This window comes from Pseudomonas capsici, assembly GCF_017165765.1.
Taxonomy (GTDB): domain Bacteria; phylum Pseudomonadota; class Gammaproteobacteria; order Pseudomonadales; family Pseudomonadaceae; genus Aquipseudomonas; species Aquipseudomonas capsici.
On sequence record NZ_JAFGZD010000006.1, the window covers coordinates 115,344 to 230,686 of the forward strand.

The following is a 115,343-nucleotide window of genomic DNA, read 5'->3' on the forward strand; positions in this document are numbered from 1 at the left end:
AGCCCAGGTAAGGCGATGCGGCGTCGTCGGTCAGCACCAGAGGTCGTTTGCTGCCTGAGCGGCGTCGTGCAAGCCAGTGCTCGCGACTGGCCTGCAAGCGCCCGGCGAAGACTTCCACCTGAGCCTGCCCGGGCTCGTGAACCTGGCGCAGCCCCGCCTGTTGCGCCGCCACGGCAATAGATCTGGCCAAGGCCTGGCCGTGTGCGCTGTCGTCAGCAGCGATATGCAGGACTCGCCAGTCACGGTTTTTCAGCCAGGCCAGCAAATCATTGGCCAGTTGCCGATCCGACGGGCAAAAGCGAAAGACGTTGGAGTGCTCCAGCGTCAGGCAGTCGATGGTCGCAGCAGGCGTCAACAAGGCGATTCCCGCTTGCCGATAAACTGCCGCGGCACTCAGCGCCGCATCGGAAGAGAAGTGCCCGACCACCAGATCGACTTCCCGGTCGATCATCTGGCGTGCGACTTCTGCGCCGCGTGCGGCATTGGCACCATCGTCGAGAAAACACCATTCCACACGGTCCAGCCCGGGAATGAAGTTGCGGGCCACAGCCAGCGCACGCAGAAAGGTTCGGGCATGGGGCGTGTCATGGGGATCGAACAACGCACTGACGCCAACCCGCAGGAGGCGCGACTTCTGCACTAGGGTCATGGCTGTATGCTCGACTCGGCGGAACCATTGCAGGTGCGGGTCGGTGAGAGGAGCGACCATTCACTGCCCAGCTCCTGACCTGCCAGATGACTGCGCAACTGGTCGAAAGCAATTTGTGCAATCGCCGGGGCAAACTTGAAGCCAAGCCCGGACATCCCGGTAGCCAGATAAACCGGGCTGTGCTTGCCGCAGAACCCCACCAGCGGCCTGCCATCGGGGCTGTAGCTGTCAAAGCCCGGCAGTACATCCAGCACGCTGATCAGGCCGGTGGATGCCGACAGTTGCTGCAGTCGCTGACGAGCATCCAGGGCATGACGCTCATCAGGCAGGGCAAGGCTCTGCGGCCAGGCACCCGCCTCTCGCAAGCCACAGCCGGTCTGCACGATATTGCGAGTCAGAGGGATTGCGTAAGCCTGGGTGACGGCGTCGATCACCGGCATGAACCAGGTACTTTCGGTCATCACTCGTGCCAGGGGAATGGAACGGGTTTCAAGCCCGAAGTCCATGCCCGGCAGCAGATCCGGACTCCAGGCACCGGCGGCGATAACCACAGCCCGGCAGCGCAAGGTGGCACTGCCCAGTTCGATACGCACATCGTGACTGGAACGGCAGTCGATGGCTCTGACTTCGCTGTGCTCCAGCAACAATCCGTACTGGCGAACCACATTGCTCAACAAGGCCACGGCCTGACGCACATTGCCCACACTGGCACGCGGCTCGAACAGATTGACCCGCGCGTCCTTGTGACAGTGCGGATAATGCACGCCGTCAAGCTCATGAGTGCCGACCAGATGCATCGGGTAGCGCACTTTGGCGTGCTGACGAATCGCGCTCCAGATATTCTCCAGTTGATCCGGCGCGGCGCGATAAATCACGCCGGTACGGCGCAATGCATTGGAATAGGTCGTGGCGAAAACGCCCTCATCCATCAAACCAATGGAATAGGCCGCCAGCTCCATCAGCAGCGGGTCGGCGTCATACAGCCGCACCAGCCCGCCGGAATAGCTGCTGGAACCCAGGGCTCCTGCCGCGCCCTTGTCGATCAGTGCCACGGAAACACCCGTACTGCTCAGTTTTGCGGCAATGCTGGCTCCCACGATGCCAGCGCCGATCACCGCAATTTCATAATCGATGAACATCGGGATGTTCCTGCTCAGATGGAGTATTCAGCGGCCGAGCCGGACATGACCGTGGCATTGACCCGCGCTTCGGGCAGCCGGAATGCCGTGACGATGCGCGCCGACATCTGCGGGATCAGCGGTTTGCCGATGACCGCCAGAAATGCCGCCAGATGAATCACCGGTCGCCCTTCGGCAAGGCGTGCAGCAGTGATGGCAATCACATCCAGCAGCACCTGAGCCATGCCCTTCATCGAGAAATGTTCGGGGTCTGAAGCCTTGATCCATTGCAGACGCAGGGCTTCAAGCAGACCGGCATCCTGGCCGCAGACGCCACTCCACCAGCAGTCATCGCAGCGCTGCCCGGCGTCCAGCAAGGCCGGGAAGAATTCGTTGAATACGCTTTGGCGCCATTGCTGGAAGTGCTGCAGACGGAAATCGCCTTCGCTTTCTTCAGGAGCAATACTGGCCAGATACAAACGAGCGCTGTCGGCGCAGGCTTCACGGGCCAGATCACCGACCCAGATGGCATGGTTGCGGCTGGTGGACAGGTTCAGGCCATCGAGCTTGAGAAACTGGTTGGGAATGAAGCGCTGGCTGACCTTGATATCATCCAGGGTCGACAGTTGCGCCGGATACACGATGGCGTGGCTGAACACGCAGTCGAAACCCAGAAAATGCACCAGCGTCCCCTGCCCCGATTGCCAGTACTGACGGAACAGCTCGGGGCGTCCGGCCCGATCCGCATACTCCCGAAAAGCCGCCATGTAACCGGCCAGCCCCATGAACCAGGTATGCACCCGGCATGAACCGTCGGCCTCCAGATCCAGCCCGCCATCTTCAGGGCGCGTAACACCCCAGTCATGCAGATGCTCCACGGTCTCGCGCAGCCAGTTGTCCAGCGGCCTGCGCCATTTGCGGAGCAACAGCCTTTCTTGCAGGACCGGCTTGAACGCCGCCAGCTTCATGAAGGCACGATGGGTGGACTTCCATTGCGACGGTTGCTTGCACAGCTTGCAATGCAGGTCGGTCATCAAGGCAGCGTCGGGAGCCTGGGCACAGTTTTCGCACTGGCTGGCATCGGACTCGGCACCGCAATAATTGCAGTTGCCCCTGGCGAAAGCTTCATAACCCCATACCCGGCAGTCCGGGCAGTACGGTTCCTCGGCATCGCGAAACTCGATGAAACCGGATTGGCGGACCTTGCCGAATACCTCGCCAACCGATTGCTCGAACCATGGATTCCGGTAAGGACGCATCCAGTTGTCGGGCTTGATGTTGATCGCAGCCAGCGAAGCCTCGATGCGGTCCGAGTTGCGATTGGCCAGTTCCACCGGATCGACATTCAGCTCCATGCCTTTGCGCAACATGTAGGACTGATAGTCGTCCGAGTAGGAAACCAGCACGCAATCATGGCCGCGCTGGCGTTGAACACGAGTGAAGACATCGGCTGCCAGAAACGGCCCGGCGATATGACCGATGTGCAGATCACCGTTGGGCGTGGGCGGGGTGATGGTCACAATGAACTTAGCCATTGAGGCACCCCGTCGTCTCGTTGTGCTGTGCGACGAAGGCATTCACGTAGTTCATGTCCCACCAGACCACGTAGAAATGAAAGTCCTCATCGGAATCATTGATGACGTAGTGATTGGTGTGTTTGGGGATTGCCGCGATGTCCCCTACGGCAAACTCCATTTCCCGTTCACCGACTACCAGCCTGGAGCGCCCCTTGATGGCAATGAAGATTTCCTGATCGATCTGGGTGTGGGCTTCACTGCTGGTACCGGGGCGAACGACACACCAGCCACCGGCAAATGGCATCGGATAACCCTCCCATGGCAGCAGACGACTGCCATCGAGCCCGTACTCATTGACCAGAGCGTCGAAGTTGGTTTTACGGTGAATGTCGAACTTTTCCATGCTCAAATCCGTGCGTTGTAGACGGACAAAGCATGAATTCGGAGGAAATCGTTGGCTATCGGATCGCCTGATAAGTCAGGTGTGCCGTATCGATTTTCTGGATGGATGTCTATGAAACTTCGTCTCTCCGGAAGCCCGCTTATCTGAAAGGGAAACGTCTTACAAACATCCGAGAATGTAATTCAAGGCATTTCATTACAAATAAAAGACAACTGAATGACAGGCGCTGCAAGGCATTGGCGCGCAATGCGCCAACAATGATAATCACTATCATTGTTGCTGATGATTGAATATGCACGGTCAGTGTTACTGTGCCCGCGATGACAGAACACGTGGATAGCCTTGCGAAACCGCATCGCAGGGCCTGAATACCTGCTCTACTTCATCAGTCCTTTGGTTAGATCTTTAAGCCATCACACGTGAGTGCGGTGGCTTTTTTTTGGCTTGAATGTTCGAGCGTGATTTCGGGCAATCGGCAGTAACAACTTTCGTCTTGATGAGCAGCCTGTTTGCGATAGTTTTTGGCCGTTTTCCAACGGTAGAAACAGGCACTTCGATGTCCACCCCAGCAGTTCCCCCTCGCAGCACCGAGTCCGGTGCCGAATTCTGGCTTCTTGCCAATCAAGTTAGCAGACGCACCGAAAATGAACGTCTGATGAATATCCAGGCAGGATTTGCTCCAGGCTGGATCCGCTCGGTCCGGGAAGCATTCAGGCTCAATCATGAACACCTTGAAGAATTGCTCAATGCCTCGACCTCCACTCTGGAGCGACGCCAACGCCAGCAGCAGCCTCTGGATCGGGTGACCTCGGAACGCCTTGACCGGATCGCCATGATTGCCACTCAGGCCATGGATATCTTTGAAACACCGGAGCGCGCCAGCCAGTGGATGCTGACCGCCAATGCGGCCTTGAGGGATCAGTGCCCTTTACGCTTGTGTGAAACGGAGATCGGGGCCTGGCAGGTACGCCGGACCCTGGCAGCCATCGCCCATGGCGGGGTTGTCTGATGGAGGTCTGGAGAATCGCCAGGGCACCGTTCGCCACCGACCTGAGCGGCCAGGGTGCCGCGTTATATGGCGGGCGCTGGAATCATCAGGAACACAAGGCCCTGTACTTCGGCATGACAGCGACAATCTGTGCGCTGGAAACGGTTATTCATTGCACAGAAGTCCCGCGTATCGCGCTGAAACTGGTGAGAGTGAAATTGCCGGACGAACCGCAGCTTTACTGCGAGCCCGACCTGCAATCACTTGGCGAAGGCTGGGCCAGCAACCCGGCCGATGTTCCGGGTATGGATTTCGGCACGGCCTGGCTGCGGCGTTGCCAGCAACTTGGCCTGATCGTCCCCTCTGCGGCACTGCCCCAGGCCCGCAATATCATGCTCAATCCGCGGCACCCGGCAGCGAAGCGGATCGAGATCATGGAAATCACCGACTTCGCTCTGGGTCAGCGATTGATATCCACCACCAGCCTGCCACGCACCTGACCGGCAATCAGTTGTGGCGCAATATCGATGACTTCGCTCAAACCGATTTCACGACTGATCAGCGGCAGCAGCGAGATATCCAGATCACTGGCCAGTCGCGCCCAGGCTTCAAGACGGTCGGCGCGCGGGCGATTGACGCTGTCGATACCGGCCAGGGTGACTCCGCGCAGGATGAACGGCGCGACCGATCCCGGAAACTCCATGCCCTGAGCCAGGCCGCAGGCTGCGACGATGCCGCGATAACGAATCCCGGCGCAGATATTGGCCAGCGTATGGCTGCCGACCGAATCGATGGCTGCCGCCCACTGCTCTTTGGCCAGTGGACGACCGGGTTCGGACAAGGTCGCTCGATCAATGATCTGTGCAGCGCCCAGTTGCTGCAGGTACTCGCTTTGTGCAGGACGCCCGGTCGAAGCCACCACCCGGTAACCGAGCCTGGCCAGAATGGCCACCGCAAAACTGCCCACGCCACCGTTGGCACCGGTCACAAGCACATCGCCGCTGTCGGGCGTCAGACCATGTTTCTGCAAAGCGATAACCGCCAGCATTGCGGTATATCCGGCCGTACCTATGGCCATGGCCTGGGCTGGCGTGAAAGCCTCGGGCAGCGGAATCAGCCACTGGCTCTTGAGCCGTGCCCTGGCAGCCAGACCGCCCCAATGTGCTTCGCCCACGCCCCAGCCATTGAGCAGAACCTGATCACCCTCCTTGAATTCCGGGGTATCGCTGCTCTCGACCGTTCCTGCCAGATCGATCCCGGGCACCATGGGAAAACTGCGCACCACAGGGCTGGCGCCGGTGATAGCCAGGGCATCCTTGTAGTTGAGGGTGCTGCTGGACACCTGCACCGTAACATCGCCCGGCGGCAGCGAAGATTCATCGATATCTGCCAGGCTGGCGCGATATCCCTGCTCGTCCTTGTCGATCAAAATGCCTTTGAACATATGCACCTCCAATTTAGACCGATCGTCTTTAAATAGACCCGAGCAATCATTGCGGCAAGCCGCGAAGAAAGCCCGCAATAAAGGTATTCAAGGGTTGTTCGCTCTTGACCAGCCGCGCACGCAGTACCGCGCCTTCCCAGCCGATCCAGAAAAAAGCCGCCAGCTCATTGCAGTCCGCCTCCCTGGCCAGCTCGCCGGCCTGCTGGGCAGACCTCAGGCAATGGGCAAGTTTCGCCTGCCAATCCTGCAAAATATCTTCAAGTTCAACACGAAAAACCTCAGGTAAAACACTGATTTCCTGAGTAAAATTACCCACCATGCAACCGCGTCGAAAACCATGGCGCGCCATCCCGTGCTTGGCACTCTGTACGAACCCTACCAGCCGCTCCAGCGGTGAAAGCGACTCATCCAGCAGCCAGCGATCCAGACGGCGGGCAAAGTAACCGGCATAACTCTCCAGCACTGCACGGCCAAAGACTTCCTTGCTGGCAAAATAGTGATAGAAGGAGCCTTTGGGTACACCCACTTCCTTGAGGATGTAATCGATACCCGTGGCCATGTAGCCCTGCTCGGTCAGGACCTCAAGGCCTCGGCGAATCAAGGCTTCGCGGGTTTCCAGATTTTCGCGATCCACCTTGGGCGGGCGACCGGGGCGTCTGGGCTTTTCGGGTAATGTCGTCATGGCGACAATATTAGACCGACCGTCTCCAAAGTCAAATCCCTGTCAGAAGACATCAGCCTGAAGGGTTGCCAAAGACGATGGCTGCGCGCTCAATAGCGATTTCACTGCCTTCGATAAGGAGCCCGTGGCATGAGCGCATGGCCTGACAACCGCATCCTTGATCTGTTTTCCATCACCCTGCCCATCCTGCAAGCCCCCATGGCCGGGGCCACAGGCTCGGCCATGGCGATTGCTGTCGGGAATGTCGGCGGACTGGCTTCGCTGCCCTGCGCCATGCTGAGCCCGGAGCAGATCCGCGAAGAAGTGGCGCTGATTCGCCAACATAGCCAGGCACCACTGAACCTGAACTTCTTCTGCCATATGCCGCCTGCCGACGATCCTGAGCGGGCCGCACGCTGGAAAGAGTCGTTACAGCCTTACTATCGGGAACTGGGTGCCGATTACGATGCACCCACACCGGTTTCAAGCCGGGCACCTTTCGATGCCGATAGCTGCGCCTTGGTCGAAGACTTGAAACCTGAAATGGTGAGCTTCCATTTCGGTCTTCCCGAGCGCGCCTTGCTGGACAGAGTTCGGGCGACAGGCGCAAGGATCCTGTCCTCGGCCACCACAGTTGAAGAAGCGGTATGGCTTGAGAAAAATGGCTGCGACGCAATTATCGCCATGGGCTACGAAGCGGGCGGCCACCGAGGCATGTTCCTCAGCGACCAGCTTCACACTCAGGTCGGCACTTTTGCCCTGGTCCCGCAGATTGCCAATGCCGTCAGCGTGCCGGTGATTGCCGCAGGCGGTATTGCAGAAGGTCGAAGTGTCGCAGCGGCCTTCATCCTGGGCGCATCGGCCGTGCAAGTGGGTACGGCTTATCTGTTCTGCCCCGAAGCCAAGGTCAGCAAGCCGCATCATCGGGCATTGCGCAGCGCCACGGACAGCCAGACGGCATTGACCAACATCTTCACCGGCCGCCCGGCGCGGGGCATCGTCAACCGGATCATGAGCGAAATCGGCCCCATGAGCGCCCTTGCGCCCGCCTTTCCGCTGGCAGGCGGCGCGTTGATTCCCCTTCGCGCCAAGGCCGAGCCACAGGGTAACGGCGACTTCATGAACCTGTGGGCAGGCCAGGCCGTGGGCATCAAGCATGAACTGTCGGCAGCCGAACTGACCCGGCAACTGGCTGATAATGCGTTGAAAATACTCTCCGGGAAGTGATACAGCGCTTCCATACGGATGCGCCATCGCTATATATTTAAATATATAGCGAATGGCCGCCAGCCGCTTTCGCGCCGACTTCCCTGCCCCCCACGTATCCCGGAGCCGTTTCATGCGAGCGTTCCCGCCACGCATTACACTCAAATCTCTTGTCGTTGCCATCGCAGCACTGGGCATGACCTCTGCCTTTGCCGATGAAGTCCAGGTCGCTGTGGCTGCCAACTTCACGGCACCGATCCAGGCCATCGCCAAGGACTTCGAGAAAGACACCGGCCACAAGCTGGTCGCCGCCTTTGGCTCGACAGGCCAGTTCTACACCCAGATCAAGAACGGCGCGCCTTTCGAGGTGTTCCTCAGCGCCGACGACACCACAGCGGCCAGACTTGAGCAGGAAGGCGATAGCGTCAAAGGTTCACGCTTTACCTATGCCATCGGCACCCTGGCACTCTGGTCGGCCAAAGAGGGTTATGTAGACAGCAAGGGCGACGTACTCAAGACCGGTCAGTATCAGCACCTGTCCATCGCCAATCCCAAGACTGCGCCCTACGGCCTGGCTGCCACGCAAGTGCTGGGCAAGCTGGGGCTGACCGAAGCGACAAAGACCAGGATCGTCGAAGGCCAGAACATCACCCAGGCCTATCAGTTCGCGTCCACCGGCAATGCCGAGCTGGGTTTCGTTGCACTGTCGCAGATCTACAAGGATGGCAAACTCACCAGCGGTTCGGCCTGGATCGTTCCTGCCGAACTGCATGATCCGATCAGGCAGGACGCGGTAATCCTCAACAAAGGCAAGGACAACCCGGCCGCCAGGGCTCTGGTGGAATACCTCAAAGGTCCGCAGGCTGCCAGCGTGATCAAGTCTTTCGGGTATCAACTGTAAATGTCGCTGGGAAGTGCCGACCTCGCGGCGATCTGGTTGACGCTGAAACTGGCGTCGCTGACAACCCTCATCCTGCTGGTGATCGGCACGCCCATCGCACTCTGGCTGGCCAGGACCGACTCCTGGCTCAAAGGCCCGGTCGGCGCAGTGGTGGCCTTGCCTCTGGTGCTGCCGCCGACCGTCATCGGCTTCTACCTGCTGATACTGCTGGGGCCCAACGGTGTTGTCGGCCAGCTGACCCAGAGCCTTGGCATGGGCACCCTGACCTTCAGCTTCACCGGGCTGGTGATCGGCTCGGTTGTGTACTCGATGCCCTTTGTCGTGCAGCCATTGCAAAATGCTTTCGCGGCCATAGGCACACGCCCGCTGGAGGTGGCTGCCACCTTGAGAGCCGGCCCATGGGACACCTTTTTCCATGTGATTCTGCCACTGGCCAGACCTGGCTTCATCACCGGTGCGATTCTGGGCTTTGCCCATACCGTGGGCGAGTTCGGCGTGGTGCTGATGATTGGCGGCAATATCCCCGAGAAAACCCGCGTGGTATCGGTACAGATATTCGATCACGTCGAGTCGATGGAGTACCTGCAAGCCCACTGGCTGGCGGGTGCCATGCTGGTGTTTTCATTTCTGGTTCTTCTGGTGCTCTACTCAAGCGGCAAGTCCAGAGCAGGTTGGAGTTGATTCATGGCATCACCCATCGCCGTTAGCCTGCAGATGGCTTTTCCCTCCTTCAAGGTGGATGTTGACCTGAGCTTGCCGGGCACAGGTGTGACCGCGCTGTCTGGCCCCTCGGGCTCAGGCAAGACCACCTGCCTGCGCTGCATCGCTGGCCTGGAGAAGGCACAACAGGGATTTATCCAGGTCAATGGCGAGATCTGGCAGGACTCGGCCAACGGCATATTCGTAGCACCTCACAAGCGTTCGATCGGCTATGTCTTTCAGGAAGCCAGTCTGTTCCCGCATCTGTCGGTCCGCGGCAATCTGGAATTCGGCCTGAGCCGTACACCCAAAAACCAGCGCAGCATTCAGATGCATCATGCGACCGTTCTGTTGGGCATCGACCACCTGCTCGATCGCCTGCCGGACAAACTCTCCGGCGGCGAGCGCCAGAGAGTCGGCATCGCCCGCGCCCTGCTGACCAGCCCACGCCTGATGCTGCTCGACGAACCACTTGCCGCACTGGATACCCGGCGCAAGAACGAGATCCTGCCGTACCTGGAACGCCTGCATAACGAACTGGAAATCCCCATGCTCTACGTCAGCCATTCACAGGATGAAGTGGCACGGCTGGCAGATCATCTGGTCCTGCTTGAGGAAGGCCGCGTTCTGGCCTGCGGCCCCATCGAAGAAACCCTCGCCAGACTCGATCTGCCACTGGCCATGGGCGACGATGCCGGCGTAGTGATCGAGGGCGCGGTGAGCGCTTACGACAGTCACTACCAGCTACTGACCATCACTCTGCCCGACAGCGACCTGCGCCTGACCGTCGCCCATACCGAACTGGCCAAGGGCAAGACATTGCGGGTCAAGGTACAGGCACGCGATGTCAGCCTCAACCTGCGAGCGGATGACCAAAGCAGCATACTCAACCGATTGCCTGTAACCGTGATCAGCGAAGTCGCTGCTGACAACACGGCGCATATGCTGGTGCGACTGGATGCTGGCGGCACACCCTTGCTCGCCCGTATCACCCGTTACTCCTACGACAACCTGAGACTGTATCCGGGGCAACAACTCTGGGCGCAGATCAAGGCCGTTGCGGTACTGGCATGAAATAATTGGCACCCGTTCGAACAGGCGTGGTCAGTGTCATTAACCGACCTGGAAACATGACCATGCCCTCTCCGACCGCCAGTTCATCCGCAGCACCTGAACTTCATTACGTCGACGATTCTCAGCCAGGGTTCACCCGCAAGATACTGCGAGGCAAGTTCGCTTACTTCGATACCGAGGGCCAACGCATTCGCGACGAGGCCGAGATCCAGCGCATCAACGCACTGGTCATTCCACCCGCCTACACAGATGTCTGGATCTGCGCCGATCCGGCCGGACACCTGCAAGCCACAGGCCGCGATGCCCGAGGCCGCAAACAATATCGCTACCATCCGCAATGGCGGGAAATCCGCGATCAGGACAAATACTCGCGCCTGATCGAATTCGGCCAGGCGCTGCCCAAGGTCCGCAAACAGATCGAGGCGCAACTGGCACAACCCGGCATCGGTCGCGAAAAAGTCATGGCTACGGTCATTTCCCTGCTGGATGCCACCCTGATCCGCATCGGCAACAGCCGCTACGCCAAGGAAAACCGCTCCTACGGCCTGACCACCCTGCGCAACAAGCATGTGGAAGTGCATGGCACGCAAATCGTCTTCGAGTTTCGCGGCAAAAGCGGAATAGAACATCGCGTCAGCGTGAGAGACCGACGCCTGGCCAATGTAATCAAGCGCTGCATGGAATTACCGGGGCAAAACCTGTTCCAGTACCTGGACGACAACGGCGAACGCCACACCGTCACCTCTTCGGATATCAATGCCTACCTGCAAGACCTGACCGGTGCCGACTTCACTGCCAAGGACTATCGAACCTGGGCCGCCAGCGCGCTGGCTCTGGCAACCCTGCGCAAGCTGCACTGGGAGCCGGAAGCCGATGCCAAAAAACACATCGTCGAAATGGTAAAGGCCGTCTCACGACAACTGGGTAACACCCCCGCCATCTGCCGCAAGTGCTACATCCACCCCGCCGTGCTGGAAGGCTTCATGCTCGGCAACCTGGCGAAACTGCCCCGCAGCCGGCAACGCAAAGGCCTGCACCTGGAAGAAGTCGCACTGGCTCATTACCTGCGCAGCCTGGCGAAAAGCATGGAAGACGTCGCGTCCACGAAGAAATCGTGAGTTGAGTACCTGCCAGAGAGGCAGACCGTGAACCTCCACCTGCATCACAAGCAGGTTTCGTAGCCTCATGATTTACAGAGATTTTTCTTTTCACGGAAAAAGTAACATCTTGTGCCATCTGAAGGACTTGCGTGCTTGCTTCATGGGAACGGGATGTATATATTCCCTGCCTTGGCGCTACCGCCCCGATGGCGAAATTGGTAGACGCAAGGGACTTAAAATCCCTCGTCCTCTGGACGTGCCGGTTCGACCCCGGCTCGGGGCACCATATATCAATCAAGGGCTTGCACGGGGTGACTCGGCAGGCCTTTGGTGTTTTTTGGGGTTGTGAAAGTTGCGGTGCTCCGCAATTGCGCTATAGCAGATATATCAGCCCGGCCTAGTGCCGGGCTTTTCATTTCAGGCCCTAAGCCAACCGCCTCATGGACAATTCCATCTTCGCCATCAGATCTCTCTGCTCTCGCAAAGAAAGCACCAGATGCGCGATGGACCTGCTGGATGACAGATCGGACAAAGGCATGCCCGTCACATACAGCTCGATCTCACCTGATTCGGCATTGGTAAGCTTTACCGAAAAGCTGTCGTTCGCCGAGATGACACATTCGCATTTACTAGGCAGAAAGGCCGTTTCAAGGACTCGCTGAAGCTCGGGCTTTGAATACATGGTTTGCTCGCTACTGATCAGATCTTTCCGACAATACTAGACAAGTATTACGCCAACTTGTTGCCGATCGTCGGCATATTCTGTCAGTTCAAGTGGCTGCGAGCGTAGTCGATAAGCTCATCCACATACATTTCCGCCCGAGCAAGCCTGGTGCTCAGGGAAATGCTTGAACCGTGAGTCGTCGTTCGTTGATACAAACAGCTTCCTGTAAAGGGAGGTAGCCGGTCATGTGGAACCACCCCGGATAACTCAGGATGCTCCTTCAGAAACAGTAAAAGCCTCTCGACTGCCCGATTACATGCCTCCACCATAAGGCGGCTGGCTTTACCGGCGTTTCTGTTCACATAGTCAACAAAATACTCGCTCTTGTAGCAGTCCGGTGACGCCAGATGGCACTCGGCACAGAGCAGGAAACGGTTCTCTACCGTATCCGCTCCGCCCAGAGAATGCGGAACGATATGCGCGACTTCCTGATATCCCTGATCGCCGCAGCACCAGCAAATACGCAGTTCTTCGTCGTCATCGAACACTGCTTCGAGCGCATATTCAGAAAAGCCGTACTGCTTGATCCAGTGCGAATTGTCTTGCCAGGCCTTGCGGACAACTTCGCGTCTGATCACTTTTCTCTTTGGTGACAGTCCCATTGAAGACTCCTGCCCGATCAACTCTGATGCTGGTATGGCCCGGATCGTACGACCGAGCTAGCGTCTTGGTATACGTTGGCTATCAGGAATGTCCAGGTTGATGCGCTTCAACTGACTCGTGATATTCCCATGCAACCCTGTGCTCGTTGGTGCACGTCTTTTCAATGCATCCTTGATCAGTTGCCCCGGACCGTTATAGATCTCTTCAAAGGTCCCATCACGATTGAGCTTGATGCCGAGGTAATAATCAGGAACATGCCCTACAGGAAATGTAAGGTTCTTGGAAAAAGTAGTCTTGATCTGAACATTTCGACCATCATCGCAGACGGCATCATGACGCTTGGTCAGCCCTTCATTCAACTTGATCCGATAATGCAAACTGGCAACCACTTCTCCAATATCTCCGACGAGTCTTCCGTCGAGAGTGAAAGGCTTGCCTGGATAAGCCGTTTGAAGTTTCGATACCGCACCAAACAACTCTTCAAAAGCGCCGGCAATTTGCTCCTGGATTTCCTCTTTCATCAGTCTGTTTGATCCCTTGAAAAAGCAGACTTCGACTACCTGCCTGGCGGAAATCGGCAGTTGTATCAACTTCAGAGAGCAGGCCCGACATCCGCCGAACCTGCCGGGCGACTTACCTTATGGACATACGCAGGTAGTCGGACCAAACACCGGGCCGCTGCATGGGTCTGGGGATGGGCCGAATACCGGGCATGCAGCCTGGGCATTCAGGGAGAAACCACACAGCAGCACTACAGCAAACATCACTTTCTTCATTTGCAACCTCCTGGTCGAAACATCGATAACAGTCCGTGCTTTCCCCCGCAGTCAGGGCACCTGCCCGCAGAGGTGCCGAATATTCGCCCATCACAGGATGCACCGCAAGATCTGTCAGCAATGACCGCCGAGCCCTTCACAGGAAATCCGGTTGAACCAACGGACTGCAACGCCATCCACTTTCAAGCAGCCTGAATCTAATTCGGATGGACAGCCAAGGCTGGGAGGCAGTCATGAAAAAGAACACCGACACCAAGAACAAAGCAGTGCCGCCGTCAGATCAATCAGGCGAAGTCGAGCGCGATAACGATGCACATCGTCCAGACGGGTCTTCTGGAACAGGGCATGATTCAACAGCACAGAAAACCGCTCGCAAAGAAGGCAAGCATTCAAAGTGAAGTGACGACGATGCTGCATATTTGACAGGGCGAAACTGCGAACAGCTGCAGTTGCTCTGGACCAACAACACCCTTCAGGTACATTGCTGCCGGTCATAGCATATTGCTTCATACTGGCGGGCAAAGTCATACGTACGAGAGTTGCCACTTGCTCGATTTCATAAGCGATGCATTGAATATATTTGCGAACTGGCCCACCTATGAACGCCCTCGTCGTGTATTTACCAGAGGTTTCGTCATTTTTTGCATCGTGACGGCAGTGGCAGAACTGCTCATTCTAAATGAGCTGTTCGGCAGTTGATGATGAGAGGCAAGCCCGCTCATGACGGGTAAATGGATCGACGCAAATGGCGAATACCGATCCCCTGTACTACCTTCAAGGTGCTTGAATCCCCCGGCGCATGAAACACAGATCCGGGCATATAACTGCGAAAAGGACTTGATCTGGAGCTTTCATGAAAAAAATCATACTGCTGGTGTTTTTTGCCCTTTCGGTGTCTGGCTGTAGCTATTTTTCATTTCAGGAAGACAACTGCACAGACAACCCACAGATGGCGGGATGCGATGGGGAACACTCCGGTCATCGACGCTAAACATTGCCGCACGTCGAAACGCGGGCCTGATTGACCTCATGAGCGACTGCAGGCCCGCCCCCGCCATTACCCTCTGACCATCTGCCTGCGTTGTCTGCGATCAGTCGCTCTGGAAACCATATAGGTCCAACTCAGAAATCCCATACCCGCCACAATGAACACTGCCGGGCTACGCATCAGAACAATCCCACCGATCAGCATACCCAGACCCAACGCACCCACGAGCAAGGCAGATAGTGCAATCAGATTCATACAACCCTCCTTTGTCATAAATAAATTGGTCGCACCGTCGGCATTGCCGTGCGTATGAGTTTTCAGTTGCGAGATAGGTGTGCAGACCGGCTTGGAGGGTGAGTGGGTGTTACAGAGAATACAGTTCCATACTCCTGACATTACTTGCGAGCAATCGACACAAAGCCAAAGAGCTTTAGCCTGAACTCCTCATGATCAAGCATAAGCGCATGCCTCCGGCACGCTCAGGCAATCCTCACTGATTATAATGTTGAGATCACATCTGAATCAGAAAAACATACCTGCTTCACTTTAAATGTAGAGAGGCCCAATAACGATCACGACACGTCATCAAGGGAAGCATCCCCCGAAAGTGCGAATTTGCAATGACGTTCAAGAAGTCAATGTCCTTGCGCAGCAGACTTATAGCCTGGTCAACTTCCTCCAGGTGTCGCCTCTCATAATCTATCCTGTTACTGACTAAATCCCTGTAGTTACGATATTGGGCCAACCTGGTTTTATCCAGATTCAACCCCAGACTCCTGGCTGCATAATCTTCGCCATGAGGCGTACAGAAACCCAGAATCCGGCCGCGCTCCTCGGTGCAGGATACGTAGCCAAGCAGAGCAACCAGAGCATCCTCCTCACGCTGCAAACTTTCAAGCTCACGACTCACGGCATGGTGCTCTGACTCATACACGCCCAAAAGCTCTTTTGCCTTGCCAAGCTGAGCATTTATATGAGCAGTATTTATATTTGGCGGCACAGCCAACGACTCCGCTGGATCCTGAGCTGTAAAATCATTCATTTGGCCACCCAATCAGCTCGATTAAAGCCCCATATTCATTGAGCGCGCTGCAATTGTCGACAACACTCACAATAGTTTTTCAGAGTGTCCGCGCGCCTTCAATTCCAAGTAAAAATTTTCAGCACAAATAAAAAACCCCGTAGACGTTAATCTACGGGGTTTTCAATAGTGGAGGCCGAGGTCGGAATCGAACCGGCATAGACGGATTTGCAATCCGCAGCATAACCATTTTGCTACTCGGCCTCAGACGCCCGATGCTCTACAACCACATCAACCGTTTTGAACTCTTTGGAATAAAGCCTTGGCTTTATCCTCAACCCTTTGAATCTTAAGGGTTTTTCTCGTTCCCTAATCAGGAATGGACGCAATTCTGGACTGGTTGACCGGGCATGTCAAGAACGTGAGTGAAATAATTCCATACATACCCGCTCAACGAACCGGAGCCTATTCTTTGCTCAGGTCTACCAGCGGCTCCTTGCGTACTTCGGTTGCCCGGCCGTTCTGGATGGTTTTGATCTGGCCCAGTGCGGTGTCGACTGCGCCTTTGTCTGCCAGCAGGCTGTAGCTGATCTGGAACTGGCGCTGTTCTTTCGGAGCGATGGTCGGCACGAGTTTCAGAGGGCGCTGGTAGCGGCGGTTGTAGGAGAAGCTGGTGCCTGGCTCAAGGCCGGTGACATAGCCCTGACCACGGGTGTCGGTGTTTTTCCACAAGGAGAACACGGGCAGTTGCCGGGTGTTGAAGCCCACCGCGACTCCGAGGCTGCCGGCCTTGTTGTGCAGCACGGTGAGGGTATCGCCCTTGGCATCGCCGTAAGGCACTACGTTATAGACGGTTTCGTCGTAGTCCGGTGTAGGCCCGCGATAGGTTTGCCAGTCAGGCAAGTCGCCCTTGGCCTTTTCGTTGAAGGGAGAGACCTGCTGCACCGGTGCTTCGAAGCGAGCGCCCTCCTCCAGGAATGGCGTACTGAAGTTGCTGTGGTACAGCGCCTGGTATTCCTTCGGATAATCGCCGTTGTTGGTCAGGGTATCGTTGAGGGTAAAGCGGGTGCTGCCCGGATCGGTGACCAGTTCGGTCTGGACCGAGAAGTCGACTTTCTTGAACGCCTGCTCTTTCAATTCACCCTTGAGGCGAATGGCATAAGGCGGTTTTTCGTCGATATGCAGAGTGACTTTGTTGGCCGGGATATTCGCCGCACGGCCATGCAGAGTCAGCAGTTCGCCGTTATCGATACCCGGATGGCCAACCCATTCATAGCCGCAACGGGTCACCAGTTCGTTGAAACCTTCCAGCCAGCCCAGCCCGCCGCGACCGTTCAGTTCGATAAAGGCCGGGTTGACGACCTCTTTGACCGGCGAGTCCCAGCCCATGCGCACATCACCGACCGAGGCCTGCAGTACGTTCATGCCGCGAGTGGGCACAACCGAAAGTTTCATGGTGCCGTTGTCGATCTCGATGATACTCACGCCTTCCTGTCGGCCGCCGTGCAGGGTGCGCATGGTGACGGAAAAGGGTTTGTCGGTCTTGATCCCGAGCTGGGCACTGGTGATCTGCTGGTTCTGGGCGGCCTTGTCGGTATCGAGCAGCACATAGTCCCAGGCGAAGGCATTGGTAGCCGAGACGATGGCAGTGGCACCGAGAAGCCAGGCGAGCGATTTCATGAGGGTGGTCCTTATTGGAATTATGGGGACAACTGAAGCTGATTAAACGATTCAGCGACCCGATAAGTCTAGTCAAAATCGCCGAATTCATGAAAAGAGAATTTCACGTCCCTACCGGTTCGCCCTTTTCCACAAGTCGACGCCCCCAGCATCACTGGTATGATCCGCTTTTCGCTCTGCACCGCTGAAATCGTTTAAGGACCCTTCATGGCCAGCCATCCGCAACGTGTCGCCATTGTCATTCCGGCAAGATACGCATCCACCCGCCTCCCCGGTAAGCCGCTTGCCGATATCGCGGGCAAACCCATGGTGCAGCATGTGTATGAGCGCGCTCTGGAAGCCGCCATTGCCGATACGGTGGTGATTGCCACCGACGACCAGCGTGTGGCCGACGCGGCGCGCAGCTTTGGCGCAGCATGTGTCATGACCTCCCCCGACCATCCTTCGGGCACGGACCGTCTGGCCGAAGTGATGAGCCAGGTCGAGGCCGATATCTACGTCAACCTGCAAGGCGACGAGCCTCTGGTCAGACCTGCGGATATCGTCACGCTGGTCAAGGGCATGCTTGCCGATCAGTCCGTGCAGGTCGGCACGCTCTGCCATCCGATAGACTCGGGCGAAGCAGGCAACCCCAATACCGTCAAAGTCGTGCTGGCCACCAACGGCAATGCACTGTATTTCAGTCGCTCGCCGATTCCTTACCCCCGCGAAGCTGAAACCGCTACCTACCTCAAACATGTCGGGGTCTATGCCTATCGTCGCGAGGTGCTGGCCAGTTACTCCGGCTTGTCCCAGCCAATGATCGAGCACGCGGAAAAGCTGGAGCAACTGCGCCTGCTGACTGCCGGTTACTGCATTCGCGCCTGGGTGGTGGAGCCCACCGGCCCTGGCGTCGATACACCTGAATGTCTGGAAAAGGTCCGCGCCCTGATCGAAGGCCGCTCGCTGCCAGGTTTGCCTGCACTGGCCGATATTCGTCTGGTGATCACTGATGTCGACGGCGTCCTGACCGATGGCGGCATTTTCTACGATGCCAGCGGCGAATGCCTGAAGCGCTTTCACGTTCGCGATGGCATGGGCATGCGCATGCTCGAAGAAAACGGCGTGCGCGTGGCCGTATTGTCGGGCCGCGACTCGGCCACGTTGCGCAAGCGCGTGGCAGATCTGGGCGTCGAGCTTTGCCAGTTCGGTATCAAGGACAAGAAGGCAGCCTGCGAGCAGTTGATGGCCGCTGCCGGCGTTACGGCCAGGCAAACAGCCTGTATCGGTGATGACTCCATCGACCTGCCAGCCTTTGCTGCCTGCGGCCTGTCGTTCGCCGTGGCCGATGCACCGGTCTATGTGCAGCAGCAAGCCAGCCATGTGCTGCAACGCCCAGGTGGCACCGGTGCATTCCGTGAGGTTTCCGACTCCATTCTGATTGCTCAGGGCAAAGCCGATGTACTGGGTTCTGCCACCGGTTATGCATCGGTCATGGCAAAGATGGCCCAGTAAAAGCCGAGGCTCCCGGCCGCCAGAGGGACGGGAGCCTTTACATCCGCATCAGCATTTCCCCTTCTGCATGGAACAACTCCCGCACATCGGCCACTCAGGTTCAAACGAACCTAAGACTGCGGGAGAGAATTCATGGGCATTCAGTCCGCCAGGGCTTTCAAATACGTACAAGATTTTTCATGCATTGCCGAGCGTTGCGAAGACAACTGCTGCAAGGGTAACTGGCGCATTGCAGTCAGCAATCGCAGCCACGACCTGTACAGCCGGGAATTTCCCGAACTCTTGAATCTGATCGTCAAGGACGATTCGGGCTACCAGATGGACAAGGCCGGCGGCCAGTGCGGCGCGCTGCAGGGCGGACGCTGCCAGATCCATGCCCAACAGGGTGAAGCAGTCCTCACCGATACCTGTGCCAATTACCCTCGCATGTATCGCCGCATCAACAACTCGCTGGTGAAATCCGCAACCATGAGCTGTCCCGAAGTTGCCCGTATCGGGCTGTTTGGCGAATCGCCGTTCCAGATCGAAGAAGGTCCGCAGGACGATCATCATCTCTACGCTGCCGCCAATCAGGAGTTTCCCGGGATAGATCCGACCCAGTGGCGTTCGGTGATGGAATCCCTGCTGCAGATCACCCTGTCGAAGAAGCTGCCGGTCAGCCAGGTTCTGTTGCGTCTGTACGATATTTCCACGCAACTGTCGGAGCTGCCCCACGCCCGCTGGATCGAGGAAATCCCGCTGCTGGCCGACAACACCAGTAATCTTCAGGAAGATACCAGCGAGCCGATTCTTGCCGATCCGCTGCTGATCGTGCTGATCAATGTCTTGAACTCGCCGGGCGCCCCCTCCTCCTTGCGCCAGCAGTTACTCACCTCTTCACTCATCGTGCCCGGCGCAACCCCGGCGCAGGCGCAATGGACCCTGCGCAGCGAATATCGCCGCCTGTACACGGAAAAACTGCAACACAGCCTGGATCTGATCCTGAAGCGCTTCATTGCCGCCGAAATGACCCGCACCGGCTTCCCGTTCATTTCCAACACCAGCGCCGGACAGGATTACGGCTTGAGCCTGACAGAGTGGGCAACCACCCTGGCGATCCGCACCCTGACCCTGCGCAACCTGTTGATTGCGCATTGCGATGTAAACAACCAGTTGGCACCGGACAAGCAACAGACCGTGGACCTTGTCTACCGCTTCTGCCGGGCCGCCAGCCATAACGCAGTGACCGCCGCCGAAAGAACCCTGCGCAACGCGATCACCCAAAGAGGCCTTGCGTATCTGAAGACGCTGATCAATCAAGTGGATGCCTGACCTTATCCGCTGCCGCCTGCCTGAGCCCATGACCGGGCTCAGGCATCAGAAACTACCGCACCGACCGTTTCATAGATCCAGATCAATAAATCCGGCAGGCAAGGCGATTACTGTTCGCGACTTTTTGCGACCGACACCGCCATGACACCCTTTGCCCCGGAACTGCTCGCCCCTGCCGGCACCCTGAAAAACATGCGCTATGCCTTCGCCTACGGTGCCGATGCGGTCTATGCTGGCCAGCCTCGCTACAGCTTGCGGGTGCGCAACAACGAATTCGATCATGCCAATCTGGAACGCGGCATTCGCGAGGCTCAGGCCCAGGGCAAGCGCTTCTATGTCGTGGTAAACATCGCGCCGCACAACGCCAAGCTCAAGACCTTCCTCAAGGACCTTGAGCCCGTGATTGCGATGGCACCGGATGCGCTGATCATGTCCGACCCTGGCCTGATCATGTTGGTGCGCAAGCACTTCCCGCAGATGCCGATTCATCTGTCGGTGCAGGCCAACACCGTAAACTGGGCCAGTGTCGAGTTCTGGCAGCAACAGGGCCTGAGCCGCATCATCCTGTCTCGCGAACTGTCTCTGGAAGAAATCGACGAAATCCGCCAGCAGGTTCCTACCATGGAACTGGAAGTATTCGTCCATGGCGCACTGTGCATGGCCTACTCCGGCCGTTGCCTGCTGTCGGGCTATATCAACAAGCGTGACGCCAACCAGGGCAGTTGCACCAATGCCTGCCGCTGGAAATATTCCGCCCGGGAAGCCACGCAAAACCAGCTTGGCGATATCGTGCAGACCTGTGAGCCCGAGCCGACCCTGGGTGCTGGCGCACCGACCGATCAGGTATTCCTGTTGCAGGAAGCCAATCGACCGGATGAACTGATGCCCGCCTTCGAGGATGAGCACGGCACTTACATCATGAACTCCAAGGACCTGCGCGCCGTTCAACATGTCGAGCGTCTGACCCGTATGGGCGTGCACTCACTGAAGATCGAAGGCCGGACCAAATCCCACTTCTATTGCGCACGCACCACCCAGGTTTACCGCCGGGCAATCGACGACGCCGTGGCAGGCCGTGGATTCGACCGCAGCCTGATGACCGATCTGGAATCCCTGGCCCAGCGCGGCTACACCGAAGGTTTTCTGCGTCGCCATGTGCATGACGAATACCAGAACTACCAGAACGGCAGCTCGATGTCGGAGCAACAACAGTTCGTCGGTGAGCTGACCGGCGAACGTCGCGACGGTCTGGCCGAAGTCCGGGTCAAGAACCGCTTCGGCCTGGGCGACCATATGGAACTGATGACACCCCGAGGCAACTTTCACTTTGATCTGCAGCAATTGCAGAATGCCAAGAGAGAAGCCATAGAAGTCGCGCCCGGGGACGGACATACCGTGTACGTGCCGATCCCCGCCGAGGTGGATTTGGAGTTCGGGTTGTTGATGCGGGATGTAAGGCAGGACTCAGCCCAAAGCACAACCCAGTAGGAGCGAATCGGGCGGCGCTCCACTCATTCGCGAAACGGCATTTCAAACGACACGTTTCTGTCGGATGTCATACCGCTTTCGCGGATAAGTCCATTCCTGCTGGCAGCTAAAGGGTTTTCATGTACTCGATCAACGCATAGCGCTGGTCATCGTTGAACGATGATGCACCATAGTCATGACCTGCCTTCGAGTTCCCCGGCAAGGAGGTATCGAAAGTGAACGGGGCGCCAGGCCCATTGGCATCGATAAAACCGACAGCCTTCGGATCGAACACAATCGAGCCTGTCTTGAAACTCGAAGGACGTGCATCAGGGGGAAGCAGCAGATCATACAGCGTGCGTACCGAGCCGTTGTGCAGGTAAGGCGCTGTTGCCCAGATACCCGTCAACGGACGTGCCTTGTAGGCAAGTGTCGGGTACTCGTTGATATCCAGCGCATAGCAGGCCTGGAGCCGCTTGTTCTTTTCGGACGAGGCAAAGCTCAGAAAGGAGAAAGTGCTCTTGTGTACGACTCGTGGCGGTGACGATTTGACATTCATGTAATCCTTGAACGCCAGTGCAATAAGCTCTTTCTTCTGATTCAGCAATATTTCCCGTGCAGTAACGCCCAACTGCGTGACCAGAGTCGTCTCATCGGTGACAACACCGTCGAATGTGTTGAGGAGCGCTCCCTTCAGCTTGCCAGGATTACTGATGAACTGAACGGCATTACAGGCCATCCAGGGATCGGTATTGATGGCTTGAAGGCTTTCGGGGCCGGCGCTGATAGGCGTCATCTGCGCAACGATCGTGCTTTTCAGATCGTCGCGTGACAACGGTAAATGGCAGCCTGAGCAATTGGTGTCGAACAGTTTGGCACCTTGCTGCACCTTCACAGGGTCGATAGCCCCGAGTCTTTCAGGCCATTTCGGTGGTTTCAGACGCTGTAACGTGCGCTCGAGCTGATCGAGGTTATCGATGCGCACGCTTGAAACAAAGCCCTTGAAAAGCGAATTGGAGCGAAAAGCCACATCACCGAAGACACCCACGACTTCCGAGGCGTTGCGCGCAAGAGCCCCCACATCCAGGCCATCGGAGCCCAGTTTCTTGTTTGGAGCGACACCATTCCATTGCACTTTATCGTGCTGGGAAGTGTTCCACAGAAACGGATAGCTGACGGGAGCATCCGCGGGGTTGGGAGTCGGGTTCGGGGCACCATTGAGCTGGGCCACACGGTTGAGAATATGCCCCACCGCATCAACCCGGCCGGGGCCATACACCAGATCCGTCTGATAGAGCGATGCGCTTTTCTCAAGGAAAAGGTTCAACTCATTCAGGGAACTGGACAGAAGCTGACGATTACCTTCGGTGTCGGCATCTGCAAGGACCTTTGTCGCAAAGCGATCAAATTTTTCAGTATCGTTCTGGGTGTCGATCAATGCTTCGCGGAAGGCATCAACAAACTTCTGGAAATCTGCATTGGTGGGGCCGCCCTGAACCTCCCAGGTATGACCACCATAGGAAATGTTGGCCGTATGACAGGCCGCGCAGTTCATTCCCACCCAGGGTTCCCGGTCAGACTGGTTACTCATCCAGCGCAGGCGGGAAAAAGTCATGGACTTGTCACTGCCTTGATCGACCACAAACCCCAGGGGCAACCGATAACTCTTGTAGTCAAACTCCAGAGTGCGCGGTGTATAACCATACTTTTCGATATTCGCATCGGACATGAAAGGCACTTTCGAACCTTTTATTTCCAATGCCATCATCCAGCTCAGAGGAACCAGGCGCGACCCTTGGGAGGTGTCCTGCCAGACTGCGAGATCTTTCGCACTCCAGTTCTGATCCAGACTGTACTCATCTGCCAGTACCACTGCCGATGTCAGGCTTGCGACCCCGATGCTTACCGCTGCCAGCACAGACTTCACTGTCATTTTTCTCGATCCTTCGTAACTGTCTCCGGGAACCGCACTCAATGCGCACATCGCCCGAATTTTCGATGGGCTGCACCCTGATTGGCAGTGTAGATCGGTTTTTGGCGAATGCTGGCCTTTTGTCATAACCCTCAGAATTGGGCCGCCAATCCTGCTCTCCACCCCTTGCGGACTCAGCGCCCAATCGCAAAACACTTTGATGTCAATCATAATCAAATCAATTGACCAAAAAGATTACGACCATCATCATAAATAGGCATTCATACCCCGTCAGCCTGACGAGAAAAGCAGGCTTCCCGGATCGCCCGATTTCCAATCCACAGAGCCAAATCAACATGAAGGCATTTTTCATTGAGCGCTACGGCAAGCACAGCGGACGTTTTGCCGAGTTACCCGACCCGCAAGTGGGGCCCAACGACGTATTGGTTCAAGTGCATGCCACAAGCGTCAATCTTCTGGATTCCAAGATCAGGAAAGGTGAATTCAAGCTGATCCTGCCGTATTCCTTTCCACTGGTGCTGGGTAACGATCTGGCTGGCGTTGTGGTTCGTACAGGGGCTGGTGTGCGGCACTTCAAGCCAGGTGATGAGGTTTATGCGCGTCCTCCTCAGGAGCGAATCGGCACCTTCGCCGAGCTTATCTGCGTCAAGGAAGACTCACTGGCTCTGAAACCCAAGAACATAAGCATGGAGGAAGCAGCATCTATCCCTTTGGTCGCTCTGACGGCCTGGCAGGTACTGGTCGAGACAGCCAGGGTAAAGAAAGGACAGAAAGTACTTATACATGCCGGTTCAGGCGGCGTTGGAACCATCGCCATTCAGCTTGCCAAGCACCTTGGAGCCTTTGTTGCCACAACGACCAGTACGAGCAATGTCCAGTGGGTGAAAGAGCTGGGGGCGGACGTTGTCATCGATTACAAGCAGCAAAGTTTCGAGAGCGAGCTGCACGATTATGACGTCGTACTCAATAGTCTGGGAGCCGACGTTCTGGATAAATCGCTCAAGGTTCTGAAGCCCGGTGGCCAGCTCATTTCCATCTCCGGGCCACCGACGCCTCTGTTCGCTGACGAGCAGAAATTGTCTTGGGGACTAAAGCAGATCATGCGCCTCCTGAGCTATGGCATCAGGAGGAAAGCACGCCAATTCGACGTCAGCTATGCATTCGTTTTCATGCAGGCAAATGGTGCCCAACTGCGTGAAATCAGCACACTGATCGAATCCGGTGCAATCAAGCCGGTGATAGATAGATCCTTCCCGTTCGAGTCGGCAGCAGAGGCTCTGAGTTATGTGGAACAGGGGCGTTCAAAAGGCAAGGTGGTCATTAAAGTCAGGTAAACGCACGACCGACATCAATCGTCCTGATTGGCCAGGACAGCCTCAGCGTTGTCCTTGGCTTTCACCTCGGGCACATACGAAAAACCTGCAGCCTCCCAGTCACGCCAATCGGGGGTGAAGTCTGGTCGCCAAGGTGATGTGATAAGCCCTCTGGGGACGCATCGCCACATCCCTTTATCAAGCTCCACTTGCTTACACCAGAAGAGATGCACCGCTTCACCCTGCTCAATGGCCAGAGGCAAAAGGTTTTCCTCTTGCTCGCCCGGTGCCGGATCCTGCTTCCAGTCCGCAAGCATGTTCTCTCGCACGAGTCTCAAACGCTCGGTCTGCAACTTCAACAGGACGCCTGCCAGTTCCTCAAACCGGCATCCAGGACGTTTGCTTTCATCACCTACAAATCTGTTGAAGCCAATTGATTGGTTAGTCCCGGTCAAGGCATCCAGCTCACGTCCTGTGCGGACATGAAAAGTCACCGCTCCCAGATCAAGGTCGTTTTCATTGAAACTTGAGTCGGAGTTGATATGCGCCAGGATGTAGAACTGTGCGGGGAAAACCTGCTCGGAAAGGTTCTTGTCTTCCATGATGTTCCACCGACAAGTCTTTTTGAGACTCCAGTTCTGGGGAGACGCCGTGCTCTTGATCTCCAGGGTCACGCCCCAGGTCAATTGCAGGTCAAACACATCACCATGGGGCTGTACTTGATAGTGTTTTTCAATGCTTCGAGTCAGATCGCCTTCTTTGGGGTTATCAGTCGTCAGGGTTCTTACCGTATCCCCAACAATGTCGCCACACTTCGCGATCAGGCTCTTGGCAACCAGATACTCGATCAAAACACCGCGCAAGACCGGCACATTCATATTGGAAAATGCCCAGCCCCAGAAATCACTGGCCGTGTAGGGAGTCGTAGCATCACCAAATGAAAACGTGGTTTTCGCTTCAAGAAATTTCTTCAGTTGCTCGGCCTGCATAAAACTCCTTTGCTGTCAGGGATAAAGCATCTGCTTTTGGTAATCCTGAATATAGGGCCATGAGCCATATTTCCAAGTGCTTGGCATTATCCAATCCGGCTCATGTCCGCATGCAGATTGACGCAATTTATCGATGGGTTCTGCGCCTCTAGACTGTTCTTCTCAGCCCGCAAAGGGCTCATGCACTCATGAAAAGGAGAACCCATGACGGTCAAAGCCTACGGCGCCTACGCTGGCGACAAGCCTCTTGAATCACTGGAAATCACTCGTCGCGCTCCGGGTGCTCATGACGTTCAGGTCGATATCGCCTATTGCGGTATTTGCCATTCCGACCTACATCAGGTGCGGGGCGAATGGGCCGGGACTCAGTTTCCTTGCGTGCCGGGCCACGAGATTGTCGGGCGTGTATCCGCAATCGGCGAGCACGTGAAAGGCTTCCAGTTGGGCGATCTGGTCGGTATCGGCTGCATTGTCGACAGTTGCAAGCATTGCGAAGAATGCGATTCGGGCCTCGAAAACTACTGCGACGGCATGATCGGCACTTATAACTTCCCGACTCCAGACGCCCCCGGCTGGACACTCGGAGGTTACTCGGAACAGATCGTGGTACACGAGCGCTACCTGTTGCATATCCGTCACCCGGCAGAACAACTCGCCGCCGTTGCACCGCTACTGTGTGCAGGGATCACCACCTATTCGCCGCTGCGCCACTGGCAGGCCGGCCCCGACAAGAAAGTCGGGATTGTCGGTATCGGTGGCCTTGGTCACATGGGCATCAAGCTGGCTCATGCCATGGGCGCACAGGTGGTAGCGTTCACCACATCGGAATCCAAGCGTGAAGCGGCGAAAGCACTGGGCGCCGACGAAGTTGTGGTCTCTCTCAACGCCGCAGAAATGGCTGCCCATGCCAGAAGCTTCGACCTGATCATCAACACCGTGGCCGCACCGCACAGCCTTGATGACTTTCTGGCGCTATTGAAACGTGACGGCACCCTGACGCTGGTCGGCGCCCCCGCCTCACCGCATCCATCGCCAGAGGTGTTCAACCTGATCTTCAAGCGCCGCTCGATCACCGGTTCCATGATCGGTGGTATCCCCGAAACCCAGGAAATGCTGGATTTCTGTGCCAGACACAACATCGTCTCGGACATCGAGCTGATACGTGCCGAGCAGATCAACGAGGCCTATGAGCGCATGCTAAAGGGCGACGTCAAATACCGCTTCGTGATCGACAACACCACCCTGGCCAGCGCCTGATTCTGGGGTTCAAGGCAACTGCTGTGGCCAGCACCTGGCCTCAGCATGTGCGTAATCGAAGCCTATTAATCAATCCCGCTCATATGGCCTAGAAACCATACGCAATTGAGGGTGCTCAATAGCGTGCTACCGTTTCAGCAGTATTGTGCAAGTGAAACGCTTGCTCCCTGGCCCGCAGATAACACCCCAGGGCATTCCCTCACGAGATGGCTGGATAATCATGGAATTGCAGATTAACGATAAGACCTATCAGGTCCAGTCCGAAGGCGATACCCCGTTGCTGTGGGTCATTCGCGACGAACTCGGGTTGACCGGAACCAAGTACGGCTGTGGCCTCGCTCAATGCGGAGCCTGTTCCGTACTGATCGACGGCGTGGCCGCACGCTCATGCGTCGTGCCGGTCCAGGGTGTGATCGGACGCAAGATCACCACGATCGAAGCCATCGAAGAAGATGACGTGGGCAAGCGAGTGGTCGCTGCCTGGGTCAAGCATCAGGTCCCGCAATGCGGCTACTGCCAGTCCGGCCAGGTCATGGCCGCGACCTCATTGCTCAAGCAGGTCGCCCATCCTTCGGATGCCGAGATCGGTGCCGCGATGATCAACCTGTGCCGTTGCGGCACCTACAACTTCATCAATGCAGCGGTGCATGAAGTGGCTGGAGAAAAGGTCGCGCTGTTCGAACCGGCAGCGACTCCCGGCAAGTCTTGAGCACTGCACGAGGCGCAGACCTCGGCATCGAGCTTCAACAATCGTGATCAGAACCTGAGCGTGGATGCGTCTTGAAAGGGATGGAATCCAGAGGAAATCATAATGACAAAGTTGGCGGACAGTCCCGACACAAGCGAGGCGTTTCCGACAGGGGAAGCGGTCAACATTTCTCGGCGGCGTTTTCTGGTGGCATCGGCCGGCACCATGGCAGGTGCCCTGGTTCTCGGCTTCGGTCTGCCGATGGGCCAGGCCCGTGCCCAGGCCCGAGTGGCAGCAGAGGTTCCGGGTACACGGGTCCCCGCCTTTCTGGAAATTCGTCCGGACAACACGATCCGGTTGCAGAGTCCGTTCATCGAAGGTGGCCAGGGCATTTTTACCGCCATGGCGCAGATTGTCGGTGAAGAACTGGACGCAGATCCGGCCACCTTCATCGTGGAGAACGCCTCTCCCGGCAGCGAGTATGTGGTCCTGAGCAACGGCATGCGGATCACTGGCGGCAGCATGTCGGTACGCATGAGCTATCCCACCATGCGCCGGCTCGGTGCCTTGACGCGGGCAATGTTATTGCAGGCAGGTTCGGAACGACTGGGGGTACCGGTCAGCGAATTGACCACCCAGCCCGGACAGGTCGTTCATGCGGCCTCGGGCAGGACGCTGAGTTACGGCGAACTGGCCTCCCGCGCCATGGACCTGCCGGTCCCCGACCCGGACAGTGTCAAACTCAAGGATCCGAGCCAGTTCCGCTGGATCGGCAAGTCGGTAAAACGTCTGGACGGCTACGAAAAGTCTACAGGCAAGACCCTCTACACCATCGATTGCAGTGTCGATGACATGCTCCACGCGGCCGTACAGCACGCGCCGCGACTCGGCCTGACGGTCGGTTCCATCCGCAACGAAGACCAGATCAAAGCCATGAAAGGCGTTCACTCCGTGCATCGTCTGCCGGGTGCCGTCGCCGTCGTGGCCGAGCGCTGGTGGACGGCCAAACGCGCGGTGGAAGCGGTACAGGTCGACTGGAAGGAACCAGGACCAGACTCGGATCTGCGCTACATGCCGGCGGATTTCTCCACCGCGGCGTTCAGCGAGCGACTGGCCAATGAGCCCGGTGCCGGCAAGGACGACGAGGTTGTAGGCGAAGCCGGCAAGGCTCTGGACAGTGCTCATACCGTTGTCAGCGCCACCTATTACAGCCAGTTTGTTCATCATGCACAGCTGGAGCCGCCTTCCGCGCTGGCGCGCTTCAACCCGGACAGCACACTGGACCTGTGGCTGCCCAACCAGGCACCGGACATGTTCCTGGCCGATGTGGCCAAGAGAACAGGCCTTGAGCCCTCGCAGATCAAGCTGCATTCCCCGGTACTGGGTGGCTTCTTCGGCAGACACTTCCTCTACAACAGTGCCTCGCCCTACCCTCAGGCCATCCAGTTGGCCAAGGAAGTCGGGCGTCCGATCAAACTGATCTGGAGTCGCGAAGAAGAATTCCTGCGCGATGTGCTACGCCCCATGGCCGTCGTTCGTTTCCGTGGCGGACTCGATGCCAAGGGCATGCCTGTCGCACTGGAAGCGGTCAGCGCAACCGAAGGCCCAACCGAAGGCATCAGTAACAAACAGGGAGAAAAAATCGACCCTACCGCCCTGGAAGGACTGGCAGGCAAGGTCTATTCGATCCCCAATCGCAGGATTGCCCAACTGTATGTAAAGAGTCCGGTCATGCTGGGTTACTGGCGCTCGGTCGGCAACTCGATGAACGACTTTCTGTATGAAACCTTCCTTGACGAACTGGCGGACAAGGGCGGTCAGGACCCTTACGAGCTGCGACTGCACTTGCTCAAAGACAACGAGCGGTTGACCAACCTGCTGCGCGCGGTCGGCGATCTGGCCGGTGGCTGGAAGCGCGGTCCGTTCAAGGCCGAGGATGGCACTCTCCGAGCCCGTGGCGTGGCCATGGCATCGCCTTTCGGCACAGAAGCGGCGGTCATTGCGGAAGTCTCGATCAAGAATGGCCAAGTCAAGGTGCACGACATCTGGCAGGCCATCGATCCGGGCAGCATCGTCAATCCGGGCATTATCGAGGCCCAGGTCAATGGTGCCGTTGCGCTGGGTCTTTCGCAGGTCCTGCTTGAAGAAGCGGTCTACGAGAACGGTATCCCCGCAGCCCGCAACTACGACATGTACCCGATCCTGCCACCTGATCGCATGCCTCGCGTGCATGTGAAGATCATCGAGAGCGGCGCGAAAATGGGTGGCATCGGCGAACCGCCGCTGCCCGCCGTTCCGCCAGCAGTGGCCAATGCCGTCGCCCGGCTGACCGGCCAGCGGATTCGCAGCATGCCGCTGTCTCGGTACACCTTCAAAGACCAACAAGCATGACTCGGGCCCAGGGATCACAGATGACAACAAGCAGATTCAAGAAAGTTGCTGCCGTCCTGGTGCCGGTGTGTGTCGTGGCGGCAGCAGGTGTCGCATGGTTCGTGACCCGCACACCCGCCTCACCCTTCGACGGCGTGGCCAGCCCTCAGGCAGCGCCGACGGAGCTGATTCAGCGTGGCGAATACGTGGCCCGGCTCAGCGATTGCGTGGCTTGCCATAGCACACCGGACAGCGCGCCTTTTGCGGGCGGTCTGGAAATGGCCACGCCCCTGGGCTCGATCTTTGCCACCAACATTACCCCCGACAAGGAAACCGGCATCGGCAACTACAGCCTGGCGGAGTTCGACCGGGCACTGCGGCTGGGCGTGGCCCGTGATGGCCATCGGCTTTACCCGGCAATGCCTTATCCGTCTTATGAAAAGCTCAGCCAGGATGATATTCGTGCGCTCTATGCCTACTTCATGCAAGGCGTGAAACCCGTCAGGCAGGAAAACCAGCCAAGCGAAATCCCGTGGCCGCTGAACATGCGCTGGCCCCTGGCGTTGTGGAACGCGGTCTTTACCGACTCCGGAAGCTATATCAAGGCTGAAACCGCAAAAGACCCGTTGTGGCTGCGCGGTGCCTACATTGTGCAAGGTCCCGGACATTGCGGCAGTTGCCACACGCCGCGTGGCCTTGCCATGAACGAGAAAGCCCTGGACGAGCGCAGCCCGGCATTTGTTTCCGGCGCGCTTCTGGATGGCTGGTATGCACCCAGCCTGCGCAACGATCCAAACACCGGGCTTGGCCGCTGGAGCGAGGAAGACATCACACGCTTCCTCAAGACAGGTCGCAATCAGCATGCTGTGGTCTTCGGCTCGATGACCGACGTGTTCAACAACTCCACGCAGTTCATGACCGATGAAGACCTCAAGGCCGTTGCCCACTACCTCAAGTCACTGCCAGGAGATGCCAGGCGTGACGGCGAACCATGGCAATACGATGCAAAATCCAATGCCAACCTGACGGTCAGCGAACAGTTGAAGGTCCCGGGCGCACGCACCTACATGGCCAAGTGCAGCTCCTGCCACGGTTCGGACGGGCGTGGCCAGGGAGAATGGGTCCCGCCTCTGGCCGGAGCCTCATCCTCACTGGCGAAGGAACATGCCTCGTCGATCAACGTCACCCTGAACGGGTCGGGACGTATCGTGGCCAATGGCGTACCGGATGCCTACCGCATGCCTCCGTTCCGCAATCAGCTTTCCGATCAGGAAACTGCAGATGTGCTGACCTTTATCCGCACTTCATGGGGTAACAAGGGCGGGCCGGTCGGCGTGAAGGATGTGCAGGACCTTCGCGAACGGACCAATCCGGCCAGCAGCAATGTGATCATTCTGCAGATGCGCTAAAGCCTGTGTTGCGGGATCAACCTCGATCCGCGCAATCCTCACAAGCAGCGGGTGGCCTGGAGGGGATGGCTGACTTGAATCAATCATGTCCATCCCCTCCTCGATCAAAACTGCTGGCAGGAATCGCATTGTGCTCGTAGTGCCCCGAGCACAACTTTAGCCCCGGCCTGCACGAGATGCCGTGCCGTCTCGGCGCCCAGGCCACTGCTGGCCCCGGTGATGACAACCGCCTTGTTGCTGATGTCTTGCAGCATGGTTTTCTCCTTTCAGTCAGATCAGCCGCTCGGTATTGCCTGGTTCAAAAAGCATTTCCCAAGAAGTGAAAGGACCCAGCGGGATGATTTCCCAATCGATAAGCCCGGCCTCAGCCAACGGAAACTCACACAGTGCTTGTCGTGCCGCGTCAATCGATTCGCATTCGACAATCAGCGCAACACCGGGGCGATCTTGGCGAAAGTAGAAGTCGCGCACGATGCCGTTCTTGTAGAGCTGCCAGGCGTGACGCACTTCATCCAGCAGGTGGGGCTGGTACTTTTCCGGGCTGGCACCAGGTTGTGGAACATCGAGACAAAGTAATTTCATTGGAAAGCTCGCTTGTTGAAGTACCAGATCAGAGCGGTTGAAGGCGGAGCACGGTTTCAGCAACGCGCTGCCCAAGATAGGCAGCGGTTTCCAGATCACTCTTGAGCGGTGTGTCATCCGGCCCTTGATCGCTATTGGATTGCGCCATCGCGCCCAGCCAGCTACCCAGCCTGTTGAGTCCCTGCTCGCCGCCTTTGCTGGTGCTGTTACCTGGCTTCAGGTCGAGCCCTACCCACAGCATCCCGTGCTGAGCAGCAAACAACGCCATGGAAATAAGCGAATGCAGCTTGTCGCCGTTTTGCGCACCCGAATTCGTAAAACCGGCGGCAACCTTGTTGCCCCACTTCAAGTCATTCCAGGCATGCCGGGTGGAGTCCTCGCAAAACTGTTTGAAGCGGGCACTGGGCGAACCGTTGTAGGTGGGAGAACCAAAAACGATTGCATCGCTTGCCTCAAGGACATCCCAGGCTATCGAACCTTCGGATAACGCGATCAAGCGGGCCTCGGCACCCTCAATCCGGCGCACGCCCTCGGCCACATATTGAGCCTGCCTGGCGGTGTGGCCCCAGCCACTGTCATAAACGATAGAAATCAACATGATTCATGAGTCCTTCTTAAGCCATGGATAGAAAGGAAAGCGACGCTGACAGGTCGCAGCACTGGCTCCGTAAAGGCACCAATAGCTCAGGAAGGAAGTTTATAGTAGAGTAATAATCACCATTGCCGATATTTATTCTCCTTAAAGTAGAACCACAGGCACCAATTGAGAGACGAGAATTCATGAGAGATCCTCTGGATGGCGTTGCCCTGTTCGTCGAGGTCGTCAATGCAGGCGGTTTTGCTCGTGCTGCCGAGCAGTTATCGCTGACGCGCTCAGCGGTGGGCAAAGCGATTGCCCGAGTGGAGGAGCGGCTGGGGGTGCGGCTGTTCCATCGCACCACTCGAACCCAGAGTCTGACCGAGGATGGGCAGCTCTATTACGAACACTGCCTGCGTGCACTGGACGAAGTCCGTTCAGCCCAATCCCTGATCGAATCAGGCCTGCACGAGATTGCCGGTCGCATGCGCATCACCATGCCCATCCTGTTCGGGCAACACTGTGCGACCCCGTTGTTGATGGAACAGGCACGCGAGCACTCAAAGCTGGAACTTGATCTGCATCTGTCCGATCAGTCGATGGATCTGATCGCTGAAGGCTTCGACCTGGCGATTCGTTTTGGCCCACTGTCGCAGTTGAACGGCCTGCAAGCCCAGCACTTGGCCGTACAACAAAAACTGTTGTGTGCCTCGCCGGCTTATCTGGCGGAAAAAGGACATCCACGCACCATCGCGCAGTTGATGGATCACAAGGCGGTTCTGTATCACCGACGCGATTACACCCAGACCTGGCCGGTTTTCGACATGGATGGGCAACTCAAGAACTTGTCCCCTGCACCGCGCATCCGGCTGAACGATCTGTCTTCAATCGCCGATGCGGTCGAGGCCGGCATGGGTATCGGCTGGCTGCCTTCCTGGCTGATACGTGATCGTCTACGGTCGGGCGCAATCGTCCAGCTTCTGGAAAACCATCCTCCCACCACCATGGATTGTCACGCTGTCTGGCCGCAGATGCGGCAGATGCCCAAGCGGCTTCGCCATTTCATCGACGTGCTGGCGAACCGACTGCCGGAAATGATGCTCTTTTGAATCGCCCAATCCATAACCCCAGCCATGACATCAAGGATCGACCATGAAACTTCGCCGTCTGTTTTCCACCTGCTCCATGACGCTTTGCCTGCTCGCATCGGGCTGGGCCAGCGCCCAACAGCTTCCGCCTTCGGTGGTGGTCCGCGTCGCACAGCTTGAGATCGACCCGCAGCAACTGGAACGCTACTCGCAGATCGTCAAGGAAGAGATGGACATTTCCGCACGGGACGAACCGGGCGTGATCGCCATTTATTCAGTGGCCGAGAAAGAACAGTCCAACAAGCTCCACTTCTTTGAAATCTACGCCGACGAGCAGGCCTACAAGGCCCATATCGCCTCAGCACATTTCAAACACTATGTAGAAGCAACCAGAACGATGATTGTCTCGCGCAAGCTGATCGAGACGACACCGGTCCAATTGAGCGTGAAATAAACCATCGTGCGGATTATCACTGGGAGAACATCATGAAAAAGCTTGCCTGTCTGATGCTGGCCGCTGCCAGTCTTGCCATGAGTGCAGCATTCGCTCAAACGCCTGGATCTATGGCGTACTACGTCGCCGAATTCGAGCCCACCATACCGGGAGCCATCAAACCTTATAGCGATCGGGTAGAAGACACTTTCAAACCCTTTGGCGGACGCTTCATCGTGCGCGGTGGAGAAATCGATGCTCTGGAGGGTGAAAAACCCATGGGAAGAATGATCGTCATCGCGTTCGACAACATTGAGCAGGCCCGAGCATGGTACAGCTCGCCAGCCTATGAAGAGCTCAAGCCGATCCGCCACAAGGCAGGAAAAACCAACGTTTACATCGTGCAGGGAATACAGCCGCCCCTACCCCAGTGAATTCGCTCCCATCCAAAATGCAACATCATGAATTACAGAGCTTTTCTGTAGGAGCGCGCTTGCCCTGAGCGGCACTCCGACGATCGACTGCGTAGCAGTCGTAGATTTTACGAGCGCAGCGCACTCGATCGCGGGCAAGCACGCTCCTACACCGTCCCCTGTTTGCGGCGCGATAGCGCAGTGTCAGGGACACGCCAGAGCCTCCTATGCCGACAGGTTGAGCCCTTTAACAGATCAAGGATTCTGCGTCACCGCATCAGCCGCAGGCAGTACGAAACCTGTAGCGAAGGTCGGCTTGACGTCCAGTGGCTTGGCGATCAGGCCATGGGCCTGGTAGAAATCGGCAGTTTCCTGTTGTTCGGCGATGGTCTTGGCATCCACGGATTGCCAGCGCAGTTTGCGACGCTCGAATTGCAGGCGCGCTGCCTCCTGGGGAAAGCCGATAATCTGCGCCAGGGTTTTTGAATAGCTGTCGAGGTTCTGGTACGCCCAGACCTGTGCATCGGCCAGTCGTACCAGATAATCCTGCAACGCTTCGCGACGGGCCGGGTCGGCCAGTGCCTTGTCGGTAGCGGCCAGGAAACTGTTGCCGCTGGACAGCCCGCGACCATTGACCAGCACCCTGCCCTGACCACTGAGTTCAGCCAGCGCGGTGTAGGGTTCCCATGTCGCCCAGGCATCGACAGAACCATTGGCCAGCGCAACCTTGGCATCCACCGGACCAAGGAAACGGAACTCCACGTCCTTCTCACTCAAACCGGCGCTGGCCAGAGCCTTGAGGGCGATGTAGTGACCAATCGAGCCGCGCCCCGTGGCGATGCGCTTGCCTTTGAGGTCCGCCGCCATTTGCAGCGACGACCTGGGCTCGACCAGCACTGCCGTGCCGTAGGCGTCGGACTTGTCTACAGCGATGGCCTTGACCTGTGCCCCGGAAGCCAGTGCGAACAACAGCGGCGCATCACCGATGATGCCAGCGTCAACCGCCCCGGCATTCAAGGCTTCAGCCAGCGGTGCAGCGGCCGGGAACTCCGCCCAGCGAATGTCATAAGGCAGATCACGCAGAGCATCAGCGGCTTCCAACTGAGCGCGCATGTTGCCTTTCTGGTCGCCGATGCGCAGTTCGATACGTTGCTCGGCCAGGGTGGGGCCTGCCAGCAGCAGGGCGGCGCCAAGCGCCAGGATTCTTGCAAAAGGGGGCATCGCGGACATTCTCCGTGGCTGAGGCAGCCTGTGGTCAGGTTCTGGAGAATGACTGTACCGGCAAGTCAATAATCAGTGAAATGCATTTTAGTCATATCCTAATATGCGTAATTTTTTAATTATTGCCATTAGCTTATACCAAAAAAGAATTTTACAGCAGGAATTACCAAGAATACGGTCATAAGCATCGCCCCCACCTGGGCGGGATAACAGCGCCCGGATCGGGCGCTCTCCGTGTTTCCTGTGATGAGTACCCGATGAATCAACCTCCTGCTAGCACTGTCAGCGTGATCGCCAGCCAACTGGATGCCCAGACCAACGAATCGATCCGTCGACTGTTACCCGGCCACCGGATACTGGACCTGACGCCCGATCAGTTCAATGCCGAGCGTGCCGATGTGGTGATCCTGCGTCCGGTCAATGTGCGTGGTCGACGCGTGGATGAACCGCCGCGTGGCTGGCCGTGGTCGTTGCGCTGGGTACAACTGGTGTCTTCGGGTATCGACTTCTATCCCGACTGGCTGTTTCAGGGACCACCGGTCACCAGCGGCAAGGGCAGCAATGCCGAACAGGTCGCCGAGTTCGCACTGGCAGCCATTTTTTGCGCAGCCAAGCGACTGCCGGACATCTGGGTCAAGGATGACGACTGGAACTTCAGCCAGTTGCAACCGGTGCGTGGCCGTACCCTGGGGATTCTCGGGCTGGGCAGCATCGGCCATAGCCTGGCGGCCAAAGCTGCGGCGCTGGGCATGCGTGTCATTGCCCTTGGCCGGCCCGATCAGCCATTGAAAGAACTGCCCCATGTAGAAGCAGCCGAAAACCTCCATCATCTGTTTGCCGAATCCGACCATCTGGTGCTGGCTGCGCCCCTGACAGCACAGACCCGTGGCCTGATCAATCGTGAAGTACTGGCCAGTTCCAGGCCCGGCCTGCATTTGATCAATATTGCCCGTGGCGGACTGCTCGACCAGCAGGCACTGCTCGAAGCACTCGAAGCAGGATGGATTGGCCGCGCCACACTGGATGTGACCGAGCCCGAGCCACTGCCGGCAGGCCACCCGCTGTACAGCGACCCGCGGGTCTTGATCTCGCCGCATACCTGCGCACTGTCCACCGACGGCATTCGCGGCTTCGTCGACGATTTCGTCGAGAACTTCAAGCGCTACCGCCAGGGCTTGCCCCTGAACAATCTGGTGGATCACCAGCGCGGCTACTGAATTCGCTACAACCCCGACCACCCCCTGAAAAAGCACTGCCCCTTTACAGACTGACCGACCCCGACCCGGCGGAGGCACAGGACTCCTGCACCCTCCCCGGCTCTCGTGCGTTTGCGTGGACGGCTGCAGGTTGAACACACCAACCGAGCATATTGACTGTCAGGTACTCCGTCCATGGCCCAACCGACCTTGCGTTACCGCATTTCCCCGATCCTGCTGTCCTTGCCCCTGAGTGCTTTCGCCGCCAGCGACCCGCTGCCGGAAGAGCGCCTGCCCAGCGTCACTGTCACGGCCGAACACCGTCAGGAAAACCTGCAGAAAACCCCGCTGGCGATCAGCGCCTTCGACGAAAACACTCTGCGCGACCAGCAGATCAACAATATCCGCGACCTCTCCGGCCGGGTGCCGAACCTGACCCTCAATCGACAGTCGATCTCCTACAGTGCGCAGACCTACGGTATTCGCGGCATCGGTGAAACCGATCCGATCCAGGAAGCGGCCGTCGCGGTGTATGCCGACGATCTGTATATCCCCCGGGCGATTTCCTCGATGCTTGATTTCAACGATGTCGAGCGCGTCGAAGTGTTGCGCGGCCCCCAGGGCACGCTCTATGGCCGCAACAGCGCAGCCGGGGCGATTCGTGTGATCACCCGCGACCCGAACCAGGAAACCCGTGGTTTCGTCGAGCTCGGTGCAGGGACTTACAACGCGCAAAGCAGCCGCCTGCTGATCAGCGGCCCCTTGGTGGATAACACCCTGTTCGGCAGTTTTTCCGCGTTGCGCCTGAGTCGCGACGGCACGGTGCGCAACCGGACCCGGGATACCGATGTGAACAATGTCGACATCCAGTCCTATCGCGGCAAGTTGCGCCTGGCCCCGCTGGACTCGCCATGGGACACGCAACTGACCCTGGCGGGTACCTTTGACCGTGGCGACACCACCAGCTACACGCCTTTCGATCCGGCCACCGGTCGTTTCGACAAGTTCAAGACCTACAGCAGCCTCGACCCGAAGAACCGCCTCGATCAGGGCAGCGCCGTGCTGCGGGCGATCTATACCTTCGACGAACACCTGAATTTCAAGTCGGTCACCGGCTGGTCGGCCTTCGATCAACCGGTGGACTACGACAACTCCGGCGAAGCCAACAGCGGTAACGCCGCGCCAGTGCAAAACAACCTGATCCACTACAAGCAGCGCTACGCCACCCAGGAATTCCAGCTCAATGGCGACTACGAGCGTTTCAACTACACCCTCGGTGTCTACCTGTATAAAGAGCGCTTCCGCGCCGAACGCGACAGCCTGACCTATTCGGTCGCTGCCGACCGGGTCAATGCCAGCGGCCAGTACAGCACCACCGACACCGAAAGCTACGCGCTCTATGGCCAGGGCAACTACAAACTGACACCGCGCCTGTCATTGACCGCCGGCCTGCGCTACACCAGCGAACACAAGAACTTCGATTACAAGAATTACCGGATCACCACTGCACGTGAGATCACCGGCCTCAACTTCGATGCCGAAACCAGCGACAGTTGGGCTTCACTGAGTCCGAAAGTGGGCCTGGAATACGCCTGGAGCGACAGCCTGACCCAATACGGTTACGTGGCCAAAGGCTTCAAGGCGGGCGGTTTCGACAACCGCGCACCGACCCAGGCCGCTGCTCTGCAAGGTTTCGAACCGGAAAACGTGATTACCTATGAAACCGGCTTCAAGGGCGATTACCTCGGGGGTCGCCTGCGCAGCAATATCGCGGTGTTCTATAACGATTATCGCGACCTGCAGACCAACGCCTGGGATCCGGCCATCAGCGCCAACCTGCGCACCAATGTCGGCAGCGCCCACAGTTACGGTGTCGAGCTGGAAAACACCGCGCTGCTCAACCGCGACCTGACCCTGACCGCCAATCTGGGTTACCTCAAGGCCCAGTACGACGACTTCAAGAACGCCGCCGGTGCGGGCGTGGATGCCGATGGCAACTGGATGGTCTTCGCACCCCGCTGGAACGCCTCGCTGGGTCTGAACTGGACAGTGCCGGTCAATGTGCCTGGCGCTCTGGTGGCGGGCACCGACTGGCAGTTCCAGACCAAGTCCTACGCCAACGCCGTGAATGGCGATATCTACGAAGTCCCCCAGCAGAGTTTCTGGAACGCCAACACCAGTTACAGCAGTGGCGACGGTCACTGGACCACCACCCTGGCGGTAAAAAACCTGCTCAACCGCGCCTACCCGCAAAGCATCGCCTATTCGGCGGCCAGCAGCACTGCGTACTACGCAGTCAACGACCCGCGCACCATCACCCTGAGCGTGCGTTACGACCTGTAATCGAAAGCGTGATCGGCCTGCATCGATATGCAAAGTATCGATGCAGGCAGCGCTGAAATTTCTTATTCCAGAAACGAATCAACACATGAAAACAAAGTATTTATCGTTCTATAAAAAAGCCCTTAGTCTCAACCCATGCCCAGCTTCGCAAACAAGGATTTCCCCATGAGCCACTCAGAACAGATCATCGACTTGAGCCTGTATCGCAAACGCAGGCACGCACAGCAGCTGGGCCGTCTGATGTGGGCGATGTACGCGCATCAGGCAGGGATTGCGATACAACCGGGAAGCGAAGGTCTCGCGTCGCCGAAAACACCTCGCCAAGCCTGACGCCATGACGACATCGGACCGTTTTCTGGCGACATCGATTGATACACCTCTGGACCTTGCCCAAGAGACGGCCACCAACGAAGACGACCTCATCGGCTCCCGTGTCGCTCAGAACCTGCAACGCCTGCGCAGCAAACGCCAGTTGTCACTGGATGCTCTGGCAAGATTGAGCGGGGTCAGCCGGGCGATGCTGGCACAGATCGAGTCCGGGCGCAGCGTGCCCTCGATCAAGGTACTGTTCAAGATTGCCAAGGGTGTCAGGGTTTCGGTTGCAGCCTTTCTGGAAAACCGCGAATGCGAAGGTGTGACCGTCCTGCCGGCGCGCGACAGCAAACGCCTGGTCAGTGCCAGCGGCGACTTTGTCAGCCGGGCGCTCTACCCGTACGACACATCGCGTCACGTTGAATTCTATGAGTTACGGATCAGCCCGCTGGGCGAGGAATATTCCGCCGAGCACGGTCCGGGCGTGCAGGAGAATCTGGTGGTCGCGCAAGGTGCGCTGGAGATCAGTGTGAATGAGGAACGTTTCCTGCTTTCCACTGGCGATTCGATCATGTTCTATGCCGACCAGCCCCACCGCTACCGCAATCCGGTAGACAGTGAGGCGGTGGCCTACCTGGTGGTGACCCACCCCGAGCGCCGCGACTGAGGTTCGCGGCACCCGGCATCGGATCAGCAGGTGCAGCACATCATTGGCATGCCATTGCAGCTCATCATCATCGGCATGCTGCAGTCGTTCATCATTTTCATCATCAGCATGCAGCAGTTGTTCATCATGTCCATGCTCATGCCAGGCATCGGCATCATCTTGCAGGTCATGCCGTCAGCCATCATGGTGCACTCCATCATGCACTTCATCATCGGCATGCCCATCATTGGCATCGACATCCCCATCATCGGCATGTTCATGGACATTGCCATGGCCGCTTCGGACATGCACATCATCGACATGTTCGCGCACTGCATCATGACCGGCATGCCGCAGTTCATCATCATCTGCATCATTTCGGCGTTGTTCTTGAACATGGCCATGTCCATGCCAGCCGCCGGCTTCATGGTGCACATCATTCCGTCTTCGACCATGGTGCAAGTCATGGTTGCCATCATCATCGGCATGCCCATCATTGGCATCATCGGCATGTTGGCGCTCATTGGCATCTGCATCGCGTTCATCATGGTGAAAGTCCTCTTCAATTTGACGATAGGGTGTGGAGCTGATGGGGGCCGATTCTAGGCTCAAGCGTACACACGGCAAGATGCTGGCAAAACAGCACCGGATGCTGTCGGGACAAACGGTTTTGCGCCAATTACCCGCACCTGAACTGCAATAAAAGACAAATGACTGTTATTGCATCCGTTGATTACTTTTCAGCAACAGATATAGCGCAATGGATATCGCCACAGGTTTTATGCTCATAACCCAAATGAATATTTGATCTAAACGCTTCGCAAATAAACCGGCAGCCAGTGCCTTGCATAAACTCCACTCAACGTCAGTTGACTCTTCACCCGGCATCCGATCACGGCTAACCTTGGCGACCGGTCAGGCCAGCATGTCGCGCCTGCCGATCAAAATGCTCTCGGAAAACACTGCCACGATGGATATCTCTTCGACTCACCCCGCACTCAACGGCAGCAAGGAAAACGCTGGCGGCGGGCGCGTTCAGGTCATCGACCGCTCGATTGTTCTGCTACGAACCCTGGCCGGCCTCAAGAACGGTGCCAGTGCGCTGGATCTGGCACGCCTGACCGGCATCGACCGCTCCACCATCCATCGTCTGCTCAAGACCCTGACCCACTGGAGCCTGATCGAGTCCCAGGGGGCGACCTATCGCATAGGTCCCGAGAGCCTGATCTACTCGGCGGCCTATCTGAACCGCATGAACCTGCGCAAGATCGCCCTGCCCTATGCCATCGAACTGCAGCGGGTGATCGGCGAGCGTCAGGCAATCGTTTCTCTATCGATACCGGTGGGCGATCAGGTGGTGCTGATCGAGCGGATGTGGACACCGACCACACCGCTTAACGTCATCGTCGACCTGGCCGATCAGTACCCCATCGATGGCAGCCCCAGCGGGCGGGCCGTGCTGTCCACTTACAGTGAAAAAGCGGCGCTGAACATTCTGGGCCAGGAGCGTTATGCCAAAGTGCTTCGCGCACTGGAGCAGATCCGCAACCAGCAGGATTTTGCTTTCGGCCATGGCGAGTTCAAGCCGGGCCTGTCGTCCGTGGCCTTTCCGATCCGCCTCGAAAAAGGCATGGCCCTGGGAGCAGTGGTGGTGGCAGGCCTGGCGATGGAGGATGAAACCCATCCCGCCTCGCCACTGGCCAGCCATGTGCGTCGCGCCTGTGAAGGCATTGCCGCGCAACTGGGCAACCTTTAAACCGGCAACTGCGGCCCCAGCGCCGCAAGCAGGCGATTTTTCTGCACCTTGCCGTAGTGCGAACGCGGCAACTCATCGATGAAATAGATCTGTCGCGGAACCTTGTGCCGCGACAGACTGGCGCGACAATGCTCGGTCAGTTGCGGCAACGAGGGGGCATTGGCCGGATCGACCACCACTGCCGCACACACCTGCTCGCCCCATTCGATATCCGCCAGCCCGAATACATGGGCCTCCTTGACGCCGGGGTAGCTCAGCAGGCTTTGCTCGACTTCGCCGGGCTGCACCGACTTGCCGCCACTGCGGATGATGTCCTTGCAGCGGCCAAGCACCACCAATTGCCCGTCTTCACGAATCCGGCCCAGGTCGCCGCTGCGCAACCAGCCGTCAGCCAGCACTTCGGCACTGCGGACTTGCTGCTGCCAGTAGCCGCTCATCAATTGCGGCCCGCCCAGCAGAATCTCGCCCACACCGTTGGCATCGGGCTGATGGATACGGATGGCCGCAGAAAACAACGGGCGCCCCACCACGCCTTCGGCGCTTTCTCCGGCATTACGTAACGCAGTCATTTGCGCAGCCGCAAGGTAACAACTCCAGGGCGCCTCGGTCATGCCGTAAAGCACACTGATTCGCCCGCTGAACAACCTGAAAGAGCCTTCAAGCACTTCACCGGTCAAGGCCGCTGCGCCGATATCCAGACTCTTGAAAGCAGGCAATTGCGCAGGCTCGCTGCCGTTTTCCCGCAGCAGACGCAACAACTGAGTCGGCACCAGAGAACTGAAGGCGACCCGCTGCTCTCGCAATTGATGCAGAAAGGTCGTGCTGTCGAAACGACCACCCAGCACCACGTGCCCGCCACTGAGCAGATGCGCCAATACCGCCACTGCCGCAATGGGCCACAACGGACGGACATTGAGCAGCACATCGCCGACAACAGCGCCACGCCCCATCACGATGTTCTGCAACACCGCACAAAGACTGGCATGCCGGTGCATGACGGCCTTGGGCACGCCGGTGGTGCCGCCGGTATAGTTCAGAGAAGCCAGGGCCTGGGCCGCTTGGGCGGCGCGTAGCCCGATATCGGCAGGCGCTGTTTCGATAACCGAATCCAGAGCCCGGCATGAGATGCCTGCCAGCGTCAGGTCTTCGGCAACCGCTGCGTACTGACTGGAAAACAACAGCAAGGCCGCACCGGCATCGCGCAATTGAGCCAGAAGTTCATCGAGGGCCAGCGCTGGATCAAGTGGCACGCGGACACGTCCGTTGGCCATGCAGCCATAGTCGGCGATCAGGTAATCGATACTGGCATCAGCCAGCAATGCCACCCGGGCACCGGGCTCGATAGCCAGCCGCTCCAGCACCTGACCGAATGCTGTAACGGCACGGTCAAGCTCCAGAAAGCTCAGACTGCGGGCGCTGGCCGGTTCGCTCAGTGCAGGCAGGTCTGGCCATTTTCGGGCTGCCTGTTCCAGCAGAGTACTGATATCCATGGCTACCACCCGCTCAGGACGATGCGTCCATTGACCTGGCGCGACTCCAGCAGCGCATGGGCCTCGCTCACCTGTTGAAACGGCAATACCCGGTCAATCAACGGTCGGACCTGCCCGCCATGAATCAGCGCCAGAGCAACCCGCAGCTCTTCCACGGTGGCACTGCCCGAACCCTGAACCTTGAGCCGCCGACCGATCAGCAAGCCAGGCGGAATCGGCACGCTCCCCGGCTGGACATTGCCCAGCACCACCACACGACCGCCAAGGGTCATGCTGCGCAAGGTGTCTTCAAGGGTGTGACCGAGATTTTCCATCGCCACATCCACACCGCGCTTGCCGGTCAGCTTCCAGACCTCGGCACTGTAACTACCGTTGGAAACCACTACTTCATGGGCACCCAGCTCGTGGAGAAAATCGCGCTTCGCGGCGCTGCCGGTGACGGCAATCACTCGCGCACCCAGCGCCCGTGCCAGTTGGATCTGATGCGCACCCAAGCCACCGCTGGCACCGTTGATCAATACGGTTTCGCCCGGTTTGAGTGCCGCCTCGCCGTGCAAGGCACGCACGCTGGTGGCAATCGGGCAGGAGGCCAACGCTGCCAGGGTGTAATCCAGGCCGTCAGGCAGTTCGATGGCCGAAATCGCCGGAATCCGCAGGTATTGCGCGTAGGCCCCTTCGGTGTCCACCGATGGCAGGCCCAGTGCGCGACACAAATCCTGGCGTCCGCGCAGGCAGTCGCGGCACTGGCCGCAGAAACGTCGCTGATAGACCACAACCCTGGAGCCGACCACCAACTGCAAAACGCCTGCACCGACTTCCACCACCTCGCCGGCCACTTCATGGCCCAGTACCACGCCGGTATGCGCACCCGGCAAATGCCCGGCACGGTGCAGCAAATCGTGATGACAGACGCCCGCCGCATGAACCTTGACCAGCACTTCACCCGGACCGATCTGCGGCGTAGGCACTTCTTCGACTTGCAGTTGCTCAGGCCCGCCGAAGGCTTTCAGGACTATCGCTTTCATTTTTTATAACCATTAGTGACTCACTAAGAATATGTTCATATAACAAACATATTGTTTGCATTATGAACATCAATTAAGTTTTCCCCACTTTGACGCGGACCTCAAGAGGCAATGCGTCTTTCTTTCACACTCAGCGAAATCGAAGTCATGACAGTCGAGTATCAACACCTTGGGGAAGGCGTCCTGCAGGTCACTCTCAACCGCCCCGAGCGTCTGAATGCCCTGGACAGCCAGGCCAAACGCGAACTGGGCGAGATCTGGCAGCGCGCCGCAGACGACCAGAGCGTGCGAGCAATCGTGCTGCGAGGTGCGGGCGAGCGAGCGTTCTGTGCCGGCTCCGATCTCAAGGAAATCGAGGCCACCGGCGAAGCCGTGAGCAGCGCATTGCTCGCCCGTGCCCTGCCAGGCGTCGGCTTTGATCTGAACAAACCGGTGATCGCGGCACTGCACGGCCACACATTGGGCCTGGGCATCAGCCTGGCGATTCATTGCGACTTTCGCATTGCCCGGCATGACACCCGTTTCAGCTTCCCGGAAGTCCAGCACGGCATGCTGTCGGGTTTCAGCGCCATCACCCTGCCGGGGCTGATCGGCGAAGCGGCGGCTCTGGACATCATGCTCAGTGCCCGCAAGTTCGATGCTTCCCAGGCACTGGCCATGGGACTGGTCAACCAGCTCGCGGACGACGCCCATGCCAGCGCGCTGGAGCTGGCATCACGTCTGGCCGCCCACTCCCCCAAGGCGGTGGAATGGACCAAGGCTTTGCTGCTGGCCCAGAGAAAGAGCCGACTTCAGCAGCACATGGCGCTGGTCGATCAGGCCCGTCAGGACGTCATGCTTTACCGATAACCACAATAACCAACACTTTTCGCCTCGCCAGTACTGTCAGGAACACCCACCACCAGGAATGGAAAGCGGCACCCGAATCGGAGCCACACCATGTCTCGCCCCAAGACTTTCCAGCCCAGGCTGAACCTGCTGACCGCAGCGACACTGGGTCTTTGCGCCAACCAGTTGGCGTTCGCCGCCCAAAGCCCTACTGATACAGCCCTGCAGACCCTGGTCGTGACCGGTGCCCGCGATGAAGGCCGTACCGTGGCCAAGAGCCTTGCGCCCATCGACGTGATCAGCGCCGACGACCTGGCCCGCTCGGGCAAGCAAAACCTGCGCGACGCCCTGGCCGCCAGCGTGCCGTCCTATACCAATGCCGCCGGCTTTACCGGTGGCACGGGGCTGTCGGTCAAATCGGCGACCCTGCGCGGCCTGGGCGGTAACCATGTGCTGGTACTGGTCAACGGCAAACGCCGTCATAACACTTCGCTGATCTTCGTGCAGACCGCCGCCACCTCAAGCGGCCAGTCGCCCGCCGACCTGGACCTGATCCCGGTCAGCGCAGTGGACCATGTCGAAGTGCTGCGCGACGGTGCAGCTGCGCAGTACGGCTCGGATGCCATCGCCGGAGTGATCAACATCATCCTCAAGACCAACCGTTCCGGCGGCAGTGCCAGCGCGCTGTATGGGCAATACAAGGAGCGGGTCGGCGGCAAGGGTAATTTCGGTGCCCGCGGCCAGGGCCAGATCAATCAGGGCTTCGAGTTGCCCAATGACGGTTTCTTCAGCCTCAGCGCCGATATCGGTATCCAGGAAAGCTCCAACGTCGCAGGCGCAGTGCCCGATCGTACCCGCATCTACTTTCCGCAGAACGGCAGCGCCGACCCACGGGAAACCAGCGAAAGCCGCTATCGCCAGCAACTCGGCCAGCCGCGCTCGCAGACCTACAACTTCGGTTACAACGCCGAACTTCCTCTGAACGATGACATCAGCCTGTACTCGTTCTCGACCCTCAGCCACCGCAACTCCACCAGTTGGGGGACTTACCGCACCGCCAACTCGCCACAGAACATTGTTTCGGTGTACCCGGACGGTTTTTCGCCGCGCTTTGTGGTGGAAGAAGATGACTTCCAGACCGTGTTCGGCGCTCGCCATGAAAATCTGCTGGGCTGGCGCTGGGACCTGAGCACCAGTTATGGCCGCAACGATGCCAACACCCGCAACGAGCGTTCGTTGAATCCTTCCCTGGGCCCGGACAGTCCGCGTGACATGGATGGCGGTCATCTGATTGCCAGCCAGTGGACCAATAACCTCGACCTGACCCGTGGCTTCGATACCGGCCTGTTCGCCAAGCCGTTGAACATTTCCACCGGGCTGGAATTCCGCCGCGACGGCTTCGGTATCGAAGCGGGCGAATCTGCGTCCTATGCCGACGGCGGTTACATATTCCCCGTTGGCCATCCGCTGGCCGGGCAACGCCCGAACCCTGGCGCGCCGGGGCTGGTGGGCTTCACGCCGCAGGATGCGCACAACTACTCGCGGACCAACACCGCAGGCTATATCGACCTCAGCCAGAGTCTGACCGAGCGCTGGGATGTCAGTCTGGCCGGGCGTTTCGAGCATTACAGCGACTTTGGCGATACCGGCAGCGGCAAGTTCTCGACACGCTATGCCTTCACACCGCAGTTTGCCGTGCGCGGCACCATCAGCAACGGCTTCCGGGCACCGTCGCTGCAACAACAGTATTACTCCTCATCGCTGACCGCCTGGCGCACCAGCCCGCTGACCGGCCAACTGGAACAAGCCATCACCCGCTATGTGACGGTGGACGATGCTGCCGGCCAGGCACTCGGTGCCAAGGATCTGAAACCCGAACGTTCGACCAACTACAGCCTGGGTTTTGTCGCCACGCCGACGGAAAACCTCGACGTGACCGTCGATCTTTATCAGATCGATATCAAGGACCGCATCCTGCAGACCAGCAACCTGCAAGGCACTGCAGTTTCCAACCTGCTGGCCGCCAACGGTCTGGATCCGAACCAGATCGTGTCCTACTTCGGCAACCTGGCCGACACCCGCACCCGTGGCATCGATCTGGTGGCCGACTATCGCTATGACCTGGGGCGTTACGGCAAGACCAAATGGACCCTGCTGAGCAACCAGAGTCTGCAGACCATCGAAAAGATCAAGGAACCCGAAGCTCTGGCCGGGACCGGCGTCAGCGCCGTGGGGCGTGATCGCCAGGGCAACCTGACCACGGCCTATCCGAAGAACGTCACCTCCCTGACTGCCGCCTGGCAACTGGGCGACTTCGACGTGACGCTCAAGGGCACCCGCTACTCGAAAGTCACCGGTCGCAATCAGGTTTCCGCCAGCCGCGACGAGGAAATCCGTCCGGCGCTCATCACCGACCTGAGCCTGGGTTACTGGTTGAGCGATGCGGTGAAAGTGACCGTCGGCGGCGAAAACATCTTTGATCGCAGGCCCCAGCAGCTCAACGAAGAAGCCAAGCGTTTCTACTTCTTCCCGACCGACAACCCGACCTATAGCTGGTACTCGCCCTACGGGCTGGAAGGTGCCTACTACTTCGCCAAACTTGACGTGAGCTGGTAAGACCGATGAGCACTCCCGGCGCTGTACCCGCTGACACGCAATCCACTGAAAACACCGAGGTGGTTTTCGACCAACGCCTGTACCGCAAACTGGCGTGGCGAATCATGCCGTTCCTGTTCCTGTGTTTTGTCCTGAACTGGCTGGACCGGGTCAACATCAGCTTTGCCCACTTGCAGTTCAAGACTGACCTGAACATCAGCGACGCCACCTTCGGCATCATCGTCGGGGTGTTCTCCATCGGTTATCTGCTGTTCGAGATCCCCAGCAACCTGCTGCTGGAGAAGTTCGGCGCAAAGAAAACCATGACTCGGATCATGATTCTCTGGGGCCTGGTGACCATTGCTACCGCCTTCGCCCAGACGCCCGCGCAGTTCTATGTACTACGGATACTGCTGGGCGCAGCCGAAGCCGGGTTCTTTCCCGGCGTGATCCTGTACCTGACGTACTGGTTTCCGGCCAGCCATCGGGCACGGATAACCTCACGTTTCATCATGGCGATTGCGGTCTGCGGGATCATCGGCGGCCCGTTGTCGACCTGGATCATGAGCCACTTCGGCGGCCTTGGCGGCTTTACCGGCTGGCAATGGCTGTTTGTGGTCACCGGCATTCCACCAGTGCTGGCCGGTTTTTTCGCCTGGTACTGGCTGGACGACAAACCGGCCAACGCCAAATGGTTGAACGATGCCGAAAAAAGAGCCATCGCCGACGCATTGGCCCATGAGCGCAAGCAGCGCCTGCCCGGTGGGCATCAACGCTTCGTCGAAGCGCTGAAAGACCGCAAGGTCTGGTTCATCACCCTGGCCTACTGCCTGACCATCATGTGTACCGGCAACGTCACCAATATCTGGGCGCCGTCGATCATCCGCGATTCGGGGGTCAGCAACCTCGGCCACCTGGGACTGCTCTCGGCCCTGCCCTATGTGATCGGAGTGTGCATGATGCTCTGGGCCTGTCGCCATTCGGACCTGCATCAGGAGCGCCGCTGGCACTTCGCGCTGGGCGGTCTGACTGCTGCACTGGCCATGGCGGTCCTGCCGCAAATGCTGTTCAGCCCATGGTCGGCCATTGCCGTACTGACCGTGATGACCAGCGGCTATCTGGTGGCCACCTCGATTTTCTGGACCATCCCCACCTATTACCTGTCGGACGGTGCCAAGGCTGCCGGTCTGGCGCTGGTCAATTGCTGCGGACAAGTCAGCAGCCTGCTGACGCCGATCATGATCGGCTCGATCAAAACCAACACAGGCAGTATCAGCCTGGCGCTCTACATAGTCGCAGCCCTGGTGGCCAGCGGCACACTGATCCTTTTGCTCGGCGTTTCACGCCAATCCTTGCGCGATGCGCCCTGATCACTTTTCGAGAGTTGCACATGACTGATTACCTGGCACTGGCCCATGAACTGGCTACCCACATTCAACCCGGCGCAGCAGATCGTGATGCCAACCGCACCCTGCCCTATGCCCAGCTCGACCTGATCCGCGAATCGGGACTGGGTGCCGCCCGCGTGCCGACGGAGTTTGGCGGCGGCGATATCAGCCAGTTGCAGGTGGCGCAGATATTCATCGCCCTGGGCAAGGCCGACCCTTGCGTGGCCCAGGCGCTGTTCCCGCATTTCGCCACCGTCGAGCACCTGCGCCTGATTGCCAACCCGGAACAGCAGCGCCGTTACCTCAGCGCCTTTGCCGACCGGCAATTGTCCTCTGGCGCGGTCGCCGAGCGCAGCGGCACCTTTCGCGGCGAAATCCATACCCGGCTCGAGCGTCGTGGCGAACAGCTGATTCTCAATGGCAGCAAGTTCTACAGCACCGGCTGCCTGTTCGCCGATCTGCTGAAGATCCAGGCCGTGGACGAAGACGGCAACGCGCTGTACGTGATGCTGCCCGCCAACACGCCGGGCATCACCATGCTCGATGACTGGGACGGCATGGGCCAGCGCAGCACCGCCAGCGGCAGCACCTTGCTGGAAAATGTCATCGTGCAACCGGAGCAGGTGATACCTCTGGCCCAGTGGTATCAGCGGCGCAACTACGTCGGTGCCAGCGCCCAGTTGATCCACTGCTCCATCGATATCGGCATTGGCCTCGCCGCACTGGACGATGCGGTGCACTGGGCGCGAAATGGCTCGCGTCCGGTGCGCGAAAGCGGCGTCGACAAGGCCCGTAACGATCCGTACATCCTGCACACCATCGGGGATCTTTCAGCGGCGATTCATGGTGCCGAAGCGCTGGTTGAAAAGGCCGCGCTCAGCGTCGATCTGGCCGCACGTACCCAGTTGCAGGGCCTGCTGAGCGGCGAAGAACTGGACGCTTTGCTGGCACGCTCCTCGATTGCCGTGGCCGAGGCCAAGATCGCTTCTACCCGTGCCTCACTGCATGTCTGCGAGCGCCTTTACGAAGTAGGCGGCGCGGCGACCACCCAATCGAGGTACAACTTCGATCGTCACTGGCGTAACGCCCGGACCCACACCACCCACGATGCCGTGGCCTACAAGTACAAGGCCATCGGTGACTACCTGCTCAATGGCAATTACCCGCCTATTGCTTTCACCTACTGACAGAACAGGTCAACCATGCAGCCGAATCACAAGCCCTGCACGCGCCTGGCAGTGGGCGCTTCATTATTGCTGACTTTGTTGGCAAGCCAGGTCCGGGCCGCCGAACCGACGGCCTGGGCCGATCTGGATGCGCAGATCGCCGCGCCCTGCCCGGCGTGATCGAATTGCGCCATGCCATCCATCAACACCCCGAGCTGGGTAATCGTGAATTCAATACCAGCAAACGTATCGCCGAGCGATTGCGAGAGCTGGGCCTTGAAGTGCAGACCGACATCGCCCATACCGGTGTGGTCGGCGTGTTGCGCGGCGGCAAGCCGGGACCGGTAGTGGCGATTCGCGCCGAGCTGGATGCCCTGCCGCTGATCGAACAGACCGGCTTGCCCTACGCTTCGACCGTGCGCGTGCAGGACCAGAGCGGCGACTTCCGCACCCGTGGCAAGGAAGTCGGCGTGATGCATGCCTGCGGTCACGATGCGCACATGGCCATGGCCCTCGGCGTGGCCGAAGTCCTCGCCGCCCACCGCAACGAACTGCCCGGCACCCTGAAGCTGATCTTCCAGCCCGCCGAAGAAGGTCCGCCGCTGGGTGAAACCGGCGGTGCGCGGTTGATGATCAAGCAAGGCGTACTGACCAACCCGGCACCCAGCGTGATCTTTGGTCTGCATGTCACCGCCGGTACTGCTGGCGCCTTCACCCTCAGCCGTACCCGCACCACAGCGGCAGCCGATACCTTCGTTGCCCGTATCAAGGGCCGTCAGACCCATGCCGCGTTTCCCTGGACCGGCATCGATCCAGTGCCGGTCGCGGCACAGACCATCCTCGCCTGGCAGACCATCCCCAGTCGCCAGTCGAACCTGAGCCTGCTGCCCGCTCCGGTGATCTCGGTAGGCCGGATCGAAGCCGGCGACCGTCACAACATCATCCCTGCCGAAGTGCGCCTGGAAGGCTCGATCCGCACCGTCAGCGACGAACAGCGCGAAGATGTGCTGATGCGCATGCGCCGCAGCGCAGAAAAAATCGCCGAAGCCTCCGGCGCCACGGCAGAGATCGACTACCTGCCGGGCAACTACCGCGCCGGGCACAACGACACCGCACTGGTCGACCGAATGCTGCCGGTGCTGAACCAGGTCTCCACCACTTCGGTGAAAATCGACAACGGCACCTACGGCGCCGACGACTTTGCCGAGTATGCGCGACAGATCCCGGGGATATTCATGCGCATGGGCGTTACGCCACCGGCACTGGAAGGCAAGGCCGTATGGCCGACTCACTCGCCGGGATTTACCGTGGATGACTCAGCGCTTGCCGTGGGAATTCGGGCGCTGAGTCGGATGACATTGAGTTATATGGCAGGTGGATAGTGATCAGGTGATCAAAGCTTTTTTGATAGATGGCAGCTTGCTTGCGTTGAGAGTTTCAGGCACCGCCGCCCACAACAGAACCAGCGCCGCAGCCGCCACCGCGGCAAGGGTCAGGAACGCCGCGCTGTAACCGGCCTCCTGAACCACAAAGCCCGCCAGACTATTGCTTAGCGCAGCGCCAAGGCCGAATACCGTCGAAAGCGCACCAAGGCTGATATTGAAATGTCCGGTGCCATACGTGAGGTCTTTGACAATCACCGGAAACAGGGCACCGAAGATACCTGCTCCGACACCGTCCAGTAGTTGCACGGCGACTAGCCAGTAAGGATCGTCCGACAGGGTATAAAGCGCACCGCGCAACGGCAGGATCAGGAAACCAATCAACAACAGCGGCTTGCGCCCCCACAAGTCAGCCTTGGCTCCCACCAGCAAGGCGGCCGGGATCATGACCAGTTGCGCCGCAACGATACAGGCGGAAGTCAGTGGCGTGGCCATCTGCAGATTGACCTGCGCCAGTTTCTGGCTCACCAGCGGCAACATCGCGGCATTTGCCAGATGAAACAGCGCGCAGCAAATGCCGAACAGCAGCAATGGTTTGTTGGTGAGCAGCACGGCAAAACCCGAGGGCGGTTCAGCATGCCTCGCGTCATGGGTATCCAGGCCACGTGCGAGATCATGGTTGATGGCATCCGCCGAAACGAAGCTGACCGCAATCACACTGCCCAGCGCCATGACCGCCATCAGATAGAAGACCGCAACAGGTCCGAACAGGTAAGAGAATCCGCCAGCCAACAAGGCCGCACAGGCATTGCCGGCATGGTTGAAGGTTTCGTTGCGTCCGGTACGGCGCGTGAAAGCTTTTGGCCCGGTGATACCCAGGGAAATTGCGGCAATGGCCGGGGCAAATACCGATGAAGCCACAGCACTGAGGGCTTGAGTCAGGGCGACCAGAGTGAATGAGGTCACGAAAGGCAGCAGCAGGCAGCTACCGGTCACCAACAGCGCCGCCACTGCAATGATCGCCCGTTTACCTCTTGCACTGTCGACCAGTGCTCCAGCCGGAGTCTGGGTAATGAGCCCTGCAATGCCAGCAATCGTCATCACCACGCCAATGCTGGCAGGATCCCAATGGTGAACGGCCAACAGGTAAATCGCCAGGTAAGGTCCGAGCCCGTCGCGTACATCCGCAAGGAAGAAATTGAGGCTATCGAGGGACAGAGCGTTACGGCGATCAGAGTGACTGGCCAAGGCGGGCATCTTCAATACTTGAGGTTTCGCGACATGACCAACCTCTGCGAGGGTAATGACCGCTCGTCACTGTTTTTAGTTTCATGAAACATCGTCGGCAGGCTCAGCCCTTAAAATACCAAAATCTGATTATATAAATTTATAAAATAACAAAAACATATAATTAGCTTAGACCTAAAAAGACTTTCACAGGCGTTTCTCGGCGGCCTATCGTCTATACCGGTCCGACCCCTTTCTTGGCGGAGGCCGCTTCCCCAAAGACCTTCGTCAGGAGCCTGTCATGAGCGAATCCCTCAACCATCTATTGGCCGAACTGCATGCCGAGCGCGTACGTACCTGGGCACCCGCAGCCCTGAAAATCAATATTGATCAACGTCAGCGCCTGGTCGATGAAGCGCGACCGGATACCTTCGTCAAGGCGGGTGACAGCATCGCGCCCTTCGAACTGTTCAAAGTCGAAGGGGGCACGCTCAGTCTTGATCAACTAGTGGCTGACGGCCCCGCAGTGCTGGTGTTCTTCCGCTTTGCCGGTTGTCCGGCCTGCAACATCGCCATCCCCTATTACGAGCGCAACCTGCAACCGGCCCTGCGACAGCGCGGGGTTCCATTGGTGGCGATCAGCCCTCAGGTTCCGGAACGTCTGGTGGAAATCAGGGACAAGCACTCGTTGAGCCTGCAAGTGGCCAGCGACAAGGACAATCGGCTGGGCCAGCGCCTCGGCATCCTCTACAGCTTCGACGAAGCATCGCGTCAGGCCTCTCTGGCCAAAGGCCAGGGAATTGGCGCAATCACCGGCACCGGAACCTGGGAACTGCCGCAACCGACCGTGGTGGTCATCGGTCGCGACCGCCGCGTGCATTTCGCCGAAGTCAGCCCCGACTGGCTGGTACGCAGCGAGGCACAAGCGATCATCGATGCCGTAGATGCAGCACTGGATGCCGACAGCCAACCGGCCCGACAAGTCAGAGCATGATCACACCGAACGCCCTCTATTCCACCGAAAGGACTTGAACCCATGAGCAAACGTCAACTGCACTTTGGTGCCATCCTGACCGGCGTCGGCACCGACCAGCAGGAATGGCTGCACCCGGATATTCCCGGCAACGCCAGCATCGATATCGGCTGGTACAAGCAGCAGGCCCGGGCGGCCGAAGCAGCACATTTCGACTTTGTATTCATCGTCGACAGCCCCTATATCACCCCGGACTCGGCACCGCACTTTCTCAACCGCCTGGAACCACTGACCCTGCTCTCGGCGCTTGCGGGTGCTACCGACAGGATCGGGCTGGTCGCAACCCTGACCACTTCCTACACCGAGCCCTTCAACGTAGCCCGGCAGTTCGCTTCACTGGACCAGATCAGCCACGGACGCGCCGGCTGGAACGTGGTTACCACCGGACTCGAAGGCGCAGCGGGCAATTTTGGCCGCGAGCAGCACATCGACCACACCGAACGCTATCGCCGGGCCAGAGAGCATGTCGAGGTGGTTCAGGGGTTGTGGGACTCCTATGAAGACGATGCCTTCCCTCGCGACAAGGCCAGCAAGCGCTTTCTGGACCCGAGCAAGCAGCACCGCCTGGACCACCGCGGTGAATTCTTCTCGGTCACAGGGCCGTTGAACATTTCCCGCTCGGCACAGGGCCAGCCGGTAATCTTCCAGGCAGGAGTCTCCGAGTCCGGTCGCAAGCTGGCAGCGGAAATCGCCGAAGGCATCTTTGCCGGTGTCGACAATTTCGAGGATGCCCGCGAGTACTACGCCGATATCAAGCGCCGTGCCGCAGCGGCAGGCCGTGATCCGGCGCAGGTGCTGCTGTTCCCGGGCATTACACCGATCATTGCCGATACCGATGAACAGGCACAGGCGATTCTGCTGGAGCGCGAAGGCGAGGTAGATCTGAACAAGGCCTTGGTGCAACTGGGCCGCCCGTTCAACTATCACGACTTCGGCCAGTATGACCTTGACGCCCCCTTCCCCGAACTCGGCGAGCTGGGCAGCAACGGCTATCGCGGCCATGCGGAGAAGATCAAGCGGGTCGCCAGGGAAAAAGGCCTGACCCTGCGCGAAACCGCTCTGCGCTTTGCCCGTCCCTTCACCGGTTTCGCCGGTTCGGCACTGACCGTCGCCAACGAGATCGAGCGCTGGTTCAACGAAGGTGCGGTGGACGGCTTCAATATCCACGTCGGCGCACCGGCCAGCTTTGCCCGCTTTACCGAGGAAGTACTGCCGATCCTGCGCGAACGCGGGCTGTTCCGCAGGGAATACCAGACCAGAACCCTGCGCGGTCATCTGGGAATCGATGTACCCCGCAATCGCCATAGTCGGCAGGTTCAGGAGCAGGATTCAGAGGTGACAGAGCTGGCGTGAGGTATTTGAAGATGCCCGGACTTAACAAAGTCCGGGCCTCATCGCAGGAATATAAGGTATTCCGACAAGCCTCGATCAGAATCAGGAAGCTTTTATTGGGATATTCGAGCTGCCTGCTGGAACCGATCCGAAACTCGTGACCACTCAGTCACATGTTTTTATCAAGATCAGAGCCATGCAATCAGATCATTTTCAGACGCTTGCACGACATGTCGTTCAAAAGTACCGAGACTCATCACAAACTCCTGACGAGGAACATCATCCGGTCTATCTACTGACGTTTGGCGTTGAAGTAGATATTCATCTGATTGGTAGCCAACCCGGATATTTAAATCTGGTAGCTACATTTCCTGCGCCCAGTCAGTGGCTTGCACCTGAAGGTATGAAGGCTCTCTTGGCGGAAAATGTCTTCAGTCTTTTCCATCCTGCGCTGATGTTCGGCCTAGAAACCATGAGTGGAAAGATGGTGATCTCATTGCGCCAGCCATTGGCAGAACTGAATGAAAACAAAGTCCTGAATCTCGTTGAAAGTTTTGCTCAAAGGGCAGTTGATTTTCACTCCGGAAAGATACTCCCGCCCGTCCAAACCCCATCCAGTTCAAAGCCGGATGCCTTGAGCAAGACCAATTTTGCAACGATGACAATCCAAAGCTCATCGCTACGTAGTTAGGAGACAGTCCATGCCAAAAATCAGCAGTTTTTTTCATGGCAGTTCATCCACTCAACATTACGACGCAACTGTCCAGAACCACGAATCTGACAAGACCGTTCACGAGACAGTCAGACCCGACAAGTTGGGCCTGCATAATTATCAGGGCAAGACGGTAACTGTTACCTCAGGCACTCTGAATGCACTGGCGGATGCCACTTGGGCCAACCGCGTAGCCAAAAGCGTGATTTCCTCTGGATCAGGCAATCAGCGCACGGACATCATAGAGTCTGGCGGAGAAAGCTGGGCTCGCTTGCATTTGGCTAATCAGAAATATCCAGCGGGCGGTACTGCTGCTCAACTCAAACGTGCACAGAAATTCCAGGGTGGCAATTGTTCGATACACGCCAGCATTGCAATTGCCGCTCTTCAGAGCCGAGGAGTGGATGCTCCCATAAACCGGGTACGCATGAAGCTACCAGACGGCAACTCCCATGAATTTGTACTACTGGGAGATCCGCGAGTCCCAAAATACGGGGAGAGAAATACTGTTGTCGTCGACCCATGGCCCAGCTACCCCAGCGCCTGTACTCTGGACCAGGCAGTACTGCACGATGCTACAAAGAATACCCATGCTCCCATAACTCAACTGATGAACAATTACAGACATGAAATCTATCATGCATCAGTAAGCACACAAGACGCACAGCGCCTGACCAAGATCGAGGTGCTCGGAACTGTAGCGCTTGAAAAGAAGCTTGAGAAAATGAAACTGCCACCTCTGGGATCCCAAGAACTAGTCAATCACGCTCTAGCAGATAATAGTTATGGGCAATTCGATGTTCGTGTTGCAACAGATCCAAGTACACGCTACAGAGATGAATCGGGGGCCATTGTACGAACATTCGACCCTCTCATGAGGTAGTGGCTTCCCCTGATGCTCTCTGGTAGTGCGTACTGTCTAGCGCTCCCGACCAGTATCTGCAGACAATGGCAGCCCCAACGTCACCACAAAGTCCTGACTGGTGCTGCTGAAGTCAATCGTGCAACCGCAACGCTGCACGATCGCCTGAACGATTGCCAGACCCAGCCCGCAACCGGTGCTTGAACTGCTGCGCCAGAAACGCTCGGTCATGTGCCGAAGGCTGTCTTCGGATATTCCATAACTCGCATTCCTGGCGCTGACAAAAGCGGATTCATTGTTGCTTGTCACACGCACGGTCACCTGCGTATCGGCAGGGCTGTGCCGCAAGGCGTTGTCCAGCAGGTTGCGCAGCGCAGCCACTGCCAGTACCGAGGGCATGTCCAGGACAGATGACGAGGTCATTGCCTGGAAACTCAACTGGATACGTTCCGTACTGTTGCCCGTATCCTGGATAGCCAGGGAAACAGCCTGCTCGACATTGCACTGGCTGCCATCTTCGAATGACAGGCTGCCTTCAACCCTGGCCAGTAACAGCAATTGCTCAAGGGTGTTGTGCAGCCGGTCAGTCCCCTGCTCGGCACGAACCAATGCCAGTTCTCTGGCTTCACCACTGGTCATCTGTGCAACCTGCAAATGGGTTTTTATCGCGGTCAGCGGGCTGCGCAGTTCGTGGGCTGCATCTCCGGTCAGGCGACGCTCGCGTTCGACTGCCTGGCCTATGCGCACCAACAGGTGGTTCTGTGTTTCCAGCAGCGGCTGCAATTCATTGGGCAGCATCCGAAGCTGCAGAGGCTCAAGAGAATCGATATTGCGCTTCTTGAGTTCGTCTCGCATGCGCTTGAGCGGTGACAGGCCTTTGCCTATCCCCAGCCAAAGCATTGCAACGCATGCCAGCAGCGCTACCAGTACAGGAACGGACGCTGACAGCAGGACAGAATGGTTGAGGGATTCGCGCTCCTGCTCACGATCCGCCGTGGTGATAAGCACATCACCCTGAACAAGGGTAAATGTTCGCCAATGCTCACCGTCGATCTCCTGATCATGAAAACCGCCATTGGCGCTGGCGATGATATTGCCGACGTTGCCATGGCTGCTGGCCAGGATTTCGCCACGCAGTGAACTCACCTCACAGGCCATGCCATCAGGAATGGCCAACTGGCTGGCGCTGAAATGGGCACCGCCCTCCTTGGTCGACAAGGGTTCGGGCAACTGATCGACCAAGGCAGCGACCATGCGTGCCGAGGCCACAAGCCGCTGATCGAGGGAGAACATCATCTGGGTGCGCAGGTCCTGATACATCCAGGTCGCCGCCAGTGTCCAGACCACGACAAAGGCAATCCCCAGAATCAGGCTCAGACGCAGGCGCAGACTCATAAGCCGGTCTCCAGCGCCCCGAGCCGATAGCCAGAGCCGCGGACCGTCTCGACAATGCCGTTACCCAGCTTGCGACGCAGATGAAAGATATGGACGTTCAAAGCGTTGCTTTCGACCTCATCAGCGAAGCCGTACACGCTGTCTTTCAACTGCTCGATGGAAAGCACCCTGCCCCGGTTGTTGAGCAACGCCAGCAGCAATGCCTGTTCACGACGCGAAAGGTCGATGGCCTCACCCGCCAACCAGGTTTCCCGGGTGCTGGGATCGTGGGTCAAGGCACCATGCTCGATGAGATTGACCGCTCGCCCGGCAACGCGGCGTACCAGCGTATGCAGGCGAGCATACAACTCCCTCAGATCGAAAGGCTTGAGCAGGTAATCATCGGCCCCCGCCTGCAGCCCCTTGACCCGGTCATCCACATCATCGCGTGCAGTCAGTATCAATACCGGTATCGTCTGACCGGCTAGCCGCAAGCGACGCAGCAGGCTGATCCCGTCCTCATCGGGCAGGCCCAGATCGAGAATCATCACATCGAACTGCGCAACATCCAGCATGGCATAAGCGGCAGAGGCCGAAGCCACGCGGTCGACGTTCAAACCCTGGGCGTTCAAGCCGGCGACGATGCCACTGGCAATGAGCTCATCATCTTCACACAGCAATACGTGCATGGCCGACTCTGTTGGAGGACAGGATTTCATGCTTGCCAGAATAACGCGCAAGCGGCATTTCGGGATCTGAAGATAACAAATGCTTATGATTTAACTGGCGGGCTTTTCATTCATCTCCTGGGATTTGGCATTATCCCGGGACGCACTTGCGGCTGCCTGACTCTTTTCGGCTTTCTCCTGAGCCTTGGCCAGATTCTCACGCGCCTGCTGACGCTCAAGCGCAAAGGCCTCCTGACGCTTCTGAATCATGTCGGCACCATCCTGGGCAAAAGCAGTGGTGCAGCACAGGGCAAGAAACGAGGTCAGAATAAATTTCCTGGTAGTCATCGGTATCACTCTCATGGGTTGGCAGGCTTGCAGCGCCAAGGGCGTCTGCTTCAAGTAGCTGCAACTTTGAGGGGGCCCGATTAAGGCATCGTTAACAGTTCAGGGCCCGAAGGGTCGATCCCCGAGAATCGTCGCACGATGCATGATGCGCCTTTGCGGGCGGTAGTCGTCGCAGGCGTAGTGCTGAGTCAGACGGTTGTCCCAGAAGGCCAAATCGCCCTTGCGCCATTGCCAGCGAACGCTGAATTCCGGTTTGGCGATCTGCTTGAACAGCATCTTCAGCACTGCATCGCTTTCATTGGGTTCCAACTCGAGAATCCGGGTGGTGAAGGATTCGCTGACAAACAGCCCTTTGCGACCTGTTTCCGGATGCACGCGCACTACGGGATGAGTCACGGGCGGATTGGCAGCGCGGGCGGCGTTCCATTTTTCCAATGCGTCGGGGGTATTACCAAAACGCTCCAGGGGAAACGAAAGAGTCAGGTCATGCACGGAGGTCAGGCCATCGAGCAAGTGCTGAATCCTGGCGGACAATCCCTCGTAAGCAGCCGAGCAACTAGCCCACAGGGTATCTCCACCGTGTGGAGGAACATGCCGCGCGCTGAGCAGCGAGCCCATCGGTGGCGACTGGATGAAGGACACGTCTGAATGCCACAGAGCGTTGTCGCGCAGGTCATTGAGGTCGGTATCCAGCAAAAGGATTTCCGGCTGGTCTTCGATCTTCGGATAGATCGGGTGTATATGCAGATCGCCGAACAGGGCTGCCGCGTCTCGCTGCTGGCGTGGCGTCAGCAACTGATCACGCATGAACAGCACCTGATGCTCCATCAGCCCCTGACGCAAAATGGTGTAGCTTTCTGCATTCAACGGGCGACTCAGGTCGACACCGCTCACGCGCGCGCCAAGGGCCTGGCCGATACGTTCAAATACGATGGTCATAGGTGTTTCTCTATATTACTGGGCCTGGCGTACGTACTCGGTGCTCACGTACTCCGAGTAGTCTGGCAACACGGCGGGAATGCGTTTCTGCTCCTTGAGGAATTCCGCGGTGCCGGCGATATTCTTGGCAGTGCCACCCCCGAGCAGGTCGGCGCTGAGCTGTTGCTGGGCGTTGGGGTATCGGGAACCGGCCAGCAGTTCGGGAACGTCGGCAGCATTGGCACCGACCAGCCGGGCAATCTTCCTGGCTTGTTCCGAGTCAGCTGTCCACTTCGCGGCATTGGCCTGATAGTCGGCGAAAGCGCCCAGGGTTACACCCGCGAATCTGGCAAGCACTTCAGGATGCTTTTCGGCGAAGTCCTTGCGGGCGACCCAGACTTCAAAAGTCGGAGCGCCCCACTTGCCTACTTCGGCAGCGTCGGTCAGCACCTTGCCATCACGCTTGATCTCACCCAGGGCCGGCGACCAGACAAAAGCACCGTCGATATCGCCACGCTTCCAGGCGGCATTGATTTCGGCCGGATTGAGGTTGACGATCTTCAACTTGGTGGGATCTATATTCCAGTGCTTCAGGGCACCGAGCAGGCTGTAATGGGAGGTGGATACGAACGGCGTGGCAATCGTCTTGCCGATCAGTTGCTCGGGCTTTTCGATGCCGCTGCTGTTGCGCACCACCAGCGCCTCGGCGGAGTTGATCTGCGCCGCCACCAGAAAAGTCACCAGCGGCAGTTTGCGCGAGGCGGCCGCTGCCAGTGGGCTTGAACCCAGATTGCCGATCTGCACATCACCGGAGGCCAGCGCGGTCACCACTTCCGGACCTGCATTGAAACGACGCCAGTCGAGCTTCTGGCCAATGGCTTTTTCGTAGGCACCGTCGGCCTGGGCGACCTTGGACGGGTCCACACCGGTCTGGTAGCCGATGACGATATCGGCACAATGCGCCTGGGCGGCGGTTGCTGCAGCGACAGCTAGCAGCAGGGCTTTGATGGTGCGTTTCAGGGTCGATTCCTCGCAAATGGCACTGCTGCGGTTTATTCCTGGTGCCTGAGCGCTACCAAGCAACTAGAGGTTAAATAATTTATGGCTATAAAAAACATAAAACCAATAACATTTAACGCTTAGCTTAGAGCGGTCAGCAATAGCCTTGGGGCAGAGCTGCGCGGTTGCTGGGGGGTATGGGACGGCGCGTAGCGCCCAGTGCCTCGCCACAACACGCAGAGCACGAACATCTCATAAGCTGATTTGAGGATAGGTATCGAGAGAAATACGAAGGTTGATTTTCCACCCTGGAAAAGCGGAAGTGCCAACACTTGGCGACCGTGGAACTCACGAAAAGAGTCAGGCCGCAGTAATCAGGAAAGTGGAACTTGCTGGAACGAAAAAAAGAGGCCTAAGCCTCTTTTTTCAATTTCTGCAGGCTTCAATTGAACCCTGCAGAAAAATATTTGGAGCGGGAAACGAGACTCGAACTCGCGACCCCGACCTTGGCAAGGTCGTGCTCTACCAACTGAGCTATTCCCGCTTGGTGATGGCCGCCATTCTATACGCTGGCGTTTATTCGTCAAGCCCTTGATTCAAAAAAGTTATTTCTTTTCGGCAGTGGTTTTCAGATGAGGCCAGGCGGCTCTCAGATATTGAACCATCGACCACAGGGTCAACCCCGCCGCAATCAGCAGCAATGCATAGCCCAGGACAACCCAGAAAGTGACCGCCGGAGGATTGGCCAGCAGGATCACTAGCGCCAGCATCTGTGCGGCGGTTTTCCATTTGCCCATGTTGGACACGGCCACCTGGGCACGTGCGCCGATTTCGGCCATCCATTCACGCAATGCCGAGATTACGATCTCGCGACCGATAATCACGGCAGCCGGCAGGGTCAGCCACAGGTTGGCATGGGTCTGCACCAGCAACACCAGTGCGACCGCAACCATCAGCTTGTCTGCCACCGGATCGAGAAAGGCACCAAATGGCGTGCTTTGTTCGAGACGGCGCGCCAGATAGCCATCGAGCCAGTCAGTCGCTGCGGCAAATGCGAACACGCTACTGGCCGCCATGTAGCTCCAGTGATAGGGCAAATAGAACAGCAGAATGAAGATCGGGATCAGTAAAACGCGCAGAACGGTAATCAGATTAGGGATATTCATCGGCACAACTGGCTACGAGGTGAGCGGGCATTCTACTCGCTGTGCAGGTTTGCATAAATCGACTCTGCCAGCTTTTTGCTGATTCCGGGTGCTTTTGCTATTTCATCGATGCTCGCACGGGCCAATTCCTGCAATCCACCGAAGTGTTTGAGCAGATCCCGACGTCGGGTCGGCCCCACTCCAGCAACGCCTTCGAGGGTCGAGGTGCGGCGTGTCTTGCCACGTCGGGCTCGGTGTCCGGTAATGGCAAAGCGGTGAGCCTCGTCGCGAATCTGCTGGATCAGGTGCAAGGCAGGCGAATCGCCCGGCAAGGTGAACTCGTGGGCGGCATCATTGAGGTAGAGAGTCTCGAAACCCGCCTTGCGGGTCGTGCCCTTGGCCACACCGAGCAGAATCAGATCGGGAATTGCCAGTTCGTTCAGTACATCGCGGGCCATGGACAACTGCCCTTTGCCACCGTCCACCAGCAGAATATCGGGTAATTTGCCCTCGCCGTCCCTGATCTTGCTGAAGCGTCGGGTCAGGGCCTGGTGCATGGCGGCATAGTCATCGCCTCCAGTGACACCTTCGATGTTGTAGCGCCGGTAATCGGACTTGATCGGCCCCTCAGGGCCAAAGACCACGCAAGACGCCACGGTCGCTTCGCCGCTGGAATGGCTGATGTCGTAACACTCCAGCCGCTGAGGCGGCTCATCAAGCTTGAGGACCGTCGCTAGCGCCTCGAATCGCGCAGCCACATGCTGACGATTGGCCAGACGTGCGCTCAGCGCCTGTTCGGCATTGGTGACAGCCAATTGCTGCCAGCGCGCCCGCGTGCCACGAACCCTGTGACTGATGGTCATCTCGCGGCCACGGGACTCTTCGATGGCATCGATCAGCGTCGGAAAGTCCTCATGGACCACATTGACGATGACCTCACTGGGCAACTCACGGTCGATGCCGCCAAGAAAGTACTGGGCCAGGAAGGCCGACATCACTTCACCGACCTCCTCTTCTATACCGACCTGCGGGAAGAAGTTCTTGCTGCCGAGCACGCGCCCGCCACGCACACTGATCAAATGCACGCAGGCACCGCCTGGGTTCACGAATGCCGCCACCACGTCCACATCACCGGTCCCGCCTTCCATGCTCTGCTGATCCTGGACCCGACGCAGCAAGGCCACCTGATCACGCAGCTCGGCGGCCCGCTCGAAATCCAGGGCCATGGCGGCCTTTTCCATCGATTCGTTCAGCTCATCGGTCAGGGCATTGCTGCGCCCTTCGAGAAACATCACCGAATGGCGTACGTCCTCGGCATAGATCTGCGGTTCTACAAGCCCGACGCACGGCCCCTTGCAACGTTTGATCTGATACTGCAGACAAGGCCGGGTACGGTTCCTGAAATAGCTGTCTTCGCACTGACGAACCAGAAACGTCTTTTGCAGCAGGCTCAGGCTTTCACGAATTGCACCGGGGCTTGGATAAGGGCCGAAATATCGCCCCTTGGCCTTCTTGGCGCCGCGATGAATGCTCAGACGCGGAAACGAGCCATCGGACAAAAAAACGTAAGGATAGGATTTATCGTCGCGCAGCAGAATGTTGTAAGGAGGCCGCCACTCCTTGATAAGGGTCTGCTCCAGCAACAGCGCTTCGGTTTCGTTGGCCGTGATAGTGGTTTCGATCTGGGCGATACGGGCAACCAGAGCACTGGTCTTGGGCGCAAGGCCCGTCTTGCGAAAATAGCTGGCCAGGCGTTTCTTGAGATTCTTGGCCTTGCCGACATAAAGAAGCTGGGCATGGATATCGAACATGCGATACACACCGGGACGGCCACTGCAGGTTGCAAGAAACGCACTTGGATCAAACGATTGGGTCATGTTCAGGCGCTGGCATCAACCATGCCGTGACGTACAGCCAGTAATGCAAGCTCGACATCACTACTGATCGAAAGCTTCTCGAAAATCCGGTAACGGTAGGTATTAACGGTCTTGGGTGACAAGCATAGCTTGTCGGAAATGGTCTGGACCTTCTGGCAGCCGACGATCATCAGGGCAATCTGGATTTCACGCTCGGAAAGCAGATCGAACGGAGAGTTGTTGACCTGAGGCTGAAAAGATTTCAATGCCAGTTGCTGAGCGATCTGCGGGCTTATATAGCGCTGACCGGCAAAAACCAGGCGAATGGCCTGCACCATTTCCGCAAGCCCTGCGCCCTTGGTCATGTAGCCAGCAGCGCCAGCTTGAAGAAGTCGCGTAGGGAAAGGATCCTCCTCGCAGACCGTCACGGCCACAACCTTGATCTCGGGATGGCTGCGCAGCAACTTGCGAGTCGCTTCAAGACCTCCGATACCCGGCATCTTGACGTCCATCAGCACGACGTCAGGTTTGAGTTCCCGTGCCTTCTTCAGGGATTCCTCACCAGAGTCAGCCTGACCGACAACCTGCAAGCCATCTATATCGGCAAGCATACGGGTGATGCCTGTGCGGACAAGATCATGGTCATCGACAACTAGCACCCTAATCAAGCAGACACCTCACGCAACAGTCATAACGAATGCCAGCCACCATAACAAAAACCATGAGTCAGACCTAGCGCATGTTGCCGTTTGAGCACAAAGCCGATCGCCCGCCCCGAGCACCTGGGTGCGCAATCATGCTGAAACGGCAACACACGGCGAGGCCCGTCTCGCACGGATACGTGGAAAGCGTTGCCAACAAACTATCACTAACCTCTTAAGACGCCAGTGTTTTTTCGCAAAAGCGCTTGATTGGCAGATCTGCCATCAATGATCGTCGGGCAACGGCTTGTTATGAATGGTGTAGGACGCCGATAACTCAGCCAGAGTGGTGGTCAATCGGCTTATTGCATCCTGATCCTCCTTGTGCAAGGTTCTGTAGCTTCCCAATACTTTTTCTTCGGCGATACTGAGGTTATCGATGGGAACAGGCGTTGGCGTCCCGGTCAACACGTAAAGGACATCGACCCCCTTGGCCGCTACCGCTGCGAGATAGTCTGCCTTGGGCGCGCGATCACCACTTTCATATTTCCCCTGGGCATTAGCCTCCACGCCACCGATCTCACCAAAGGCGCGTTGAGAGAGCCCAAGACGCTCCCTTTCTTTTCTCAATCGATACCCGATTCCACTCATTTGAATGCATAACCTTGTTGACCCCATCCTTACGAATGGTAGAATCCAGACAGAATTAAACTTATTTGAACGGTTTTGAACTATGCCCGGAATACGTACTGCTGCACAAGCCAAGGCCTGGCTCGAACAACAGGGAAAATCGGTTCAAGAATTTGCTCGGGAAAATAACATCGACCCGGCAACTACTTACCAAGTATTGGCCGGTCGCAAGAAAGGCCGTCGCGGAGAAGCCCATAAAGTGGCGGTTCTACTGGGTATGAAAATAGGTGTCATCCCTTCACAAAGCAGTGACCCAGTACAGAAGACAGAGAGTTGAGAATATCCCCCACTCAAACATCTGCAATCAATAACTCAATAATCCGACTGCCGGTGTCGACTTTTCTGACAGAACTTGTCCATGAAAAATCCGCCGTTTAAACACCGGCTGCTCCTTTGGGCTCTGCGTTTCTTCTGGTCAATATACGACCGTCAATGAAAACGATTGAACTTTCCAATTGAATCACGGCATTCGCCTACGGTAAGCTCGTGCTCAACCTTTGGAGACACATCATGTTGCCATCCGCCTCATCACAGCTTCTGCACCCTGCCAGCGTTGAACGCTCGGTGGCGACTGTTGCTGCGCGGATTGCTTCGGCTGCTGCCTGCCTGCCGGTCAACTCTTATTACGGGTACTGGTTTAGCCACTGGCGCGCCTGATACCCAAAAGGCGCCCGGAATCAGGGGACGCCAACCAGAGAATTCTCTACCCCCGGTCGGCTACCCGACCGGGGGTTTTGTTTTTTGGGGCCTTTGAAAGCCCGATTCAATCCACTTGAGGAATACGACATGAACAGCACTTTCTATTACCGCAACGACATCGACTTCGCATGGCGATTTAGCAACCTCCGTTCGGGACAGCCAGCCGCCTCCGACCGGTCACTGCCAGGTGGCAACCTCAAACGCATGGCCTGTCAGGCCAATTGTCGAACACCCCAATAGGGTCTTGAGCGGGAACATGCCCGCCAGCCCAGGAAGCCAGATCATGAATTCGTCCGTTGCCGTAAAACCGTCCGACCTGTCCAACAATGTCACTCTGCTCGACAACATCACCGCTCCAACGCGCCTGCCCAGCACCATAGAGCTGAAAAGCCGCCTGCCACTGACCACCGCCCTGAACGAACAGGTCGCAGCCCACCGCCGTGCCGTGCGCTCGATCCTGACCGGGGAAGATTCCCGCCTGCTGGTGATCGTAGGTCCCTGCTCTCTTCACGATCCGCAATCGGCCCTCGAGTACGCCGAACGCCTTGCGTGCCTGGCCAGCGAAGTCAGCGACCAGATGCTGCTGGTGATGCGCGCCTACGTCGAAAAGCCGCGCACCACCATCGGCTGGAAAGGCCTTGCCTATGATCCGCAGCTCAATGGCAGCGATGACATGGCTGCCGGCCTGGCCATGTCACGCCACCTGATGCGCGAAATGCTGTTCATGGGCCTGCCGGTTGCCACCGAAATCCTGCAACCCATGGCCGCCGGCTACTTCGATGACCTGCTCAGTTGGGTGGCCATTGGCGCACGCACCACCGAATCGCAGATACACCGGGAGATGGCCAGCGGTCTGCCCATGGCGGTCGGTTTCAAGAACGGCACCGATGGCGGCGTAGCAGTAGCCAGTGACGCAATGCGCTCGGCCGCCCACCCGCATCGGCATTTCGGCATCGATCGGCACGGTCATCCGGCGATCATCGAGACTCAAGGCAACCCGGACACTCATATCGTCCTGCGCGGCGGCCACAGCGGCCCCAACTACGACAGCCAGAGCGTGGCTCAGGTGCGCGCCAGCCTCGAGAAGAACCGGATCGCATCAAGAATCATGGTCGATTGCAGTCACGCCAACAGTGGCAAGGACCCGCTGCGTCAGCCGCAGGTGTTCAATGACGTGCTTGAGCAGCGCTTGCAGGGCGACCGCTCGCTGATCGGCATGATGCTGGAAAGTCACTTGTTCGAGGGCTGCCAGCCGTTGAGTGAAACCCTCAAGTACGGGGTTTCGGTGACCGATGGCTGCCTTGGATGGGAAGGCAGCGAGCGACTCTTGCGTGATGCAGTGGACCGGTTGCGCTACAGGTAATCGGTTGTCGGTGAACTTTTATCAGGAAATGCAGCCTTGATTCCGGTAGGCTCTTTCTTTTTTTCACAGGAGACACTTTCCCATGGCTAAAGCCACTGCCCGCCACATCCTTGTTTCGAGCGAAGAGAAATGCAACGAACTCAAGGCTCAAATCGAAGGCGGCGCTGATTTCGCTGAAATCGCCAAGGCCAACTCCAGCTGCCCGTCGAGCCGCCAGGGCGGCGACCTGGGTTCGTTCGGTCCAGGCCAGATGGTCAAGGAATTCGATACCGTCGTATTCAGCGCGCCGGTCAATGTCGTGCAAGGCCCGGTGAAAACCCAGTTCGGTTATCACCTGCTGGAAGTCACCAGCCGCCAGGACTGATCCTGACTCGCTGATGCACATGAACGGCTCATCTTCGGATGGGCCGTTTTCATTTGCGCGACCGTCACAAGCTCCCGTCTTTATTGACAATTACGGTTACAAGCCCCTTGTGATCCGGTACCTTGGCGCATGCCTTCAACCCTGATGTTCCTGTGTGAACCTCAGTCAGGATTCGAGTAATGCGTTCTGTTTTCTTATCACTGATAACTGCAATGCTGGTGCTGATCACGGGCTTTCAACAGGTGCTGGCGACGCCGCAGCATGCCTTGACCGTCTATGGCGAGCCGCCACGCTACCCTGCCGGCTTCCAGCATTTCGACTACGTGAATCCCGATGCGCCCAAAGGCGGCAGCATGCGCCGATCCGCAACGGACATAGGCCAGTTCGATCATCTGATGCCCTATATCGATAAAGGCATAGGCGTCGCACAGATCAACGGCATGCTCTATTCCCCCTTGGCCGTCAAATCCCTGGACGAGCCCTACACGGTATACGGACTCATCGCACAGAAAATGGAACGCCTGGAGGACGGCATGTCCCTGCGTTTCTATCTTGATCCGCGTGCCCGCTTTGCCGACGGCACGCCGATCACCGCCAATGACGTGAAATACACCTATGAGTTGCTGATGACTCAAGGCAGCCTGCAATATCGCACCCGCTTTGAAGCGGTAAAAGGCCTGGAAGTGGAATCCGAAAACCGGATTCGCTTTGACTTCAAGAATAACGACAGCCGCACCCTGCCCCTGGATCTGGCCTCGTTGCCGGTGTTTCCCGAGCACTGGTGGAAAACCCGCGACTTTGCCGGTGGAGCGGGTTTCGAGGTTCCACCGGGCAGTGGCCCCTACAGGATCAGCCACGTGGACCCGGGTCGCAGTATCACCTTCGAGCGCGACCCGGACTGGTGGGGCAAGGACCTGCCGGTCAACAGAGGCATGTACAACTTCGACCGATTCAGCATTGAGTACTTTGGCGATACCGATGTCGCGCGGCAAGTGCTCAAGGGCGGTGCCTATGACTACAACCGCGAATACTCGGCCACCGGTTACTCGATCCGCTATGACAGCCCTGCGCTCAGCGAAGGCCTGTTGCAAAAGGCACATCTGGCCAAGGGAGCGGTCCAGGGCACGCAAGGCTTCGCGTTCAATCTGAATCGCCCGATGTTTCAGGATCGACGCGTGCGTCAGGCGCTGTCTCTGCTCTGGGACTTCGAGTGGGCCAACCGGCAGATGATGCGCAATATGTATATCCGTCAGGACAGTTACTTCTCGAACTCGGAACTGGCCGCGACCCGGTTGCCGACACCCGCCGAGCTGAAGATTCTTGAACCCTTGCGCGGTTCGATTCCCGACGAAGCCTTTACCACGGTATTCAAGAACCCGAAAACCGATGGCACGGGGTTTATCCGCGACAAGCAACTGCAGGCGCTGGCGCTGCTGCAGGAAGCCGGCTGGACACCAAAGGGCGATCAGTTGGTCAACGCCCGGGGCGAACCGTTGAACTTTACCTTCCTCAATGGCCAGCCGGGTTTCGAGCGCCTGCTGCTGCCTTACAAACGCAATCTGGCGCAGATCGGCATCCACTTCGATGTGCGGCGAATAGACCCGGCCCAGTATCTGAACCGTGTCATGGCCCGGGATTACGACATGATCGTCACCGGCTATTCGGTTTCGACTTCACCGGGTGCGGACCTCTATAACAGCTTTGGCTCAAAGGTGGCCAACGACCCCGGTTCCAGCAACTACATGGCGCTGCAAGACCCCGCCGTGGATACCTTGATCGAGGGCCTGATCAAGGCGGGCGACAAGGCGACCATGACCGATTACGCCCATTGTCTGGATCGGGTATTGCAATGGAACTACTACTGGATTCCCAACTATTACCCACCGGGCTCCTCCACCGTCTGGTGGAATCGCTTCGGTATCCCGAAAATCCAGGCCAGCAACAGTGAGGCCATCGAAACTTGGTGGGAAGTCAGCCCCACACCGCTGACCAATGAACAGTTCGCAGCAAAACGCGGCGCTTCAGCCCTTGTTTCGGAGATGCAGTGAATGCTCGGTTATGTCCTTCGCCGTTTGCTGCTGATCATTCCCACGCTCTTGTGCATTCTGCTGGTCAATTTCTTTATCGTGCAGGCCGCTCCCGGCGGTCCGGTGGAGCAAGCCATTGCCCGACTGCAAGGCATCGGCGGTGCCAGTGCGGGTGCTGGCGCAACAGAAACAGCCAGCACCGGTCAATCAAGGGCTTCGCGCGGCCTCGATCCCAAGCTGATCAAGGAAATCGAACGCCAGTACGGCTTCGACAAACCGCTGCACGAGCGGCTATGGCTGATGCTGAAAAACTACGCACGCCTGGATTTCGGCAACAGCTTCTTTCGTGGGAGCACAGTGACCGATCTGATACTGCAAAAGATGCCGGTTTCCATTTCCCTCGGGCTCTGGGCGACGCTGCTGACCTACCTGGTCTCGATTCCGCTGGGCATTCGCAAGGCGGTCCGCCACGGTAGCCAGTTCGATATCTGGAGCAGCACCGCCATCATCATCGGCTACGCCACTCCGGCCTTTCTGTTTGCCATGTTGCTGATCGTGGTGTTCTGCGGCGGTACTTCGCTGCATTGGTTCCCGGTACGGGGTCTGGTATCGGATGATTTCGACCAGCTCTCGACATTGGGCAAGATCGCCGATTACTTCTGGCATCTGGTGCTGCCGGTATCGGCGCTGGTCATCGGCGGATTCGCTTCCTTGACCCTGCTGACCAAGAACGCCTTCCTCAATGAAGTCACCCGCCAGTACGTCACGACAGCCCGGGCCAAGGGCATGAGCGAACGGCGTGTGCTGTATGGCCATGTGTTTCGCAACGCCATGTTGCTGGTGGTATCAGGCATTCCTCAGGCCTTCATCACAGTGTTCTTTGCCGGATCACTGCTGATCGAGGTGATTTTCTCCCTGGACGGCCTGGGCCGCATGAGTTACGAAGCCGCTGTTTCGCGGGATTACCCGGTGGTGTTCGGCTCGCTGTTCATCTTTACCCTGTTCGGCCTGCTGATAAAGCTGGCAGGCGATATCTGCTACACCCTGGTTGACCCGCGAATCGACTTCAGCGCGAGGAATGCCTGATGCGCAGACTTTCTCCGCTGGCTCAACGCCGCCTGGAACGCTTTCGCGCCAACCGCCGGGGCTGGTGGTCGTTGTGGCTGTTCTGTGCGCTGTTTGCGCTGACACTGGGCGGCGAGCTGATCGCCAATGACAAGCCGCTGGTCGTGAGCTATCAGGGCTCGCTCTACTTCCCGGTTCTCAAGCGCTATACCGAGCAGGAGTTCGGCGGAGAACTGCCCTTTCAGCCCGATTACCGCAGCGAGTACGTGCACAAGCTCATCGCCAGAGGTAATGGCTGGATGGTATTCCCGCCGATTCCGTTCAGTGACGACACGCCCAATTACGACCTGGCGCTCCCGGCCCCAAGTCCACCCTCGGCCACCAACTGGCTGGGCACCGACGATCAGGCTCGCGATGTCCTGGCACGGGTCATCTTCGGGGCGCGGGTATCGATCCTGTTTGCCTTGATCCTGACTGCAATCAGCGCCCTGATCGGTATCGCGGCCGGGGCACTGCAGGGTTATTACGGCGGCTGGGTGGACCTGCTCGGCCAGCGCCTGCTGGAAGTCTGGTCAGGCTTGCCGGTGTTGTATCTGCTGATCATCCTCTCAGGCTTCGTCGAACCCGGTTTCTGGTGGCTGCTGGGCATCATGGCGCTGTTTTCCTGGCTGACCTTGGTGGACGTGGTGCGCGCCGAATTCCTGCGCGGGCGCAACCTGGAATACGTCAAGGCAGCCCGCGCCCTTGGGCTGGGTGATCGCAAGGTGATTGTGCGGCATATCCTACCCAACGCCATGACCGCGACCCTGAGCTACCTGCCGTTTATTCTGACCGGTGCCATCTCGACCCTGACCGCACTGGATTTCCTGGGCTTCGGCATGCCGGCTGGCAGCGCTTCGCTGGGTGAACTGATCGCCCAGGGCAAGCAGAACCTGCAAGCGCCGTGGCTGGGGCTGACGGCCTTTTTCGCCCTGGCGCTGATTCTGACGCTGCTGGTGTTCATCGGTGAAGCCTTGCGTGATGCGTTTGATCCCCGATCTTGATCCCCCGATTTGATTCGAGACCTTGAAATGTCAGAAAAGCTGGTCGAAATCCGCAACCTGAACATCGCCTTCGATGGGCAGAAAGTCGTCAGTAATCTGAGCCTCGATATCTGCGCGGGGGAATGTCTGGCACTGGTGGGTGAATCCGGTTCGGGCAAATCCGTCACGGCCCACTCAATCCTGCAATTGCTGCCCAAAAAAGGCACGACCAGTACCGGCAGCATCACCTATCGTGGCCAGGAACTGATCGGTGCCAGCGAGCAGACCTTGCGTGAGCTGCGAGGCAATCGGATTGCCATGATCTTTCAGGAACCCATGACGTCCCTGAACCCGTTGCACACCGTCGCCCGACAGATAGGCGAGACGCTGCTCCTGCATCGCGGCATCAGCGGGCGCGAGGCTGAGGTCCGGATCGTCGAGTTACTGGAGCTGGTGGGTATCCAGCAGCCGCAGAAGCGCCTCAAGGCCTACCCTCATGAACTGTCCGGCGGTCAGCGCCAGCGAGTCATGATCGCAATGGCCCTGGCCTGCGAACCGGAACTGCTGATTGCCGATGAGCCGACCACCGCACTGGATGTGACCGTGCAGCGCAAGATTCTGTTGCTGCTCAAGGAGCTGCAACAGCGCCTGAACATGTCGCTGCTGCTGATCAGCCATGACTTGAATCTGGTCCATAGCGTCGCCCAGCGGGTGTGCGTGATGCGCGCCGGTGAAATCGTCGAGCAGGCCGATTGCCAGTCACTGTTCAAATCGCCACAGCACCCTTACAGCCGGTTGCTGCTCGATGCAGAGCCTGCGGGCGAACCGCTGCCCCGGGACACCCGGGAAAAGGTACTGGAGGTCGAGAATCTGCGCGTCTGGTTTTCCCTGGCAGGCGGCATTCTGCGTCGACACAAGGAGTACCTGAAGGCCGTCGACGATGTCAGCTTGAGCATCGAACTTGGCAAGACACTCGGAATCGTCGGCGAATCCGGCTCTGGCAAATCGACACTTGGTCAGGCAATCCTGCGTCTGCTGGAGTCTCGTGGCAGTATCCGCTTTCGGGGACAGGCTCTGGATGGCTTGAGTCAGAAACAGATGCGCCCGTGGCGCAAAGAGATGCAGGTGGTCTTTCAGGACCCTTACGGCAGTCTCAGCCCGCGCATGTCGGTGGCGCAGATCATCAGTGAAGGCCTGGAAGTCCACCGGCAACTGGATGCACAGCAATGCGAAGCCGAAGTGATCCGGGCGCTGCAAGAAGTCGGTATCGACCCGCAAAGTCGCCATCGCTATCCCCATGAGTTTTCCGGCGGTCAGCGCCAGCGTATTGCGATTGCTCGGGCACTGGTGCTCAAGCCGGCCTTGATCCTGCTCGATGAGCCCACTTCGGCGCTGGATCGTACGGTACAGAAACAAGTCGTTGCACTCCTGCGCGACCTGCAGGAAAAACATGGCCTGACCTATCTTTTCATCAGTCATGACCTGGCCGTAGTCAAGGCGCTGGCCCATGATCTGATCGTGGTCAAGGACGGCAAAGTGGTCGAGTACGGCGCCAGCCACACTATCTTCGATTCGCCTCAGCATCCTTACACCAGGGAATTGCTGGCGGCAGCGCACCCAGGATAAAAACAGGCATTCTGTTCGGCCAGACGCCGGGGTCAAATGACGGAACACCCCCAATGAAAGAGAACACTCTCAGCGACTACCAAAACATCCAGCGTCTTGCGACCCGTTCCCTGTTCGAAATCATCGAGCAGTCCAGTGAGGGCACGGTGATCGTCGACAAAGAAGCACGCATCGTCTGGATCAATGAACGCTACGCCCGCCGCTTTGGCCTGCAGGATGCCAGTCTGGCCATCGGGCAACCTTGTGAAAGCGTGATTCCCGGCAGTCTGTTGCGTCAGGTGGCCAGCAATGGCCAGCCCATCCTTCTGGATATGATGGACACCGCCAAGGACCCGCTGGTGGTCATGCGCCTGCCGATCCATGACAACGCCGGCTCGGTGATTGGTGCTATCGGTTTTGCCCTGTTCGATCAGTTGCAGACCCTGTCACCGCTGCTCAAGCGTTACCTGAGCATGCAGCAGGAACTGGCCAGCACGCGCTCGCTGCTCAAGGCCCGGCAGGCAAAATACAGTTTTGCGCACTTTATCGGCATCAGTGAAGCAACCCTGGAAGTCAAACGCCGCGCACGGCGCAGCGCCAGTACTGAATCCCCGGTGTTGCTGCTGGGTGAAACCGGTACCGGCAAGGAACTGCTGGCCCATGCCATCCATAACGCCTCATCCCGCGCCGACAAACCTTTTGTCAGTATCAACAGCGCCGCGATCCCCGAAGCCCTTCTGGAAGCAGAGTTTTTCGGCACGGCCCCCGGTGCCTTTACCGGTGCCGTGCGCAATGGGCGTTCCGGCAAATTGAAAATTGCCCAGGGCGGCACGCTGTTTCTCGATGAAATAGGCGACATGCCACTGGCATTGCAAAGCAAATTGCTGCGAGTGCTGCAGGAAAAGGAATACGAACCCGTAGGTTCCAATCAAGTCTTCCAGAGCGATGTACGCGTGATAGCCGCCACCTCCATCGATCTGGAAGCCGCCATCAAACGAGGGGAGTTCCGCGCCGATCTTTATTATCGCCTGAGCGTCCTGCCGATTCAGGTTCCGCCCCTACGCGAGCGCCTGGAGGATTTGCCTGTCCTGAGTGAAACCATTCTCGAAGAACTGCACAGCCAGCATGAACTGGAAAGCAACGCCCTGAAACTGCTGGCTCAGCATGCCTGGCCCGGCAATATCCGGGAATTGCGCAATGTGCTGGAACGTGCGGCCCTGCTCAGCGACGACTTGCAACTCACAGCCAAGGACATCCACAGCGCTATCGGCACCCTGTTGCCGGTCAGTGCCAGCAGCAACCGCGATAACAGTCCTCATGTCCAGGAAACCTTCAGCCAGGCCCGCAGGCGCAGTGATCGGCAACTGATTGAAAACGCTTTGCTGCAATGCGCAGGAAATGTGGTGCAGGCAGCCCGGCAACTGGGACTTGGCCGCTCGACCCTCTACAAGAAGATGGCAGTGCTGGGGATTGTCGAGTCTCAATAAGTAGAGATGAGTCTCTTTTCAGAGACAAAGCCCGGCAAGAGCGAATTCATTCGCGAAGTCAGTCCTGACGCTAAAAATTTCGGGAATATTCACGGATTCTTCGCGAATGAATTCGCCCCTACGGGGGAGGAAGTCTCTGTTGCGAGACTTTCACCATCATGAAACCCAAAAATCCCCTTTATTTTCAATAACTTGAATATCTGGCACGAATCCCGCTATGGCTCTGCGGCGGTCTGACCGCACCCAAAAAACAATAACAACAGGAGATACCCATGAGCGTACTCATTGCCTTGGCAGCGCTCGCGTTGCTGATGCTCGCGGCCTACCGTGGCTATAGCGTCATACTCTTTGCCCCCATCGCCGCGCTGGGTGCGGTATTGCTGACCGATCCTTCGGCGGTGGCCCCTGCCTTTACCGGGCTGTTCATGGACAAGATGGTCGGCTTCATCAAGCTGTACTTTCCGGTATTCCTGCTCGGCGCGGTGTTCGGCAAACTCATCGAGTTGTCCGGCTTTTCCCGCTCCATCGTGGCAGCCGCCATCGGCGTGCTCGGTACGCGCCAGGCCATGCTGGTGATTGTGCTGGTCTGCGCCCTGCTCACTTACGGAGGCGTGTCGCTGTTCGTCGTGGTGTTCGCGGTCTATCCGTTTGCCGCCGAGATGTTTCGCCAGAGTGATATTCCCAAACGTCTGATTCCGGCGACCATTGCCCTGGGTGCCTTCTCGTTCACCATGGACGCCTTGCCCGGCACGCCGCAAATACAGAACATCATCCCCACCACCTTCTTCAACACCACCGCCTGGGCTGCGCCATGGCTGGGCCTGATCGGCACGGTATTCGTGTTCAGCGCCGGCATGTTGTACCTGCAGCGTCAGCGCAACAAGGCTGCGCGTGCCGGCGAGGGTTATGGTCACGACCTGCGCAATGAGCCCGAAACGGCTGCCGACCTGAAGCTGCCCAACCCGTGGATCGCGCTGTCGCCGCTGATCCTGGTGGGTGTCATGAACCTGCTGTTCACTTGGTGGATTCCCCAGTGGTATGGCAAGACTCACACCCTGGCGCTGCCGGGCCTGGCTACCCCGATTCAGACCGAAGTGACAAAGCTGACGGCAATCTGGGCGGTCGAGGCGGCACTGTTGATTGGCATTGTGATGGTGCTGATATTCGGTTTCAGCGCCATTCGTTCCCGACTGGCAGATGGCAGCAAAAGCGCGGTGAATGGCGCGCTACTGGCAGCCATGAACACTGCATCCGAATACGGCTTTGGCGCGGTGATCGCCTCGCTGCCGGGCTTTCTGGTTCTGGCCGGCGCGTTGAAAAGCATCCCGGACCCGCTGGTCAATGAAGCCATCACTGTCACCTTGCTGGCCGGTATCACAGGCTCGGCATCCGGCGGCATGAGCATCGCCCTGGCGGCGATGTCGGACAGTTTCATCGCAGCCGCCAATGCCGCGAACATTCCACTGGAAGTCCTGCACCGGGTCGCGGCCATGGCCAGCGGCGGCATGGATACCCTGCCCCATAACGGCGCGGTGATCACCTTGCTGGCCGTGACCGGTCTGACCCACCGTGAAGCCTATCTGGACATTTTCGGTATCACCCTCATCAAGACACTGGCGGTTTTCGTCGTGATCGCAGCGTTCTACGCCACTGGCATCGTTTAAGGAATCGACTATGAATCTGCAAGGAAAAACCGCACTGGTCACCGGATCCACCAGCGGTATCGGGCTGGGCATTGCTCTGGTGCTGGCAAAAGCCGGCGCAAACCTGGTGCTCAACGGTTTCGGCGATGCTTCGGCGGTGATCGCCCAGGTGCAACAGTCTGGCGGCCGCGTTGGCCATCATCCAGCGGATGTCAGCGACCCGGCTCAGATTGCCGACATGATCGCCTATGCCGAACGAGAATTCGGCGGTGTCGACATTCTGGTCAATAACGCCGGCATCCAGCACGTGGACGCTGTGGAGGACTTTGCCGTCGAGCGCTGGGACTCGATCATCGCCATTAACCTGTCATCGGTGTTCCACACTACCCGCCTGTGCCTGCCCGGCATGCGCCACAAGGACTGGGGACGCATCATCAATATCGCCTCGGTTCACGGGCTGGTGGGCTCGATCGGCAAGGCAGCCTATGTCGCAGCCAAACATGGGGTGATCGGTCTGACCAAAGTGGTGGGCCTGGAAACGGCTCGCAGCAATGTCACCTGCAATGCCATCTGCCCCGGCTGGGTCCTGACGCCCTTGGTGCAGCAACAGATCGACAATCGCCAGGGCGACCCGGATCAGGCCCGGCATGACCTGCTGGCCGAAAAACAGCCTTCGCTGGATTTCGTCACACCGCAGCAACTGGGTGAGCTGGTGCTGTTTCTATGCAGCGAGGCAGCCGTCCAGGTGCGTGGTGCAGCCTGGAATGTGGATGGCGGGTGGCTGGCGCAGTAATCAGTCAAGGTCATAAATCACTTTGTGGGAGGCAGCTTGCTGGCGACTTCACGCATGATGAAGAATACCCAACGGTTTTCAGACCTTTTTCGCCAGCAAGCTGCCTCCTACAGGTTTTGTTGCGCCTTACCTGATCGACATCACTCCTACGTACCTTCGTTTTCGTCTACCAGCCCCCAATCCGACATCTTTGTCGAATCGGTGCCCACTGGCGCGGGCGGAGGTGTCGTCAGGTTGTGGACGCCCTCGCCGTGCAACTTGAGACGCAGGCGCACGTTGTTTTGCGAGTCGGCATTCTTCAGCGCCTCCTCTTCGCTGATAGCGCCTTCCACTGCCAGATTGAACAGTGCGGTATCGAAGGTCTGCATACCCAGGCTGCCGGACTTTTCCATAATGCCTTTGAGTTCCGTCAACTGGTTGCGCTGAATCAGATCGCGAATGGTCGGCGTGCCCATCATCACTTCTACTGCCGCCCGACGCTTGCCATCCGGGGTCTTGACCAGACGCTGGGAAACGAAGGCCTTGAGGTTGTTGCCCAGATCGTGCAGCAGTTGCTCGCGCCGCTCCTCCGGGAAGAAATTGATGATCCGGTCCAGTGCCTGGTTGGCGTTGTTGGCATGCAGAGTCGAGATGGCCAGGTGGCCGGTATCGGCAAAGGCCAGCGCATGTTCCATGGTTTCCCGGTCACGAATCTCGCCGATCAGGATGACATCCGGTGCCTGACGCAAGGTGTTTTTCAGGGCCGCACGGAAACTGCGAGTATCGACCCCCACTTCACGCTGGTTAACGATGGATTTCTTGTGGCGATGGATGAACTCCACCGGATCTTCGATGGTGATGATATGACCGCTGGCATTGCGGTTACGGTAGTCGATCAGCGCCGCCAAGGAAGTGGATTTACCCGACCCCGTCGCCCCCACGAACAGCACCAGCCCGTGTTTTTCCATGATCACATCGAGCAGGATCGGCGGCAGGTACAGATCCTCGAAACGCGGAATATCCAGCTTGATATTGCGCGCAACGATGGAGACTTCGTTGCGCTGCATGAAGATATTGATCCGGAAACGCCCGATACCGGCCAGCGACACCGCCAGGTTCATCTCCAGTTCACGCTGGAATTCGAGCTTCTGCTCCTCATCCATCAGGCCCTGGGCGACAATCGCCACCTCACCGGGCTTGAGGGTTTCGGTGCCCAGCGGCTTGAGCACGCCATTGAACTTGGCGCACGGCGGCGCTCCGGTGGAAAGATAAAGGTCCGATCCGTCCTGGCTGGCCAGAATCTTCAACAACGCCGGAAAATCCATAATCAACACCGCACAAGAAAATATGAAAACGTTTGTCCACCCGCCACACTCGATGGCTTTCGACGAGCAGATTTAATCATTCAGGTCAGGACAGGCATAATGGCTGCCTTTTCTGACAGGTGATAGTGCGACATGAAAGCCCAAGCCCGCCATATTCTGGTGAAGACCGCCGAAGAAGCCGAACAGCTCAAGCTGCGTATCGCCAAGGGCGAGGCCTTCGACGTGCTGGCCAAAAAGCATTCCACCTGCCCGTCCGGCAAGCGTGGCGGCGATCTGGGTGAAGTGCGGCCCGGCCAGATGGTCGGTGCCATCGATCAGGTCATTTTCAAGAAACCGCTGCGCACCGTGCACGGCCCCATCAAAAGCAAGTTCGGCTATCACCTGGTTCAGGTGTTCTACCGCGACTGACCTGGCCCAGGCTACTCATGCCCAACGACAAGAGTAGCCCGAAACCTGCATTGTCACTTCGGTGCAATGGCTCCATCGACCAGCACCTGGGCTTCAGCCACCAGACGCTGCAGGTGATCCTCGCTCACGAAGCTTTCCGCATAGATCTTGTAGATGTCTTCGGTCCCGGATGGACGCGCGGCGAACCAGCCGTTCTCGGTCATCACTTTCAGGCCACCGATGGCCTGATCGTTGCCCGGCGCATGGCTGAGAATGCCCTGGATCTTCTCACCCGCCAGTTCCGTGGAGGTGACCTGTTCGGGCGACAGCTTGCCCAGCAGCGCCTTCTGTTGCGGGTTGGCCTTGGCATCGACGCGGGTCGAGAATGGTTCGCCCAGCTCATCGGTCATGGTCTTGTAGAGTTCGCTCGGATCACGCCCTGTACGAGCCGTGATTTCGGCGGCCAGCAAGGCCGGGATCAGGCCATCCTTGTCGGTGGTCCAGACCGTACCGTCGCGCCGCAGGAACGAAGCACCGGCGCTCTCTTCGCCACCAAAGCCCAGCGAACCCTCGAACAGCCCGTCGGCAAAGAACTTGAAGCCTACCGGGACTTCATACAGACGACGTCCCAGACGCGCCGCGACCCGGTCGATCAGGCCGCTGCTGACCACGGTCTTGCCGACCGCCGCATCGGCGCGCCAGTGCGGACGGTTCTGGAACAGATAATCGATGGAAACCGCCAGATAGCTGTTAGGGGTCATCAGCCCGCCGGTTGGGGTCACGATGCCGTGGCGATCATGATCCGGGTCGCAGGCAAAGGCGACCTGATAACGATCCTTGAGACCGATCAGGCTCTGCATCGCATGGCTGGACGATGGGTCCATGCGGATCTGGCCATCCCAGTCCACGCTCATGAAACGGAAGGTCGGATCGACGAACTTGTTCACCACATCCAGATTCAGGCCGTAATGCTCGCCAATGGCCGACCAGTAGCGCACCCCTGCTCCGCCCAGCGGATCGACGCCCAGACGCAGACCGGCGTCGCGGATCGCGTCCAGATCGATGACGCTTTTCAGGTCTGCGACGTAGGTGTTGACGTAGTCATGGCGATGGGTCGTGTCGGCACGCAAGGCTTTTTCATGGCTGATGCGCAGTACACCCTGAAGTTTATCGGCCAGCAGTTCGTTGGCCTTGTTCTCGATCCATTTGGTGATGTGGCTGTCAGCCGGGCCACCATTGGGAGGGTTGTACTTGAAGCCGCCACTTTGCGGCGGATTGTGGGACGGCGTGATCACGATCCCGTCGGCCAGACCGGAAGTACGGCCACGGTTGTAGCAGATGATCGCGTGGGATACCGCTGGAGTCGGCGTGTATTCGTCACCTTCGGAAATCATCACCTGCACGCCGTTGGCGGCCAGCACTTCCAGGGCTGTTGTGCTGGCAGGCGTCGAGAGCGCGTGAGTGTCGGCTCCCAGGAACAGCGGGCCATCGATGCCATTGGCCTGGCGGTACAGGCAGATCGCCTGGCTGATGGCCAGAACATGCCACTCGTTGAAACTCAGCTCGAAAGAGGTGCCGCGATGACCGGAGGTCCCGAAAGCCACGCGCTGGGTTGCGATCGAAGCATCCGGCTGCCCGGCGTAATAGGCCGTTACCAGTCTCGGGATATCGACCAGTAACTGCGCAGGTGCCAGCTTGCCGGCGAAAGGACTGAGACTCATACAACCTCCACGTAAATGGGGACAGGAAATTCGGTTTTGGCGAAAACGGCTATGGTGCGGCAGTTTACTGGCAGTTTGACCGGAATGCTTGGCTATCGATCCCTAAGTCTCTGAGTTTGCGAGCTGCCACCAGGTCGGAAGCAGTTGTTGCACCTGACGCTCGGCAAAACGGTCATCGATCAGCATGACTACACCGCGATCATGCTGGCTGCGGATCACTCGTCCGGCCGCCTGCACGACTTTCTGCACACCCGGATAAAGATAGGTGTAATCGTAGCCAGAGCCGAACAAGACAGCCATGCGTTGCTTGAATTGCTCATTGACCGGGTTCAACTGGGGCAAGCCAAGGGTCGCAATAAACGCGCCGATCAGCCTGTCACCCGGCAAATCGATCCCCTCGCCAAAAGCCCCGCCCAGTACGGCGAAGCCGATGCCCTGGCTGCTGAGGGTGAAACGGTCGAGAAAGGCCTGCCGCTCGCCTTCGCTCATGCCGCGTTCCTGTTGCCATAGCTCGATTTGCGGCCAGGTCTGGCGCATCAGTTCAACCACTTGCTGCAGATAATCGAAGCTGCTGAAGAACGCCAGATAATTGCCCGGCTGCGCCTGGAACTGCTCTCCCATCAAGGAAGCGATGGGGGCCAGCGAGGCCTGACGGTGGGTGAAGCGGGTCGAAATACGGCTGACGATCCGGACATTCAGTTGATCGTGATGAAACGGTGACTCCACATCGATGCAGACGGTCTTTTCCGGCAGCCCCAGCAAATCGGCATAGTAGCGTTGCGGCTTCAGCGTGGCGGAAAACAGCACCGTTCCCAGCGCAGCCCCCAGGCGCGGTGCAATGAAACGGGCAGGTACCACGTTACGCAGGGTCAGCCGGGAAAAACGGCGTTTCGCGCCCCACTCGCGCACGGCGATATCGAAGATGAAATGCTCGTCGAACAGCTCGGCAATCCGCACAAAGCCGATGGCGTCTAAATAGAAATTTTGCAGCGCCCCATCCACCGCATGGGGATGTTCGTTGAAGTAGTCGCCTATGGCTGCTACGCACAGGTTCAGACTGTTGAGGAATTTGCCCGGGACCTCGGCATAGGCCTGATAGGCACCCGCCTGTTCCTTGTGCAGGGTATTCCATTGGCGATTGAGCCGTTGCAGGTTTTTTTGCAAAGGCTGTGGAGCGCTTTGCCGCAGCGTATTGAAGTTCTGCTGGTCGAGACTGGCGCTGTACATGCTGCGGGCACGCTCGACCATGTTGTGGGCCTCATCCACCAGCACCGCCACACGCCACTGATTGAACTGGGCCAGACCGAACAACAAGGCGCTCAGGTCGAAATAGTAGTTGTAGTCGGCCACCACCACGTCCGCCCAGCGCGCCAGTTCCTGGCTGAGGTAATACGGACAGACCTGATGCTGCAAGGCGACTTCCCGCACGCCAGCCTGATCCAGCCATGGCGCATTCAAGGCGGCGCTGCGCGCAGCAGGCAGGCGATCATAGAAACCGTTGGCCAACGGGCAGGAATCGCCATTGCACGCCTTGTCCATGTACTCGCAGGCCTTGTCCCGCGCAACCAGTTCCAGCACCCGCAGCCCGAGGTCAGGCGCGCTGCGTCCGATCACTTGCAAAGCATCCAGCGCCAGTTTGCGGCCCGGCGTCTTGGCGGTCAGGAAAAACACCTTGTCGAGTTTTTGGGACGGCGTGGCCTTGAGCATCGGAAACAGCGTGCCCACGGTCTTGCCAATCCCGGTCGGTGCCTGGGCCATCAGGCAGGAACCGGTACTGACCGCCTTGTAGACCGACTCGGCCAGCATCCGTTGCCCGGTGCGAAATCCGGGGTAAGGAAACGCCAACGCCTTCAGCCCCTGATTACGCGATGCTGTGTGCGCCAGTTCCTGCTGTGCCCAGTGCAGGAAGATCTCGCACTGTCGCTCGAAAAACGCCTGTAGCGCCTCGCGACTGAAAGATTCGCGGATCACGGTTTCCTGCTCGCTGACGATGTTGAAATAGACCAGCGCCAGGGTGACGTCGCGCAGATCCAGACGCTCACAAAGCAGCCAGCCGTAGATCTTCGCCTGGGCCCAGTGCAATTGACGATGATTGGCGGGCATGGCATCGAGTTCGCCGCGGTAGGTCTTCACCTCCTCCAGTTGATTGAGCGTCGCATCGTAGCCATCGGCCCTGCCCCGGACCGTCAATTCCCGATAATCGCCGCTCAGCGACAGCTCGGCCTGATAACCCGCACCCCGCCGCGCAGCCACGGTGCGGTGACCGGCAATGCCTTCCTGAGCGGTAGGCGAAGGCGTGAAGCGCAGGTCCAGGCTGCCAACCTTGGCCGTGAACTCACACAACGCACGCACCGCCACGACATAGCGTGAGGTCGCTGCGCCGATGGATGGCGGTTCGGGATGAGGGCTCGATGGAATCGTCAGGGTCACTGCACAGGGGAACTGTTGATTGCCGATACTGGATAGGTATACAGATAACAGCCTTTGCCCGGCTCTGGCAAATACAAATGGATCAGCGGCCCCATCGAGGGCAAATAGGCTTCTGCAAAGTATCTCCACGTCTTCAATGCTGCCGCGCCTGCTTCAGGGCCTCAGCCAACGCCGTCAGCAGACGCGGAATATTCTGGGTCCAGTCGATGGCGTAACCGATACGCAGGTATTGCCGATGCAAACCCTGCAGACTGAACAATTCACCGGGGGTGACGATGATGCGCTGTTGCAGCAAACTTTCGAATACCTGACGCATGTCCACACGATAGGTACTCTGCACCCATATTCCGCAACCGCCTTCTGGCATTTCATAGCGCAACAGTTGCCCTAAATGCCGGTCCAGCAACTGCATCATCATCTTCATGCGCTCCATCAACAAACCCCGCAGCTCAAGCAGATGGGCATCCAGACGCCCGCTGCTGCAGAGTCTGGCAATTGCCTTCAGGCGAATCGGCGGCAACTCGAAGGCCCGCAGCAGGAAGTACTGCTGCCACTGCACGTCAAAGTGCTTGCACAGCAGATAGCCATAGGGCGCTTCCGGCCCCAGAGTCTTGTCGAAGCTTCCCAGTATCAGCAGGCGCTGGGGATCGATCAGGTCACGCAAGCGGGTCTGTTCCGGCGCAAAGATCAGTTCACCGTGACTGTCGTTTTCCAGCACCCAGACCCGATATCGATTGAGCAGTTGAGCGACAGCCTGAAGGTTGGCAACAGACAACTGGCTGCATTGCACCGGATTCAACAGCGAGGGTAACAACGCCAGCCCGATGTTTTCCGTCAGCAGCACCTGATCCAGCGCTGCCAGATTGATTTCACCCGTCTCATCCAGCGACACCTCGATAACCCGGATGTCGAAAGACTGCAGCAGACGCAGCAAAGTCCAGGCGCAGGGCGACGCCACCAGCACGGTTCCGCCACGCAGGTTCAGTACATCGACAACCGCTGTCAGCATGCCCGGCATGTCCGGCCCGATATAGACATTTTCCGGGTGCCAGCAGCGCTGAGCATCACGGGTATGGCGAGCTGCCAGAGCCGTGCGCAGTTCAATATCGCCAAACGGCTGAAATACGGCATTCAACGGACGCGGGTAATACCTGAGCAGTTCGCGCTCCATCGCCAGCAGCGGACTTTCCATGGATTGCAGCAACGTGGGTTCGTCATTGCCCAACATCCATACACCGGGACGACGGACATGTCGGTAAAACGTTTCCAACAGGCTGTCATTCTCGACTACCGGCTCCGGGGTTTCTTCGCTGGCCCCGCTGGGCAAGGCGTAATAGCCGGACTTGGGCATTGAACACACCCGCCCTTCCTTTTCCAGCAGTGAATAGGCACTTTGCACCGTCGAAATCGATACGCGCAGACGCCGGGACAGTTGCCGCAAGGAGGGCATTCTGGTCGTGGAATCGGTTTGCACTTCGTCAATCAGACGAACGAGATAGCGGTAGACCGCCTGATAGGCGAAATCCGTTTTGTTTTTCATGGGGAGACAATCCGGCGCAAGGCCAAAAGATTTTCCAGGCGATAGCGACATGGCTGTACCGAATCCACGGCAACAGCCATTAGCCAGACAAAAGGGCTCAGCGTCCGGAGAGCACTTCAGCCATGACACCACCGGTTTGCGGATCGACCGTCACGACACGGCACTTGTCCGGGTCGGCGGCGCGGACCTTGGCGATGATCGAGTGCTCATTGTCAAAGTTGACCCGCGACTTGCAGTACAGGCTCTGCAGCCCCTTGATACTCAGGCCGCTGATATCCACCAGCCATTGCACAACCTGCTCAGGTGCCGTGAGACCCGAGAGCACCTTGTGCAGATCCGGCAGGGCCACCAGCATGCCCGGATGACAGGAGCGCAGGAACGCTTCCAGCGCCCGCCCCCGGTCCACGAAAGGCGAGAAAATCATGCAGACCAGTTGCGACTCGTTCAGACCGAATCCATCCTGGGCATAGCTGGCGGCCAGTTCGCGACGCGACTCGATACGCTCAGGTCCTTCATAGGCATCCATGGCCAGCTTGATCAACCGCGACGGCATCTGCTTTCGGCGCATCAGCATTCGGGCCAGCGCCAGGTACTCGGCAATGCCGTCGGCATAGCGGCGGCCTTGCAGGTATTGCGCCTTAAGACCACGGATATGGGCCATCAACAATGGATTGGCACAGTCAGACTCACTGAAAGCGAACGACAGGTCATCGAAGCGAAAGCCCAGAAACTCGGTCAGCAGGTTCCAGTGCTCTTCGACCTTGCAACTGACCAGATCACAGATGCTGATGAAGGCCGGGACAATCGACTGATTGGGGTAAACGACCGCCCGTGGTGATCTGGCGGCCTCATCGCCCTCGCCATACAGCTCATGAAAGTAAGCCTGGCCGACAGTATCGATGGACCTGAGGATGCCATTGAGGTTCTGGCCGCTCCAGTTGACCCTGCCCTGCCCCGTTCGCTGAGCAAGACGCATCGCCCAGGTGACGTAATGTTTCTGCTCTTTTCGGGAGTCGCCATTGACCACGGCATCCACGCCACTGCCCCAGCTCGAAGCACGCCCCATGAACTCCGCAAGCCCCAGATAGCAACGATTGCAGAAGGTGGTGCGGCCATCGCCACCGGTCAGATGGCCGGCCAGCAACATGTCCGAGCGGTTCTGCTCGCGCCCCGCGCTGGAGAACGGCAGGTCCGGCTCGAAAACCTGGGTATATTGGTTATCGACCACCAGCATTTCCACTCGCGGGTCGTCATACAGGAACAACGCCGAATAGGTGCGATGAATGTTATCCATCACCGCCTGAGTCAGCCCCACGTGACGCATATTGGCAACGCGCAGATTGAAAGTGCCGGGGGATCTGCCTGCAATACTCAGTTGTGCCGCTCTCAGAAAAGCCAATGTATAGGCGCTATCCTTGCCGCCACCGAAAGCGATCAGCACCTTGAAACTGGAAATCCGCTCGATACCGCCTGCGGCCACGATCAGCCGCTGAATCAGTAATTGCAGAGCCGTGCGCTCAGCCCTCGTGAAATAGCCCAGCAAGCGTTGCAATACTTGCTGGTACACATAATTCATTGCCTGTTCGTGAATGGAACTCATACTTTTTCACCCACCCTGTTATCAAAACAACACAAGATGCAAGGGCGGCATTTAATATCGGGCTTATACGCGATTTTATAATCGATCATGACTCATTCCCTGAGTAAGAATTACCAAACAATTATCGGCATCCCTAAAACAATTACAAGGTACAGATCGACACCCAAAACAATACACTCCGTTTAAAAAACTCCTTTGATAAACATATTGTTGATTGCGTAATGATCAGGCTTCGATCAGACGCAGCCAGTCGTGCAAATCCATATCACCAAGACGAGCTCTCTAGAAAAGCGCTCCGCACCGACACGCTCGAAGAGGACGACAAAAAATGCATTTTGCCTCGTAGGAAACTCTTTTGACTCAAGCCAACATCCGACAGAAAGACTAAACAGGTTTATTCATCATGAATATTTTAAAATTCATGACTCCGGACAACCACTCATCCGTAAAACAGAAAAAAATCAAACAACTAAGTCAACCGCCCTGCGGACACCCCATAAACTTGCACGCACAAAAAAGCCCTCCTGAAAAGGAGGGCTTCAAGTAGAACTTACAGACAGTTAGTAAACCCAGGCCTAAGCGATTTCCAGCACGGCACGTCCACCAATCGGGCAAGCATCCATGTAGCGGTGAGCCTGAACCACTTGCTCGAACGGGAAGTTGCGGGTCTGCAGGGGCACCAGCACCCGGTCAGCTGTCAGCTGGTTGATATCGCGCAAGGCCCTTTGCAGCGCCTCGGTATCAGGAACAATGCCGAGCTCAGGCTTGCCTGTGAAGTTACCCAGGCAATGCACGAAAAACTGGATGTTCTTCTGGAAAGCTGCACAGGCCGGGAATGGTGTCTGGTTACCACCTTGCAGACCATACAGCACCAGGCTTCCACGGGGAGCCAGTACATCGCCCATCATCGACATCTGCGGCCCGCCCAAGCCATCGAACACCGCATCCACGCCGCGATTCTCGGTGTACTTGTTGACGGCCATCAGCAAGTCCTGTTCCTCGGTGACGACCACCTTGTCAGCGCCTTGGGCCAACAGATAATCACGGGCATCGTCAGTCTTGGTCGCAGCAATGACACGAGCGCCCAACGCCTTGCCAATCTGCACGAAGCACGGCCCGGAGCAATGGCTGGCATCGGTGACCAGCACGGTTTGCCCTGCCTTGATGCGAGCCAGCTCGACATAGGCAAAGTAGGCAACCAGCATCGGCGTGTAGTGCACACTGGCTTCGACGGGGGTCAGCACGTCGGGATAACGGGTCAATGCCGAACGCGGCAAGACGATGGACTCGCCATACACAGGATGCCTGTTGGCATCGGCGGCCGGAAAGCTGGCGACCTTGTCACCCACAGCCAGATCGCTGACACCTTCACCCACAGCGCTTACGATACCCGCCATCTCATAACCAAGACCGGCAGGCAGACGAGCCTGGGTGGAAGCAAGATTTTGCCGCCAGAGAACGTCATACCAACTGACACCGATTGCCTGGACACGCACCTGCACCTCTCCGGGAGCAGGCAACGCGTCGGGATGCTCTTCGACCTTGAGCACCTCGGCCGGGCCAAACTGGTGAAAACGGATCGTGCGGGACATTTAGAACCTCGCCTTGTATACCTTGATGCCGTGAACTCTATCCGGGCTCTGCCGACAACACTATCAGTGGCTATTAATAGTCGACATGCCTGTCATCGATTGTGTCACATGGGCCGGGCGACAACGCCTGCCACATCCCTGGATGTCCATGCATTCATGGGCGGCCATTGTTGGCATGTCGACGAAACATTGCAACCTGTGTGGACATTTAAGCCATCGCCACGAATTTTTTCGATGCGCACCATCAGCGTTTGCTCGTACTATCGCAACCTCTCAAAGCACCAAATCGAAAAACGGCCCGAGAAACTCCGCATGAATCGCAACGACCTGCGTCGCGTTGACCTCAATCTGCTCATCGTTTTTGAAACCCTGATGCATGAAAGAAGCGTGACCCGCGCAGCCGAGAAACTGTTTCTCGGGCAACCGGCAATCAGCGCGGCCCTCTCGCGCCTGCGAGGCCTGTTCGACGATCCGCTGTTCGTGCGTACCGGCCGCAGCATGGAGCCGACGGCCCGTGCCACGGAGATCTTCGCCCTTCTGTCCCCGGCGCTGGACTCCATTTCCACTGCGGTCAGCCGGGCATCGGAGTTCGATCCGGCCACCAGCACCAACGTCTTCCGCATCGGCCTGTCCGATGACGTGGAATTCGCCCTGCTGCCGACCCTGCTCAAACGACTGCGCTCCGAAGCTCCGGGCATCGTGCTGGTGATCCGCCGCGTCAACTACATCCTGATGCCCGCCCTGCTGGCCTCGGGCGAAATCTCCGTGGGCGTCAGCTACACCCAGGACCTGCCCGCCAACGCCAAGCGCAAGGTATTGCGCAGAAGCAAACCACAACTGCTGCGCGCCGACTCGATTCCCGGCGCACTTTCCCTGGACGACTTCTGCGCCCGCCCCCATGCCCTGGTGTCATTCGCAGGTGACCTGAGCGGCTTCATCGATGAATACCTGGAAGCAATGAACCGCAAACGCCACGTCGTCCTGGCCGTCCCCCAATTCAATGGCCTGGCCACACTCCTGACCGGCACCGACATCATCGCTACCGTGCCGGACTATGCAGCGCAGGTTCTGACAGCGGCGGGCGGAGTTCGTGCAGAGGATCTGCCTCTGGAGACACAGACCTTTGAACTGCACATGGCCTGGCGCGGGGCGCAGGATAATGATCCAGGGGAAAGGTGGTTGAGGTCGCGGATTCAGATGTTTTTTGGGGATCCGGATAGTCTTTAGGCGTTGTCGGGCAGGCTGTTTAGCTGATCATTTCTGGCTTTTCACAGACCATGGAGCTCCATTCACTTCCGGTGGATTGCTACATTGGGGGCATCTGAGGGCATGCTTTGGATGGTTTGAAAAGGATGCCCCCAGCCTAAGGCCAAGCAGACTATTGATGAGGATAGCTCTGACCGGACTCTCTGCGAGTTGCTATACCGGCCTGAGATTTTCAGCGAAACGGTGAACATGCAGCCGATAAACATTTGATGATTCTTCGCATTCACACTGAATAGATGCGTGCAAATGTAAAAAATTATGATGGCATAATGCCTCGGAAAGCGGCAGTATCCACACGTTCCCAACGGATTTTAAGGAGCGGTTCCGATGACATGGCCAGTCACGCTGAAGCTCGATATCTCAGCCTACCCGCTCAGCGTGGTGCAACGCGCCGCTTATTCACTGGCCGACACTGTCGCAATCCAGATCGGTATTGAAGCCAATCAAATTAGCCTCACGGCCCACCCCGCTGAAGCAAGATTAACTCTTTCCCCGGAGCAGACTCACTCGCTGATCCTCCAGCATCTGAACGACTTCGCCCTACGCGACCATATCAACCGCGAAACAACAGGGTTGCGCGAAGTCCTGGCCCGAGCCGCGCTCGCTGGATGTGGGGTTTCCCAGTGACACTGATTGCGACAGACGCCAAGCACTACCGCTTGCTGCCTTTTCGATTCATGCGCATGAATACGGGACAAGACCGTGACATCCTACTCACCTCCGATACCGGTGAGTACATGCACGTGAACGACGCGCAATTACGAGCCCTCAGTTACTTCGACGTTCAAGCAAGTACGCCTTTTTACAAGGACCTGCTGGCCCGCCACTTCATCTACGAACCAGGTCGCCACGACCCATTGCCGGAAATGGCCGCGCAGTATCGCAGCCGCAAGGACTTCCTCTTCCAGGGCCCTGCACTGCACTTGTTCGTGGTTACATTGCGCTGCAACCACACCTGCCAGTACTGCCAAGTGTCGCGGGCCCCTCTGGGCGGATCCGGCCACGACCTGTCGGAAGCGGATGCACAGGCTGCGGTCGATCGCCTGTTCGAATCGAACGTTCCCGCCCTGACTGTGGAATTTCAGGGTGGCGAACCGCTTCTGGCCTTCGAGCGCGTCCGCCAGATTGTCGAATGGGTCGTTGAACGGAACGTGGTCGAACAACGGGATATCCAGTTCGTCATTACCACCACGCTGCACCACCTGACGGAGGAAATACTCGACTTCGCAGAACAAAATCGCATCCAGTTTTCGACCTCGCTCGATGGACCGGCGCCCTTGCACAATGCCAATCGCCCTACCCCGTCACGAGACTCCTACGAACGCACTGTAAAAGGCATCCAGTGGGTCCGTGAGCGCCTTGGCAATGATGCAGTTTCCGCGCTGACCACGCTGACCTCAAGAAGCCTCGAACAACCTGAAGCGATCATCGACGAGTATGTAAGCCAGGGCTTCTCCAGCATCTCGCTTCGGCCTCTGAGCCCTTATGGATTTGCCACCAAGAGTGCTCATCGACTTGACTACCCTATTGAGCAATACTTGGCCTTCTACAAGAAGTCACTGGCCTATTTGCTGCATATCAACCAACAGGGTGTATACCTCTCAGAGAGTTATACGAGTCTGTTGCTGAAGAATATCCTGACACCTTTTTCCTCTGGCTATGTAGACCTGCGCTCCCCCGCAGGCGCAGGCATTGCGGCGCTGGTTTACAACTATGACGGTTACGTCTATCCCTCAGACGAAGCCCGAATGCTGCTGGAGATGGGTGAAGACGGCTTGAGGCTCGGCACCGTGCAGCAACCCTTGTCTGAATTACTCGCATCGCCCGTTATGAATGCGTTGCTCGCCAGTGGCGTAGCAGAGGCACTGCCGGGCTGCTCCGACTGCGCACTTGTCCCGTACTGTGGTGCTGACCCCGTCGAACACTATGCCCGCCAAGCTGACCCGATCGGACACCGAGTGTTCAGCAGCTTCTGCAAGAAGAACATGGGGCTGCTGAAGCATCTTTTCGGCCTGCTTTGCGATGGCGACGACAACGTGCAGAGGGTGCTGCTGTCCTGGTTGAACAGGCGCTCTTACAACGATGTCCGGTTCCCGGGTTACAGGGGCTGATGGCGATGCTGTGCAAAGATACCCACTTCGAAATCCATCACCTGAATGAGCCGAAACTGCTCAAGGTCATCACTCTGGATGAATTCATCGAACAAGGCCTGGCTGTTTGTGCCGGAAGCGCTGAGTTCGGTGACCTGCTGCTTTGGCTGCCAAACGAAGAACGACTACGGAGCCCGCACCTGCTTTCATTGCCAGTGGGTGGATTCCTGACCCCGGAGCCGTTGATCGGCGACTTAGATAGCACGCGGCTACACCTGCACACCCCCAAAGATGCGGATGTCGTGCAGTCCGGCGATGTCATTGCCATCACACCAGGCAACGCATTGGTGCGAGTGCTCTATCGACGAGGTTCAGACAGCAACCTGCTATTCATGACCGATCGTTGCAACAGCCTCTGCCTGATGTGCTCACAGCCGCCCAAAGATATCGATGACCGCTGGCACATCGAGGAGAACCTACGGCTGATCGACCTGATGGACCCGAGCGAGGAAAATCTGGGAATCAGCGGCGGAGAACCAACGCTTTATCGCGACGGTCTGCTCGAAATCCTGGCCAAGTGCAAAGCCGTTTTGCCTCAGAAATCCATTCATGTGCTCAGCAACGGGCGCCTATTCCAAGACCCGAGCTGGATCGCAGAGCTCTCTGCCATCGGCCACCCTCAGTTGAGTTGGGGCATCCCGCTGTATGCCGACAATGCCGAAGACCATGACCATGTGGTGCAGGCTCCAGGCGCGTTTAGCGAAACCCTGCAAGGTCTTTACAACCTCGCGCGCGCCAACCAGATCATCGAGATACGCGTGGTGCTTAATCGCATGACCACGCCACGCTTGCCCGAGCTCGCCCACTACGTGTTCAGGAACCTGCCCTTCGTACGACATGTTGCGCTAATGGGTATCGAAAGTACCGGCCTGGCCAGGAAGCACTACGAAGAACTGTGGATTGACCCGCTGGACTATCAAGAGTCGTTGAGCCAGGCCGTGTATTTCCTGTTCAACCGCGGAGTGCCGGTTTCGATCTATAACCTGCCCCTGTGCTTGATCCCGGCCCACCTCTCGCGCTTCGCTCGTCAGAGCATCTCGGACTGGAAGAATCTTTTCATCGATACCTGCCAGCAATGCGCTGCCGTCAAACATTGCTCAGGCTTCTTCAAATCTCACACCAACCGCTGGCAGAGCCGCGGCGTAAAACAATTATCGACCGAGGCCTTTAGCGCCTATGCAAGGAGTGCACATTGAAATTGCTCGACCGCTGGAAAGTCCTGATCAGTGGGATCAGCTTGCTGCCAATGGCAAGTACCACCCTGGCACAGGCGAACCATATGACGCTCGCCGATACGAACTGGCAACCCAACGACAAGCTACAGCCGCCGGTATTTGCCGACACACTCAATGCGCCAGACACTGTCAACATCTATGCGGCACATCGCTCGCACAGTTCTCACCGGTCCCACAGCTCGCACAGTTCTCACTACAGCGGCTCGGGTGGCTATAGCGCACCTAGCTACTACAGCCCACCCACTACCAGCACCCGAAGCTACAGCGCGCCGAGTGCTTCGAGCAGCGCCTCAAGCGGCAATAGCCTTTATCAGTCTTCTGGCACTACCAGCGGTACAAGTTCGAGCACTTCTAAGAGCCGCGCGACTAATGAGCAGAAAAGCAATTTGGTCACCCGTGTACAGACCGCGCTGATGGTGCGCCAGTATTATCAAGGCTCCATTGATGGGGTGATGGGCAAGGCGACACGTGGCGCGTTGATGGCCTTCCAGATGGACAGTGGGCTGACCGTGAATGGCCGGATGGATACGCCATCGCTGAATGCGTTGGGTATCAAGATTCCATAAGTCGCTTTAGGCTAAAGCTAGCGTCCGTTCAGCAACGAAAGAATTATCCCATGCAGCACATCATTCAAGTCGACAACACTCTCCGGGCATTGATCAGCCGCCTGCAACGCAAGTCGCGTAGCGCCCGTTTCCGTATCACAACCGTTGATGCAAATCGCGTTGTGATTGAGACCGGATCGGAAAACTCACAGTCGGCGCTGACTCGAGCAGCTTCCAGCAAACGTTGGACTACCTCGCCGGCAACAATCATTTCGGTCAAGCACACGCTGTGGAAATCAGTTCCAACCATACGTACGAAAAAGCCGGCCCACTTTGCCAGGCGGCTCGTTACAGAGCAGAAGGCAAGCCGGGCCGTACCAACATCACCTAAATTCTGCCGATTCTGGAGCAGTGCCAGGCAGTCGGCATCCGGTCAACCACCCTAAACCGCACTTGGCTGCTGCCCTGAACCGCTCCTGATATCTTTACAAGGACGCCAACATGTACTCCAAAATGGACACCTTCCGCCCCAGCAATGCCGCGTCGTTCGATCAACCCTGCAAGGTTACGATCGACATCGAGTTTATCACCGTCTCCTATGACGACGCGGGCCAGACCTGGCAATACCGAGGTTAGGCAAAAGGCCCGGGGCATTACGAACTGCAAGCAGAAGGCTTCGACGGCAGAGCAACGCTGCACCGCTTCGAAGGCTCGAATGTGCTGGAAGGCACTTGGGTCGAAGACGGCGTACGCGGGATGTGGCGAATTGTCTGCCAGCCGATTGATTCGCCATTCGTGCCCACATAAATAAGCTGAACTCGTGGGAGTTTGATGGGCCGCCACGGGGTCATCCACCTCAACTGGCAGAACAAGACGTACATCAAGGCGGCCAAGAATTGCTATCCGCATGGATTTTAGAAGCACTGAAAAGAAGTTCAAGGATGAAAATGATAGCTCTGAAAGCAAAACTGCTCGCCAAATTCCAGCAATATTCCGTATCCCAGCGGTTCTATCTCGCCTCGGTAGTTACGTACCTCATCACGATTGCAGCTTCCCTATACACGGGCATATCCACGCTTACCATCGGGACGACGGTCGCGGCTGCATTGATAATCTGCGGATTCATTGCCTGGTGCATCCCTTTCGCCTGCTGGCTCCATACAGCATGGGATAAGCCATTCGCCAAAACGCCCATCATCATTATGCATCTGCTTGCACTGCTGATATCGACAGCATGCGCGCGTTTCGCGGTTGCCGAGACGTTAGGGCTGCCCCCTCAAAGTTTTGATCTGACAGTCGGCTTTCTCGCGTTGCTATTCTACATTCCATCGTGGTTGCTTGTGGTGGCAATACTCCTTGGTCTGACAGCAGTGCTGATCATGGTCATCGCGATGATCAGCCTGCCATTCGAAGCAGCCTGGCAACATATGACCCGCTTGGCCGCGCTCGTCGGCTTTCAAGCTAAATTCAAGCAATCGCGCAGTATGATCATGTTCCATGGTGCAGGGGCACTGATCATTAGCGTGCTATTTGCCATGAGCTACGGCTACCTTACCGACAATTTCAGTCCGGCCTTCAAGGCCGTAACCAAAGTTATTGCACTACGAAGTGATTTCCACAAGACCCCTAAATATCCCGACGTGCGGGCTGGAGAATATGTGCATCCGTTGGAGAATGGCTTTATCGCTTACGCCCGCGAACAAGAAGACAAAAGTGTCATCATTGGCGTTCGTCTACAGCCTGCCGAGAATTACGATGTCGTCGTGTCGACTATTCCGCCTCTCAAGGTTGCAATGACAACCATGGCAGAACACGTCAAGCAATCCCCTGCGCTGATTTGGCTGCTCAGCAGTGCTGCTTCAGAGACTAAGTCTGACTCGATGCTGCGTTAGACCTAGTTGCCGAGCCAGCAGGACGGCAGCTTGAGACATCAGTGGATGAGTCAAGGTGCATCGATTCATTTCTTACAGGGGCATAAGAGCTTAAGCGGCGGAATCGGCATCTTCCGACCCTGAACTTCCAAAAACCCAAAAAACCGCCGATACAGATAAACGGCTGCAAAAAGACAGTGGAGGAAAGGCTTTGATCTGGTATGGACTACCAATAGGACAAATTAAGACATTGCGGCGAATGATGATGCATCCGCTCGACTTTGACCCAATAAGTTACATTGAGAAAACCCTTCATGAACCTGACTCTCATCCTTCGAAGGAAACGCTGATTCTGGCTAGTGAATTCAATAGGCTTAGAGAAAAGTTACTGCCCTCACTGGGCCAGATTCATTCCGATCTAGCGAGTAGCGGACCATTAACCCTTGAAAACATCACAGCAAAGCCTAAACCACTAGAATACAAGCTCTTAAAGACCAGCCATTCAGAGCCACTCAAACAAGCGCTAAACATTAAAGCCTGCGATGGCATAAACATGCAACTAGACAGGATCTCTGACTCTTTTAAAATCAATGAATATCACGGTACAAAGCCGAATGAAGGCCTGCATGATGTTATTAGGCTTTACTTTCTTAGCGAGGTGCTTTTTCTTCTGCTATCAAAAACCGCATCCGCGACAAAGCAGGGTAACTTAATCGAAGTCAGACCATCCTCCCATGAAGTCACGAAGCAATTGCATCGAAAGTGGTTTGCTAATCAATGGGAGCAAAATAGCTGCGCAGCCAACATAGCTTACCTTGACATGATTCCTTTAGGCTTCGACAAGCATTCCATGTTCCCTTTGGTTATAAAGGAGCTGGGCGAAAAACTTACAGATAAAATATTTTTTATTCCCGCAGGCGAACTACCATATAAAATTCAAAGTCTTCCAAGCATACAGTGGGCCAGGAAGCTGTGTAAACTTGCAGTTCTTTGCTCATGGTGTCAGATCAAGAACAAATTGAATTACGCACCCAATCAGCTCATTAGCAAAATTGGTATAACAACAGACGAAATTCAAAAAATCGAAGCATTCTCGGAAAAACAACCGAGACCTGACCGGGTATTTGATGTCACCAGTAAAGGAATATCCATTAAAAACCCCAGCATTACAATACAGCTTCGGCATACAATCAATTATCTCGCCAACAAAATTTCTGACGAGAAATTAAACCATGAAATTGGGATGTTTTTCGAAAAAAGGTGTGTGTTTGATTATTTCACCCGTGAAGACATTAAGCAAAATTACTGCGCATTTGAAGGCTTTGTACCTCATGAAATCGGCGACCAAAATCTTAACCCTGACGTAGACCTGATAATCAAAGACATAAAGCGAAACCAATATTATTTTACTCAGGTTAAATATCTGCGAACAGGCGGAAGAGCCTATATCCTTGGCGATACTGACCATATCGCTACCGACAAAATAAATAAAGGCCTTCGACAACTTACTGACGCTCGACTTGCACTAAAGGAAGGAAAGCTCGACGAGATACTTAAAATAAAAGGAGTATACGACTGCACCAACGAGAACTCACACCTCCTTCTAGTTCATAATATTTTTAACTTCGATTTCACTATATGGCCACAAGGTGTGATTTCGTACGAATGGAATACGCTCAGAAACGTATTAAATAATGGAATGATACGATTTGACCATAGCCAACAAGCTGTAAACACTTGGCAGCACGCAAATGTTCTTCCACTTGAAGATCCTGATCAGCTCATAAAGCACTACATTAAAAACTCCCCTACACAAATCGCATGTTCTATCGGCACAATTTTTGATGCTGACAATGTTGTAGTGCAAACGGAGATTAATGGAATCGAAATTCGTTGCAGAGGCCTCGGACTTTGACTCGACCACGACAGCCAGGCATTGCCTAGCTTTTATTGATCGTAAGCGCTCCATAAACCACAGCTTGTAAACGATGGGGCGGTGCGCCAGCGATGTTTCAGTGGTTTTTCTGAAGCACTACACTAAGTGTTCAGTCTCGGAGAGTTATAAGTCCACCTTCGTGTTACGCACTGGTTACGACCCGGACATCTGAACCGGACACGTTCTTAATATAGGAGTAACTAGTGCCGAGGACAGCAAGCTGATCAGCAGAGATTTTCGCTGCTGAAATGGCGGGTTGTACGATCACGAATCTGAAAATCATCTCGTGATCGTGGCACTTGTTGCGAAGCAGCTCCAAATCTAGTGGGTTACCCTTGAGGGTTCTGTCGAACCCTTTCGGCAGCGATTGCTGGTAGCGCCCCGTCAATCGATTGAAGAATTTTTCCTCGGTGTGCAGCCACTTCACTGATCGTGATGCCTGGCCGCAGCAGCGCTGATTATTCAATGGCCACATGCCATCAGTGAATATCATTTCAGGTGTACCCCGAAAAGCAGTGCTCAAACGCGCCACTCCCTCTGCCTTTATCAACCGACGATCGATGCCAAACAGTCCAATCTGAGATAAAGGTACACTGAAAGCCATCCGAATCCATCTTGGTCTATGTAAGAAATCGCGATTCGTGATCACTCGCAAAATTGATACGATTGGGGGCAAAATTGGGGGCATATTTGATATTTTCTAACTGAATATATCGTTCTAGAGCCAAGTCAAAATATTCTTCGGGGATCCTGAGAGTCTCTAAACGTTGTCGGGCAGGCTGTTTATCTGATCATTTCTGCCTTTCCACAAACCATGGAACTTCATTCACTTCCGGTGGATTGCTACATGAGTTCTACCCCACAAGACCATGACGTAGTACAAAGAGATATTGGTCCATAACAGTGAAATGGGCGCACCCTGTAGTGTGCCATATTTCGCAGGAGTTCGCTTTCCGTTTTCAAAAACACTGCAGGGCTGACCCACCGAAGAGGAAACTACGCTGGTGTCGAGCTGGCTACTGACTCCCGCCCCCTCCTTTTGCACCATGAGACACACAACAACTATCAAGCTCACATTATCTTGATGCACTAGCAATCCGGTAGAAAATCTCTGCTGCGTCGTCATCCAACTGCTCAATCTCTCTTGCAGTCAAGACTCCAATGGTGATGTCTTTAAGAAGCGAACAGTCGGAATTTACGCCCTTCTCAAGCGCAATCAAATATTCGATCTGCTTACCAACAGATTGGAGTGCCGCGCTACTCGGATATTTGGAAAGCAATTCACGACATTTTTTCTGGCCATTTTCTAGTAAATTCAATTTTTCGCTCATGGTGTAAGTACCTCAATTAGTGATTATTCGGAACAAAATATCGTGTACTGCCACCCTTTGTCTGGTATAGCTGCTTAGGCACTGCCAATATCCGCTGCCGTACTTTGAAGAGCCTGTATCACAGACAAACCGGCATCACGGGCACGGCGAGCGGCCAATGGCACTACGAGTAAAAACGAGCCTCCCCACCCGATGAATTGGCCAGACAGCTGCCCAGAGGCGCAGCAATCGTGGCCACCGCCCGACCTGAATTCATTCCTTTCCGACAACGCAGCCAACGCTCGACAGAAGGCTTTAACAGCTATGGCCAGAAGCCCCCGCAAATGGCTATGCTGCGTTCATGAACACCTCACCCCCGATCCGCAATCCCTGCCCGCCCGGCGCTTGTAACTGCGAGCGTGAAAAGCTGGACGCTCCCGATGCCGATCGGCGTATTCTGCTTCTTACCCGTGAGGAAGAAAAACGCCTGCTTGCGCGACTTGAGCGTATCGAAAGCCTCGGTGATCTGCGGCGTCTGCAGGGCAAGATCCACGATCAGTTGGGCATCCGCGTGGAGATCGCGCCGGGGTTCAATGAGGTGCGTACCATGCGCGGTATCAGCATCCATGTCCCGGAAAAGACCGGCCTGTGTCGCAAGACCCGCCAGACGATTCCGGCGGCCATTCGTCGTGGTCTGGAGAATCGCCCGGAAATCGCCTGGGAACTGCTCAATGCCCATGACTTGTTGCGTGATGCCTGAGCTATGATGCCGGCTCATACCCACAAGGAAGAATCGTTGTGCCGCTCGAAATTCGCCCTGCCCGCCCCGACGACGCCAGCCAGATCCTTGACTTCATCACTGAACTGGCCATCTACGAACGCGCCCGCCATGAAGTAGTCGCCACGGTCGAAGACATTCATCGCTCGCTGTTCGCCGAAAACGCTCCTGCCAAAGCCTTGATCTGCCTGCATGACGACAAACCGGTCGGTTTCGCCGTCTATTTCTACAGTTACTCCACCTGGCTGGGCCGCAACGGTATCTACCTTGAAGACCTGTACGTCTCGCCGGAAAACCGCAGCATCGGTGCCGGACGCGCCTTGTTGCGTCATATCGCCCGTGAGGCCGTCGCCAATGGGTGCGGACGTTTCGAATGGAGCGTGCTGGACTGGAATGAACCGGCCATCAAGTTCTACAAGGCATTGGGGGCTGCACCTCAGGACGAGTGGGTGCGCTATCGCATGGAAGGCGACGCGCTGCTGAGTTTTGCCAGGGGTGACGAGTAACCCCGTCATCGAGCTGAGCCGCAATAGCCTTGAGATAGAAGCCTGAGTCTCACCCCCTCTGCCAAGCATCCGTCATTGACGCCTTTGAACTTCAATGATTTGATGCGCGCCAGTTTCAGGTGTCCCCTGCCGCCGTGCAGGGGATTAAACGGGAAGCCGGTGCGTCACTTCCAGTGATCAGTCCGGCGCTGCCCCCGCAACGGTAAGCGAGCGAAGCATTCGACATACCACTGTGCCAAGGCATGGGAAGGTGAATGTTTCATGACCCTCGCAAGCCCGGAGACCGGCCTGCAACCTTGTTTGGCAAACCCGCGGTGGGCGGGCGCAGGCCGGTCTTCGCGGGCTTTTTGCGCCTGCGATTCCCTATGCGTTGTTCCCTCCGGGATTCATTCATTCCTGATTGGCTGGAATCGCATGTCCCGTTCTCTCCTGTTTCAAACTCTGGCGAATCGTTCGCTGCAGATCAGCCTTGTGGCACTTTCGCCTCCTGCATTGGCCGCTGACGAACCTCCCCTGGCACTGCCTTCGGTCGCCATCACCGGCAGCGCCGATACCCCAGTGACCGACCTGGCAACTCCGACAACCAGCGGTTCACGCCTGAACCTTACTGCGCTGGAAACCCCCGCCAGCACCAGCAGCCTGGACAGCCACATCATCGAAAGCCGCAACAACCTCACCGTGCAGGATGCCGTCAGCCGTTCGCCCGGCATCACCAGCATCGCATCCCCAGGTGATGGCAATACCGCGTTGTCTGCACGGGGTTTTACCGGGCACTCCTCGGTCATGACCCTGTTCGACGGTTCGCGCCTGTACACCGGAGCGGGCACCCAGACCTTCCCGGTCGATCCGTTCCTGGTCGAACGCATCGATGTGATCCGTGGCCCGGCGTCGGTGCTGTATGGCGAAGGCGCAACGGGAGCCGTGATCAACGTAGTGCCCAAAAAGCCTTTCGAGGGCGAGGTCCGCAATCGCCTGCGGCTCGGTTACGGTTCAAATGACCGTCAGCAACTGGGACTGGACAGCGGCGGTTCGCTGAGCGACACCCTGAGTTATCGCGTCACTCTGAACCAGCAGCAAAGCAACGGCTGGGTCGATAATGGCAACTCCCGCAGCCTGGCCATGAGCGCTGCATTGCGCTGGCAGGCTACCGACGACTTGAGTTTCACCCTCGCCCACGAGCGTGGCGACAGCGAGCCGATGAACTACTTCGGCACACCGCTGATCGATGGCCGCTACCGCGACAGCCTGCGTGACAAGAACTACAACCTGCGCAATGCCGTACAACGCTACAACGACGAATGGACCCGCCTGAACAGCGACTGGGCCATCAACGATAACGTCAGCGCCAGCAACCAGCTCTATTACATCAAGAGCCGCCGCCACTGGCGCAACGCCGAAACCTATACCTGGAGTAGCGCACAGGGTCAGTTGCTGCGTGGCGACTATCTGGAAATCAAGCACGATCAGGAACAGATCGGCGACCGCCAGAGCTTCACCTTCAATCACTCACTGTTCGGCCTCGACAGCCGCACGGTAGTCGGTGCCGAGTACAACAGAATTCGTTTCGACGTCAGCAACAACTCGCCCTATAACGATGTCGGCGGCGACTTCATCGATCCATGGAGCCCGGCATCCGCTGACTTCCAGAGCCTGTCGGCGTTCCGGCCGCTGGCCGAAAGCACCACCCGCACCTTTGCCCTGTTTGCCGAAAACCGTCTGCAACTGTCCGAGCGCTGGTCGCTGGTGACCGGCATCCGCCGCGACCAGAATCATATCGACCGCTATGACCAACGTGCCGACAGTCGAAGCGACCGTAGCCTCACCGGCGGCAACTGGCGCGCCGGGCTGGTGTTTGCCGTGACCGACCAACTGTCCTTGTATGGCCAGTATTCCACCAGTGAAGACGGTGTCAGCAACCTCATCAGCATGAACCCGACCCAGCAACAGATGGATCTCACCGAAGCGAAACAGACCGAGTTCGGCCTCAAGCAGCAATTCTGGGATGGTCGGGGCGAATGGACGCTGGCGGCTTATCACATCGTCAAGAAAAAGCTTCTGACCCTCGACCCGATAACACGCCTGACACAACAGGTTGGCCAGCAGTCATCCGACGGTCTGGAAGCCTCTCTGGAACTGGCACTCGACCATGACTGGCATGTGTCGGCCAACGCCTCGGTAGTGCGTGCCCGATACGACGACTTCGACGAAAACGTTGCCGGGCAAGTCGTCTCCCGTGCTGGCAATCGTCCTGCCGATGTGCCGCGCCGCACCGCCAATCTGTGGGTGAGCAAGACGCTGACCGAAGAGCTGGATGCCGGTATGGGCCTGCGCTATGTGGACCGGCGCTACGCCAACACCGCCAATACCACCTCAGTGCCGGGCTACACAGTGCTGGACGCCAATCTGGGCTGGCAGGTGCAACGCGATGTGCGCCTGGGCCTGCAACTGAACAACCTGCTCGACCGCCGCTACGCCGCATCGCAGTACAACAACGGGCAGCAGTGGCTGATGGGCGAGCCTCGCTCGTTCTTCGTAACGGCTGATTACAGCTTCTGATCCTGCTGGCGGCAGGCATACAACCTGTCGCCAGCCGACCTGGAGATCGAGCATGTCCACCCTGCATATCAAGCGCCTGAACTGGGCTGCGCCACAGGGCCAGGGGCAACACTGGCAACTCGAAGACATCGACCTGCACATCGGACAAGGCGAGTTCGTGGGGCTGATCGGCCCCAACGGCAGCGGCAAAACCAGCCTGCTGCGCTGTGCCTATCGATTCAACGAGCCGGACAGTGGCGCGCTGCACCTCGACAGGCAGAATATCTGGCAACAGACACCTCGCTGGAGCGCTCAGCGCATGGCTGTGATGATGCAAGAGTTTCCTCAGGAGTTCGGCCTGACCGTAAAAGATGTCGTGGCCATGGGGCGTACGCCTCATCAGAGCTGGTTTGACGGCGAAAGCGCCGAAGACCTTGCATTGATAGACACGATCTTGAAACAGGTAGGTCTGCAAGAACTCCGCGACCACTCGTTCGCATCACTCTCGGGCGGCGAAAAACAGCGAGCATTGCTGGCCCGGGCACTGGTGCAACAACCCGGTCTGCTGATTCTGGATGAGCCTGCCAACCATCTCGATCCCCGTTACCAACTGGAGCTGCTGCACTACTTGCGGCAACTGAAAATCAGCACACTGGCCAGCTTTCATGACCTCAATCTGGCTGCGGCTTTCTGCGACCGGTTGTATGTCATCGACCACGGCCGGATCGTTGCCAGTGGCACACCGACCGAAGTTCTGACCGAGCAGCGGCTGCTGCATGTATTCGGCGTCCACGCTCTGGTGGATACCCATCCACTGGCCCCTCACCCACGCATTACCTGGATCAGCCCATCATGACCCGAGCCCTGGCCTGCCTGATATTACTTGCTGCCCTGCCCCTGGCTGCGGCCGCCGATAATTTCCCTCTGACCGTCAAGAGTTGTGGCCGCGAGGTGACTTTCGATCATCCGCCACAACGGGCCGTCAGCCATGACATCAACCTGACCGGCATGCTGCTTGCCCTCGGCTTGCGCCCACGCATGGTTGGCTATACCGGCATCACCGGCTGGAAAACCCTCGACCCGGCCCTGCGCGAGGCTCTGGACGGTCTGCCCGAGCTGGCAGAGCGTTATCCGTCGGTGGAAAACCTGCTGGATGCCAATGCCGACTTTTTCTTTGCGGGCTGGAGCTATGGCATGCGCGTCGCAGGCCCAGTGACGCCACAAACCCTGCAACCGTTCGGCATTCCCGTGTATGAACTGAGCGAATCCTGCTCGCGGATCATGGCTCAGCGCGAAGCCAGCCTGGATGATCTGTACCGCGACCTGCATAACCTGGGACGAATCTTCGATGTCCAAGAGCGCGCCGATACGGTGATCGCAGGCCTGCAACAACGGGTCGCGCAGATCACCTCCAGACTGGGCCAGATACGGCAACGCCCGCGGGTGTTCCTGTATGACAGTGGCGAAGACCGACCCGCGACCTCTGGAAAACTGGGGATGCCGCAGGCCTTGATCGAAGCGGCTGGTGGACAGAATGTCATGGACGATGTGGCCGCCAGCTGGACTCAGGTCAGTTGGGAAAGCGTGGTGGAACGCAACCCGCAGATGATCGTGATCGTCGACTATGGCCCGACCTCCTGGCAGCACAAACGTGACTTCCTTTTGCAGAACGCAGCCTTGAGCAGTGTCGAAGCCATCCGCCAGAAACGGTTCATGGTGCTGCCCTATGTTGCTGTGACGCCCTCGGTCGATAACGCCGAAGCCATCGAAAAACTGGCCGCTGAGCTGCATCCCGAACTGTTCGACGGAGCCAAGCAGTGAAGCCTGTACGAAGCGTGGCCGGCTATCGCTGGCTGATCGGCGGCCTGTTCATTCTATTGGCGCTGTCGTGCCTGATCTCCCTGGGCTTCGGCTCGGCACGGGTGCCATTGGCCAAGGTGCTGGGCATTGTTTTGCAACAAGCCGGCTTCGATAGCGTGGTGGACTGGAGCAAGGGCCAGGCACAAATCATCTGGCTGATCCGCGCTCCCCGGGTATTGCTCGGCGCACTGGTGGGAGCGGGGCTCGCACTGGTCGGCACTGCATTGCAGGCGGTGACCCGCAATCCACTGGCTGACCCGCACCTGCTGGGCGTCAGTTCCGGCGCGGCGCTCGGGGCGGTGGTCGCAGTATTGTATCTGGGTGAGTTCATTGGGGTATTCAGTCTGCCGCTGGCTGCCTTTGTCGGCGCATTGGGCAGCATGTTGCTGGTCCTGGCCGTCGCCAGCAGGCACGGACGCCTGGAAAGCGAACGCTTGCTGCTGGCCGGGGTTGCGGTGTCCTTCGTGCTGATGGCGCTGGTCAACCTGTTGCTCTATACCGGCGACCAGCATGCCGCCAACTCCGTGATGTTCTGGATGCTCGGTGGCCTGGGGCTGGCGCGCTGGGAGCTGCTCTGGCTGCCGGGCGTCTGTGTAGCAGGTGGTTTCATTGTGCTGCTGAGTCTGGCCCGTGCTCTCAATGCATTGATGAGTGGCGAACAGACAGCTGTCAGCCTGGGCTTCAACACCCGACATGCGCGCTGGCAGGTCTTCGTCAGTACCTCGTTGCTGACTGGCGTGCTGGTGTCGCTCTCCGGTGCCATAGGTTTCGTCGGTCTGATGTTGCCGCACATGGCGCGTCGTCTGGTGGGAGCCGAACATCGCAGGCTGCTCCCGGTCAGTGCCCTGCTGGGTGCCTTGTTCATGATCTGGGTAGATGTCGCAGCCCGCACACTGATTGCACCACAGGACCTGCCCATCGGCATCGCCACTGCTGCCATTGGCGGCGTGTTTTTCATAGTGCTGATACGTCGATAGAGAACGAGCCTCCTCTCCCCACACACCAGGCCGTGCTTTTCATGCTTCAATAGCCCGGAAGCAGAAAACTGGCAGCGACCTCTGTTCATATTTACTGAACAGAGGCCATGTGGCGTGTATGCGGTATTTCCCGCACAAGGTTGTGACATTCATGAATACACGATTCGTTGAGACCTTCATTCTGTTGGCCCATGTGGGTAGCGTTCGTCAGGTTGCCAAACAGATGCACACCACACCCGGCGCCATCTCCATGCGTGTGCGCAAGCTGGAAGCGGAACTCGGGATTGTGCTCTTCAACTGGGACCACAAGACCCTTCAGATCACCGCTCAAGGTGCCAGCCTGCTGCCTCATGCGGAGCGTCTGCTGCAAGCCACTCAAGCCTTTCAGCGTGCGGCTGGTTCTCCAGCCAGGGAACTGGGCCGAATCCGGATTGCGGTCATCGAGACGGTCGTCCATACCTTTCTGCCGGACTTCATGAAGTTGATGAGCCGGGCAATGCCCGATGTCACCATCGATCTTTCGGTTGAACTGACCTCGAACGCAAAAGAGCAACTGATGCGACGCGATGTCGACCTGATCATTCAGGTCATCGCCGATGACAGCGATAATCCCTTTGCCATTACCAAACCCATTGCAGAGCTGCCCATCCATTGGGTCGCACGTCCGCGAGCTGTACCGGCACGGGATAGGGTCCGCAAGGTTTTGAGCAGGCAAATGCTGACGCAAATGCGTGGCTCGGCACCTTATGAGTCTGCAGTTTCCATTGCACAGCAGTTGGCATCGGAGCATGGGGTATTGGCCAGCGAATTGCGCATATCCGGCTCACCGTCCCTGGCGGCACTGGTATCGCTGGTGAAGGAAGGCGTGGGTGTGGCGATCATGCCGGGCATTCTGGTCAAGGACAGCCTGGAACAGGGCGAGTTGCAGGAGCTTCCTCTACCCAGCCCGCCCTCATTCAAAATCGCCACATCCCATATGAAAAACGCATCGCCTCTTGTGTCAGAAGTGGCAGAGATCGTGCACAAGGTCTGCCGAACCTACTGCAAACGCCAGGGGGAACACTGGATCATCAGCCATGGATGATTCTTCTGTTCAGTTAAATTGAACAGGCATGACGATTATTGTTGGATAGACACTGCCAGTGAACTGCTCAAAGAATGACTCCACCACTTCGTACTCATGGAGTCTTCACGATGAGCAATCCCTGGAACAATCCCGCCGAATTTCGCGCCGCCGTTCGGGCAGGCCTGCATACCGGGCCGACCGCAGATGTTTGCCCTGGCTACACCCAGGGGAATCTGGCCATTCTGCCTCGCGAATACGCCGATGAGTTCTTGCGATTTGCCCGCCTCAATCCAAAGTCCTGCCCGATTATCGGGATGACCGAACCGGGAGACAGCCGGGTTCCGGAACTGGGTAGCGTGGACCTGATGGCCGATGTGCCCGCTTATTGCGTGTTTCGCGATGGCGAGCAGGTCGATGAAGTCTCAGATCTGAAAGGTCTATGGAACGATGACCTGGTAGGTTTTGTGATTGGCTGCTCCTTTTCCTTCGAAGGCGCGCTTCTGGATGCAGGCGTCCCGATTCGCCATATCGAACAGGGCACCAACGTTCCGATGTACGTTTCCAATATTGAAAATGGCAAGGCTGGCCGTTTCGGCGGGACCACCGTGGTCAGCATGCGCCCGATGACTCCGGCACAGGCCATCCGGGCAGTGCAGGTCACCTCCCGCTTTCCGAGCGTCCATGGAGCACCCGTCCACCTGGGCGATCCTTCCCTGATTGGTATCAACGATGTAGATGTACCCGACTTCGGCGAGCGCTCAATCATCCGCCCAGGCGAGATCCCGGTGTTCTGGGCCTGCGGCGTAACCCCTCAGCAAGCGATCCGCAGCGCACGTCCCTCGTTCGCCATTACCCACAAACCGGGGCATATGGTGGTGACCGATATTCTCAATAGTCATCTCGCGGTTTTTTAATCCAGACTGTCGACACCTCGCCCTCTGATAACGAGACATGAGGCTATCTTCTACACTTCTGTGACTCCCTGCAGATCATTGAGATTCTGCAGGGCATTTCCTTTTCCCGTGTTCAGTTATCAAAGCAGAGGCTGTAGCATCCCGTGACGCGCATGCGGCGCAAGCCCCGGAGATAGAGAGATGGCACATTCACTTCAATATCAGGTGTCAGACTCCATTCGTGGCATCGAGAACGAAGTCGGCCGGCTGCTGGATCTGGTGCCCATGCTCAAGGAAGCCGGCAATGAAGAGCTGGCCGCGAAAGTTGCCCAGCAGGCGCATAAACTGCTTGAAGTGGCGGTGGCGTTGAGGATGGCTTTGGCGGATTGAATTGCAGCGGAAAAAACACTGCAATAAACACATGATCGCTGTATACGCCCTCTTTTTATAACAAATCTGCATCCAATAAAACTGCGCTAAAAACCGGCTCATGATTTTTCATGTCGGCTCGGACACTTTTTTGTATAAAAATTGACGAAAACATCACTTTGCCATTACTGTGGCGCCCTTCGGCAGCATCATTGCTTGGCCAACGGATTGAATTACAAGGGAATGTAAAGCATGCAGGGTGCGCTGCTTCGTACGGGCAAAAGTGACGAATTCATTGCTGTAGGCGAAACCGGGCAACCCGTTTACAAAGCCGCTCTACAGTTGATCGCAGCCCTCACCCGCAGAGATCCCTCCCTGGCCAGATTCCTTGCCGTGCCCAAGAGCAACGAGCAAGGCAGTGTGATCGACTGGTATAGCCCGGTCCAAGGCGACGTGGTGCCCTGGAGTTCGGCAAGCGAAGACGAACGCGACGAAGCCAGATCACAACTGCATCAATTCAAAGATGCAATCGCTGTCATGAGCAAGGCCTTGGTTCAGGCCGCAAACAAGAATGAACAAAGAGACCAGATAATCTTTGGAAAACTGCTGGGGCTGATACCTCATGCACCTGCCGAAGACTATCTGTACCTGGTCCAGACAACCCGTACTGATAACAACGGCGTTAACGAATACTACATGCAGCCGGTGTTGACGTTCTGGGGTTTCGTGCAGAGCGAAGCTGAGCGACATCTTGATCCGCTGCACTTTCTGAGCCAGAGCACGATTGCATCTGACCTCTCCTCTTCACTGAATCCGGCATCTGCTGCAAGTGTGGACAACCCGCAGATTGCAGACACATCTTTCATACCTGGTCAGCCTAATGCATTGCTTCGCACAGGCAAAAGTGACGAACTTATGGCCCTGGGTGAAACCGGGCAAGCGGCATACAAAGCCGCCTTGCAGCTCATTTCTGCACTCGCCCGTAAAGATCCCTCTCTGGCCAGATTCCTTGCCGTACCCCAAAGCAACGAACAAGGCAGTGTCATTGACTGGTATAGCCCGGTTCCGGGCGATGTGGTGCCGTGGAGTTCAGCAAACGAAGACGAGCGCAGCGCAGCACGGATTCAACTGGCCCGCTTCAAGGAAAACATCGCTGCAATGAGCCAGGCTCTGGTGCAGGCCGGTAAAAAGAATGGGCAAAGTGACCAGACCATCTTTGGCAAATTGCTGGGGCTGGTTTCTCATGTTCCAGACGAAAGCTACGTGTATCTTGTCCAGACAACACGCACCAACGCAAACGGTGAAAAAGAATCCTGCATCCAGCCGGTGCTAACCTTCTGGGGGTTCGTCAAGACTGAAACGGATCGTAATCGTGAGCCGTTGTACTTTCTGACACACCAGCCAAAGGCTACTGCCCCCTTACTCGCCTCGACACCCTCTGCAAGTGCGGTGCCTCCCGGGATAACAGCCACGCCTGTTGTACCCCGCCCATGGTGGCAGCGCTTCTGGTGGTTATGGCCACTGCTACTCTTGATGCTGGCCTTGCTGTTGTTCGGCCTGCTTCGTGGTTGCCTACCAGCGGCCACTTTGCCTGTGGGCGGTCTGTCAGTGCCTCCCACGGGTATCTCCACACCCACAAACACCATCGGTGCAGGTCAATCCCTTGTAGAGGGTGTGGCGCTCAATGGCTCGACACTGCCATCGATCGGAACCACTGTCAGCGCGCCTCAGCTCCAAACTGCCGAACCCGTATCGACAATCCCTGCGCCAACAGTGGCTGAGCCGACAGTGCATGAGTCTCAAACCAGCGCAACCGCTGTTTCCGAATCCCCGGTCGCACCTGAACTGCCAGCAGAACAACCGGCAACCGGTGCTCAGACACTGCAATCCGGAACGCCTGGCGAACCGCTGAGCATTCCGCAGGACACAGCCGAAGGCCCTGCCTATTTCCTCAACGGCAACTACCGTGCAGGTGCAGGCATCATGGATGCCAAGACTTCCAGACCGTTGCGCCTCCAGTACGCATTCGAGAAGGGCAAGGGCAATGTCACTATCCGCCGTCCTGACGGAGTGTCTTGCACCGGCTCAGTCAATGCCGCCATGAATGGTGCAAGCCTGGGCATCAAAAGCGAAGATCAGGCCAACTGCACCGACGGCAGTCGCTATGACATGCCACAAGTATCCTGCAAGCCGGGCGCCCAAAGCATCGCAGACTGCCAGGGCAACTACGGCAACACTCAATTCCCCATGTCCATGCGGCGCGAATAAAGGCTGTACCCATGCTGCCAGAACTGACGCAATTCGAAGAAACCGTCCACTTGATCAATGACAGCGGGCTCCAGTTTATGGACTTCGCGGTCAAGCTTGATGTGCGTAACGAGCCCGCCGGGCGCTTTGCCAGGATGGGCAACACCCTGATCGCACGTCTGTTGCAGAATCAGGAAACCAAACAGTACTTCCACTTCGGTCCGGTGGGCACCGCCAGCCAGTCTGGCGAGAGGCTGGCACAGTCACAGGCTCAGGAACGTCTGATCAGCGAAGTCGACGACGAAGACCTGACGCTGAGTATGCAGACCAGTCTCAGGCTGCTCGATGGATTGTGGCTGCCCGTGCCTTTCTTTCGCTTCCTGCCGCCAGAGCGTTATGACGAAGGCCCTACCAACTGGGCAAGGGCGCGCCTGGTCGAACTAGAGCAAGCCGATGTAGATGGCAACACTCACCGTCTGACACTGGCCTTCGACACTCGCGCCATGAGCTCGGCAGCTGGCATGCAGTACCTGGCGCCGACCCGTGACGACATCAATGCCGGTTCATCTTTCCGCCTGGCATGCCACGCACGTCAGAGCCGCTGGTTTCTGGATCAGAAATGGGTGCAGGACTGGCTGACGGAAATCTATCGCGAAGGCAACAAACACCGCCCCAGCGAAGACATCGACGAGGAACTGGTCGAACAACGTCATATTGGTCACTACCTGAACCTGCTGAGTCTGATGGCCCGGCCGATTCCCGAGCAGCGCACCAGCGAGTCCGCACGTATCGAGGTGCCGGAGGTCAAGCTTACCGCCAACGGCGTCGACTCCATCGATCCCCCCATTCCGGTAGATCTGGTGCTGGACGTCGGCAACTCAAGGACCTGCGGAATACTGATCGAAAATCACGGGCAATCCGGCGACGGGATGAAGCACAACTACATCCTGCAGATCCGTGACCTTGTTCGTTCCGAACGGGTTTACAACCAGCCATTCGAGAGCCGGATCGAGTTTTCCCAAGCCGCCTTCGGCAAAGAAAACTTTTCGGTGCAAAGCGGACGCCATGACGCTTTCCAGTGGCCGACCATCGCCCGCGTCGGGGTTGAAGCCGGACGCTTATCCGCTCGTCGCCGTGGCACTGAGGGCTCGACCGGCCTGTCAAGCCCCAAGCGTTACCTGTGGGATGAAAACGCCTACACCCACGGTTGGCGCTTCAACAACTCCTACGTGCAGACCGACAGTGAACCCAAAGCCACTGCTGCGCCCTTCTCGCACAAGATCACCAAGCTGGGACAGGCGTTCTACAAGCTCAAGAACGAGGATGATCGCCTGCCCGCGTTCTCCCCGCAGTACTCACGCAGCTCGCTGATGACGTTCATGCTCGCCGAGGTGCTGACTCAGGCCTTGTTGCAGATTAACAGCCCGGCGCAGCGGACTCGCATGGGGCACACTCAGCGGCCACGCCAGTTGTCCAGTATTACTCTGACTGTGCCGCCGGGCATGCCGCAGGTCGAGCGCAGTCTGCTCAATGACCGTCTGTTGCAAGCCCTGGCGCTGGTCTGGAAGTGCATGGGCTGGCACGAAGGCGACCTCGACCCGGTCAAAGCCAAAGGTCTCAACTCCCCAGTACCAGCGCCCCGAGTTCCACTGCCAAGGGTGAAAGTGGAATGGGATGAAGCAACCTGTGGCCAACTGGTTTACCTGTACACCGAAATCCGTGAAAACTTTGCCGGTCATGCTCAGGAGTTCTTCGACACCCTGGCACGCCCAGACAAGACCAACCGGGAACAGATCACTCTGGCCAGCATCGATATCGGTGGCGGCACCACTGATCTGGTCATCACCGACTACGCGCTGGAGCGCGGTGCCGAACAGGCAAGCGGCAGTAACGTGTCGATCATTCCCCAGCAGCGCTTTCGCGACAGTTTCAAGATCGCCGGTGATGACATCCTGCTGGACATCATCCAGCGCTTCGTACTGCCGCCGCTGGAACAGGCACTCAAGGATTTCGGCGTGGTATCACCGCGCTCGCTGCTTTCGCGCTTGTGCGGCGATGAAAGCACCAGTGCCCAGGACGCCATTCTGCGTCAGCAATTGAACCTGCAAGTATTCGTGCCCCTGGGCCTGCGCCTGCTCAAGGACTACGAGGCATACGATCCGGAACTGCCAAGCCCGGTTCATGACTACAGCTTCGCCGAGCTACTGGAAAAAGATGCGATCAGCGAACGTATCCAGGAATACGTGGCCGGGGGCGTACGCCGCATCGACGGAGGACGAGACGGTTTTGATCTGGGTAAAGTCATGCTGCGCATCGATTTGCCAGCCATTCATCAAGCCTTCCTCAAAGGCCAGATCAACCTCAGCAAGATTCTCGATGCCCTGTGCGAAGTGGTATTCCAGTACCCTTGCGACGCGCTGCTGCTGACCGGGCGCCCATCGCGCCTGCCAGGTGTGCAGGCTTACATACGCCGAAAAGTGCCGCTGCCCCCGGGACGCATCGTCCCCATGAACGGTTATCGCACCGGCGGCTGGTACCCGTTCCACCGCAATGGCCAGATAGACGACCCCAAAAGTACGGCAGCCGTTGGCGCCATGCTGTGCCTGCTCAGCGAGCAGCGCAAAGTGTCGAACTTCTATTTCAGCGTTGGCCGCCTCAAACCGTACTCGACCATGCGTCATATCGGCAAGCTGGACGAAAACAATCTGGTCATCGATCACGACATGCTCTATCGGGACGTGATCAAGAGCAATGCCCAAGGCAACGAATTCCTGCAATTGCACGACCCGCAGCTCGACGGCCCACAACTGCGTGTACTGGGCAAAACTCGCCTGGGGTATCGCCAATTGAATGCCGAGCGCTGGGTTGCCACGCCCCTGTATCTGATCGAACTCACTGAGCGCGGCACTCGCAAGCTGGTAGGCAAGCCCACTACAGATGGCAAAGAAGCCTGCCTGCTGTTGCGTTTTCGAGTAGAGAGCGCCGACGCAGAGCGAAGCGACGCCGACATCATCGCCGAAACCCTGGGGATCGACGACAACATCGAAAGCAACGTCCTGGATCAATCCTTCGACCGCAAGGACGTGAGGCTGCAGCTTTACACCATGTTGAGCGCCGAAGGCGGTGCCTCCAACTATTGGCTCGACAGCGGGAGCGTGAGTCCGAAATGACTACTCTGACCACCGAACAGATCAAACTTGCACACGAATGGACATCGGTACACAAAGGCGCAGGCCTGGCCCTGGATTGGGTGGAAGACGTAGCCGAAAAAGTCGAGGAAGTGGCGGCCAAGGCCGTGACGCTCAACCGTGACCTGCACCGTGCCCGCAATCTGGCCCGCAGCCTGGGTCGTGTGTCCACAACGCCTATGGGCATCGGCTTCTTCGGCTTGTCCCAGGCGGGCAAGAGTTATCTGATTTCAGCCCTTGCCGCCGACCACAAGGGCCAGCTTCTGACCCAGTTCGGCACCCAGTCACTGGACTTCATCAAGCATGTAAACCCGGTGGGCGGCGGCAAGGAGGCCACCGGTCTGGTCACTCGCTTTACGCGCCGCGCCGACCCTGGCAAGGACCCTCAGTTTCCAGTGGAGTTGCGGCTGTTTCGTGAGGTCGAGATCGCCATTATTCTGGCCAATGCCTGGTTCGAGGACTTCGACCATCAGCGTCTGAACAGCCAGATCACAGACGCGCATATCGACGCTCTGCTGCAGCGGTTTGAAGATCACACTGCCACGCAACCGACGCCGGGTGTCAACAGTGACGATGTCGTCCTGCTCTGGGATTACCTGGAACATAACTACCCCAATGCCGTGCGTCCGTTGAATGCCCGCTACTGGCAACGGGTGGTCAAGCTGGCGCCAAGGCTGTCGGTTCGTGAACGCGCCCAGTTGTTCTCGCTGTTGTGGGGCGGCATCAACAAGATGACCGAAACCTACGAGCAACTGGCAACCGCCCTGCACCGCCTGGGTCTGGCCGAAACGGTCTTCGCACCGATCACGGCACTGGTCAGCCAGCGTGACGGCCAGATGGTCCAGACCAACAGCATCATCAACGTGGACATCCTCAGCCGCCTGGGCGGCAGCGGGGACAGTGCACTGGAAGTACGCCCGGCCCATGAAGCCAACCTGGGGACGCCGGTATCGGTCAGCAGAGCCGAACTGGCAGCACTCACCAACGAGCTGATTTTCCGTCTGGACAACGAACCGGCCAACTCTATCGTCAACAGCGTCGATCTTCTGGACTTCCCCGGCTATCGCAGTCGCCAGAAGCTGATGAGCATCGATGAAGCAAGTGAGGTGGACAGCAGCGGCGCAACCAACAACCCGGTTGCAAAACTGCTGCTGCGCGGCAAGGTTGCCTACCTGTTCGAACGCTACACCAATGAGCAGGAAATGAACGCGCTGGTCATGTGCACCAGCAGCTTCAAGCAGAGCGAAGTGGTCAGCGTGGGGCCGGTGCTCAGGAGCTGGATCGACAAGACTCAGGGCGCCAGTGCCCAGGAGCGCGATGGCCGTGCCAGCGGGTTGATCTGGGCCTTGACCATGTGTGACGGCTTCATCGGCGGCGCGCTGAACGGCGAAATCGTGCAGTTCCCCGAGTCCTGCGACAACATGCTCAAGCTGACCATGATCGAGCGCTTCGGCAACGAAGAGTGGATGAAACAGTGGGGCAACACGCCTTTCAAGAACACCTATCTGGTGCGCAAGCCACGCTTCAAGACGAGCTTTATCGACCTGTCAGCAGATGGTGAAGAACTCGGTTTCAACGACTCATCCAGAGTTGCCTTGCAGGCTTTGCAGGAAGCATTCGGCAACAACGAACTGGTCAAGCGCCATGTCGCCGAACCGCTGGATGCCTGGCAAGCGATGCTCAAGCTCAACGATGGCGGCATGAGCCGCTTCAGTAACGCCTTCACTCCAGTGGCCAATATCAACTTCAAGCTGCAGCGTATCTCAGAACAGCTGGAGGACTTGATGGTGAAGTTGCTGCCGCGTCTGGAGGAATACTACGAGGCCGGTGGCGAAGACGAACGGGCCAAGAAAAAAGCCATCGCCAATCTGATCGTGCGCCCCTTCGCCACCACCAAGCACGGTAAATACGTACTGGGTGAACTGCTCGCCTACATGGCG

At 57.6% G+C, this 115,343-nt stretch carries 104 protein-coding genes, 3 tRNA genes, 2 pseudogenes and 1 riboswitch (2 of these 110 cut by a window edge); of the genes and pseudogenes, 67 read left to right on the plus strand and 42 right to left on the minus strand.

From position 1 onward, the window contains the following. The 4 genes in view from JSY17_RS10305 to JSY17_RS10320 are tightly spaced (at most 14 nt apart) and all read right to left on the minus strand, a layout consistent with a single transcriptional unit that may run on beyond the window. On the minus strand, nt 1-649 hold the 5' portion of the coding sequence (locus JSY17_RS10305) for an ABC transporter substrate-binding protein (RefSeq protein ID WP_206401669.1). The gene continues 338 nt to the left of window position 1, outside the view; the window shows 649 of its 987 coding nt (coding positions 1-649); the start codon lies at nt 647-649; its stop codon lies off the left edge, out of view. Next, nucleotides 646-1,788, minus strand: coding sequence for an NAD(P)/FAD-dependent oxidoreductase (locus JSY17_RS10310; RefSeq protein ID WP_206401670.1), 1,143 nt, complete (start codon nt 1,786-1,788; stop codon nt 646-648). Before JSY17_RS10310 ends, JSY17_RS10305 begins: the two co-directional genes overlap by 4 nt. A 14-nt stretch (nt 1,789-1,802) precedes the next feature. After that, nucleotides 1,803-3,302 carry a methionine--tRNA ligase gene (locus JSY17_RS10315; protein WP_117183221.1) on the minus strand — a complete coding sequence of 500 codons (1,500 nt, stop codon included), beginning with the start codon at nt 3,300-3,302 and terminating at the stop codon, nt 1,803-1,805. Continuing rightward, entirely contained in the window at nt 3,295-3,687 is a 393-nt protein-coding gene (locus tag JSY17_RS10320; RefSeq protein ID WP_117163154.1) for a cupin domain-containing protein, read from the minus strand. Before JSY17_RS10320 ends, JSY17_RS10315 begins: the two co-directional genes overlap by 8 nt. A 556-nt stretch (nt 3,688-4,243) precedes the next feature. Here JSY17_RS10320 and parS point away from each other — a divergent pair. Together parS and JSY17_RS10330 are read left to right on the plus strand one after the other, a co-directional pair. After that, complete coding sequence (gene parS / locus JSY17_RS10325) at nt 4,244-4,696, plus strand: type II RES/Xre toxin-antitoxin system antitoxin (protein ID WP_232849385.1); 453 nt, start codon at nt 4,244-4,246, stop codon at nt 4,694-4,696. After that, nucleotides 4,696-5,175: an RES family NAD+ phosphorylase gene (locus JSY17_RS10330; RefSeq protein WP_201012527.1), complete on the plus strand. Its 480-nt coding sequence runs from the start codon at nt 4,696-4,698 to the stop codon at nt 5,173-5,175. The genes parS and JSY17_RS10330 overlap by 1 nt, the downstream gene beginning before the upstream one ends. Here the strand turns inward: JSY17_RS10330 and acuI are convergent. Further along, on the minus strand, nt 5,136-6,119 hold the full coding sequence (gene acuI, locus JSY17_RS10335) for an acrylyl-CoA reductase (NADPH) (protein ID WP_206401671.1): 984 nt from the start codon (nt 6,117-6,119) through the stop codon (nt 5,136-5,138). The two genes, JSY17_RS10330 and acuI, sit on opposite strands and share 40 nt — an antisense overlap. Nucleotides 6,120-6,165: 46 nt before the next feature. Next, nucleotides 6,166-6,801: an acrylate utilization transcriptional regulator AcuR gene (gene acuR, locus JSY17_RS10340; RefSeq protein ID WP_117183216.1), complete on the minus strand. Its 636-nt coding sequence runs from the start codon at nt 6,799-6,801 to the stop codon at nt 6,166-6,168. Between the two features lie 129 nt (nt 6,802-6,930). Here acuR and JSY17_RS10345 point away from each other — a divergent pair, with 129 nt between their 5' ends. The 6 genes from JSY17_RS10345 (at nt 6,931) to JSY17_RS10370 (ending at nt 12,046) form a co-directional block, all read left to right on the plus strand. Further along, entirely contained in the window at nt 6,931-8,007 is a 1,077-nt protein-coding gene (locus JSY17_RS10345) for an NAD(P)H-dependent flavin oxidoreductase (RefSeq protein WP_206401672.1), read from the plus strand. Between the two features lie 175 nt (nt 8,008-8,182). Further along, the gene (modA, locus tag JSY17_RS10350; protein WP_206401774.1) at nt 8,183-8,887 is read left to right on the plus strand and encodes a molybdate ABC transporter substrate-binding protein; all 705 of its coding nucleotides are present in this window, start codon (nt 8,183-8,185) and stop codon (nt 8,885-8,887) included. Then, nucleotides 8,888-9,568 (plus strand): molybdate ABC transporter permease subunit, encoded by a 681-nt coding sequence (modB, locus tag JSY17_RS10355; protein ID WP_206401673.1) that lies wholly within the window; start codon nt 8,888-8,890, stop codon nt 9,566-9,568. Nucleotides 9,569-9,571: 3 nt separating this feature from the next. After that, entirely contained in the window at nt 9,572-10,660 is a 1,089-nt protein-coding gene (gene modC, locus JSY17_RS10360; protein ID WP_206401674.1) for a molybdenum ABC transporter ATP-binding protein, read from the plus strand. Between the two features lie 62 nt (nt 10,661-10,722). Further along, nucleotides 10,723-11,778, plus strand: coding sequence for a DNA topoisomerase IB (locus tag JSY17_RS10365; protein ID WP_117183211.1), 1,056 nt, complete (start codon nt 10,723-10,725; stop codon nt 11,776-11,778). A gap of 182 nt (nt 11,779-11,960) precedes the next feature. Further along, nucleotides 11,961-12,046, plus strand: a tRNA-Leu gene (locus JSY17_RS10370). A gap of 138 nt (nt 12,047-12,184) precedes the next feature. Here JSY17_RS10370 and JSY17_RS10375 read toward each other — a convergent pair. From JSY17_RS10375 to JSY17_RS26205, 4 genes are all read right to left on the minus strand, one after another. Beyond that, nucleotides 12,185-12,442: a DUF1652 domain-containing protein gene (locus tag JSY17_RS10375; RefSeq protein ID WP_025260322.1), complete on the minus strand. Its 258-nt coding sequence runs from the start codon at nt 12,440-12,442 to the stop codon at nt 12,185-12,187. Between the two features lie 83 nt (nt 12,443-12,525). Then, entirely contained in the window at nt 12,526-13,086 is a 561-nt protein-coding gene (locus tag JSY17_RS10380; RefSeq protein WP_206401675.1) for an HNH endonuclease, read from the minus strand. Between the two features lie 57 nt (nt 13,087-13,143). Continuing rightward, nucleotides 13,144-13,608, minus strand: a complete 465-nt coding sequence (locus JSY17_RS10385; protein ID WP_206401676.1) for a DUF6998 domain-containing protein — start codon at nt 13,606-13,608, stop codon at nt 13,144-13,146. Nucleotides 13,609-13,725: 117 nt separating this feature from the next. Next, the gene (locus JSY17_RS26205; protein ID WP_232849386.1) at nt 13,726-13,863 is read right to left on the minus strand and encodes a PA0050 family protein; all 138 of its coding nucleotides are present in this window, start codon (nt 13,861-13,863) and stop codon (nt 13,726-13,728) included. 233 nt (nt 13,864-14,096) lie between these two features. Between JSY17_RS26205 and JSY17_RS10390 the strand changes: the two genes are divergently transcribed. Continuing rightward, nucleotides 14,097-14,261: a hypothetical protein gene (locus JSY17_RS10390; RefSeq protein WP_162880453.1), complete on the plus strand. Its 165-nt coding sequence runs from the start codon at nt 14,097-14,099 to the stop codon at nt 14,259-14,261. Nucleotides 14,262-14,920: 659 nt separating this feature from the next. Here JSY17_RS10390 and JSY17_RS10395 read toward each other — a convergent pair. The 4 genes from JSY17_RS10395 to JSY17_RS10410 form a co-directional block, all read right to left on the minus strand. Beyond that, nucleotides 14,921-15,106 carry a hypothetical protein gene (locus tag JSY17_RS10395; protein ID WP_206401678.1) on the minus strand — a complete coding sequence of 62 codons (186 nt, stop codon included), beginning with the start codon at nt 15,104-15,106 and terminating at the stop codon, nt 14,921-14,923. Nucleotides 15,107-15,392: 286 nt separating this feature from the next. Then, entirely contained in the window at nt 15,393-15,893 is a 501-nt protein-coding gene (locus tag JSY17_RS10400; RefSeq protein ID WP_206401680.1) for a hypothetical protein, read from the minus strand. A 169-nt stretch (nt 15,894-16,062) separates the two neighbouring features. Continuing rightward, nucleotides 16,063-16,136: transfer RNA gene (locus JSY17_RS10405), tRNA-Cys, on the minus strand. 201 nt (nt 16,137-16,337) lie between these two features. Continuing rightward, nucleotides 16,338-17,552 carry an aldose 1-epimerase family protein gene (locus JSY17_RS10410; RefSeq protein ID WP_117163139.1) on the minus strand — a complete coding sequence of 405 codons (1,215 nt, stop codon included), beginning with the start codon at nt 17,550-17,552 and terminating at the stop codon, nt 16,338-16,340. Between the two features lie 207 nt (nt 17,553-17,759). Here JSY17_RS10410 and kdsB point away from each other — a divergent pair, with 207 nt between their 5' ends. From kdsB to trhP, 3 genes and pseudogenes are all read left to right on the plus strand, one after another. After that, the gene (gene kdsB, locus JSY17_RS10415; protein ID WP_206401682.1) at nt 17,760-19,046 is read left to right on the plus strand and encodes a 3-deoxy-manno-octulosonate cytidylyltransferase; all 1,287 of its coding nucleotides are present in this window, start codon (nt 17,760-17,762) and stop codon (nt 19,044-19,046) included. A gap of 132 nt (nt 19,047-19,178) precedes the next feature. Further along, on the plus strand, nt 19,179-20,357 hold the full coding sequence (gene fliB / locus JSY17_RS10420; RefSeq protein WP_117185533.1) for a flagellin lysine-N-methylase: 1,179 nt from the start codon (nt 19,179-19,181) through the stop codon (nt 20,355-20,357). A gap of 141 nt (nt 20,358-20,498) precedes the next feature. After that, nucleotides 20,499-21,933 (plus strand): annotated as a pseudogene (trhP, locus tag JSY17_RS10425) (prephenate-dependent tRNA uridine(34) hydroxylase TrhP). Between the two features lie 18 nt (nt 21,934-21,951). Here trhP and JSY17_RS10430 read toward each other — a convergent pair. After that, a complete protein-coding gene (locus JSY17_RS10430) occupies nt 21,952-23,967 on the minus strand; it encodes a di-heme-cytochrome C peroxidase (RefSeq protein WP_206401686.1) in 2,016 nt (671 codons plus the stop codon). A 125-nt stretch (nt 23,968-24,092) separates the two neighbouring features. Here JSY17_RS10430 and JSY17_RS10435 point away from each other — a divergent pair, with 125 nt between their 5' ends. Beyond that, the gene (locus JSY17_RS10435) at nt 24,093-25,091 is read left to right on the plus strand and encodes an NADP-dependent oxidoreductase (protein ID WP_206401776.1); all 999 of its coding nucleotides are present in this window, start codon (nt 24,093-24,095) and stop codon (nt 25,089-25,091) included. Nucleotides 25,092-25,105: 14 nt separating this feature from the next. On the opposite strand, the gene JSY17_RS10440 is transcribed toward JSY17_RS10435, so the two are convergent. Beyond that, nucleotides 25,106-26,059: a hypothetical protein gene (locus tag JSY17_RS10440; RefSeq protein ID WP_117183201.1), complete on the minus strand. Its 954-nt coding sequence runs from the start codon at nt 26,057-26,059 to the stop codon at nt 25,106-25,108. Between the two features lie 204 nt (nt 26,060-26,263). On the opposite strand from JSY17_RS10440, the gene JSY17_RS10445 reads away from it, so the two are divergent. From JSY17_RS10445 to JSY17_RS10460, 4 genes are all read left to right on the plus strand, one after another. Further along, nucleotides 26,264-27,316, plus strand: coding sequence for an NAD(P)-dependent alcohol dehydrogenase (locus JSY17_RS10445; protein ID WP_206401688.1), 1,053 nt, complete (start codon nt 26,264-26,266; stop codon nt 27,314-27,316). A gap of 220 nt (nt 27,317-27,536) precedes the next feature. Further along, the gene (locus JSY17_RS10450; protein ID WP_117165529.1) at nt 27,537-28,025 is read left to right on the plus strand and encodes a (2Fe-2S)-binding protein; all 489 of its coding nucleotides are present in this window, start codon (nt 27,537-27,539) and stop codon (nt 28,023-28,025) included. A 102-nt stretch (nt 28,026-28,127) separates the two neighbouring features. Next, nucleotides 28,128-30,395, plus strand: a complete 2,268-nt coding sequence (locus JSY17_RS10455) for a xanthine dehydrogenase family protein molybdopterin-binding subunit (RefSeq protein ID WP_206401689.1) — start codon at nt 28,128-28,130, stop codon at nt 30,393-30,395. Nucleotides 30,396-30,415: 20 nt separating this feature from the next. After that, nucleotides 30,416-31,783 (plus strand): c-type cytochrome, encoded by a 1,368-nt coding sequence (locus tag JSY17_RS10460; protein ID WP_206401690.1) that lies wholly within the window; start codon nt 30,416-30,418, stop codon nt 31,781-31,783. 134 nt (nt 31,784-31,917) lie between these two features. On the opposite strand, the pseudogene JSY17_RS10465 reads toward JSY17_RS10460, so the two are convergent. From JSY17_RS10465 to JSY17_RS10475, 3 genes and pseudogenes are all read right to left on the minus strand, one after another. Continuing rightward, nucleotides 31,918-32,037: pseudogene (locus JSY17_RS10465) on the minus strand (SDR family NAD(P)-dependent oxidoreductase); the annotation flags it as partial. 16 nt (nt 32,038-32,053) lie between these two features. Next, on the minus strand, nt 32,054-32,440 hold the full coding sequence (locus tag JSY17_RS10470) for a superoxide dismutase (protein ID WP_232849387.1): 387 nt from the start codon (nt 32,438-32,440) through the stop codon (nt 32,054-32,056). Then, nucleotides 32,394-32,966, minus strand: coding sequence for a flavodoxin family protein (locus JSY17_RS10475; protein WP_200979864.1), 573 nt, complete (start codon nt 32,964-32,966; stop codon nt 32,394-32,396). The genes JSY17_RS10470 and JSY17_RS10475 overlap by 47 nt, the downstream gene beginning before the upstream one ends. Before the next feature lie 179 nt (nt 32,967-33,145). Between JSY17_RS10475 and JSY17_RS10480 the strand changes: the two genes are divergently transcribed. From JSY17_RS10480 to JSY17_RS10490, 3 genes are read left to right on the plus strand one after another with little or no spacing between them, the layout of a single operon-like run. Continuing rightward, nucleotides 33,146-34,051 carry a LysR family transcriptional regulator gene (locus tag JSY17_RS10480; protein WP_206401691.1) on the plus strand — a complete coding sequence of 302 codons (906 nt, stop codon included), beginning with the start codon at nt 33,146-33,148 and terminating at the stop codon, nt 34,049-34,051. Nucleotides 34,052-34,094: 43 nt separating this feature from the next. Then, a complete protein-coding gene (locus JSY17_RS10485) occupies nt 34,095-34,484 on the plus strand; it encodes a putative quinol monooxygenase (protein WP_206401692.1) in 390 nt (129 codons plus the stop codon). A 32-nt stretch (nt 34,485-34,516) separates the two neighbouring features. Further along, nucleotides 34,517-34,897: a DUF1330 domain-containing protein gene (locus JSY17_RS10490; RefSeq protein WP_201015930.1), complete on the plus strand. Its 381-nt coding sequence runs from the start codon at nt 34,517-34,519 to the stop codon at nt 34,895-34,897. 234 nt (nt 34,898-35,131) lie between these two features. Here the strand turns inward: JSY17_RS10490 and JSY17_RS10495 are convergent, their stop codons facing one another. After that, nucleotides 35,132-36,097 (minus strand): ABC transporter substrate-binding protein, encoded by a 966-nt coding sequence (locus JSY17_RS10495; RefSeq protein ID WP_206401693.1) that lies wholly within the window; start codon nt 36,095-36,097, stop codon nt 35,132-35,134. Nucleotides 36,098-36,354: 257 nt separating this feature from the next. Here JSY17_RS10495 and JSY17_RS10500 point away from each other — a divergent pair, with 257 nt between their 5' ends. The 4 genes from JSY17_RS10500 (at nt 36,355) to JSY17_RS10515 (ending at nt 40,615) form a co-directional block, all read left to right on the plus strand. Continuing rightward, nucleotides 36,355-37,314, plus strand: coding sequence for a D-isomer specific 2-hydroxyacid dehydrogenase family protein (locus JSY17_RS10500; protein ID WP_200979733.1), 960 nt, complete (start codon nt 36,355-36,357; stop codon nt 37,312-37,314). Nucleotides 37,315-37,488: 174 nt separating this feature from the next. Further along, a complete protein-coding gene (locus JSY17_RS10505) occupies nt 37,489-39,636 on the plus strand; it encodes a TonB-dependent receptor (protein WP_206401694.1) in 2,148 nt (715 codons plus the stop codon). 165 nt (nt 39,637-39,801) lie between these two features. Further along, a complete protein-coding gene (locus tag JSY17_RS10510; protein ID WP_206401696.1) occupies nt 39,802-39,966 on the plus strand; it encodes a hypothetical protein in 165 nt (54 codons plus the stop codon). 4 nt (nt 39,967-39,970) lie between these two features. Beyond that, the gene (locus tag JSY17_RS10515; protein ID WP_117165543.1) at nt 39,971-40,615 is read left to right on the plus strand and encodes a helix-turn-helix domain-containing protein; all 645 of its coding nucleotides are present in this window, start codon (nt 39,971-39,973) and stop codon (nt 40,613-40,615) included. A 23-nt stretch (nt 40,616-40,638) separates the two neighbouring features. On the opposite strand, the gene JSY17_RS25655 is transcribed toward JSY17_RS10515, so the two are convergent. Continuing rightward, nucleotides 40,639-41,142, minus strand: a complete 504-nt coding sequence (locus tag JSY17_RS25655) for a hypothetical protein (protein WP_162880450.1) — start codon at nt 41,140-41,142, stop codon at nt 40,639-40,641. Between the two features lie 377 nt (nt 41,143-41,519). Between JSY17_RS25655 and JSY17_RS10525 the strand changes: the two genes are divergently transcribed. Next, the gene (locus tag JSY17_RS10525) at nt 41,520-42,350 is read left to right on the plus strand and encodes an IclR family transcriptional regulator (protein ID WP_232849389.1); all 831 of its coding nucleotides are present in this window, start codon (nt 41,520-41,522) and stop codon (nt 42,348-42,350) included. Here JSY17_RS10525 and JSY17_RS10530 read toward each other — a convergent pair. Further along, nucleotides 42,347-43,840 carry a class I adenylate-forming enzyme family protein gene (locus tag JSY17_RS10530; RefSeq protein WP_206401698.1) on the minus strand — a complete coding sequence of 498 codons (1,494 nt, stop codon included), beginning with the start codon at nt 43,838-43,840 and terminating at the stop codon, nt 42,347-42,349. The genes JSY17_RS10525 and JSY17_RS10530 overlap by 4 nt on opposite strands. A 2-nt stretch (nt 43,841-43,842) precedes the next feature. After that, nucleotides 43,843-44,865, minus strand: coding sequence for an alcohol dehydrogenase catalytic domain-containing protein (locus tag JSY17_RS10535; RefSeq protein ID WP_117165546.1), 1,023 nt, complete (start codon nt 44,863-44,865; stop codon nt 43,843-43,845). 111 nt (nt 44,866-44,976) lie between these two features. Between JSY17_RS10535 and JSY17_RS10540 the strand changes: the two genes are divergently transcribed. From JSY17_RS10540 to JSY17_RS10560, 6 genes are all read left to right on the plus strand, one after another. Further along, a complete protein-coding gene (locus JSY17_RS10540) occupies nt 44,977-45,714 on the plus strand; it encodes an enoyl-CoA hydratase/isomerase family protein (protein WP_232849390.1) in 738 nt (245 codons plus the stop codon). Nucleotides 45,715-45,804: 90 nt separating this feature from the next. Continuing rightward, nucleotides 45,805-48,309 carry a TonB-dependent receptor plug domain-containing protein gene (locus JSY17_RS10545; protein ID WP_206401700.1) on the plus strand — a complete coding sequence of 835 codons (2,505 nt, stop codon included), beginning with the start codon at nt 45,805-45,807 and terminating at the stop codon, nt 48,307-48,309. A gap of 5 nt (nt 48,310-48,314) precedes the next feature. Then, entirely contained in the window at nt 48,315-49,658 is a 1,344-nt protein-coding gene (locus JSY17_RS10550; protein ID WP_117185510.1) for an MFS transporter, read from the plus strand. Between the two features lie 20 nt (nt 49,659-49,678). Next, on the plus strand, nt 49,679-50,863 hold the full coding sequence (locus tag JSY17_RS10555) for an acyl-CoA dehydrogenase family protein (protein WP_117183190.1): 1,185 nt from the start codon (nt 49,679-49,681) through the stop codon (nt 50,861-50,863). Nucleotides 50,864-50,878: 15 nt separating this feature from the next. Then, complete coding sequence (locus JSY17_RS25660) at nt 50,879-51,022, plus strand: hypothetical protein (RefSeq protein WP_232849391.1); 144 nt, start codon at nt 50,879-50,881, stop codon at nt 51,020-51,022. Between the two features lie 5 nt (nt 51,023-51,027). Further along, complete coding sequence (locus JSY17_RS10560) at nt 51,028-52,224, plus strand: amidohydrolase (RefSeq protein ID WP_232849392.1); 1,197 nt, start codon at nt 51,028-51,030, stop codon at nt 52,222-52,224. Between the two features lie 3 nt (nt 52,225-52,227). Here the strand turns inward: JSY17_RS10560 and JSY17_RS10565 are convergent, their stop codons facing one another. Continuing rightward, nucleotides 52,228-53,472: an MFS transporter gene (locus JSY17_RS10565; protein WP_117183268.1), complete on the minus strand. Its 1,245-nt coding sequence runs from the start codon at nt 53,470-53,472 to the stop codon at nt 52,228-52,230. 280 nt (nt 53,473-53,752) lie between these two features. Between JSY17_RS10565 and JSY17_RS10570 the strand changes: the two genes are divergently transcribed. The 4 genes from JSY17_RS10570 to JSY17_RS10585 all read left to right on the plus strand — a co-directional run bounded on the left by JSY17_RS10570 (nt 53,753) and on the right by JSY17_RS10585 (nt 57,411). Then, on the plus strand, nt 53,753-54,445 hold the full coding sequence (locus JSY17_RS10570; protein WP_200997609.1) for a peroxiredoxin-like family protein: 693 nt from the start codon (nt 53,753-53,755) through the stop codon (nt 54,443-54,445). A gap of 42 nt (nt 54,446-54,487) precedes the next feature. Beyond that, nucleotides 54,488-55,837: an LLM class flavin-dependent oxidoreductase gene (locus JSY17_RS10575; RefSeq protein ID WP_206401702.1), complete on the plus strand. Its 1,350-nt coding sequence runs from the start codon at nt 54,488-54,490 to the stop codon at nt 55,835-55,837. Nucleotides 55,838-56,012: 175 nt separating this feature from the next. Further along, entirely contained in the window at nt 56,013-56,507 is a 495-nt protein-coding gene (locus JSY17_RS10580) for a type III secretion system chaperone family protein (protein WP_117184492.1), read from the plus strand. A gap of 10 nt (nt 56,508-56,517) precedes the next feature. Beyond that, nucleotides 56,518-57,411: a hypothetical protein gene (locus tag JSY17_RS10585; RefSeq protein WP_117184493.1), complete on the plus strand. Its 894-nt coding sequence runs from the start codon at nt 56,518-56,520 to the stop codon at nt 57,409-57,411. A gap of 36 nt (nt 57,412-57,447) precedes the next feature. Here JSY17_RS10585 and JSY17_RS10590 read toward each other — a convergent pair whose 3' ends face one another. The 10 genes from JSY17_RS10590 to JSY17_RS10635 all read right to left on the minus strand — a co-directional run bounded on the left by JSY17_RS10590 (nt 57,448) and on the right by JSY17_RS10635 (nt 65,990). After that, nucleotides 57,448-58,785 (minus strand): ATP-binding protein, encoded by a 1,338-nt coding sequence (locus JSY17_RS10590; RefSeq protein WP_206401704.1) that lies wholly within the window; start codon nt 58,783-58,785, stop codon nt 57,448-57,450. Then, on the minus strand, nt 58,782-59,453 hold the full coding sequence (locus tag JSY17_RS10595; protein WP_200997611.1) for a response regulator: 672 nt from the start codon (nt 59,451-59,453) through the stop codon (nt 58,782-58,784). The genes JSY17_RS10590 and JSY17_RS10595 overlap by 4 nt, the downstream gene beginning before the upstream one ends. Nucleotides 59,454-59,543: 90 nt before the next feature. Next, a complete protein-coding gene (locus JSY17_RS10600) occupies nt 59,544-59,780 on the minus strand; it encodes a hypothetical protein (RefSeq protein WP_117185502.1) in 237 nt (78 codons plus the stop codon). 99 nt (nt 59,781-59,879) lie between these two features. Next, nucleotides 59,880-60,719: a taurine dioxygenase gene (gene tauD, locus JSY17_RS10605; protein WP_206401706.1), complete on the minus strand. Its 840-nt coding sequence runs from the start codon at nt 60,717-60,719 to the stop codon at nt 59,880-59,882. A 15-nt stretch (nt 60,720-60,734) separates the two neighbouring features. Beyond that, nucleotides 60,735-61,718: a taurine ABC transporter substrate-binding protein gene (gene tauA, locus JSY17_RS10610; RefSeq protein ID WP_408636089.1), complete on the minus strand. Its 984-nt coding sequence runs from the start codon at nt 61,716-61,718 to the stop codon at nt 60,735-60,737. A 447-nt stretch (nt 61,719-62,165) separates the two neighbouring features. Further along, nucleotides 62,166-62,241 (minus strand) — tRNA-Gly (locus tag JSY17_RS10615). Nucleotides 62,242-62,302: 61 nt separating this feature from the next. Then, entirely contained in the window at nt 62,303-62,863 is a 561-nt protein-coding gene (gene pgsA, locus JSY17_RS10620; protein WP_117165559.1) for a CDP-diacylglycerol--glycerol-3-phosphate 3-phosphatidyltransferase, read from the minus strand. A gap of 32 nt (nt 62,864-62,895) precedes the next feature. After that, a complete protein-coding gene (uvrC, locus tag JSY17_RS10625; RefSeq protein WP_206401707.1) occupies nt 62,896-64,719 on the minus strand; it encodes an excinuclease ABC subunit UvrC in 1,824 nt (607 codons plus the stop codon). 2 nt (nt 64,720-64,721) lie between these two features. Beyond that, nucleotides 64,722-65,366 carry a response regulator transcription factor GacA gene (gene gacA, locus JSY17_RS10630; protein WP_025260379.1) on the minus strand — a complete coding sequence of 215 codons (645 nt, stop codon included), beginning with the start codon at nt 65,364-65,366 and terminating at the stop codon, nt 64,722-64,724. Between the two features lie 258 nt (nt 65,367-65,624). Continuing rightward, nucleotides 65,625-65,990: a helix-turn-helix domain-containing protein gene (locus tag JSY17_RS10635; protein WP_117165561.1), complete on the minus strand. Its 366-nt coding sequence runs from the start codon at nt 65,988-65,990 to the stop codon at nt 65,625-65,627. Between the two features lie 82 nt (nt 65,991-66,072). Here JSY17_RS10635 and JSY17_RS10640 point away from each other — a divergent pair, with 82 nt between their 5' ends. The 11 genes from JSY17_RS10640 to JSY17_RS10690 all read left to right on the plus strand — a co-directional run bounded on the left by JSY17_RS10640 (nt 66,073) and on the right by JSY17_RS10690 (nt 78,097). Next, entirely contained in the window at nt 66,073-66,306 is a 234-nt protein-coding gene (locus JSY17_RS10640; protein ID WP_117184501.1) for a DNA-binding protein, read from the plus strand. 233 nt (nt 66,307-66,539) lie between these two features. Next, complete coding sequence (locus JSY17_RS10645) at nt 66,540-66,686, plus strand: hypothetical protein (protein ID WP_206401708.1); 147 nt, start codon at nt 66,540-66,542, stop codon at nt 66,684-66,686. 325 nt (nt 66,687-67,011) lie between these two features. Further along, complete coding sequence (locus JSY17_RS10650; RefSeq protein WP_206401709.1) at nt 67,012-68,091, plus strand: 3-deoxy-7-phosphoheptulonate synthase; 1,080 nt, start codon at nt 67,012-67,014, stop codon at nt 68,089-68,091. 82 nt (nt 68,092-68,173) lie between these two features. Beyond that, entirely contained in the window at nt 68,174-68,455 is a 282-nt protein-coding gene (locus tag JSY17_RS10655; protein WP_117165564.1) for a peptidylprolyl isomerase, read from the plus strand. Between the two features lie 179 nt (nt 68,456-68,634). Further along, the gene (locus JSY17_RS10660) at nt 68,635-70,503 is read left to right on the plus strand and encodes an extracellular solute-binding protein (protein WP_206401710.1); all 1,869 of its coding nucleotides are present in this window, start codon (nt 68,635-68,637) and stop codon (nt 70,501-70,503) included. Next, nucleotides 70,504-71,568: a microcin C ABC transporter permease YejB gene (locus JSY17_RS10665; RefSeq protein WP_206401711.1), complete on the plus strand. Its 1,065-nt coding sequence runs from the start codon at nt 70,504-70,506 to the stop codon at nt 71,566-71,568. After that, entirely contained in the window at nt 71,568-72,590 is a 1,023-nt protein-coding gene (locus JSY17_RS10670; protein WP_117185493.1) for an ABC transporter permease, read from the plus strand. The genes JSY17_RS10665 and JSY17_RS10670 overlap by 1 nt, the downstream gene beginning before the upstream one ends. A gap of 27 nt (nt 72,591-72,617) precedes the next feature. Beyond that, nucleotides 72,618-74,195, plus strand: coding sequence for an ABC transporter ATP-binding protein (locus JSY17_RS10675; protein WP_206401712.1), 1,578 nt, complete (start codon nt 72,618-72,620; stop codon nt 74,193-74,195). A 53-nt stretch (nt 74,196-74,248) separates the two neighbouring features. After that, nucleotides 74,249-75,661, plus strand: coding sequence for a sigma-54 interaction domain-containing protein (locus JSY17_RS10680; protein ID WP_206401714.1), 1,413 nt, complete (start codon nt 74,249-74,251; stop codon nt 75,659-75,661). A gap of 272 nt (nt 75,662-75,933) precedes the next feature. Beyond that, the gene (locus JSY17_RS10685) at nt 75,934-77,325 is read left to right on the plus strand and encodes a GntP family permease (protein ID WP_201012096.1); all 1,392 of its coding nucleotides are present in this window, start codon (nt 75,934-75,936) and stop codon (nt 77,323-77,325) included. Nucleotides 77,326-77,335: 10 nt separating this feature from the next. Then, nucleotides 77,336-78,097 (plus strand): 3-hydroxybutyrate dehydrogenase, encoded by a 762-nt coding sequence (locus JSY17_RS10690; protein ID WP_206401716.1) that lies wholly within the window; start codon nt 77,336-77,338, stop codon nt 78,095-78,097. A 146-nt stretch (nt 78,098-78,243) separates the two neighbouring features. Here the strand turns inward: JSY17_RS10690 and JSY17_RS10695 are convergent, their stop codons facing one another. After that, the gene (locus tag JSY17_RS10695; protein WP_117185486.1) at nt 78,244-79,401 is read right to left on the minus strand and encodes a PilT/PilU family type 4a pilus ATPase; all 1,158 of its coding nucleotides are present in this window, start codon (nt 79,399-79,401) and stop codon (nt 78,244-78,246) included. 132 nt (nt 79,402-79,533) lie between these two features. On the opposite strand from JSY17_RS10695, the gene JSY17_RS10700 reads away from it, so the two are divergent. Next, complete coding sequence (locus JSY17_RS10700; protein ID WP_025260390.1) at nt 79,534-79,809, plus strand: peptidylprolyl isomerase; 276 nt, start codon at nt 79,534-79,536, stop codon at nt 79,807-79,809. A gap of 53 nt (nt 79,810-79,862) precedes the next feature. Here the strand turns inward: JSY17_RS10700 and pgm are convergent, their stop codons facing one another. From pgm to JSY17_RS10725, 5 genes are all read right to left on the minus strand, one after another. Next, nucleotides 79,863-81,509 carry a phosphoglucomutase (alpha-D-glucose-1,6-bisphosphate-dependent) gene (gene pgm / locus JSY17_RS10705; protein WP_117165573.1) on the minus strand — a complete coding sequence of 549 codons (1,647 nt, stop codon included), beginning with the start codon at nt 81,507-81,509 and terminating at the stop codon, nt 79,863-79,865. 102 nt (nt 81,510-81,611) lie between these two features. Further along, complete coding sequence (locus JSY17_RS10710; protein WP_408636088.1) at nt 81,612-83,939, minus strand: ATP-dependent DNA helicase; 2,328 nt, start codon at nt 83,937-83,939, stop codon at nt 81,612-81,614. Nucleotides 83,940-84,072: 133 nt separating this feature from the next. Then, nucleotides 84,073-85,479, minus strand: coding sequence for an aminotransferase-like domain-containing protein (locus tag JSY17_RS10715; RefSeq protein ID WP_201012099.1), 1,407 nt, complete (start codon nt 85,477-85,479; stop codon nt 84,073-84,075). A 97-nt stretch (nt 85,480-85,576) separates the two neighbouring features. Beyond that, nucleotides 85,577-87,079 (minus strand): hypothetical protein, encoded by a 1,503-nt coding sequence (locus JSY17_RS10720; RefSeq protein ID WP_117181918.1) that lies wholly within the window; start codon nt 87,077-87,079, stop codon nt 85,577-85,579. Between the two features lie 575 nt (nt 87,080-87,654). Beyond that, complete coding sequence (locus JSY17_RS10725) at nt 87,655-88,671, minus strand: zinc-dependent alcohol dehydrogenase family protein (RefSeq protein ID WP_117165577.1); 1,017 nt, start codon at nt 88,669-88,671, stop codon at nt 87,655-87,657. Between the two features lie 312 nt (nt 88,672-88,983). Here JSY17_RS10725 and JSY17_RS10730 point away from each other — a divergent pair, with 312 nt between their 5' ends. The 8 genes from JSY17_RS10730 (at nt 88,984) to JSY17_RS10765 (ending at nt 97,653) form a co-directional block, all read left to right on the plus strand. After that, nucleotides 88,984-89,898 carry a LysR substrate-binding domain-containing protein gene (locus tag JSY17_RS10730; RefSeq protein ID WP_117165695.1) on the plus strand — a complete coding sequence of 305 codons (915 nt, stop codon included), beginning with the start codon at nt 88,984-88,986 and terminating at the stop codon, nt 89,896-89,898. A gap of 366 nt (nt 89,899-90,264) precedes the next feature. Next, nucleotides 90,265-90,564, plus strand: a complete 300-nt coding sequence (gene hxsD / locus JSY17_RS10735; RefSeq protein WP_201012101.1) for a His-Xaa-Ser system protein HxsD — start codon at nt 90,265-90,267, stop codon at nt 90,562-90,564. Then, on the plus strand, nt 90,561-92,048 hold the full coding sequence (gene hxsB / locus JSY17_RS10740) for a His-Xaa-Ser system radical SAM maturase HxsB (protein ID WP_201012102.1): 1,488 nt from the start codon (nt 90,561-90,563) through the stop codon (nt 92,046-92,048). The genes hxsD and hxsB overlap by 4 nt, the downstream gene beginning before the upstream one ends. Further along, nucleotides 92,048-93,283: a His-Xaa-Ser system radical SAM maturase HxsC gene (gene hxsC, locus JSY17_RS10745; protein WP_201012103.1), complete on the plus strand. Its 1,236-nt coding sequence runs from the start codon at nt 92,048-92,050 to the stop codon at nt 93,281-93,283. Before hxsB ends, hxsC begins: the two co-directional genes overlap by 1 nt. Then, nucleotides 93,280-93,888: a His-Xaa-Ser repeat protein HxsA gene (gene hxsA, locus JSY17_RS10750; protein WP_201012104.1), complete on the plus strand. Its 609-nt coding sequence runs from the start codon at nt 93,280-93,282 to the stop codon at nt 93,886-93,888. Before hxsC ends, hxsA begins: the two co-directional genes overlap by 4 nt. A gap of 480 nt (nt 93,889-94,368) precedes the next feature. After that, a complete protein-coding gene (locus JSY17_RS25850) occupies nt 94,369-94,503 on the plus strand; it encodes a hypothetical protein (RefSeq protein ID WP_263943044.1) in 135 nt (44 codons plus the stop codon). A 305-nt stretch (nt 94,504-94,808) separates the two neighbouring features. Continuing rightward, nucleotides 94,809-95,759, plus strand: a complete 951-nt coding sequence (locus tag JSY17_RS10760; RefSeq protein ID WP_232849395.1) for a hypothetical protein — start codon at nt 94,809-94,811, stop codon at nt 95,757-95,759. A 238-nt stretch (nt 95,760-95,997) separates the two neighbouring features. Further along, nucleotides 95,998-97,653, plus strand: coding sequence for a hypothetical protein (locus JSY17_RS10765; RefSeq protein ID WP_201012110.1), 1,656 nt, complete (start codon nt 95,998-96,000; stop codon nt 97,651-97,653). Between the two features lie 163 nt (nt 97,654-97,816). Here JSY17_RS10765 and JSY17_RS10770 read toward each other — a convergent pair whose 3' ends face one another. Continuing rightward, on the minus strand, nt 97,817-98,278 hold the full coding sequence (locus tag JSY17_RS10770) for a hypothetical protein (protein ID WP_232849396.1): 462 nt from the start codon (nt 98,276-98,278) through the stop codon (nt 97,817-97,819). A gap of 472 nt (nt 98,279-98,750) precedes the next feature. Next, entirely contained in the window at nt 98,751-99,005 is a 255-nt protein-coding gene (locus JSY17_RS10775; protein ID WP_206401719.1) for an immunity protein Tsi6 family protein, read from the minus strand. 340 nt (nt 99,006-99,345) lie between these two features. Between JSY17_RS10775 and JSY17_RS10780 the strand changes: the two genes are divergently transcribed. The 12 genes from JSY17_RS10780 to JSY17_RS10840 all read left to right on the plus strand — a co-directional run. Beyond that, a complete protein-coding gene (locus JSY17_RS10780; protein ID WP_201012112.1) occupies nt 99,346-99,744 on the plus strand; it encodes a hypothetical protein in 399 nt (132 codons plus the stop codon). A 38-nt stretch (nt 99,745-99,782) separates the two neighbouring features. Beyond that, nucleotides 99,783-100,268 (plus strand): GNAT family N-acetyltransferase, encoded by a 486-nt coding sequence (locus JSY17_RS10785; RefSeq protein ID WP_117181901.1) that lies wholly within the window; start codon nt 99,783-99,785, stop codon nt 100,266-100,268. A 100-nt stretch (nt 100,269-100,368) separates the two neighbouring features. Then, a riboswitch (cobalamin riboswitch) is annotated at nt 100,369-100,574 on the plus strand. A gap of 108 nt (nt 100,575-100,682) precedes the next feature. Next, entirely contained in the window at nt 100,683-102,824 is a 2,142-nt protein-coding gene (locus JSY17_RS10790) for a TonB-dependent receptor (RefSeq protein ID WP_206401721.1), read from the plus strand. Between the two features lie 52 nt (nt 102,825-102,876). Then, nucleotides 102,877-103,659, plus strand: a complete 783-nt coding sequence (locus tag JSY17_RS10795) for an ABC transporter ATP-binding protein (protein ID WP_117185478.1) — start codon at nt 102,877-102,879, stop codon at nt 103,657-103,659. Beyond that, nucleotides 103,653-104,624, plus strand: coding sequence for an ABC transporter substrate-binding protein (locus tag JSY17_RS10800; protein WP_206401781.1), 972 nt, complete (start codon nt 103,653-103,655; stop codon nt 104,622-104,624). Before JSY17_RS10795 ends, JSY17_RS10800 begins: the two co-directional genes overlap by 7 nt. Nucleotides 104,625-104,638: 14 nt before the next feature. Then, on the plus strand, nt 104,639-105,640 hold the full coding sequence (locus tag JSY17_RS10805; protein ID WP_206401782.1) for a FecCD family ABC transporter permease: 1,002 nt from the start codon (nt 104,639-104,641) through the stop codon (nt 105,638-105,640). Between the two features lie 151 nt (nt 105,641-105,791). After that, on the plus strand, nt 105,792-106,724 hold the full coding sequence (locus tag JSY17_RS10810; RefSeq protein WP_117181928.1) for a LysR family transcriptional regulator: 933 nt from the start codon (nt 105,792-105,794) through the stop codon (nt 106,722-106,724). Nucleotides 106,725-106,834: 110 nt separating this feature from the next. Then, nucleotides 106,835-107,620 carry a putative hydro-lyase gene (locus JSY17_RS10815; protein ID WP_117165700.1) on the plus strand — a complete coding sequence of 262 codons (786 nt, stop codon included), beginning with the start codon at nt 106,835-106,837 and terminating at the stop codon, nt 107,618-107,620. A gap of 180 nt (nt 107,621-107,800) precedes the next feature. Next, nucleotides 107,801-107,989, plus strand: coding sequence for a hypothetical protein (locus JSY17_RS10820; RefSeq protein ID WP_117165598.1), 189 nt, complete (start codon nt 107,801-107,803; stop codon nt 107,987-107,989). A gap of 231 nt (nt 107,990-108,220) precedes the next feature. After that, nucleotides 108,221-110,236: an SrfA family protein gene (locus tag JSY17_RS10830; RefSeq protein ID WP_232849398.1), complete on the plus strand. Its 2,016-nt coding sequence runs from the start codon at nt 108,221-108,223 to the stop codon at nt 110,234-110,236. 11 nt (nt 110,237-110,247) lie between these two features. Continuing rightward, a complete protein-coding gene (locus JSY17_RS10835) occupies nt 110,248-113,385 on the plus strand; it encodes a virulence factor SrfB (protein WP_206401726.1) in 3,138 nt (1,045 codons plus the stop codon). Next, on the plus strand, nt 113,382-115,343 hold the 5' portion of the coding sequence (locus tag JSY17_RS10840; protein ID WP_206401727.1) for a putative virulence factor. The gene runs 732 nt beyond the window's last position; 1,962 of the gene's 2,694 nt are visible here — the first part of the coding sequence; its start codon is at nt 113,382-113,384; its stop codon lies off the right edge, out of view. Before JSY17_RS10835 ends, JSY17_RS10840 begins: the two co-directional genes overlap by 4 nt.

Coding starts and splice junctions, on each gene's coding strand:
- JSY17_RS10310 (WP_206401670.1), bottom strand. CDS start 1,788: ATGTTCATCGATTATGAAATTGCGGTGATCGGCGCTGGCATCGTGGGA.
- JSY17_RS10315 (WP_117183221.1), bottom strand. CDS start 3,302: ATGGCTAAGTTCATTGTGACCATCACCCCGCCCACGCCCAACGGTGAT.
- JSY17_RS10320 (WP_117163154.1), bottom strand. CDS start 3,687: ATGGAAAAGTTCGACATTCACCGTAAAACCAACTTCGACGCTCTGGTC.
- parS (WP_232849385.1), top strand. CDS start 4,244: ATGTCCACCCCAGCAGTTCCCCCTCGCAGCACCGAGTCCGGTGCCGAA.
- JSY17_RS10330 (WP_201012527.1), top strand. CDS start 4,696: ATGGAGGTCTGGAGAATCGCCAGGGCACCGTTCGCCACCGACCTGAGC.
- acuI (WP_206401671.1), bottom strand. CDS start 6,119: ATGTTCAAAGGCATTTTGATCGACAAGGACGAGCAGGGATATCGCGCC.
- acuR (WP_117183216.1), bottom strand. CDS start 6,801: ATGACGACATTACCCGAAAAGCCCAGACGCCCCGGTCGCCCGCCCAAG.
- JSY17_RS10345 (WP_206401672.1), top strand. CDS start 6,931: ATGAGCGCATGGCCTGACAACCGCATCCTTGATCTGTTTTCCATCACC.
- modA (WP_206401774.1), top strand. CDS start 8,183: ATGACCTCTGCCTTTGCCGATGAAGTCCAGGTCGCTGTGGCTGCCAAC.
- modB (WP_206401673.1), top strand. CDS start 8,888: ATGTCGCTGGGAAGTGCCGACCTCGCGGCGATCTGGTTGACGCTGAAA.
- modC (WP_206401674.1), top strand. CDS start 9,572: ATGGCATCACCCATCGCCGTTAGCCTGCAGATGGCTTTTCCCTCCTTC.
- JSY17_RS10365 (WP_117183211.1), top strand. CDS start 10,723: ATGCCCTCTCCGACCGCCAGTTCATCCGCAGCACCTGAACTTCATTAC.
- JSY17_RS10375 (WP_025260322.1), bottom strand. CDS start 12,442: ATGTATTCAAAGCCCGAGCTTCAGCGAGTCCTTGAAACGGCCTTTCTG.
- JSY17_RS10380 (WP_206401675.1), bottom strand. CDS start 13,086: ATGGGACTGTCACCAAAGAGAAAAGTGATCAGACGCGAAGTTGTCCGC.
- JSY17_RS10385 (WP_206401676.1), bottom strand. CDS start 13,608: ATGAAAGAGGAAATCCAGGAGCAAATTGCCGGCGCTTTTGAAGAGTTG.
- JSY17_RS26205 (WP_232849386.1), bottom strand. CDS start 13,863: ATGAAGAAAGTGATGTTTGCTGTAGTGCTGCTGTGTGGTTTCTCCCTG.
- JSY17_RS10390 (WP_162880453.1), top strand. CDS start 14,097: ATGAAAAAGAACACCGACACCAAGAACAAAGCAGTGCCGCCGTCAGAT.
- JSY17_RS10395 (WP_206401678.1), bottom strand. CDS start 15,106: ATGAATCTGATTGCACTATCTGCCTTGCTCGTGGGTGCGTTGGGTCTG.
- JSY17_RS10400 (WP_206401680.1), bottom strand. CDS start 15,893: ATGAATGATTTTACAGCTCAGGATCCAGCGGAGTCGTTGGCTGTGCCG.
- JSY17_RS10410 (WP_117163139.1), bottom strand. CDS start 17,552: ATGAAATCGCTCGCCTGGCTTCTCGGTGCCACTGCCATCGTCTCGGCT.
- kdsB (WP_206401682.1), top strand. CDS start 17,760: ATGGCCAGCCATCCGCAACGTGTCGCCATTGTCATTCCGGCAAGATAC.
- fliB (WP_117185533.1), top strand. CDS start 19,179: ATGGGCATTCAGTCCGCCAGGGCTTTCAAATACGTACAAGATTTTTCA.
- JSY17_RS10430 (WP_206401686.1), bottom strand. CDS start 23,967: ATGATTGACATCAAAGTGTTTTGCGATTGGGCGCTGAGTCCGCAAGGG.
- JSY17_RS10435 (WP_206401776.1), top strand. CDS start 24,093: ATGAAGGCATTTTTCATTGAGCGCTACGGCAAGCACAGCGGACGTTTT.
- JSY17_RS10440 (WP_117183201.1), bottom strand. CDS start 26,059: ATGCAGGCCGAGCAACTGAAGAAATTTCTTGAAGCGAAAACCACGTTT.
- JSY17_RS10445 (WP_206401688.1), top strand. CDS start 26,264: ATGACGGTCAAAGCCTACGGCGCCTACGCTGGCGACAAGCCTCTTGAA.
- JSY17_RS10450 (WP_117165529.1), top strand. CDS start 27,537: ATGGAATTGCAGATTAACGATAAGACCTATCAGGTCCAGTCCGAAGGC.
- JSY17_RS10455 (WP_206401689.1), top strand. CDS start 28,128: ATGACAAAGTTGGCGGACAGTCCCGACACAAGCGAGGCGTTTCCGACA.
- JSY17_RS10460 (WP_206401690.1), top strand. CDS start 30,416: ATGACAACAAGCAGATTCAAGAAAGTTGCTGCCGTCCTGGTGCCGGTG.
- JSY17_RS10480 (WP_206401691.1), top strand. CDS start 33,146: ATGAGAGATCCTCTGGATGGCGTTGCCCTGTTCGTCGAGGTCGTCAAT.
- JSY17_RS10485 (WP_206401692.1), top strand. CDS start 34,095: ATGAAACTTCGCCGTCTGTTTTCCACCTGCTCCATGACGCTTTGCCTG.
- JSY17_RS10490 (WP_201015930.1), top strand. CDS start 34,517: ATGAAAAAGCTTGCCTGTCTGATGCTGGCCGCTGCCAGTCTTGCCATG.
- JSY17_RS10495 (WP_206401693.1), bottom strand. CDS start 36,097: ATGCCCCCTTTTGCAAGAATCCTGGCGCTTGGCGCCGCCCTGCTGCTG.
- JSY17_RS10500 (WP_200979733.1), top strand. CDS start 36,355: ATGAATCAACCTCCTGCTAGCACTGTCAGCGTGATCGCCAGCCAACTG.
- JSY17_RS10505 (WP_206401694.1), top strand. CDS start 37,489: ATGGCCCAACCGACCTTGCGTTACCGCATTTCCCCGATCCTGCTGTCC.
- JSY17_RS10510 (WP_206401696.1), top strand. CDS start 39,802: ATGAGCCACTCAGAACAGATCATCGACTTGAGCCTGTATCGCAAACGC.
- JSY17_RS10515 (WP_117165543.1), top strand. CDS start 39,971: ATGACGACATCGGACCGTTTTCTGGCGACATCGATTGATACACCTCTG.
- JSY17_RS25655 (WP_162880450.1), bottom strand. CDS start 41,142: ATGATGAACGCGATGCAGATGCCAATGAGCGCCAACATGCCGATGATG.
- JSY17_RS10525 (WP_232849389.1), top strand. CDS start 41,520: ATGTCGCGCCTGCCGATCAAAATGCTCTCGGAAAACACTGCCACGATG.
- JSY17_RS10530 (WP_206401698.1), bottom strand. CDS start 43,840: ATGGATATCAGTACTCTGCTGGAACAGGCAGCCCGAAAATGGCCAGAC.
- JSY17_RS10535 (WP_117165546.1), bottom strand. CDS start 44,865: ATGAAAGCGATAGTCCTGAAAGCCTTCGGCGGGCCTGAGCAACTGCAA.
- JSY17_RS10540 (WP_232849390.1), top strand. CDS start 44,977: ATGCGTCTTTCTTTCACACTCAGCGAAATCGAAGTCATGACAGTCGAG.
- JSY17_RS10545 (WP_206401700.1), top strand. CDS start 45,805: ATGTCTCGCCCCAAGACTTTCCAGCCCAGGCTGAACCTGCTGACCGCA.
- JSY17_RS10550 (WP_117185510.1), top strand. CDS start 48,315: ATGAGCACTCCCGGCGCTGTACCCGCTGACACGCAATCCACTGAAAAC.
- JSY17_RS10555 (WP_117183190.1), top strand. CDS start 49,679: ATGACTGATTACCTGGCACTGGCCCATGAACTGGCTACCCACATTCAA.
- JSY17_RS25660 (WP_232849391.1), top strand. CDS start 50,879: ATGCAGCCGAATCACAAGCCCTGCACGCGCCTGGCAGTGGGCGCTTCA.
- JSY17_RS10570 (WP_200997609.1), top strand. CDS start 53,753: ATGAGCGAATCCCTCAACCATCTATTGGCCGAACTGCATGCCGAGCGC.
- JSY17_RS10575 (WP_206401702.1), top strand. CDS start 54,488: ATGAGCAAACGTCAACTGCACTTTGGTGCCATCCTGACCGGCGTCGGC.
- JSY17_RS10580 (WP_117184492.1), top strand. CDS start 56,013: ATGCAATCAGATCATTTTCAGACGCTTGCACGACATGTCGTTCAAAAG.
- JSY17_RS10585 (WP_117184493.1), top strand. CDS start 56,518: ATGCCAAAAATCAGCAGTTTTTTTCATGGCAGTTCATCCACTCAACAT.
- JSY17_RS10590 (WP_206401704.1), bottom strand. CDS start 58,785: ATGAGTCTGCGCCTGCGTCTGAGCCTGATTCTGGGGATTGCCTTTGTC.
- JSY17_RS10595 (WP_200997611.1), bottom strand. CDS start 59,453: ATGCACGTATTGCTGTGTGAAGATGATGAGCTCATTGCCAGTGGCATC.
- JSY17_RS10600 (WP_117185502.1), bottom strand. CDS start 59,780: ATGACTACCAGGAAATTTATTCTGACCTCGTTTCTTGCCCTGTGCTGC.
- tauD (WP_206401706.1), bottom strand. CDS start 60,719: ATGACCATCGTATTTGAACGTATCGGCCAGGCCCTTGGCGCGCGCGTG.
- pgsA (WP_117165559.1), bottom strand. CDS start 62,863: ATGAATATCCCTAATCTGATTACCGTTCTGCGCGTTTTACTGATCCCG.
- uvrC (WP_206401707.1), bottom strand. CDS start 64,719: ATGACCCAATCGTTTGATCCAAGTGCGTTTCTTGCAACCTGCAGTGGC.
- JSY17_RS10635 (WP_117165561.1), bottom strand. CDS start 65,990: ATGAGTGGAATCGGGTATCGATTGAGAAAAGAAAGGGAGCGTCTTGGG.
- JSY17_RS10640 (WP_117184501.1), top strand. CDS start 66,073: ATGCCCGGAATACGTACTGCTGCACAAGCCAAGGCCTGGCTCGAACAA.
- JSY17_RS10645 (WP_206401708.1), top strand. CDS start 66,540: ATGTTGCCATCCGCCTCATCACAGCTTCTGCACCCTGCCAGCGTTGAA.
- JSY17_RS10650 (WP_206401709.1), top strand. CDS start 67,012: ATGAATTCGTCCGTTGCCGTAAAACCGTCCGACCTGTCCAACAATGTC.
- JSY17_RS10655 (WP_117165564.1), top strand. CDS start 68,174: ATGGCTAAAGCCACTGCCCGCCACATCCTTGTTTCGAGCGAAGAGAAA.
- JSY17_RS10660 (WP_206401710.1), top strand. CDS start 68,635: ATGCGTTCTGTTTTCTTATCACTGATAACTGCAATGCTGGTGCTGATC.
- JSY17_RS10665 (WP_206401711.1), top strand. CDS start 70,504: ATGCTCGGTTATGTCCTTCGCCGTTTGCTGCTGATCATTCCCACGCTC.
- JSY17_RS10670 (WP_117185493.1), top strand. CDS start 71,568: ATGCGCAGACTTTCTCCGCTGGCTCAACGCCGCCTGGAACGCTTTCGC.
- JSY17_RS10675 (WP_206401712.1), top strand. CDS start 72,618: ATGTCAGAAAAGCTGGTCGAAATCCGCAACCTGAACATCGCCTTCGAT.
- JSY17_RS10680 (WP_206401714.1), top strand. CDS start 74,249: ATGAAAGAGAACACTCTCAGCGACTACCAAAACATCCAGCGTCTTGCG.
- JSY17_RS10685 (WP_201012096.1), top strand. CDS start 75,934: ATGAGCGTACTCATTGCCTTGGCAGCGCTCGCGTTGCTGATGCTCGCG.
- JSY17_RS10690 (WP_206401716.1), top strand. CDS start 77,336: ATGAATCTGCAAGGAAAAACCGCACTGGTCACCGGATCCACCAGCGGT.
- JSY17_RS10695 (WP_117185486.1), bottom strand. CDS start 79,401: ATGGATTTTCCGGCGTTGTTGAAGATTCTGGCCAGCCAGGACGGATCG.
- JSY17_RS10700 (WP_025260390.1), top strand. CDS start 79,534: ATGAAAGCCCAAGCCCGCCATATTCTGGTGAAGACCGCCGAAGAAGCC.
- pgm (WP_117165573.1), bottom strand. CDS start 81,509: ATGAGTCTCAGTCCTTTCGCCGGCAAGCTGGCACCTGCGCAGTTACTG.
- JSY17_RS10715 (WP_201012099.1), bottom strand. CDS start 85,479: ATGAAAAACAAAACGGATTTCGCCTATCAGGCGGTCTACCGCTATCTC.
- JSY17_RS10720 (WP_117181918.1), bottom strand. CDS start 87,079: ATGAGTTCCATTCACGAACAGGCAATGAATTATGTGTACCAGCAAGTA.
- JSY17_RS10725 (WP_117165577.1), bottom strand. CDS start 88,671: ATGTCCCGCACGATCCGTTTTCACCAGTTTGGCCCGGCCGAGGTGCTC.
- JSY17_RS10730 (WP_117165695.1), top strand. CDS start 88,984: ATGAATCGCAACGACCTGCGTCGCGTTGACCTCAATCTGCTCATCGTT.
- hxsD (WP_201012101.1), top strand. CDS start 90,265: ATGACATGGCCAGTCACGCTGAAGCTCGATATCTCAGCCTACCCGCTC.
- hxsC (WP_201012103.1), top strand. CDS start 92,048: ATGGCGATGCTGTGCAAAGATACCCACTTCGAAATCCATCACCTGAAT.
- JSY17_RS25850 (WP_263943044.1), top strand. CDS start 94,369: ATGTACTCCAAAATGGACACCTTCCGCCCCAGCAATGCCGCGTCGTTC.
- JSY17_RS10760 (WP_232849395.1), top strand. CDS start 94,809: ATGAAAATGATAGCTCTGAAAGCAAAACTGCTCGCCAAATTCCAGCAA.
- JSY17_RS10765 (WP_201012110.1), top strand. CDS start 95,998: ATGATGATGCATCCGCTCGACTTTGACCCAATAAGTTACATTGAGAAA.
- JSY17_RS10770 (WP_232849396.1), bottom strand. CDS start 98,278: ATGGCTTTCAGTGTACCTTTATCTCAGATTGGACTGTTTGGCATCGAT.
- JSY17_RS10775 (WP_206401719.1), bottom strand. CDS start 99,005: ATGAGCGAAAAATTGAATTTACTAGAAAATGGCCAGAAAAAATGTCGT.
- JSY17_RS10780 (WP_201012112.1), top strand. CDS start 99,346: ATGAACACCTCACCCCCGATCCGCAATCCCTGCCCGCCCGGCGCTTGT.
- JSY17_RS10790 (WP_206401721.1), top strand. CDS start 100,683: ATGTCCCGTTCTCTCCTGTTTCAAACTCTGGCGAATCGTTCGCTGCAG.
- JSY17_RS10795 (WP_117185478.1), top strand. CDS start 102,877: ATGTCCACCCTGCATATCAAGCGCCTGAACTGGGCTGCGCCACAGGGC.
- JSY17_RS10810 (WP_117181928.1), top strand. CDS start 105,792: ATGAATACACGATTCGTTGAGACCTTCATTCTGTTGGCCCATGTGGGT.
- JSY17_RS10815 (WP_117165700.1), top strand. CDS start 106,835: ATGAGCAATCCCTGGAACAATCCCGCCGAATTTCGCGCCGCCGTTCGG.
- JSY17_RS10820 (WP_117165598.1), top strand. CDS start 107,801: ATGGCACATTCACTTCAATATCAGGTGTCAGACTCCATTCGTGGCATC.
- JSY17_RS10830 (WP_232849398.1), top strand. CDS start 108,221: ATGCAGGGTGCGCTGCTTCGTACGGGCAAAAGTGACGAATTCATTGCT.
- JSY17_RS10835 (WP_206401726.1), top strand. CDS start 110,248: ATGCTGCCAGAACTGACGCAATTCGAAGAAACCGTCCACTTGATCAAT.